86 protein-coding genes, 1 rRNA gene, 1 other RNA gene and 1 riboswitch are annotated in these 95,153 nt (G+C 35.2%); of the genes, 38 read left to right on the top strand and 50 right to left on the bottom strand.

From position 1 onward, the window contains the following. Positions 1 to 190 (bottom strand): 16S ribosomal RNA (locus CRO45_RS12875); the annotation flags it as partial. Between the two features lie 261 nt (positions 191 to 451). Continuing rightward, positions 452 to 1,351 carry a DMT family transporter gene (locus CRO45_RS12870; protein WP_097150054.1) on the bottom strand — a complete coding sequence of 300 codons (900 nt, stop codon included), beginning with the start codon at positions 1,349 to 1,351 and terminating at the stop codon, positions 452 to 454. Positions 1,352 to 1,464: 113 nt separating this feature from the next. On the opposite strand from CRO45_RS12870, the gene CRO45_RS12865 reads away from it, so the two are divergent. Both CRO45_RS12865 and CRO45_RS12860 read left to right on the top strand, forming a co-directional pair. After that, positions 1,465 to 2,187 carry an MgtC/SapB family protein gene (locus tag CRO45_RS12865; protein WP_097150053.1) on the top strand — a complete coding sequence of 241 codons (723 nt, stop codon included), beginning with the start codon at positions 1,465 to 1,467 and terminating at the stop codon, positions 2,185 to 2,187. Between the two features lie 14 nt (positions 2,188 to 2,201). Continuing rightward, entirely contained in the window at positions 2,202 to 3,203 is a 1,002-nt protein-coding gene (locus CRO45_RS12860) for a cation diffusion facilitator family transporter (RefSeq protein WP_097150052.1), read from the top strand. 71 nt (positions 3,204 to 3,274) lie between these two features. On the opposite strand, the gene CRO45_RS12855 is transcribed toward CRO45_RS12860, so the two are convergent. From CRO45_RS12855 to CRO45_RS12840, 4 genes are all read right to left on the bottom strand, one after another. Next, positions 3,275 to 4,435 (bottom strand): iron-containing alcohol dehydrogenase, encoded by a 1,161-nt coding sequence (locus CRO45_RS12855; RefSeq protein WP_097150051.1) that lies wholly within the window; start codon positions 4,433 to 4,435, stop codon positions 3,275 to 3,277. 118 nt (positions 4,436 to 4,553) lie between these two features. Then, complete coding sequence (locus tag CRO45_RS12850) at positions 4,554 to 5,798, bottom strand: Glu/Leu/Phe/Val family dehydrogenase (protein WP_097150050.1); 1,245 nt, start codon at positions 5,796 to 5,798, stop codon at positions 4,554 to 4,556. Positions 5,799 to 6,134: 336 nt separating this feature from the next. Further along, positions 6,135 to 6,509: a S1 domain-containing post-transcriptional regulator GSP13 gene (yugI, locus tag CRO45_RS12845; protein ID WP_097150049.1), complete on the bottom strand. Its 375-nt coding sequence runs from the start codon at positions 6,507 to 6,509 to the stop codon at positions 6,135 to 6,137. Between the two features lie 261 nt (positions 6,510 to 6,770). Next, positions 6,771 to 7,031, bottom strand: a complete 261-nt coding sequence (locus CRO45_RS12840) for a DUF1871 family protein (RefSeq protein ID WP_097150048.1) — start codon at positions 7,029 to 7,031, stop codon at positions 6,771 to 6,773. Between the two features lie 71 nt (positions 7,032 to 7,102). Here CRO45_RS12840 and CRO45_RS12835 point away from each other — a divergent pair, with 71 nt between their 5' ends. From CRO45_RS12835 to CRO45_RS12800, 8 genes are all read left to right on the top strand, one after another. Further along, the gene (locus tag CRO45_RS12835; RefSeq protein WP_328588630.1) at positions 7,103 to 8,290 is read left to right on the top strand and encodes a MalY/PatB family protein; all 1,188 of its coding nucleotides are present in this window, start codon (positions 7,103 to 7,105) and stop codon (positions 8,288 to 8,290) included. 288 nt (positions 8,291 to 8,578) lie between these two features. Continuing rightward, the gene (locus CRO45_RS12830) at positions 8,579 to 10,060 is read left to right on the top strand and encodes an ATP-binding protein (protein WP_097150062.1); all 1,482 of its coding nucleotides are present in this window, start codon (positions 8,579 to 8,581) and stop codon (positions 10,058 to 10,060) included. Continuing rightward, the gene (locus CRO45_RS12825) at positions 10,057 to 10,725 is read left to right on the top strand and encodes a response regulator (RefSeq protein ID WP_097150047.1); all 669 of its coding nucleotides are present in this window, start codon (positions 10,057 to 10,059) and stop codon (positions 10,723 to 10,725) included. Before CRO45_RS12830 ends, CRO45_RS12825 begins: the two co-directional genes overlap by 4 nt. A 179-nt stretch (positions 10,726 to 10,904) precedes the next feature. Further along, positions 10,905 to 11,948, top strand: a complete 1,044-nt coding sequence (locus CRO45_RS12820; protein ID WP_097150046.1) for a DctP family TRAP transporter solute-binding subunit — start codon at positions 10,905 to 10,907, stop codon at positions 11,946 to 11,948. A gap of 70 nt (positions 11,949 to 12,018) precedes the next feature. Next, positions 12,019 to 13,050, top strand: a complete 1,032-nt coding sequence (locus CRO45_RS12815; RefSeq protein ID WP_097150045.1) for a DctP family TRAP transporter solute-binding subunit — start codon at positions 12,019 to 12,021, stop codon at positions 13,048 to 13,050. A 74-nt stretch (positions 13,051 to 13,124) separates the two neighbouring features. Beyond that, on the top strand, positions 13,125 to 13,622 hold the full coding sequence (locus tag CRO45_RS12810) for a TRAP transporter small permease (protein WP_097150044.1): 498 nt from the start codon (positions 13,125 to 13,127) through the stop codon (positions 13,620 to 13,622). Next, positions 13,603 to 14,889: a TRAP transporter large permease gene (locus CRO45_RS12805; protein ID WP_097150043.1), complete on the top strand. Its 1,287-nt coding sequence runs from the start codon at positions 13,603 to 13,605 to the stop codon at positions 14,887 to 14,889. Before CRO45_RS12810 ends, CRO45_RS12805 begins: the two co-directional genes overlap by 20 nt. Positions 14,890 to 14,909: 20 nt before the next feature. Continuing rightward, positions 14,910 to 16,100, top strand: coding sequence for an MFS transporter (locus CRO45_RS12800; RefSeq protein WP_141400332.1), 1,191 nt, complete (start codon positions 14,910 to 14,912; stop codon positions 16,098 to 16,100). A gap of 44 nt (positions 16,101 to 16,144) precedes the next feature. Here the strand turns inward: CRO45_RS12800 and CRO45_RS12795 are convergent, their stop codons facing one another. Further along, a complete protein-coding gene (locus tag CRO45_RS12795) occupies positions 16,145 to 16,366 on the bottom strand; it encodes a hypothetical protein (protein ID WP_097150042.1) in 222 nt (73 codons plus the stop codon). 20 nt (positions 16,367 to 16,386) lie between these two features. Beyond that, entirely contained in the window at positions 16,387 to 16,974 is a 588-nt protein-coding gene (locus CRO45_RS12790) for a peptidylprolyl isomerase (protein WP_097150041.1), read from the bottom strand. Positions 16,975 to 17,142: 168 nt separating this feature from the next. On the opposite strand from CRO45_RS12790, the gene CRO45_RS12785 reads away from it, so the two are divergent. Further along, complete coding sequence (locus tag CRO45_RS12785) at positions 17,143 to 18,381, top strand: MFS transporter (protein WP_097150040.1); 1,239 nt, start codon at positions 17,143 to 17,145, stop codon at positions 18,379 to 18,381. Between the two features lie 126 nt (positions 18,382 to 18,507). Continuing rightward, a complete protein-coding gene (locus tag CRO45_RS12780; RefSeq protein ID WP_097150039.1) occupies positions 18,508 to 20,358 on the top strand; it encodes a transglycosylase domain-containing protein in 1,851 nt (616 codons plus the stop codon). Between the two features lie 272 nt (positions 20,359 to 20,630). Here CRO45_RS12780 and CRO45_RS12775 read toward each other — a convergent pair whose 3' ends face one another. Beyond that, positions 20,631 to 21,194 (bottom strand): DUF5366 family protein, encoded by a 564-nt coding sequence (locus CRO45_RS12775; protein ID WP_097150038.1) that lies wholly within the window; start codon positions 21,192 to 21,194, stop codon positions 20,631 to 20,633. Positions 21,195 to 21,364: 170 nt separating this feature from the next. On the opposite strand from CRO45_RS12775, the gene CRO45_RS12770 reads away from it, so the two are divergent. The 7 genes from CRO45_RS12770 to mnhG are packed head-to-tail and all read left to right on the top strand — an operon-like array spanning position 21,365 to position 27,123. After that, on the top strand, positions 21,365 to 23,782 hold the full coding sequence (locus CRO45_RS12770) for a Na+/H+ antiporter subunit A (RefSeq protein ID WP_097150037.1): 2,418 nt from the start codon (positions 21,365 to 21,367) through the stop codon (positions 23,780 to 23,782). Next, a complete protein-coding gene (locus CRO45_RS12765) occupies positions 23,769 to 24,191 on the top strand; it encodes a Na(+)/H(+) antiporter subunit B (RefSeq protein WP_097150036.1) in 423 nt (140 codons plus the stop codon). The genes CRO45_RS12770 and CRO45_RS12765 overlap by 14 nt, the downstream gene beginning before the upstream one ends. Then, a complete protein-coding gene (locus tag CRO45_RS12760; RefSeq protein ID WP_097150035.1) occupies positions 24,191 to 24,532 on the top strand; it encodes a Na(+)/H(+) antiporter subunit C in 342 nt (113 codons plus the stop codon). Before CRO45_RS12765 ends, CRO45_RS12760 begins: the two co-directional genes overlap by 1 nt. After that, on the top strand, positions 24,525 to 26,015 hold the full coding sequence (locus CRO45_RS12755) for a Na+/H+ antiporter subunit D (protein ID WP_097150034.1): 1,491 nt from the start codon (positions 24,525 to 24,527) through the stop codon (positions 26,013 to 26,015). The genes CRO45_RS12760 and CRO45_RS12755 overlap by 8 nt, the downstream gene beginning before the upstream one ends. A gap of 1 nt (position 26,016) precedes the next feature. Then, positions 26,017 to 26,496 (top strand): Na+/H+ antiporter subunit E, encoded by a 480-nt coding sequence (locus CRO45_RS12750; protein ID WP_097150033.1) that lies wholly within the window; start codon positions 26,017 to 26,019, stop codon positions 26,494 to 26,496. Beyond that, entirely contained in the window at positions 26,493 to 26,774 is a 282-nt protein-coding gene (locus CRO45_RS12745) for a Na(+)/H(+) antiporter subunit F1 (protein WP_097150032.1), read from the top strand. The genes CRO45_RS12750 and CRO45_RS12745 overlap by 4 nt, the downstream gene beginning before the upstream one ends. Next, entirely contained in the window at positions 26,758 to 27,123 is a 366-nt protein-coding gene (gene mnhG / locus CRO45_RS12740; RefSeq protein WP_097150031.1) for a monovalent cation/H(+) antiporter subunit G, read from the top strand. The genes CRO45_RS12745 and mnhG overlap by 17 nt, the downstream gene beginning before the upstream one ends. Positions 27,124 to 27,396: 273 nt before the next feature. Here mnhG and CRO45_RS12735 read toward each other — a convergent pair whose 3' ends face one another. Together CRO45_RS12735 and CRO45_RS12730 are read right to left on the bottom strand one after the other, a co-directional pair. Beyond that, positions 27,397 to 27,606 (bottom strand): hypothetical protein, encoded by a 210-nt coding sequence (locus CRO45_RS12735; RefSeq protein WP_097150030.1) that lies wholly within the window; start codon positions 27,604 to 27,606, stop codon positions 27,397 to 27,399. 82 nt (positions 27,607 to 27,688) lie between these two features. Next, complete coding sequence (locus tag CRO45_RS12730; RefSeq protein ID WP_097150029.1) at positions 27,689 to 29,212, bottom strand: leucyl aminopeptidase; 1,524 nt, start codon at positions 29,210 to 29,212, stop codon at positions 27,689 to 27,691. A 148-nt stretch (positions 29,213 to 29,360) separates the two neighbouring features. Between CRO45_RS12730 and CRO45_RS12725 the strand changes: the two genes are divergently transcribed. Beyond that, positions 29,361 to 29,837, top strand: coding sequence for a divergent PAP2 family protein (locus CRO45_RS12725; RefSeq protein ID WP_097150028.1), 477 nt, complete (start codon positions 29,361 to 29,363; stop codon positions 29,835 to 29,837). Positions 29,838 to 29,895: 58 nt separating this feature from the next. On the opposite strand, the gene CRO45_RS12720 is transcribed toward CRO45_RS12725, so the two are convergent. The 4 genes from CRO45_RS12720 to CRO45_RS12705 all read right to left on the bottom strand — a co-directional run bounded on the left by CRO45_RS12720 (position 29,896) and on the right by CRO45_RS12705 (position 33,531). Further along, on the bottom strand, positions 29,896 to 30,225 hold the full coding sequence (locus tag CRO45_RS12720; RefSeq protein WP_097150027.1) for a YuiB family protein: 330 nt from the start codon (positions 30,223 to 30,225) through the stop codon (positions 29,896 to 29,898). Between the two features lie 333 nt (positions 30,226 to 30,558). Next, positions 30,559 to 32,358: a carbon starvation CstA family protein gene (locus CRO45_RS12715; RefSeq protein WP_097150026.1), complete on the bottom strand. Its 1,800-nt coding sequence runs from the start codon at positions 32,356 to 32,358 to the stop codon at positions 30,559 to 30,561. 170 nt (positions 32,359 to 32,528) lie between these two features. Next, on the bottom strand, positions 32,529 to 33,032 hold the full coding sequence (locus CRO45_RS12710) for an NUDIX domain-containing protein (RefSeq protein WP_097150025.1): 504 nt from the start codon (positions 33,030 to 33,032) through the stop codon (positions 32,529 to 32,531). A gap of 121 nt (positions 33,033 to 33,153) precedes the next feature. Then, entirely contained in the window at positions 33,154 to 33,531 is a 378-nt protein-coding gene (locus CRO45_RS12705) for a HesB/IscA family protein (RefSeq protein WP_097150024.1), read from the bottom strand. A 158-nt stretch (positions 33,532 to 33,689) separates the two neighbouring features. Between CRO45_RS12705 and CRO45_RS12700 the strand changes: the two genes are divergently transcribed. Then, positions 33,690 to 34,385: a DUF2225 domain-containing protein gene (locus CRO45_RS12700; RefSeq protein ID WP_097150023.1), complete on the top strand. Its 696-nt coding sequence runs from the start codon at positions 33,690 to 33,692 to the stop codon at positions 34,383 to 34,385. A gap of 66 nt (positions 34,386 to 34,451) precedes the next feature. Here the strand turns inward: CRO45_RS12700 and CRO45_RS12695 are convergent, their stop codons facing one another. Further along, a complete protein-coding gene (locus tag CRO45_RS12695; protein ID WP_097150022.1) occupies positions 34,452 to 34,688 on the bottom strand; it encodes a NifU family protein in 237 nt (78 codons plus the stop codon). An 87-nt stretch (positions 34,689 to 34,775) separates the two neighbouring features. Between CRO45_RS12695 and CRO45_RS12690 the strand changes: the two genes are divergently transcribed. Continuing rightward, a complete protein-coding gene (locus CRO45_RS12690; protein ID WP_408057145.1) occupies positions 34,776 to 35,102 on the top strand; it encodes a YuzD family protein in 327 nt (108 codons plus the stop codon). 58 nt (positions 35,103 to 35,160) lie between these two features. Here CRO45_RS12690 and CRO45_RS12685 read toward each other — a convergent pair whose 3' ends face one another. Further along, positions 35,161 to 36,234, bottom strand: coding sequence for an NAD(P)/FAD-dependent oxidoreductase (locus CRO45_RS12685; protein ID WP_097150020.1), 1,074 nt, complete (start codon positions 36,232 to 36,234; stop codon positions 35,161 to 35,163). Positions 36,235 to 36,479: 245 nt separating this feature from the next. Here CRO45_RS12685 and CRO45_RS12680 point away from each other — a divergent pair, with 245 nt between their 5' ends. Further along, positions 36,480 to 36,716, top strand: a complete 237-nt coding sequence (locus tag CRO45_RS12680) for a YuzB family protein (RefSeq protein ID WP_097150019.1) — start codon at positions 36,480 to 36,482, stop codon at positions 36,714 to 36,716. Between the two features lie 964 nt (positions 36,717 to 37,680). On the opposite strand, the gene CRO45_RS12675 is transcribed toward CRO45_RS12680, so the two are convergent. Both CRO45_RS12675 and CRO45_RS12670 read right to left on the bottom strand, forming a co-directional pair. Beyond that, positions 37,681 to 38,448 (bottom strand): TIGR01457 family HAD-type hydrolase, encoded by a 768-nt coding sequence (locus tag CRO45_RS12675; RefSeq protein ID WP_097150018.1) that lies wholly within the window; start codon positions 38,446 to 38,448, stop codon positions 37,681 to 37,683. Beyond that, a complete protein-coding gene (locus CRO45_RS12670) occupies positions 38,445 to 38,897 on the bottom strand; it encodes a DUF86 domain-containing protein (protein WP_097150017.1) in 453 nt (150 codons plus the stop codon). The genes CRO45_RS12675 and CRO45_RS12670 overlap by 4 nt, the downstream gene beginning before the upstream one ends. 89 nt (positions 38,898 to 38,986) lie before the next feature. Here CRO45_RS12670 and CRO45_RS12665 point away from each other — a divergent pair, with 89 nt between their 5' ends. Beyond that, entirely contained in the window at positions 38,987 to 39,253 is a 267-nt protein-coding gene (locus CRO45_RS12665) for a DUF3055 domain-containing protein (protein WP_097150016.1), read from the top strand. 44 nt (positions 39,254 to 39,297) lie between these two features. Here CRO45_RS12665 and CRO45_RS12660 read toward each other — a convergent pair whose 3' ends face one another. The 14 genes from CRO45_RS12660 to gltB form a co-directional block, all read right to left on the bottom strand. Next, entirely contained in the window at positions 39,298 to 39,651 is a 354-nt protein-coding gene (locus CRO45_RS12660; RefSeq protein WP_097150015.1) for a YutD family protein, read from the bottom strand. A gap of 33 nt (positions 39,652 to 39,684) precedes the next feature. After that, entirely contained in the window at positions 39,685 to 40,590 is a 906-nt protein-coding gene (gene lipA, locus CRO45_RS12655) for a lipoyl synthase (protein ID WP_097150014.1), read from the bottom strand. 380 nt (positions 40,591 to 40,970) lie between these two features. Then, positions 40,971 to 41,723 carry a sporulation protein YunB gene (gene yunB, locus CRO45_RS12650; RefSeq protein WP_097150060.1) on the bottom strand — a complete coding sequence of 251 codons (753 nt, stop codon included), beginning with the start codon at positions 41,721 to 41,723 and terminating at the stop codon, positions 40,971 to 40,973. 68 nt (positions 41,724 to 41,791) lie between these two features. Next, on the bottom strand, positions 41,792 to 42,895 hold the full coding sequence (locus CRO45_RS12645; protein WP_097150013.1) for an HD-GYP domain-containing protein: 1,104 nt from the start codon (positions 42,893 to 42,895) through the stop codon (positions 41,792 to 41,794). 58 nt (positions 42,896 to 42,953) lie between these two features. After that, positions 42,954 to 44,315 (bottom strand): bifunctional metallophosphatase/5'-nucleotidase, encoded by a 1,362-nt coding sequence (locus tag CRO45_RS12640; protein ID WP_097150012.1) that lies wholly within the window; start codon positions 44,313 to 44,315, stop codon positions 42,954 to 42,956. A gap of 37 nt (positions 44,316 to 44,352) precedes the next feature. Beyond that, complete coding sequence (locus CRO45_RS12635; protein ID WP_097150011.1) at positions 44,353 to 45,174, bottom strand: sulfite exporter TauE/SafE family protein; 822 nt, start codon at positions 45,172 to 45,174, stop codon at positions 44,353 to 44,355. Next, on the bottom strand, positions 45,174 to 46,034 hold the full coding sequence (locus tag CRO45_RS12630) for a DUF72 domain-containing protein (protein WP_097150010.1): 861 nt from the start codon (positions 46,032 to 46,034) through the stop codon (positions 45,174 to 45,176). Before CRO45_RS12630 ends, CRO45_RS12635 begins: the two co-directional genes overlap by 1 nt. 228 nt (positions 46,035 to 46,262) lie before the next feature. Next, on the bottom strand, positions 46,263 to 47,660 hold the full coding sequence (gene sufB / locus CRO45_RS12625) for a Fe-S cluster assembly protein SufB (protein WP_097150009.1): 1,398 nt from the start codon (positions 47,658 to 47,660) through the stop codon (positions 46,263 to 46,265). A 21-nt stretch (positions 47,661 to 47,681) separates the two neighbouring features. Then, positions 47,682 to 48,125 (bottom strand): Fe-S cluster assembly sulfur transfer protein SufU, encoded by a 444-nt coding sequence (sufU, locus tag CRO45_RS12620; RefSeq protein ID WP_097150008.1) that lies wholly within the window; start codon positions 48,123 to 48,125, stop codon positions 47,682 to 47,684. Beyond that, positions 48,115 to 49,338: a cysteine desulfurase gene (locus CRO45_RS12615; protein ID WP_097150007.1), complete on the bottom strand. Its 1,224-nt coding sequence runs from the start codon at positions 49,336 to 49,338 to the stop codon at positions 48,115 to 48,117. Before CRO45_RS12615 ends, sufU begins: the two co-directional genes overlap by 11 nt. After that, positions 49,338 to 50,645, bottom strand: coding sequence for a Fe-S cluster assembly protein SufD (sufD, locus tag CRO45_RS12610; RefSeq protein ID WP_097150006.1), 1,308 nt, complete (start codon positions 50,643 to 50,645; stop codon positions 49,338 to 49,340). Before sufD ends, CRO45_RS12615 begins: the two co-directional genes overlap by 1 nt. 20 nt (positions 50,646 to 50,665) lie before the next feature. Next, positions 50,666 to 51,445, bottom strand: coding sequence for a Fe-S cluster assembly ATPase SufC (gene sufC / locus CRO45_RS12605; protein WP_097150005.1), 780 nt, complete (start codon positions 51,443 to 51,445; stop codon positions 50,666 to 50,668). Positions 51,446 to 53,135: 1,690 nt separating this feature from the next. Next, positions 53,136 to 54,614: a glutamate synthase subunit beta gene (locus tag CRO45_RS12595; protein WP_097150003.1), complete on the bottom strand. Its 1,479-nt coding sequence runs from the start codon at positions 54,612 to 54,614 to the stop codon at positions 53,136 to 53,138. Between the two features lie 16 nt (positions 54,615 to 54,630). After that, positions 54,631 to 59,151 carry a glutamate synthase large subunit gene (gltB, locus tag CRO45_RS12590; RefSeq protein ID WP_097150002.1) on the bottom strand — a complete coding sequence of 1,507 codons (4,521 nt, stop codon included), beginning with the start codon at positions 59,149 to 59,151 and terminating at the stop codon, positions 54,631 to 54,633. A gap of 120 nt (positions 59,152 to 59,271) precedes the next feature. Between gltB and CRO45_RS12585 the strand changes: the two genes are divergently transcribed. Continuing rightward, positions 59,272 to 60,174, top strand: coding sequence for a LysR family transcriptional regulator (locus CRO45_RS12585; RefSeq protein ID WP_097150001.1), 903 nt, complete (start codon positions 59,272 to 59,274; stop codon positions 60,172 to 60,174). A gap of 49 nt (positions 60,175 to 60,223) precedes the next feature. Here the strand turns inward: CRO45_RS12585 and CRO45_RS12580 are convergent, their stop codons facing one another. The 10 genes from CRO45_RS12580 to CRO45_RS12535 form a co-directional block, all read right to left on the bottom strand. Next, positions 60,224 to 61,105 carry a MetQ/NlpA family ABC transporter substrate-binding protein gene (locus CRO45_RS12580; protein WP_097150000.1) on the bottom strand — a complete coding sequence of 294 codons (882 nt, stop codon included), beginning with the start codon at positions 61,103 to 61,105 and terminating at the stop codon, positions 60,224 to 60,226. A gap of 66 nt (positions 61,106 to 61,171) precedes the next feature. Beyond that, positions 61,172 to 61,840: a methionine ABC transporter permease gene (locus CRO45_RS12575; protein WP_097149999.1), complete on the bottom strand. Its 669-nt coding sequence runs from the start codon at positions 61,838 to 61,840 to the stop codon at positions 61,172 to 61,174. Beyond that, complete coding sequence (locus CRO45_RS12570; RefSeq protein ID WP_097149998.1) at positions 61,833 to 62,858, bottom strand: methionine ABC transporter ATP-binding protein; 1,026 nt, start codon at positions 62,856 to 62,858, stop codon at positions 61,833 to 61,835. The genes CRO45_RS12575 and CRO45_RS12570 overlap by 8 nt, the downstream gene beginning before the upstream one ends. 231 nt (positions 62,859 to 63,089) lie before the next feature. After that, positions 63,090 to 63,194, bottom strand: a riboswitch (SAM riboswitch). A gap of 63 nt (positions 63,195 to 63,257) precedes the next feature. After that, entirely contained in the window at positions 63,258 to 63,560 is a 303-nt protein-coding gene (locus CRO45_RS12565; protein WP_097149997.1) for a thioredoxin family protein, read from the bottom strand. A gap of 128 nt (positions 63,561 to 63,688) precedes the next feature. Then, positions 63,689 to 64,030 (bottom strand): toprim domain-containing protein, encoded by a 342-nt coding sequence (locus CRO45_RS12560; protein ID WP_097149996.1) that lies wholly within the window; start codon positions 64,028 to 64,030, stop codon positions 63,689 to 63,691. Positions 64,031 to 64,352: 322 nt separating this feature from the next. Then, positions 64,353 to 64,733, bottom strand: a complete 381-nt coding sequence (gcvH, locus tag CRO45_RS12555) for a glycine cleavage system protein GcvH (RefSeq protein ID WP_097149995.1) — start codon at positions 64,731 to 64,733, stop codon at positions 64,353 to 64,355. A gap of 318 nt (positions 64,734 to 65,051) precedes the next feature. Beyond that, a complete protein-coding gene (locus tag CRO45_RS12550; RefSeq protein WP_097149994.1) occupies positions 65,052 to 65,408 on the bottom strand; it encodes an arsenate reductase family protein in 357 nt (118 codons plus the stop codon). 96 nt (positions 65,409 to 65,504) lie between these two features. Beyond that, positions 65,505 to 67,286: an acyl-CoA dehydrogenase family protein gene (locus CRO45_RS12545; protein ID WP_097149993.1), complete on the bottom strand. Its 1,782-nt coding sequence runs from the start codon at positions 67,284 to 67,286 to the stop codon at positions 65,505 to 65,507. A gap of 213 nt (positions 67,287 to 67,499) precedes the next feature. Then, positions 67,500 to 68,672 carry an acetyl-CoA C-acetyltransferase gene (locus CRO45_RS12540; protein ID WP_097149992.1) on the bottom strand — a complete coding sequence of 391 codons (1,173 nt, stop codon included), beginning with the start codon at positions 68,670 to 68,672 and terminating at the stop codon, positions 67,500 to 67,502. Positions 68,673 to 68,740: 68 nt separating this feature from the next. Further along, entirely contained in the window at positions 68,741 to 71,125 is a 2,385-nt protein-coding gene (locus CRO45_RS12535; RefSeq protein WP_097149991.1) for a 3-hydroxyacyl-CoA dehydrogenase/enoyl-CoA hydratase family protein, read from the bottom strand. 336 nt (positions 71,126 to 71,461) lie between these two features. Between CRO45_RS12535 and CRO45_RS12530 the strand changes: the two genes are divergently transcribed. Both CRO45_RS12530 and CRO45_RS12525 read left to right on the top strand, forming a co-directional pair. Continuing rightward, complete coding sequence (locus tag CRO45_RS12530) at positions 71,462 to 71,776, top strand: thioredoxin family protein (RefSeq protein ID WP_097149990.1); 315 nt, start codon at positions 71,462 to 71,464, stop codon at positions 71,774 to 71,776. Between the two features lie 137 nt (positions 71,777 to 71,913). Then, positions 71,914 to 72,117 carry a 2-hydroxymuconate tautomerase family protein gene (locus CRO45_RS12525; protein WP_097149989.1) on the top strand — a complete coding sequence of 68 codons (204 nt, stop codon included), beginning with the start codon at positions 71,914 to 71,916 and terminating at the stop codon, positions 72,115 to 72,117. 428 nt (positions 72,118 to 72,545) lie between these two features. Here the strand turns inward: CRO45_RS12525 and CRO45_RS12520 are convergent, their stop codons facing one another. Then, positions 72,546 to 73,241 (bottom strand): YjjG family noncanonical pyrimidine nucleotidase, encoded by a 696-nt coding sequence (locus CRO45_RS12520; protein ID WP_097149988.1) that lies wholly within the window; start codon positions 73,239 to 73,241, stop codon positions 72,546 to 72,548. Positions 73,242 to 73,311: 70 nt separating this feature from the next. Between CRO45_RS12520 and CRO45_RS12515 the strand changes: the two genes are divergently transcribed. Then, positions 73,312 to 73,824, top strand: coding sequence for a C39 family peptidase (locus tag CRO45_RS12515; RefSeq protein ID WP_097149987.1), 513 nt, complete (start codon positions 73,312 to 73,314; stop codon positions 73,822 to 73,824). A 734-nt stretch (positions 73,825 to 74,558) separates the two neighbouring features. Here the strand turns inward: CRO45_RS12515 and CRO45_RS12510 are convergent. Then, positions 74,559 to 75,446, bottom strand: a complete 888-nt coding sequence (locus CRO45_RS12510) for a 5'-3' exonuclease (RefSeq protein ID WP_097149986.1) — start codon at positions 75,444 to 75,446, stop codon at positions 74,559 to 74,561. A gap of 109 nt (positions 75,447 to 75,555) precedes the next feature. After that, positions 75,556 to 76,269, bottom strand: coding sequence for a hypothetical protein (locus CRO45_RS12505; RefSeq protein WP_097149985.1), 714 nt, complete (start codon positions 76,267 to 76,269; stop codon positions 75,556 to 75,558). 511 nt (positions 76,270 to 76,780) lie between these two features. Between CRO45_RS12505 and CRO45_RS12500 the strand changes: the two genes are divergently transcribed. After that, on the top strand, positions 76,781 to 78,106 hold the full coding sequence (locus CRO45_RS12500; protein ID WP_097149984.1) for an SPFH domain-containing protein: 1,326 nt from the start codon (positions 76,781 to 76,783) through the stop codon (positions 78,104 to 78,106). 14 nt (positions 78,107 to 78,120) lie between these two features. Next, complete coding sequence (locus CRO45_RS12495) at positions 78,121 to 79,230, top strand: hypothetical protein (protein WP_097149983.1); 1,110 nt, start codon at positions 78,121 to 78,123, stop codon at positions 79,228 to 79,230. A gap of 45 nt (positions 79,231 to 79,275) precedes the next feature. Here CRO45_RS12495 and CRO45_RS12490 read toward each other — a convergent pair whose 3' ends face one another. Beyond that, positions 79,276 to 80,040: a metallophosphoesterase gene (locus CRO45_RS12490; RefSeq protein ID WP_097149982.1), complete on the bottom strand. Its 765-nt coding sequence runs from the start codon at positions 80,038 to 80,040 to the stop codon at positions 79,276 to 79,278. 379 nt (positions 80,041 to 80,419) lie between these two features. Here CRO45_RS12490 and CRO45_RS12485 point away from each other — a divergent pair, with 379 nt between their 5' ends. Then, a complete protein-coding gene (locus tag CRO45_RS12485) occupies positions 80,420 to 80,995 on the top strand; it encodes a GNAT family N-acetyltransferase (RefSeq protein ID WP_097149981.1) in 576 nt (191 codons plus the stop codon). 70 nt (positions 80,996 to 81,065) lie between these two features. Here CRO45_RS12485 and CRO45_RS12480 read toward each other — a convergent pair whose 3' ends face one another. The 3 genes from CRO45_RS12480 to ssrS form a co-directional block, all read right to left on the bottom strand. Next, positions 81,066 to 83,621 carry a cation-translocating P-type ATPase gene (locus CRO45_RS12480; RefSeq protein WP_235864592.1) on the bottom strand — a complete coding sequence of 852 codons (2,556 nt, stop codon included), beginning with the start codon at positions 83,619 to 83,621 and terminating at the stop codon, positions 81,066 to 81,068. 346 nt (positions 83,622 to 83,967) lie between these two features. Then, the gene (gene ytaF, locus CRO45_RS12475) at positions 83,968 to 84,609 is read right to left on the bottom strand and encodes a sporulation membrane protein YtaF (RefSeq protein WP_097149979.1); all 642 of its coding nucleotides are present in this window, start codon (positions 84,607 to 84,609) and stop codon (positions 83,968 to 83,970) included. Positions 84,610 to 84,739: 130 nt separating this feature from the next. Next, positions 84,740 to 84,930, bottom strand: a non-coding RNA gene (gene ssrS / locus CRO45_RS12470) — 6S RNA. A gap of 403 nt (positions 84,931 to 85,333) precedes the next feature. Here ssrS and CRO45_RS12465 point away from each other — a divergent pair. From CRO45_RS12465 to CRO45_RS12435, 7 genes are all read left to right on the top strand, one after another. Further along, positions 85,334 to 86,731 (top strand): peptide MFS transporter, encoded by a 1,398-nt coding sequence (locus tag CRO45_RS12465; RefSeq protein ID WP_097149978.1) that lies wholly within the window; start codon positions 85,334 to 85,336, stop codon positions 86,729 to 86,731. 365 nt (positions 86,732 to 87,096) lie between these two features. After that, entirely contained in the window at positions 87,097 to 88,413 is a 1,317-nt protein-coding gene (brnQ, locus tag CRO45_RS12460) for a branched-chain amino acid transport system II carrier protein (protein WP_097149977.1), read from the top strand. A gap of 435 nt (positions 88,414 to 88,848) precedes the next feature. Continuing rightward, positions 88,849 to 89,832, top strand: a complete 984-nt coding sequence (locus CRO45_RS12455) for an endospore germination permease (protein WP_235864590.1) — start codon at positions 88,849 to 88,851, stop codon at positions 89,830 to 89,832. A gap of 157 nt (positions 89,833 to 89,989) precedes the next feature. After that, entirely contained in the window at positions 89,990 to 91,447 is a 1,458-nt protein-coding gene (locus tag CRO45_RS12450; protein WP_097149976.1) for a spore germination protein, read from the top strand. Beyond that, positions 91,444 to 92,601: a Ger(x)C family spore germination protein gene (locus CRO45_RS12445; RefSeq protein ID WP_097149975.1), complete on the top strand. Its 1,158-nt coding sequence runs from the start codon at positions 91,444 to 91,446 to the stop codon at positions 92,599 to 92,601. Before CRO45_RS12450 ends, CRO45_RS12445 begins: the two co-directional genes overlap by 4 nt. 628 nt (positions 92,602 to 93,229) lie before the next feature. Continuing rightward, entirely contained in the window at positions 93,230 to 93,559 is a 330-nt protein-coding gene (locus tag CRO45_RS12440; protein ID WP_097149974.1) for a BRCT domain-containing protein, read from the top strand. Between the two features lie 132 nt (positions 93,560 to 93,691). Next, a complete protein-coding gene (locus CRO45_RS12435) occupies positions 93,692 to 94,885 on the top strand; it encodes an MFS transporter (protein WP_097149973.1) in 1,194 nt (397 codons plus the stop codon). Positions 94,886 to 95,153: the final 268 nt, after the last annotated feature.

Below are 95,153 nucleotides of genomic sequence, written 5' to 3'. Positions count from 1 at the left end.
TAAATTGTATTATCCGGTATTAGCCCCGGTTTCCCGGAGTTATCCCAAACTATAGGGCAGGTTGCCCACGTGTTACTCACCCGTCCGCCGCTAACCTTTCAAAAGCAAGCTTTTAAAAGATTCGCTCGACTTGCATGTATTAGGCACGCCGCCAGCGTTCGTCCTGAGCCAGGATCAAACTCTCCATAAAATGGTGAATTTGAGTTAAGCTCAAAATTCAAACTGGCATCATAATGATGTCCAAAATTTTGTTTCCATAATAGAAACTTTAATTCATTAACGTTTTGTTGTTCAGTTTTCAAGGTTCATATTTTTTACCATTTCTCAACAGCAACTTTTATATAATAACACAATCAACTTTCGATGTCAAGTGTTATTTTTTATTTTCTTTTTCAACAGTTTTATCTGTTTCAAAGGACAAGTAATAATATACTATATTAAAAAATAGATATCAAGCTTTTTTTATAAAAAACTTTTTAATTACTTTTAAATCCACAATAAACATAGTTATTCCAAGTAATACAATAATTCCACCAACGATTTGGGACGGCATAAGTTTTTCAGAAAAAATATAATACGCTAGAATTGCAGCCCCGATTGGTTCGAATAATACTGCGATTGAAATAACATTTGTACTAACCCATTTAATAGCCCAATTAAATAACGTATGTCCTAATAAGTTTGGAACAATTGCAAGCAATAAGAACAATACCCAGTTCATCGTTGAATATGGACCAAATGATTCTCCTTTTAATAGTACATAAAAAAATAACACAACTGTACTAATTGTATAGACAACCATCGTATATGTAATTAATGATATTCTTTTTCTTACCTCTTGTCCAAATAATAAATATGCAGTAATTAAGGCACAAGCAATGAGCGCAAGCATATCTCCATATAAAGCTACACCACTCACTTGAAAATCTCCCCAACTTATTAGAAAACTTCCTATAATTGCAATTAAACCAGAAATGATTGTTTTTGCTGAAAGCGGTTCTTTAAAGAAAAAATATGTTCCTACAATTGCAAATAAAGGTTGTAGAGTGACTAATACCGTTGAACTAGCAACAGAAGTATAATTCAATGATTCAAACCAAAGGATAAAATGGAACGCTAAAAATATCCCTGCTATAGAAGAAAATAACCAATCTTTTTTTGTTATTAAGCTTAACTCATTTACATATTTCATAAAAAAGATAGGGCTCATTATTAAAACTGAGAACAACATTCGATAAAAAGCAATTACTCCTGCATCTGCTTCTGCTAACTTAACTAATATTGCAGATAAAGAAATAGAAATAACCCCTATTATTATCGGAATATATGGATGAATCGATGGTTTATTCATTTATTGTCGTCCCCAATCATAAAATAATTCCTTAACTTAAAAGAAAGAAAGCTTATCCATCTATTTTGTCAAATTTCATGAAAGTTGGCAATATTTAATAGGGGGAATTTAACATGCATTTAATTACTATTGATACTTTTTCCCTTGAAGTGCTAATTAAACTACTAATTGCTGCCTTTTTAAGTTTAATCATTGGGATTGAGCGCGAATTAAAAAAGAAGCCTGTTGGATTAAAAACCAGTCTTGTTATTTCTACTTTTAGTTGTCTATTAACAATTATTTCGACCGATACTGCGTATAATGTACCTTCTCGGGAGGATATTAATATTACACTCGATCCACTTCGTTTAGCTGCGCAAATTGTAAGTGGTATTGGATTTTTAGGAGCGGGGGTAATTTTAAGAAAAGGTAATGACAGTATAACTGGTTTAACTACCGCAGCAATGATTTGGGGTGCAGCTGGAATCGGAATTGCAGTCGGTGCTGGTTTTTATATCCAAGCATTCCTCACAGTAGTTATCGTCGTTATCGGTATAGAGGTTATTGCACCACTGTTATGGAAAGTTGGCCCCAAACGTTTACGTATGAGAGAAATCTCCATTAAAGTTCAATTAATCGACCAAGAAAATATTAAAAGCTTACTAAATTTTATGAAAGAAAATGACATGTATATAGACAATATACGAATTAGAGATGTTCAATCAGCAACAGAACAGTTAGTTTATGAAGTGGATATTAAATTTTCCATTTTATTGAAAGTTGATACATTTTCATTATATAGTTTACTTCATTCATTACCTTATATAAAAAACATTGAAATAGAAATCTTAGCTTAATTGGAGGATATTTTATGGGTGAGATCTTTAAATTACTTAAAGGTGGTAACAAACCATCTTTAATGGCAGCATTAGTTAATTTACTTTTAGGTACCCTTAAGGGTGCAGCATATTTCTTCACAGGTAACGTTGCTATGTTTGCAGAAATGATGCACTCCCTCGGTGACTCAGCCAACCAGTTTTTTGTTTTTATTGGGTCTGCGCTTTCTAAGAAGGCTCCGACTAAAAGGTATCCGAATGGCTTTGGTCGTGTAGTCAATTTAGTTTGTTTAGGAGCTGTCTTAATTGTTGCTATCCTTTCATATGAAACTGTAAAAGAAGGTTGGCATCATTTTTTACATCCTGCTGAAAGCTCAGAAGGTATGTTTATTGCTTTAGGTGTTTTAGCGATTGGTTTTATATTAGAAGCATTTGTACTTCATAAAGCTGCTAAAGAAGTTCTTCATGAAGTAGGTAAAGAGCATGCAGGTTTAATGGCTATACCTAAATCGGTTGCCTACTTGAACCGCGCAAAACCCGCAACGAAGCTTGTTTGGATGGAAGACTTAGTTGCAACAAGTGGTAATATCCTAGCATTTTTAGCGATTATTATCGCATACTTTACTGGGTTTTATGCACTTGAAGGATTAATCTCTATAGTTATTGGTATTATGATGTTTTATGTCGTAGGCCGAGTATTCCTAGATAATGCTCGTGGTGCGATTGGGGAAACAGACGAAGAAATGTTAGTTCATATCGGCAATTTAGTAATGGAAGATCCACATGTTACAGATATTCAACGTTTAGAAGTAGTAAAAGAAGGAGAATTTTTACACGTTGAGTTAATCGCTGAAACTGATCCAAATCAATCTTTAGCATATTTAGATGATGTGAGGGATCATTTAAAAGACTTAATTCTAAGTCAAAAGGGTGTAAATAAAGTTACTATTGCATTTGATGAAGAAGATGGTATTACAGAATGGAAACATTATAAGACAAAAGATAATTTAGATAGCGATCGAAAAGAAAGTTTCTAATCTTCCCTCAAAATGAACACCTAAAGAAAAAGGAGTAGCTTGAAAGATTTGTTTTCAAGCTACTCTCTTTTTTATAAAGACATCTCTAAAATTTTTCTTACATCTTCAGCTTGAAGTACTTTAAATACTCCAAGAGGTCTAGCCATCGCTTTTTCAACAAGTAAATCTAATTTTGAATCATCAATTTTATAATCCGCTAATCGACTTGGTGCACCAATAGAGATCCAAAACTCACTTAGACGATTGATACCTTCGTGTGCAATTTCCTCAGCAGTCTTCCCTTCCGGATTAACTCCGAATACTCTAGTTGCTAATTGTGCGAAACGTTCTGGATTTACATGAACATTATGTCTCATCCAATTAGGGAATAAAATTGCCAAACCTCCACCATGAGGAATATCATAAACAGCAGAAACTGCATGCTCAATATCATGTGTCGCCCAATCTCCAGTTGACCCCATCGATAAGAATGTATTTAATGCAATTGTTCCTGAAAGTAAAATTGTTTCTCGCAGTTCATAGTTTTCTAAATCATTTACTAATTTAGGTGCAGTTGCAATAACTGTTCTAAGTACTCCTTCGCACATTTCATCAGTTACCGGTGTATTTGTTGCATTGTGGAAATATTGTTCAAACACATGAGACATCATATCAACTATGCCATATACCGTTTGGTTTAGAGGTAAAGTAAATGTATATGTTGGATCTAGAATTGAAAATTTAGGAAATACATACGGACTTCCCCAACCATACTTCTCCATCGTTTCTTCATTTGTAATTACAGAACCAGCGTTCATCTCTGAACCGGTAGCAGCAATTGTTAAAATCGTTCCAAGTGGAAGTGCGTCTTTTACTTCTATTTTATGAATAACGATGTTCCATGGATCTTCATCAATTTTCGCTCCGGCAACTATTAGCTTAGAACAATCAATTACCGAACCTCCACCTACAGCTAGTACAAAATCAATACCTTCTTTTTTACAGATTTCAATTCCTTTACGCGCTGTAGCTACACGTGGATTTGGTTCTACACCACTTAGTTCAAACACTTTCATATTTAACTTTTCTAAAATGGTCATTACTTCATTATATAAACCATTTCTTTTAATACTTCCCCCACCATAAACAACTAGTATTTTATCGCCATATTTCGGGAGTTCTTTTTCCAATGCAGAAATTTGACCTTTCCCAAAGTGTAGTCGAACTGGATTATAAAATGTAAATTCATTCATTTTGTATTACATCCTCTCTCTAAATTAAAACACAACATACATAGCATTCCCCAATAATAAAAAAGGCTATGTAAAAGAGCTTGATTTTTCTCTTTTACATAACCTTTATATTATAGTATTATACCCAACCACGGAAACGAGAAGCTTCTGCTGTACGACGAACTCCTACCATGTATGCTGCTAAACGCATATTAATATTGCGTGTTGTTGCAGTTGTATATACATTTTCAAAAGCTTCAACCATTTTTTGATATAACTTTTCTGCTACTTCTTCTTCCGACCAGTAGTATCCCATGTTATTTTGAACCCACTCAAAATAAGATACTGTTACGCCACCAGCAGATGCTAATACGTCTGGCACTAAAAGAATTCCGCGCTCAGTTAAAATCTTAGTAGCTTCTGCAGTTGTAGGTCCATTAGCTGCTTCTACCAGTATTTTCGCTTTAATATCATGGGCATTTTCAGCAGTAATTTGGTTTTCAATAGCTGCTGGAACTAAAATGTCACATTCAAGTTCTAATAACTCTTTATTTGTAATTGTATTTTCAAATAGTGTTGTAACTGTCCCAAAGCTATCACGGCGATCTAGTAAATAGTCAATATCTAATCCTTCTGGATCATGAAGGGCACCATAAGCATCAGAAATTCCAATTACTTTCGCACCTAAGTCACTCATAAATTTCGCTAAGAAGCTCCCTGCATTCCCAAAACCTTGAATAACGACACGAGCTCCTTTTATGTCAATGCCACGTTTTTTCGCAGCTTCTTGAATAACAATTGTTACACCTTGAGCTGTTGCACGATCTCGACCTTGTGAACCACCTAATACGATAGGTTTTCCTGTAATGAAACCTGGTGAGTTGAATTCGTCCATTCGGCTATACTCGTCCATCATCCATGCCATAATTTGCGCATTCGTAAATACGTCTGGAGCAGGAATATCTTTTGTCGGTCCAACAATTTGACTAATTGCTCGAACATAACCACGACTTAATCTTTCTAGCTCTCCCATAGACATTGTACGCGGATCACAGATGATACCACCTTTACCTCCACCATAAGGAAGGTCAACAATACCACATTTTAGAGTCATCCACATTGAAAGGGCTTTCACTTCGTCCTCATTTACACCTGGATGGAAACGAACTCCACCTTTAGTAGGTCCAACCGCATCGCTATGCTGTGCACGATATGCTGTAAATACTTTAGTAGTACCATCATCCATTTTCACTGGGATACGTACATGTAACATACGAAGTGGTTCCTTAAGTAAATCATACATCGCTTCATCATAACCAAGCTTATTTAGTGCTTCTTTAATAACATCTTGTGTAGATGTAAGAAGGTTTAGATTCTCAGACATTTAAATTCGCCTCATCATTCATATAATATTTAATGTCGCAAATATTGTAACATATATTGCCACATTTTTGGATTTTAATATACAACAATGTACTATCATTTCTTTAGATATATTATTAAGTAAATACTATTAAATATTTTCGTTATAAAAATCTTTCAATATGATTTATTCTTTGGCAAATTGCACTTGGAATTTCTGTATTTGTTCATATTTATATAATTTAAAAATGGGTTGAACCGTTACTATTTTCCGCTGAAAATTTCAATTCTATACGTTAAAAGAAAGAACGAAAAAAAAGGATATCTCAAACAAGATACCCTCTTTTTATATGCTTTCTTAATGGCCCGATTGTTCAATCCAATCTTGTAATTTGTCTCTTAAAGACTTAAAACCATTTGCATCGTTTTCATTCACACGATCTTGCAATGATTTCCTTGGTTGAACATCCTTCTTTTTTTGAACAGGTGCTTCTTGTAGTGCACGGGTGGATAAACTAATCTTTTCTGATGTTTCATCAATTTCTAAAATTTTCACTTGAATTACATCACCGATTTTTAAATAATCTTCAATATCCTTTACAAAACCGTATGTGATTTCTGATATATGGACTAGTCCTTGTGTTTCGTCATCCAACGCAATGAATGCTCCATATGGTTGAATTCCAGTTACCTTTCCCGCTACTACTTCACCTACTTCGTATTTTTTTGTCATAAAGAATTTCCTACTTTCTACTTCTTACGTAAATGTCATGTTAAATTATAACATACAGTAGTGTTTATGAACAAAAATTCATTTCCATTTGAAGAAATATTCCAAAATCTTTTGCAATAATAAAAGGAAATACGAATAGGGTGTCTCAAAGCAAATTACACTTTAATGACACCCTATGATCTGTCCCTATAGACATTCACTTTGAAATAATTAGCGTCTGTCTAACACAAGTTTTTAATACAAATCAATTCTATATTGAAGCTAAACAATACATTTCGCTTCAAATTTAATGGCTATTAATTTATAAGAAATGTCAACGCACTCTTCAAATGGAATCCATTGTTCAAATGAATGCTCGTAAACGACTCGGATTACATTTGCTAGCTTTGTAGGGTCATCAATACCTTGAAGAGCAGCAACTACATCTGCTGATTCAGTATCATAATTTTCTTCACCTATATTAAAAGGATCCCATTGTTGTAAAGTTTTTAGAGCTTTTTGATTCATCAAAATATTGTCCATTTTTTCACCCGATTACACTATTATACTTATTTAATATGGTATCATAGTTAATAGAAATAACAAGGAAATGAGTGATAGATTTGAATTTTGATGTACTTCATGATAGAAGAAATACGCATTCATTAAAATGGGATCAGTTTAAAGACCGCATAAAAGCAAAGTATAATGTCCATGATGCAGATGACATATTACCAATGTGGGTTGCAGATATGGATTTTGCAATACCTCAAGTTATTACAGATGCAATTAAAGAAAGATTGGATCACCCAATTTTTGGTTACTCTTATGTGAGCGACGCATGTAAACAGGCTATTAATGATTGGCATGAAAAACGATACAATTGGTCTATAGATCCAAAATCTATACTGTTTCACCAAGGTGTTGTTCCTGCTATCGCTACAATTATTGAAACGTTCACAGAACCAGGAGATAAGATTGGTATTTCAACACCTGTTTACCCAGCTTTCTTTAACATTCCGAAAGCACAAAAAAGAGAAGTAATTACTTGTGATTTGGTAGATAGTGAAAATGGTTATGAATATGATTTTGTTGCCTTAGAGGAAACATTTAAATCCGGTATAAAAGTGTACATTCTATGTAGCCCACATAACCCAGGTGGAGTAGTTTGGTCTCAAAATGACTTAGAAAAACTAGTACAATTATGTATTAAATACGATGTTCTTCTTATATCAGATGAAATTCACGCAGACATCGTCTTTGATGGTTATAAACATATTCCTACATTAACTATTAAAGATGCTGACAAAGCAAAAATAGTTACTTGTATTGCTCCAACAAAAACATTTAACATTGCAGGTATTCACGCAGCAATGATGGTAGTTCCGAACGATTCTTTACGAATTAAACTAACTCAAAACTTACAAGCTCATGGACTTGGTGAAATAAACCTATTAGCTTCTGCAGGTGTTCAAGCTGCATACGAAAAAGGTGAAGATTGGTTAGAAGCAATGACCCAATATATTTCGAAAAATATGGACTACGTGGTTGAAGAGTTAAATAAGCTAGATGGTATTTCTGTAACAAAACCAAACGCTACCTACCTCGTATGGATTGATTATCGAAAAACTGGTATTTCTGAAGATGAAATGATGCAACGTTTACTTGTAAAAGGAAGACTTGCTATCGAACCAGGTACAAAATATGAAGAAGCTGGTAGAGGTTACTTACGTATGAATGTAGCTTGCCCGTTTGAAACTGTTAAAGACGGAGTAGAAAGATTCAAAAAAGCATTATCTTAATATAACAAAAAGAGCAAGGAGATTTAATTCTCTTTGCTCTTTTTGTTATATTTTTGAAAATACTTTTATTATTTCCCCTTTCAATAACAATTCTTATTATTTATAATTATGATAACTATTATCTATTTTTTTAATAGTAGAAATATTAAAGATACTTAAATGGGGTGTGCTCTTGTTGTAAAGAATTCGATACAACAACACATTATGGCAAAAAAATCATTAAAATTTAAAATGTTTTTATTTTCATTCATCATTGTTTTTTTCTCAATCCTTACGAGTGGTGCAATGATGATTCACAATATATCTGGCGCATTTGAAAAGGAGTTCGGGTCACGTGCAATTGCCATAGCAAGAACAGTATCCCAAATGACTGACATTCAAGATTCCGTTGGAACGGAAGAAGGCTTTGAAGTAATCCAACCGATTGCAGAACGGATTCGACTTGCTACTGATGTTGACTATATCGTTGTATTTGATATGGAAGGCGTACGATATTCTCATCCTTCAGAAAGTAAAATAGGTACTGTCTTTGAGGAAGCAGAAAATAATGCAGCTATGTCTCAACATGAATACATTTCAAAAGCCATCGGTGTTCAAGGTCATTCCATACGTGCGTTTGTCCCTATTATGAATAGTGCAGCAACAGAACAAGTAGGTGTAATTAATGTTGGAATTCTCTCCCCTACTTGGTTTCATTTGTTGTCATATTATCATACAGATTTAATCATTTCTTTGTTTTGGGGATTATTAGTAGGGATCATTGGAGCAATCATCTTAGCAAACCATATTAAAAAACAAACTTTGAATTTAGAACCTTATCAAATTGCACGGATTGTTCAAGAACGTTCAGCTATTATGCAAGCAATGGATGTAGGTATTCTAGCAACAGATGCTAAAGGGAAGATTACATTTATAAACAGAATTGCTAGGCAGTATACACATTTCTTTGAAAAAAATGGTACCCTGCAAGAAATATTTCATAATACATGGCTCGCTGAAAAAAAGATTGAGAAACACGAAAATTACAGACCATTATTACTTTTTGATCAAATGTACTTAGTGCGTACATTTCCAATTTTAATTCAAGACAAAAATGCTGGTTATTTAATAATGATTACGAATCGACAGGAAGCACACACATTAGCAGAAGAGCTAACAGGTATTAAAACACTAGTAGATACATTAAGAGCTCAACATCACGAATTTTTAAATCGTTTGCATAGTATTGCAGGTCTCATTCAACTCGAACGAAATGAAGATGCTCTTAGCCTAATTATAGACGAAATCACCGATGAAGAGGATGTAATTCAAAGATTACGTGACAAAATCCTTATCTACTCGATCCAAGGATTGCTTTTAGGTAAACATTCTCGCGCTAAGGAACTTGGTGTTCATTTAACGCTAGATGAAGATTCTTATTTCCTTGATTTTATGACGGGATTTTCAAGCGGCGATATAGTTACGATTATCGGTAATTTAATAGATAATGCGATGGAAGCTTGTTTAACGAAAGAAACACGTGATGTAAATATATTAATCCAAGGCGATCAACACTTCCTATATATAGAAGTTCAAGACAGTGGTAAGGGAATCGAAGGTGAACCAGAGAAAATTTTTGAATACGGATTTACTACAAAAAAACAAAATGGACATGGGATCGGTTTAGCATTGGTAAAACAAATCGTTGAATCAAACAAAGGTTCCATTCAAATTGTTTCAGAAGTAAATGTAGGTACGACGATAACTGTTACAGCTGGGGTGATGAAATGACAAACATATCAATTTTTATAGTTGAAGACGATCCAATGGTATTAGAAGTAAATAAAAGTTTTTTAAATCGATTGACAGGCTTTTCACTAATTGGTGAAGCACAGACTTATGAAGATGCATATAAACAAATTGCGAAGTCTAAGCCAAATTTAGTTCTCTTAGATATGTATTTACCCGATCGACCAGGTATAGATTTGTTACAAAAAATTAGGCATGAACAATTACCATGTGATGTCATTATGATAACAGCGGCAAGAGATGCAAAAACAATTCAAGACGTTATTCGTATGGGGGCATTTGACTATCTTATTAAACCTTTTCGATATGAACGTTTTCAAACAGCATTACAAAACTACGCTAATACACAAAAAAAATTAAGAAGTACATCAACTATTAAACAAGAAGATGTAGATGAATGGTTCGGTCATATACTTGAAGATGCTTCCCTTCCAAAAGGATTAAATGATCTTACTATGAAGCAAATACAAGATGGGCTAATCGATAATAATGGACCAATCACCTCTGAACAATTAGCTCAAAATGTTGGAATGGCCCGTGTAACAGTTCGAAAATATTTAGACTTTCTCGCTGGAAAAGGAAAAGTCCATATTGATTTAAAATATGGTACAGTGGGCAGACCAACAAAATATTATTCAATTAAATAATGATCAAAAGCTTATAAACTTCTAGTTTATAAGCTTTTTCTTTTGTTTTATAACAGGTTTATTAACCCTTCTTTGTTATATACCACAAAGACCAAAATGTTCATTAAGTTCATAATATTGTTCATTTTGTTTTTTTTATTACTATTAACTTATTCGTAAGTTTTGTAAGGAGGATTTGAATGAAACGAGTAGTTGGATTAATCATTCTATTTTTCCTTTTTACAATTCCATTTGTTTTACTCGTTTCGTTCCAATCTCATGATTATCCATATGATTATGAGCAGTTAAGTGAAGATGAACGGCTCGTCATACGATTTTCTCACGTTGTTGGTGAAGATACACCAAAAGGAATGGCTGCAAGGAAATTCGCTGAACTTGTGAAAGAACGTAGTAATGGATATATCGAAGTTCAAGTGTTCTCTAACGGAACTTTATATAAAGACGGCGAAGAAATGAATGCGCTTTCCCGTGGAGATATTCAGATGATTGCACCAGCGATTTCGAAACTCACAAATTATGTTCCCGAAATTTCAGTTTATGACTTACCGTTTGCTTTCCATTCTTTAGACGAAGTTCATGAATTCACAGATAGTGAAGCCGGTGAAATATTAACCGATCAACTAAAAGAACATAATCTATATGCCATCGGGCTTTGGGATAGCGGTTTTAAACAACTGAGCAACCGAATTCGACCGATCCAGCATTATGATGATTTAAAAAATTTAACGATGCGAATTATGCCTAGTGATATTTTAGCAAAACAGTTTACTGTTTTAGGTGCCTTTCCTAAGGAATATGATTTTAATGCGGTTTACTATGAACTTCAAAAAAAATCGGTAGACGGGCAAGAAAACACATTAACAAATATTACGAGCAAAAACTTTTATTCGCTACAAGATTATTTAACCATTAGTAATCATGGTTACCTTGGCTACTTCGTTCTATTTAACTTAGATTTTTGGAATAGTTTAGACAATGATGTGAAGCAACTATTAACTGATACATTTTTAGAAGTACAGCAGTGGGAATGGGAAATCACAAAGAAGTTAAACGATGAAACTCTACAAAAAATAGAGAATTGTCAATGCATAGAACTTCACTATTTAAGTGATGAAGATATAAATAGTTGGGAAGAAAAATTCAATCCTGTTTACGACTTTTATATTCGAAAATATGGAGACCAATTTATTAAAGAGCTTCCTAAGTTTCGGTCGGATACATAAACCTTGGTTATAAAGAGATTCAATCTCTTTTAACAATATATCTATCTATTTCTTTAAGGGGGACAAAAAAATGAAAAAGTGGTTATTGCTAACAATCATTAGTGCAATTGCACTTGTATTGGCAGCATGTGGTGGCGGTGGCGGCGCTAAATCTAGCGACGATTACACAAAAGAGAATCCATTAGTAATTAAATTCTCTCACGTTACAGCTATCGATAGTGTAAAAGGTAAATCTGCAGATTATTTTGCTAAATTAGTTGATGAAAAAACAGAAGGACGTGTAAAGGTTGAAGTTTACCCTTCTTCTCAATTGTACGGAGACGCTGATGAACTAGATGCTTTAATGTCAGGGAACGTACATATGATCGCTCCATCTGTAACAAAAATGGTTAAACTTGACCCACGTTGGCAATATGTTGACATGCCTTTCTTATTCCAAGACGCTGAGCATGTTCAAGCATTCTTTGATTCAGAAGTAGCACAAAGCTTATTTAACGCTGATGCTTTAGCTTCAAACGATATTATGGGTAAAGCTTTCTGGCCAAATGGATTTAAAAACTTCTCTTCTAACAAAAATCCATTAGTAAAACCTGAAGACTTCGCTGGTCAAAAATTCCGTGCTCAAGCAGGGAAAGTATTAGAAGCACAATTTAAAGCATTAAATGCTGGTTCAGCAACAATTTCTTTCGGTGAAACTTATGCAGCATTACAACAAGGTACAGTAGATGGTACTGAAAATCCACATAACAACTTCGACACAATGAAATTCTATGAAGTTCAAAAATACTATTCTACTTCTGCACATGGTCGTTTAGACTATGCAATCTTTGTTAACAAATCTTTCTGGGAATCTATGCCTGAAGATTTAGGAAAATTAGTTGATGAAGCACTTGCTGAAGCAACTACTTATGCACAAGGCTTAGCTGCAGATGAAAACGCTAAATCATTAGAGAAAATTAAATCAGTAGGTTCTGTTGAAGTTTACGAAATGTCACAAGAAGAACGTGACGTATTAAAAGAAGCAATGCAACCTGTTTACGACGAGTTCGCTGATGTAATTACTAAAGAATTACTTGATGGTATTGAAGCATTGAAAAAATAAAGAATGATTGTATGAGTGCCACTTGATGTGGCACTCCCTTCTTATATTTAATAACCCAAAAGGAAGTGAAATCTATGAAACTTTTAACCAAAGCTTGGACATTTCTTGAGGAAGTTTTAGCTGGAGTGTTCTTTTCCGTTGGTATTCTATTAATTTTTTATGGTGTAGTTATGCGTTATGTAATGAATGACCCTCAAGCTTGGGTTGAAGAAGTTGCACGGTATACGATTATATGGGGTGTATTTTTAGGTTTCGGTCTTGCACTAAAACACAATCAACATATTCAAGTAGATATTTTATACGATAAATTAAATAATACTGGTAAATTTATTATGAATTTAATAGCTACTGGATTAAGTATCGTTTTCTGTCTCATTTATACATATTACGGGTACGTTCTAGTAGAAAATCGCTTTGCTTCAGGAATGGTATCACTAGATGTAGGGATTCCTATGTGGATTGTTTACTTAATCTTACCGATCTCAGGTGTGCTATTCTTACTTCGCTTTATCGAAAGATTAGTGAACATTCTGCGTAGAAAGGGTGAAGAATATGCTAATCCTCTTAATTAGTTTCTTTGTACTATTATTTTTACGAGTACCTGTAGCAATTGGATTAGGACTTTCTACGATTTTTGTATTGTTTATGTCTGATTTCAATATGAACATGATGCCACAAAGAATATTCACTGCACTCGATTCGTTTCCAATGATGGCAATTCCAGGATTCGTTTTAGCTGGTATTATTATGGCTCGTGGTGGTATTTCTAAATATTTAATTGAAGCATTACGTTCTTGGGTTGGTCACCTTCCCGGTGGACTAGCGGTTGTTACGATTTTAGCCTGTGCTATTTTTGCAGCCATTTCAGGATCGTCTCCTGCAACTGCAGCTGCTATCGGTTCAATAATGATTCCTGCACTAATTGCAGGTGGGTATAGTAAACGTTATGCCCTTGGTCTTGTTGCAGCCGGTGGTACATTAGGGATATTAATTCCGCCAAGTGTACCGTTAATTATTTATGGTATTACATCTGAAGAGTCAATTGGTTCACTATTTATGGCAGGAGTTATTCCTGGCTTAGGTTTAACTGCGGTATTAGTTATTTCTGCAGTAGTTTATGCGAAGAGAAATGGATTTAAAGGTGATCAAAAAGCTAGCTGGGGTGAGCGTGGCCGTAAATCACTTAAAGCGATATGGGGAGCATTTTTACCAATCCTTATATTAGGTTCAATCTATTCTGGTGCAGTAACCCCAACAGAATCTGCAGTTATTGCTGTTGTGTATGGTATACTTGTATCAGCATTTATTTACCGTGAACTGAAACTAAAAGATCTACGTCATATTATCGTAGAGTCTGTTAACGTTACAGCAATGATTTTCCTTATTATCGGTGCAGCTTCATTATTCGGTTTATATTTGACAAACGCACAAGTTCCACAAGCGGTGGGTGCTTGGATTGCTGCAAGTGATTTGAACGTATGGATTTTCATGTTGATTGTTAACTTACTATTCTTTGTGTTAGGTATGTTCTTAGAAGCAGTTTCGATTATACTAATTACATTACCAATTCTATTACCTATCTTAGACCACTTTGGAATTAACTTATATCATTTTGCTATCATTATGGTAATCAACATGGAACTTGGTATGATTACTCCACCAGTTGGTCTTAACTTATTCGTGGTAAGTGGTATCGCAAAAGAAAAACTAGGGGTTGCTGTACGAGGGGTAATTCCGTTTATCATTTTAATGATCTTATGGTTAGTTGTTGTTATTCTATTCCCTCAATTATCTCTATGGCTACCTTCGCTTACAAATTCAAGCATTGTTAGTCCATAAAAAGTTGGTGAAAATTCACATTGAACACAAAGGGGTATTCAATAAAAGATACACAATTTTGGATCATTGTGCTGAGCTTGTCACTTGCTTCCATGTTCATCTTTGCAGCATTTTACTCGTTTCAGCCTTTGCTTCCCGTACTAACGGATGAGTTCGGCATTTCCGTTTCATCCGCTAGTATGACAATGTCGTTAGCAACAATTTCTTTAATTATAGGATTAATTGTTTTAGGATTTTTAGCAGATCGCAATGGACGTGTTTTATTTATAAAACTGTCCATTTTATTTTCTATCATCCCTATGATTTTCATTCCTATGACAGATTCATATATTGTTATTTTAATATTACGATTTATTCAAGGATTTACACTTGCTGGCGTTCCGGCTGCTGCACTAGCCTATATATCTGAAGAAATCGATCCTAAATTCAGCAGTATGGCTACTGCACTATATATATCTAGTAATCCACTTGGTGGAATGATAGGAAGAATCGTAACAGGATATTTTTCAGAAATACAATGGCAATTCGCACTTTACATATTTACTATTTTTGGACTTATCGTATTTCTTTTTGTACTATTTGCATTACCTAGATCTAAAAACTTTAAGCCAAGTGAAAGAACATTTAAGGAAGATATTAAAGGTTTTAGTTATCACATGACGAATCCAACGCTACTTTTAATGTTTGGACTTGGTATCGTATTACAAATTACATTTACTGGGGTTTGGACGTACCTCCCCTTTCATTTATCATCAGAACAATTCGGATTATCACTGGATACAATTTCACTAACCTATTTTGCATATGGATTTGGGGTAATTGGTGCACCAATTGCTGGTTGGCTTTCAAGTCGATTTACTTTAGATCGAGTACGTTTAGTTGCCATATTAGTTCTTATTTTTGGAGTTGCATTAACTATTACATCATCATTGATAATTGTACTAATAGGAATGTGCATACTTTGTTTCGGCTTCTTTACAGCTCATGCCTTAACTGCTTCGTCAGTAGGTAAAACTGCGCAACACTTAAAAGGTAGTGCTTCAAGCTTATATTTAGTTTCCTATTATATTGGGGTAGCATCTGGAAGTACACTTATTGGACCAATATATGAATCATGGAATTGGAATGGAATTATTTTAACTGCAACAATTCTCCCACTCATCTATTTAGTTTTCTTCCTTTATATGATGAGAAATATTACACTGAAATGATAAAAGGTGTTTATTGTTATAATCTAACAATAAACACCTCTTTTTTATTCCTGCATTCTATTTTCCAAGTTTTGTTGTTTTTCACGCATAATACGATCTTCTAATTCTTTCGCTTTTATGGCTTGTTTTTTTGAAATACGTTTGATTAACCTAAAAACAAAGACACATAAAATAATCATTATTAGAAATTCTATTATCGCTGGAATATAAGCTGATTTATCTTCTGGGAAATATAGGAAACCTGAATACATGGCGATAAAATTCATTAAAATCTCATCCTTTAAAATTATTCACTAACAGTGATTGATTCTATTTTAACATCTTCTAGTGGTTTATCACTCATGTTTTTCTCGACGTTCGCAATTTTGTCAACAACATCCATACCTTCAACTACATGGCCGAATACTGTATGTTTAAAGTCTAACCATGGTGTTCCACCAACACGTGCGTATTCTTCAATTACTTCTTTTGGGTATCCTGCTTGTTCCATTTGAGCAATCATATTACTTGGTACATTTTGCATTTGAACGATAAAGAATTGAGATCCATTTGTGTTCGGCCCCGCATTTGCCATAGATAATGCACCGCGAAGATTAAACAGTTCTTGGCTGAATTCGTCTTCGAAAGATCCACCCCAAATCGATTCTCCACCCATACCTGTTCCAGTTGGGTCTCCACCTTGTATCATAAAATCAGAAATAACACGGTGGAAAATAATTCCGTTATAATAACCAGATTTTGCATGGCCTAGGAAGTTTTCAACTGTTTTTGGTGCATGCTCTGGGAAAAGTTTAATTTTAATAGAACCTAAAGTTGTGTTCATTTCAACTAGTACTTCACCCGAATTTAATTCTTTCGATAATTGTGGAAACATAATGTTCTCTCCTTATTTGTAAAAGTCTACTGTTTCTTTACTACGCTTAAGTTTATCATAGAAGGTTTATTTTTTCGCTAATAATGCTTTCTAACGTTTTTAACATGCAATTAATGTATAATATATGAATACTAATTTTTAACAGTAGTCGAAAGAAGTGAAAAGTTGATGAAAAATCAGAAACATAACTTTGTCATTATACTAATAGCAAACTTCATTGTTGCTGGCTCGACGACAATGATTATGCCCTTTTTATCGTTATATATAGAGACTTTTGGTAACTTCTCTGATAATTATGTACAAACATGGGCTGGTTTAATATTTGGTGCAACATTCGTAACAGCGTTTATAATGTCACCTATTTGGGGTCGGGTTGCCGATAAGTATGGATATAAACCTATAATGATTATTAACTGTTTTGGTATCGCTACGAGTATTTTCTTAATGGGCTATGTAAATAATGTAGAACAATTTTTCATCTTAAGATTGTTTATGGGAATAACGACTGGATTTATACCAACATCTATGGCTTTTATCAGTAAACACACACCAAAAAATATAGCTGGTAAAACTCTTGGTACACTTCAAATGGGGAGTGTTGGTGGAACATTATTTGGGCCAGTCATTGGTGGAGCTTTAGCAGACCAAGTTGGATTTAACTATACATTTATATTTACGGCTATTGCAATTTCTATTGCAGCTTTATTAATTATCTTTTCAGTACATGAACCTGAAATTATTAAAAAATCTAGAAATTCTATTTATTCGCGTAAAAATGTATTATGGACAATATTTCATCACCGCTTAACCTTCAATGTCATGTTAGTTACTACACTAATTCAAGTAGGGAATTTCAGTATTCAACCGCTACTTTCTTTATATGTTTCAAATTTAACTACTTCCGAGCAGGTTGCCCTATTATCTGGAGTTGCATTTAGTGCTGCAGGAGTTGGAAATCTGTTATTTTCTCGATATTTTGGACGTTTAGCAGATCAAATTGGATATGAAAAAGTGCTAGTGGTGTTACTATTTGTTTGCTTTATCGTCATCATTCCACAAGCTTTTGTAACCTCTTTATGGCAATTGATTATTTTAAGATTATTTTATGGGATTTTTGCTGGAGGTTTAATACCAATAACAACTGCACTTTTACGACGGGAAGCACCTATTGAAATTCAAGGCGAAATTATGGGTTATAGCCAAAGTTTTCGATTTTTAGGTAATATAATCGGTCCTGTTTTAGGTGGTATTATCAGTGGTATTGCAGCCATTTCTACAGTCTTTTACCTAACGGGATTATTATTCTTTATTGCATCAGCTATCATTTATTACATTCGTAAATTACCAAAGCAATATATGGAAGATATCCTTAAAAACCATAGTAAGACTTTAAATGATTCAAATTAATAATTAATAATTAATAATTAATAATGTTCCTTTGAAATCTAGTTTTTCTTTAGTGAGGCTGTCCAAAAGCCACCATGAATATGGTATTCTTTCGAATAGAGGAAAATTTCTTGGGGGCTCAAGGTCATGAAACAGTTAGTAGGCGTAATTATTATCGTTATTACTATTCCTATCCTTTTACTTTTAGGAAATGGTTTAGTAAATGAGTTTGCCACTTTTTCGGTATACGAAAACCAATTGAATGAAGACATCCAACTTCCTGAAATTAAAAGTACATTGCCTGCTAAGATGTTTGATCGTAATGGAAATGTTTTTAACGAAGAATATGTGGAGTGGCGAGAGCCTATACAACTAGAGGACGTTCCTGAAATTATTAAACAAATCTACATTTTAAGTGAAGATACAGAATTTTATCGCCATATTGGTTTTGACTTAAGTGCCATTGCAAGGGCTTTTGTTGTAAATACTTCAAGCGAATCCATTGAACAAGGTGGTAGTACAATTACACAACAGCTTGTTCGTTTACGTTACTTAACGACAGAAAAAACCTATGAAAGAAAGTTAATGGAACTCTATTATGCTTATAAATTAGAGCAACTATATAACAAAGAGTCTATTCTAGAAATGTACTTAAATGAAATGTATTTCGGAAATCAAGTTTACGGAATTGGATCAGCTGCCACCTACTATTTTCAAAAACCATTGGAACAATTATCAATTGCACAAATGGCGTTTATCGCTGCAATTCCAAACAACCCGTCCCTATACGACCCGTTGACTAACTTTGAAAATACAAAAGCTAGACAAGAAAGATTAATTGATATACTAGCAGAAAATAATATCATTCCAAAAGAGGAAGCTACTACTTATAAACAAGAAAAAATAACTTTAACTTTAAAATCGAAAATAGCACAACATCCTGCTTATAGTACATACGTGTTAGAAGAATTAAAATGGTTAATTGCTTACAAAGAAGGGCTTGATATGAAGTTAGAACAAGCTCAAAGCGATGATGAGCGTAAAGCTTTCTTACAGGAAATTGAAACACGTTATAAAGAGGTATTAGATTCGGGTATTGAAATTCATACAGCGCTAGATGCGGTGAAGCAAGAAGAAGACCAACAAAAAATTGATTCACTTCTTTGGCCAAATAATCTTCAAGCTAGTGCGGTCGTTATTGATAATCAAACCCGGGAAATCGTTAGTTTATATGCAGGTAAACATTATAAAAAGTTTGAATTCAATCGAGCATTTCAAGCAACAAGACAACCGGGCTCTTCTTTTAAGCCTTTAATTGTCTATGCGCCACTTTTTGAAACAACAAATTACAAACCTAGCTCTATTGTGAGTGGTGGTTCAATATGTATTGGTAATTTTTGTCCTCAAAATTATGGCGGTGCAATCTATGGCAATGTCAGTATTACCACAGCCTTTAAACATAGTTACAACACATCTGCCGTTCGTTTATTAAATTCAGTTGGTATTGAAACGAGTTTTCAATATTTAGATCGTTTTCAATTCAGTTCTTTAGTAGATCAAGATCACTCCTATGCAGCTGCATTAGGTGGGTTAACATACGGAGTTTCTACTTTAGAAATGGCAGACGCTTTTAGTAGTTTTATAGATGGAAGTTACAAAAGAGCTCATAGTATACGGAAAGTGACAGATTTAGAAGGTAATATTCTATACAGCTGGCCACAGGAAAAAGAAACGATTTGGTCCCCTCACACAGTTCAATATATGCGTTCATTACTAAGTGAAGTAGTCCGTAGTGGGACAGGTGTTGGTTTGTATTCCAATACATCCTATATTGGCGCAAAAACAGGTACGACCAACGATTACAGAGATTATTGGCTAGCCGGTTTAACCGATGAATATACTTCAGCTGTATGGATTGGCTTTGATCAACCTAAGAATATGTACTATCTTGAAGACGATCAAATCCATTACAAAATATTTAATGCGATTATGCATTGAATACAAAAGTAAATTTAGATTAACCAACGACCAAAATGGAAACATTTCAATTTGGTCTTTTTTTATGTAATCAAGCAGAACTCTTTATGGAATTGTATCTACCTTTCAAATAGCATTTTGCTTTTTTTCTTCGATTGTTATGTCATATACCGTTAAAAATATTTCTATAAACAACCTAAATATCATTACATATTTAAAACATATTTAAATTTATTCATTCATAAACAATGTAAAAAGGGCACCTTACCTAAGTAAAGATAAGGCGCCTTTTATTAATTTGCAAATGGTAAACTTGCTAAAATCCCATTATAAAGTCTGAGTAATATATACAGTATTAATGTAATAAAAAGTGACCAAAAAAGTATTTCAAAGATTATAAGTCCTATCATGCCAGCCATACTCATAAATCGACTCATTTTGTAGATTGTATAGATAAAATATACAAATACAGTTAGTGCAAATACTGCCATTAAAATATTAACAGATGCTATGCCTAATACTGAAAGTAAAGAGCCGAAAAAGAAAATTACATATCCTCCTCGCGCAGCACTCATCGTTTCACCAATTTTATCTTTAGAAAAAAATAACATCCCCACTTCATGTATTGTTTGTCCGATTAGTTTTAAAGCTGAAAACAGCATAAAAAAACATAATGAAAGGACGATTAATAAAAATACACGAAGTTCTAAATCAGATAAAAATTCTCTCATTCCAGCGTAAACACCTATAGAAGATAAAACAGGTAAAATTCGATTAACCGTAAAAATTCCAAAAGATAAACTAAATAAAATAATAGTGAATAATGGTAAATAACCATACAAATATGGATTTTTCATTTAAAGCGTCCTTATCATTCTTTCAATTCTATACAATTATCATATCATATCAATTATTAATTCTATCAAGTTAGTTTGGAACATATAAGTGCATATTTAAACTATTTACAGTATAATTTAAACTATTCGGAAATTTTTTTCTTTAAATTGAGAAAGGAGGATTATTTATTTTGTTACAAATATTATGTCTTTTCATTCCCATAATAGCTGCCTTTTTTATGCCTTTTTTCTTTAAGAAGATTCGAAATGTACATACTGGCTGGTTTGTTTTGTTAGTTCCACTATTTTTAGTTATATACTACACAACTTTTATACCAGTTATTTCAAAAGGCGAAACTATTATTGAGCAGTTAAATTGGATTCCATCACTTGGTATATCTTTTGTATCCTATATTGATGGGTTAAGTTTATTATTTTCATTATTAATATCTGGAATTGGAGCATTAGTTGTTCTTTACTCAATCTTCTATTTAAATCGTAAAAAAGAGCAACTTCATAATTTCTATATTTACTTATTAATCTTTATGTCTGCGATGTTAGGCGTAGTGCAATCTGATAATATGATTACACTTTACTTATTCTGGGAACTTACGTCTATTTCATCCTTCTTATTAATCGGGTATTGGTTTAATCGTGATAAATCACGTTTTGGAGCCCTTAAGTCAATGATGATTACAGTGGCTGGTGGAATGCTTATGCTTGGAGGATTTGTTCTACTCTCTTTAATGGGCGGAACATTTTCTATACGTGCATTAATCGAACAAGCTCCTCAACTAGCAACTAATGATCTATTCATTATTGCACTCATCTTAATTTTACTTGGCGCATTTACGAAATCTGCCCAATTCCCATTCTATATTTGGTTACCTGACGCTATGGAAGCGCCAACACCTGTCAGTGCATACTTGCATTCTGCAACAATGGTTAAAGCAGGTATTTATTTAGTTGCTAGGTTTACTCCAGTATTCGCATTATCTGAAGCTTGGATATGGTTAGTTGCTGGAATTGGATTGTTAACATTATTCTGGGGTTCATTTTTTGCTTTAAAACAAACAGATTTAAAAGGAATTCTTGCTTTTTCAACGGTTAGTCAATTAGGTTTAATAATGTCATTACTAGGTGTTAGTGCAATCGCTTATCATGTTGACGGTGCAGAAGATACTGTGTTTAAATATGCAGCATTTGCAGCAATTTTCCATCTTATTAACCATGCTACATTTAAGGGAAGTTTGTTCATGATTGCAGGTATTGTCGATCATGAAACAGGTACTCGCGATATTCGTAAATTAGGTGGATTGATGAGCCTGATGCCAGTAAGTTTTACTGTTGCATTAATAGGAAGTTTCTCTATGGCTGGATTACCTCCGTTTAATGGTTTCTTAAGTAAAGAGATGTTCTTAACGGCTATGCTTTCCGTTACAGAATTTGATTTATTTAATTTCTCGACATGGGCACCACTATTTCCAATTGTTGCTTGGATTGCAAGTGTGTTCACATTTATTTATAGCTTTTACTTTGTCTTTAAGACATTTACAGGAAAGCTTAATGTCGATCAATTGCCTACTAAGCCACATGAAGCACCAATTGGTATGTTAATCTCACCTGTCATATTAGCTGGCCTTGTTGTAACAATATTCTTTATTCCAAATATTGTTACGGATACGTTTGTTAAACCAGCTGTAGTTGCTATTCAACCATTTTTATATACTAGTCCTAATGATGTCAATATTCATGTATCGGCTTGGCATGGCCCTACACCTGAATTATTTATGACTATTGGAATTGTTATCGTTGGTTTACTACTATTCCTTACATTATCAAAGTGGCAAAAGTTATATAGTATTCTACCTGAACGTTTTACTTTAAATCGTTTATATGACATCACGATTAATGAATTATTAGGTTCTTGGATGACACGTTTTTCAAAATTATATATGACGGGTTCTATCCGTAAGTACTTAGGTTATATGTTTACAGCGATTCCATTGATCGTCATTGGAACACTTATTGTAAAAAATGCATTTTCAGTTACATTTGAAGGTTCTTCACCAATTCATTTATATGCAGTAATCCTTATTGTTGTCTTAGTTATCGGAACACTTACTACTGTATTCGCTAGATCAAGGATAACTTCAATTATTGCATTAGGTTCAGTTGGATATACTGTCTCTCTATTCTTTGTCATATTTAACGCACCTGATTTGGCACTAACACAACTTGTAATTGAAACGATATCAGTAGCACTATTCTTGATGGCTTTTTACCACTTACCAAAATTCTCAAAAGTAGAGGAACGTACACGTTTTAAGTTTGGTAGAGCCTTTATATCAATTGCTGTTGGGGTAATGGTGACACTTGTTGCCTTATCAAGTCACTCACAGAAGTTTATAGAATCTATTTCTAACTACTACAAAGAAACTGTTTACACTGAAGCTGGTGGAGGAAATATAGTAAACGTTATTTTAGTTGATTACCGAGGTTTCGATACTTTGTTTGAAATAGCTGTATTAGCAATTGCAGGCATTTCCATTTTCGCAATGATTAAATTACGTTTAAGCAGAAAGGAGAAAAATTATGAAAGTAAATAACGTCATATTGCAATTCACTGCAAAGATCGTATTTTTCATTATTTTCTTCTTTGCTGTTCATATTTTCTTTGCAGGACATTATACACCTGGTGGCGGATTTGTTGGGGGACTTGTAACAGCAAGTGCAATTGTATTATTAGTTATTGCATTTGATTTAAATACGGTTCATAAACTTCTTCCAATTAACTATATTTATGTAGTTGCAATTGGTTTGATTTTAGCTTTAGGAACAGCTGCAATTTCAATGTTTGTTGAACAGCCGTTTTTCACACACTTTTTTGATTATTTCTATTTGCCTTTGTTCGGAAAAACATCGCTACATACTGCAGCTTTGTTCGATTTAGGTGTTTATCTGGTTGTTGTTGGTGTTACGATGACCATTATTCAAACGATAGGGGATGATGAATAATGGAAATTATTATGGCATTCGTTTGTGGATTTTTATTTATGGCAGCCATTTACTTAATTCTTTCAAGAAGTTTACTTAGAATTATTATTGGAACTGGACTATTAAGTCATGGGGCTCACTTACTCATTATAACTATGGGTGGTTTTGGAGGAAATAACCCCCCTGTGTTAGCAGATGGAGTAACAGAATATGTTGACCCACTCCCACAAGCGTTAATATTAACAGCTATTGTTATTAGTTTTGGTGTAACTGCATTCTTTCTAGTATTGGCATATCGCTCGTACCAAGAGTTGAAGACGGATGATATGACTCAAATGAAAGGAAGTGAAGATCATGAATAACTTTCTTTTGTTACCTATCATCATTCCATTTTTCTTTGCAATGATTTTAATGTTTGGTCAAAAGAATTTGAAATATCAACGAATAACAACAATATTAGGGTTAATCATTTCGATCATTTGTGCATTTGCTCTACTGTTTAATGTAAAAGAAAATGGTCCTCAAACATTGACACTTGGTAGTTGGCCTGCACCGTTTGGTATAACTATGGTTTCAGATATGTTATCCGCGTTGCTAGTCTTAACAACTCTTGTAATCGCATTTTTTATCGTTTGGTATGGCTTTGGTTCCATTGGTAAGGAACGTGAACGTTTCTTCTATTATCCTGGTGTAATGTTTATTCTTACTGGGGTAAATGGAGCATTTACTACAGGTGATATTTTTAACATGTTTGTATTTTTTGAGGTCCTCTTAATGGCTTCTTACTTACTCATCGTACTTGGTGGTGAAAAATCTCAACTAAGAGAATCCATTAAATATATATTAGTAAATGTAATTTCTTCTGCGTTATTCGTTATTACAGTCGCTTATCTATATTCAGTAGTTGGGACATTAAATATGGCCGATATATCAGTGAAAATTGCTGAAATTAACCAACCTGGAATTGTTACAGTTATTGCTGTCCTATTCTTATTGGTATTTGGTATGAAAGCAGCAATATTCCCACTCTATTTTTGGCTACCAAACGCTTATGCAGCACCCCCAATACCAGTACTTGCTTTGTTCGGTGCTTTATTAACAAAAGTTGGGGTTTATGCGATTATGCGTACATATACACTATTCTTTACCCATGATTTAGCCTTTACTCATGAGTTACTACTTGTACTTGCGATTCTAACAATTATCGCTGGAAGTATAGGCGCATTAGCTCATTTTGATGTAAAACAGATTATTATTTATAATATTGTGATTGCAGTAGGAGTTATTTTATTTGGTGTTGCACAAATGAATGAAGCGGCTCTTGAAGGGGCGGTTTTCTATTTAGTCCATGATATGATTATTAAAGCTGCATTGTTTATGTTAATAGGCATTGTAATATATATAACTGGAACGACAAACCTAAGGCAAATGGGTGGATTAATGAAAAACTATCCAGCATTAGGTTGGTTCTATTTAATCGCCGCCCTAGGCTTAGCAGGAGTCCCTCCTTTGAGTGGTTTTATCGGTAAGCTTTTAATTATACAAGGTGGTTTCGAGGCAGGAAATACTTGGTCAAGTATTTTCATATTGGCCTCTAGTCTTGTCGTTTTACTATCAGTAATTCGAATCTTTATCTATGCATTTTGGGGTGAACAGGGACAGGTTTCAAACAATATCAATAAAACAACATACAACATTATGTTCTACCCTACAGTACTATTAGTATTTATTTCAATTCTGTATGGAGTTGGTACTGAATTCGTTGTTCCGTTTATAGATGATGCAGCAAAATTATTATCCGATCCGTCCATTTATACTGATGCAGTGTTGAAAGGAGGAAACTAATATGTCCTTTCAAATATTATTGAATATATTTTTAGCTTTCCTTTTAATGTTTTTAACATCTAACTATTCACCATCAGGTTTCGTTATAGGTTACTTATTGGGATTACTTTCAATAGTAGCGCTTAGAAGGTTTTTTAAAACTCGATTATATATCGGACGAGTTTGGTCAGTTATATTATTAATCTTTCTTTTTATAAAAGAATTGATATTAGCCAATATTTCTGTACTGATACTTGTTTTAAGACCAAAATTACAAATGCAACCTGCCTTTTTTAAGTACGATACTGAGTTAAAAGAAGATTGGGAAATAACACTGTTATCAAGTTTAATTACCTTAACACCAGGTACTGTCGTTGTGCATGTATCAGATGATAACAAATCGTTATTTATCCATGTAATTGATAGTAACGATATTAATGAAACAATTGATTCGATTAAAAACTCCTTTGAAAAGGCAATCTTGGAGGTGTCCCGCTCATGACATATTTTATTTGGACTGCTATTGTAATTATTGCAATTTCAATGGTTGCTCTTACCTATCGTGTAGTAAAAGGCCCAACACCTTCTGATCGAGTTATCGCTCTAGATGCACTAGGTATAACATTAATTTGTATTGTAGGATTATTTTCAATTTTAGTAGGTACTAATTTCTTCCTAGAAATTATTTTACTGCTTGCAATTTTATCTTTTATTGGGACAGTAGCCTTCTCTAAATTTATAGAGAAAGGGGATATTATTACTCGTGACGATTCTCGCTAATACTCTAGTTATATTTTTTATATCTGTTGGTCTATTGTTTATCGTTGTAACAGTAATTGGTCTTGTTCGTTTACCTGATTTGTACTCAAGATCACATGCAGCATCCAAAAGTTCAACTTTAGGCGTTATGTGTATTCTATTAGGTGTATTTTTTCACTTTTGGTTAAATGAAAATCATTTTAACCCTGGAATTCTCTTAGGTGTCGTATTCTTATTCATTACTGGTCCGGTTGGTGCTCATATAATGAGCCGGTCTTCGTATATTGCAGGAGTTAAACCTTGGTCAGGAACAGTTCGCGACGATTTAAAAGAGGAATTTAAGGGAAAATTGAAAAATAAAAAAATATAAACAAAGAAGCGTTTTTTCTGCGCTTGTCATTTCTAGGGAGCATCAAATAGATGCTCCTTTTTAATTACATTTAGCTATTTAACGAAGATACGAATCCTAACTTTCATTTCAATAGTATCTTTCAAATTAGTTAAAGATTTACTCTATATCAATACTTTAAAGATGAGCTTGTATAATAGTTTTTAATAATTCTTTCTTATCACTATTCCCTGTTTTCCTTTTCAATACAATTCGTATTGAAAAGAAAAAAGCGCGAACATGTCGCGCTTCATTTTAATAGTATCTTCTATGATGTCTTCTAGGATAGTGATAATATGGTTGGTACGGATAAGGTCTATAATACGGTGGTCTGTAGTAATGTGGATAACGATAATTATCTGGGTAAAGAACATTACCTAGAAATCCGCCTAGTAATCCACCTAAAAATGGATAACCAAAACCATAGCCGCCGCCTCCATAGCCGCCTCTATAATAATTTGTCATACTATTCCTCCTTTTCTTTTGTAACATATGTTAGAAAAGGAAGAGTAGTTATGCAGTTGCCTATTAAGATTTTAGTGACTAGTTAAAAACTATTTCGTTCTTGTTGTAATTCTTGGAATCGTTCTATAAATGTTGCCATTGTACGAACCATCACACCTGTTCCACCTTTTGGACCTATATCATTTCCTGATTTTGAATCAGAAGTTCCAGCAATGTCTAGATGGATCCATGGAGTGTTTTCTACAAACTCCCCTACAAATCCGCCACCAAAAATCATATGACCATCGCTACCTGGTGAATTGTTTAAATCAGCAACATCAGATTTACGAATTCGTTTTTTATCGTTTTCTGTTAACGGCATACCCCAAACAAATTCGCCTGTTTCGATACTTGCTTCGATAAATGCATCGAAAAATGCTTCGTTATTTGAAAGAGCTCCTGTTTTATCGAAACCTAATGCAGTGATTACTCCTCCAGTAAGAGTTGCTACGTCAATTAAGTAATTAGCTCCTTGTTGTTTTGCGTAAGTAACTGCATCAGCTAATACAAGACGTCCTTCCGCATCCGAATTTAAATTCTCTACTGTTTTCCCACTATAGGTAGTAATAATATCATCTGGTTTCATCGCATCACTTGAAATCATATTATCTGTTGCACCGATTACAGCAACAACATTTTGGTCAGGTCTTGTTTCACCAACAATTCTCATTGCTCCTAGAACTGCAGCAGCTCCACCCATATCACCTTTCATGCCGACCATACTTGCTTTCGGTTTAATAGAGTAACCACCTGTATCATAAGTGACACCTTTTCCTACTAAACCAACAACTTGATCCCACTCTTCTGTTGCTTTATATTTTAATGTAATTAATCGTGGTTCAATAGAAGATCCACGGTTAACCGCTAAAATTCCACCCATTCCAAGCTCTTCAAGTTCAGCTTTGTTTAAAATTTCAACTTCGAAATCATATTGTTTAGCCAGTTCAACAGCATAATCTGCAAGGTCAGGTGCTGTTAGAAGATTTGGTGGTTTATTTACTAAACTTCTTGCTTCATTTACTGAGTCAGCATATACTTTCCCAACCTTGAAACTTGCAACAAGTTCATCAATATCCGCTTCTGTTACAAATTCAACTGACTCAATGTAAGTGTTAGGTTCATTTGATGTTGTTTTATAGTGAGGGATTGTATAATATCCCATTCCAATTCCTTCAGCAGATAAAAAGGCAATGTCGTTTTCATCAATTGGTGCAGCTGTAAATGATTCCAGCCAAATTGAGATGTTTGTTGCTTTTAATTTCTTTAATTCTTTCCCAACTAAACCAAATGTTTCTCTTAGAATTTGGTCAGTTAATGTTTTTTGGTCACCTAATCCAACAAATAAAATTCTTTTTAGATTTTGATTCGACGTAATAACAGGAATTTTCGTTAATTTTTTTGAGCCAGTATCAATATCTCCTGATTTGATAAATTCTTCAAATGAATCTCCAAAAAAGGAAATAAACTGTTCCCATCCTTTTACTTGATTCGAATTTTTTCTTACGCCAATAATAAGTAATTCAGATGTTACAGTTTCAAACGCTTTTGTTTCTTTTAATATTTTCATTTTTGAACTCCTCCCATAATTCCTATTTTATAACATAAATGAAATTTACAATAATATAAAGTGAATTTAATGAAGAATCTGTTATTTCTTAAAAGATAATTATGCTATACTTTATTTTATAAAATAAGAAAGGTAGGGATTTTTCGTTTTGGCATTATTACAGAATACACCTTTATTATTAGCATTATTTTCTATTCTGTTCGCACAATTCATCAAAGTTCCTATTCATTTCGTTCTTACGAAAAAGGTGAATTGGTCGCTATTAACATCAACAGGCGGTATGCCAAGTTCTCATTCAGCTGCTGTAACAAGTTTAGCAACTGCAGTTGGGTTTGAAACCGGCTTAAGCTCCCCTACCTTCGCAGTAGCCGCAATGTTTGCTGGGATTGTCATGTATGATGCAAGTGGTGTTCGTTACCAAGCTGGACAACATGCTGCAGCGCTGAACCAAATACGAGATGATTTACATGTATTTTTTAAAGAAATCTCTAGATGGCCAGACAAATCTCAAGAAGAGAAACACGAAGAACTAAAAACATTATTAGGTCATAAGCCTAGTGAAGTATTATCAGGTGCCGTTACAGGGATACTGATCGCTATCATTTATTACAATTTTATTGGTTAAAAAAAGTGCCATCGAAAAACGATAGCACTTTTTTTCTTCATTAAAGTTGTGGAAATCGTTAAAACATCCGGTAACCGCTTTTTCGTAAAAACAAGATTACAATTCCAGCAACGATTGCCCCTGCAAATCCCCCAACTAAAATTGCAATATCAACAACTTGTAATGAGAGAATTTTATCCCATAACGCAGGGAAAGCTGTACCTGCTTTAAATATGTAATCTAAGAAACTAACTTCATCAATGATAAATATGACAACGATTGGGTAAACAATTACCATTAACCATGTCATACGTAGAAGCATGTTTAATAAAAATCCAATACCAAAGAACATAACAAAGAATAGTACGATTGATATTATTAATTGAACTATGGAAACTGAACCACTCATCTATGTATACCTCCGATTTTCTCTTAACTAGTGTAACCTATATATGAAACGCTTTCAAATAGAAAAGTAGAGAGTGAGTCGGCTTTGTGATGACCAGAGTATGAATAAAATATCTAAAGTTAATGTTTATTTAAGGTAACCGAATGGCCAGTCGAATTTCAAAATTTAAAATTGATCCTCTGGCGAAATCTGGATACGACTTATTTAAAATTAAGTGCAAATTGCACATAATTTTGGATAAGTCGTATGGCAATTTCGGTAATAGACAAAATTGAAATTTTCATTCCCAATAAAAAACAAGCGTACTCAAAGTAGAGTACGCCAGTTTATTAATTATACCGCTCTGATAGCCCTGCCATTAACAAACCTTGGGCTATTCCAAAGCTTCTTCCACTTTCTCACTGCAGTTACAACAATAATTAGACCTAGAATTAGCATGATGATTGATAATATACCGTTTAAAGTAGAATAACCGCCTGCATCACTATTCCAATATACATTCACTATCATCCACACACCCGCTACGTTGACGGTAATATATAGATACATTAACGGTATGATACAAGTTAACACATAGATTCGTTTCGTTGCCATTTTAAGGATGACTGTAGCCCCTAACACTAAACCAATCGAAGCCATTAATTGGTTAGATACACCGAATAATGCCCATATTGTTCCAATTTCACCTGAGTACAATAAATACCCCCACATAACACAGGCTAGAGCACTTGCAAAAAGGTTCCCGGGTAACCAATCCGTCCGTTTCAACGGCTTAAACGCATCTCCCAAGAAGTCTTGAATGAGGTAACGTGCTACACGAGTACCTGCATCAATCGCAGTTAAAATAAATACAGCCTCGAACATGATGACAAACTGATAGAAGAACGATGCCATTTCTGCAAACCAAGGAATTCCTATAAAGATCTGTGTCATCCCGACTGCTAACGAAACAGCTCCACCTGTTCGTCCTTCTAAGTCCATACCTATAGTTTGTGATAATGATGCTAGGTTCGTAGTTTCCATTCCTAGCGTTGCAAATACTGCAGGTGATGCATTAATTGCAAAGTAATCTCCTGGTAGTAGTGATGTCGCTGCTACTAATGCCATGACCCCTACTAAACTTTCAACTAACATTGCACCAAAGCCAACGACACGAATATCTTCCCAACGATTTAACATTTTTGGTGTTGTACCAGATCCGATAAATGCATGGAACCCTGAAATCGCACCACAGGCAATTGTAATAGATACAAACGGCCAGACCGGACCTGCAATAATCGGTCCTCCACCGTACACGAATTCCGTTACTGCTGGGAAGTGAATAACAGGGTTTACAATAAACACCCCGATAATTAGCGCTATAAACACACCAATTTTCATAAAGCTACTTAAATAATCCCTTGGTGCTAATAAGAACCAAACAGGAAGTGCAGCTGCAAAGAACGCATAAACAGGTAGAATAATTGCTAATGTATCACGGTCAAACGTTAAAAAATCACCTAAAGCCGTACCCTGAATCATCGGCCCAATAAAGACACCAATCATTAATAAAATAAAACCAACTGCCGATGTTCTTACTAAATTACCTGTTTTCTTATATGCAATCCCAACAAGCATCGCGATTGGAATTGTAATCGCAACAGCAAACGTTCCCCAAGGGTTACGTTCTAATGCGCCCAGAACTACCATTGACAGTCCAGCCATTGTTATTGTAATGATGAACAACATCGCTAGACCTGTACAAAATCCAGCTACTGGTCCGAGTTCTTCTTTCATTACTTCTGATAGCGATTTCCCTTTACGTCGCATGGAAGCAAATAACACAACTGCATCATGTACAGCCCCACCAATTACAGCTCCTATTAGTAACCATAGAAGTCCAGGTAAATAACCAAATTGTGCAGCAAGCACTGGACCTACTAAAGGACCGGCAGCAGCAATCGCCGCGAAATGGTGACCAAAAGCAACCCACTTATTAGTAGGAACGTAGTCTTTACCATCCTTGAACTCATGTGCAGGTGTATATTCTTTTTCATTTAAGCGTAATACTTTCTTAGTGAAGAAATATCCATATAAACGATATCCTATAACAAGTACGCAAATCGCACCTATTACAATAGATAATGCGTTCACAGCAACCTCCGATCTTACCTTAATAATTAGACACTGACTATACATCTACACTAAATTTTGATAAGTAAAAGTTTGCTCGAGCACTTTTTCATAAGATATGAGTCTATGAAAGTTTCTATGCAATAAGTAAAATTTAATAAAAATTAATAAATAGTAATGAATTCAATATGTTATATTCCTTTATTGAAAAATAGTTTATAGGAAGAATATTCAAATACATCCCCAGGGTTTATTCCTTCATTTTTCATTAACTGATGATTTTTCAGTTCATGGCTAGCCATTTCTCTTAACATTACAGAAGCTTCTCCGCCGTGTACAAGTTCTTCTACAGTTAACCATTTCACTTCGGAAATCTCTTTTTCTTGAATAGTGAAGGATTGGTGTTCATCCATTGGCTGGCAGTAGAAAATCGCCATATTATCACTAATTTCATGTCTAATAACACCTGTCCGTAATCCGATTAACCCTGTCACTTCGCAATCTAGTCCCGTCTCTTCTTTTACTTCACGCACAACAGCTTCATCTGCAGTTTCACCAAATTTCACAAATCCAGCTGGTAATGACCATACTCCTTTTAAGCCACTATATGTTTTTTTCACCACAAGCCATTTTCCTTCAGAATTAATGACTACCCCTGCAACCCCTAACCAAACTTTCCCTCGATCCTTTTTCATTCTAACAACTCACCCTTTGCAATATTTCCTTATCTCTATTATACATTTTATGAATTTATACAATAGAAAAACTCATCCATTAAATTAAAAGGATGAGTTCTATTTGTCTTGTTATTATTAATTATTCACAAACTTCAGGCGTACCTGTTACTTTTGCTGTTCTAAATGAAGTTCCACAACCGCAAGATGCGATAGCGTTCGGATTGTCGATTGTAAAGCCGCCACCCATAAGTGATTGCTTATAGTCAATTTTTGTTCCCGTTATGATTGGTGCATCTTCACGGGAAACAAGAATTTTGATGCCGTGTTGTTCATCTGTATAATCTTTTTCTTCATCTAAATTTTGGTCAAAATTCATGCCATATGACAATCCACTACATCCACCGCCGTGTACAAGAACACGTAAATATGAACCTTGTTCTTCGTTATGCTCTTGCATCTCTTTAATACGAAAAGCTGCTGCTTCTGTTAAATTAACTACTTTCTTTTCACTTGTCATCCCTGTCACCTTCCTTCTTCTGCTACATATATGATAACAATTTTTTGCTTATTAATACAACCATACTGCTTATTCAAAAATAGGTACTTTGCTTCACATATAAAATAAAATTGCTGTTATAATAGTCATATAGATTGGTATATGAAGGAGTGTAAATTATGGAAATTACACCGTTCTATGAAAAACAGATTGAATGCATTTATTGTAGTAAGAAATTCCCGTCTTATAAAGTACGTTCGAAATTTATAAAAATTGATAAAACGGATACAGATTTTCGCCCTATATACAGTGATCCTAACGTAATTGGCCTTTATTATAACGTGTTCGTTTGTGAGCATTGTGGGTTTTCTTTCACAGAAGATTTCTCAAAGTATTTTGCACCAGGTGTACGTCAGGTAATTGAAGAGCAAATTACAAAAAAATGGGTTAAACACGATTTTAATGGTGAAAGAACCATTTCTAAAGCTATTGAAGCATATAAGCTAGCGTTAGTATGTGGAACAATTAAAAAGGAAAAATTCGTTTCTCTCGCTGGCTTATCCCTTCGACTTGCTTGGATGTATCGTTCTTTAGAAAATGAAGACCAAGAAAACCGTTTTATGAAAATGGCCCGTGATTATTACATTGAATCCTTCTCTGTGGAAGATTATGCGGGTACACAGATGTCTAGTGTACGAATTATGTATTTGATAGCGGAACTTTCCCGTAGAATAAATGACTTAGAAAATGCAACTCGATTCTTCTCCAAAGTAATTGAAAAACAAAGCATTGGTGGAGAAGCGAAATTAATTGAAATGGCAAAAGAACAATGGCAACTCGTTCGCGAAGAACGTGAAAAAGTAAGGACAAATTAAGTAAAGCGTTTAATGAGAAAAAGGCTGCCTAATTGATTACAAATTAGACAGCCAAACTGTTGGTAATTAGAATACTTGCTCTACTTCAATAATTCCAGGTACTTCTTCTAAAAGTGCACGTTCAATACCTGCTTTTAATGTAATTGTAGAACTTGGGCAACTACCGCAAGCTCCTAAAAGACGTAAACGAACGATACCATCTTCTATATCTACTAATTCACAGTCTCCACCATCGCGTAATAAGAATGGACGTAATTTATCTAAAACTTCTTGTACTTGTTGTTTTTGTTCTAATTCTGTCATTTCCCTCGACTCCTTTCATTAAAATCATTATAATGTGAACAAGTGAAAAAATCCAATATATAAGTTAGAAAGGTTGTTAGATTTATCATGGAAAATAAACCAATAATAGAAGTGTTTGGAGCAGATGTCATTTGTGCAAGTTGTGTAAATGCACCATCGTCTAAAGATACATATGAATGGCTACAGGCAGCTATTAGTCGTAAATATCCAAATCAACCGTTTACGATTCGATATATCGACTTTGAACAACCACTAACTGATGAGCGTGATAAAGAATGGGCTGAACGCCTTCAAAATGATGAATACTTCTATCCTTTAGTACTTATTAATGATGAAGTAATCGGTGAAGGATACATTCAAATTAAGCCTGTATTTAATGCTTTAGAAAAATTAGGGTTTGTTTCTGAAGAGTAAAGCAAATTTACATAAAAGGGGTTTTCTAGATAGTTCTAGAAAACCCCTTATTTCATTATTATAGATCAACTTGACGTTTATAAAACCAAAGGTAACCAGATTTCATTAAACGCGCAATACGTCCTGTTACTGCCATATCCATAACAAGGGCAAATCCTTGTTTTTTACCTAGAGAACCTAAAGATCCCTTCATTTTGATTTCAGGCATTGTTTCTGGAAGTGGTTCGTTTTTAAAACGTGCTTTTAACGCTCTTACAGCTCGTTCTGCTTGTTCTTCTGCAAGTTGTGCACTTGGTGGTAGATCAGATGAAGCGCAGTCTCCAATGACATATACATGCTCATCATTAACTAATTGGAAATATTGATTCGTAATAGGTCGGCCTTTTGAATCTTTTTCAATATCTTCAATTTCTCTTACCACTTTTACCGGTTGAACGCCAGCTGTCCAAACGGCAGCATCAACATGAATGATTTGATCGTGATTGTATAATGCATTTTCCTCAACTTTTGTAATATTGGATTCAGCAATTACTTCCACATTATTTTTTTCAAACCATTCTTTAATATACTTACTTAACTTTTCAGGGAAATCGCGTAATATACGATGTGAACGGTCAAATAATTTAATTTTTAAATCTGCTCTACTTTCACGTAATTCACTCGCCAATTCAATCCCACTTAAACCTGCACCAACAATTCCTACTGTTGAACCCGCAGGAAGACCGCAAAGTTTTTCAAACGTATTACGTGATTTTGCAATCGTTTGAATGCTATATGTATGTTCCATCGCTCCTGGAACACCATGATAATTATCTTCGCAACCTAACCCAATTACTAAATCATCATATAGAATTTCACGATCTTCATCTAAATAAACTAGTTTTTCTTTCGTATCAATTTTAGTAATTTCACCATAGATTCGCTCTAATCTTGGGTGTTCCGGAAAATCTACACGAACCTCTCTGTCTGTAGATGTTCCTGCTGCTAACGCATAAAATTCCGTTTTCAAACTGTGAAATGGTGTTCGATCGATTAATGTAATCATCGTGTCTTCCGGGAAGTTATTTGGTAGCAAACGTAGTAACATTCGCATGTTCCCATAACCTCCACCTAATAAAACTAAGTTCTTCATATAACTCTCCCTCTATTTTTGTGCTGTTCACAAATAATACACATCTGAGTATAGCCCATTGTGAAGATTTTCACAATATCTTTTGTGAAAATCTTCACAAAAATGTTTATACAATATCTTATTCTAGAAGCACTAGTTGTGACTTTACTTTTAGCAGGTATGGGAAAAACTTCTGAGTTGTGTTCGAAACTGATAGATTGACGAAACTAGAAAAACAGAGTAGCATTTTGATGAGGTGAACTCCATTGAATCCACTAGTAGAATTTTGTATTAGTAATCTAGCAAAAGGTGCACAAGAAACCTATGAAATATTAGAAAACGATCCAAATATAGATGTTCTTGAATACGGCTGCTTAAGCTACTGTACTGTTTGTGACAACGGTTTATATGCCCTCGTAAATGGGGACATTGTAGAAGCAGACACACCTGAAGAGTTAACAAAAAAGATTTATCAGTATATAGAGGAAAACCCTCTGTTTTAACATATTGGGGCTTTTTATTGGCTCTAAAAAGGAAGGCGATTCGAAACCAGTTGTTGGTTTTGGATCGTCTTTTGTTTTTTTGCGGATAGGCGGCCTCGATAATGTCAATCAGGACCAGTTTGTGATGAGATTCTGATGAAATTGGTTTTGATAAGGTCGATCAGAACCAGTTTGTGATGAGATTCCGATGAAATTGGTTCTGATAAGGTCGATCAGGACCAGTTTGTGCAGGGATTCCGATAAATTGGTTTTGATAAGGATAATCAGGACCAGTTTGTGATGAGATTCTGATGAAATTGGTCTTGATAAGGTCGATCAGGACCAGTTTGTGATGAGATTCTGATGAAATTGGTCTTGATAAGGTCGATAATGGACATTTGAAAGTGAAAATCCCATCGGAGTGTCTTTTATCAGCCCTATAATGGACATAACAAATAATAAATCGGGTTCAAATGTCTTTTATACCCCTTATAAAAGACAACACTAATAATAATTCACATCCTAATGTCTTTTATATCCCCTATAAAAGACAACACTAATAATAATTCGCATCCAAATGTCCTTTATATCCCCTATAATGGACATAACAAATTAGATATCGCATCCAAATGTCCTTTATACCCTCTATAATGGACATAACAAATGAGATATCGCATCCAAATGTCCTTTATATCCCCTATAATGGACATAACAAATGAGATATCGCATCCTAGTGTCTTTTATCTCCTCTATAATGGACATAACAAATGAGATATCGCATCCAAATGTCCTTTATACCCCCTATAATGGACATAACAAATTAGATATCGCATCCAAATGTCCTTTATACCCCTATAATGGACATAACAAAGCATAAATTATACCCAAACGTCTATTTATCCCCCGACTATTGGACAAGCGCGCTAGCCCCCTTTAAATCCATAATAAAAAAACGCACAACCGAAGTTGTACGCGCGCGCATTCCCTATAGTTCTACCTGATCTAAATTCTCATAACAATACGTCGGCTGTGCTTCTTTTTCCATAACTACTTCTGTACTTGTCACACCCGTATTGACATGAATTGTATCACACCCAAAATGAATACCACACAGAATATCCGTATCATAATTGTCACCAATCATAACCATGTCTTCTTTTCCGTATCCGTATTCTTCTTGGATGACTTCTAACATGACAGGTGAAGGCTTGCCTACATAAAGGGGCTCAACACCCGCTACATTCGCAACTAAACTAACAAAGGAACCGTTTCCCGGTAAGAAACCGTACTCAGTTGGGAATTTGATGTCTTTATTAGTACCAATGAGTTTTGCTCCATTTTGTATCGCCGCGCTTGCTCGGGCAAGTTTCATATAATCTACCGTTCGATCAATTCCCATGACTACAACATCTGGGTGTAAATCATCGGTAACTGATATTCCCTCTTCTTTTAAAGCTGTTTCTAACCCTTCAGAACCGATCATATTTACTTTCGCATCTTTATAGTTTTGTGAGATGAACTTTGCTGTCGTAATGGCACTGGAATAGATTCTAAACTCCTCAGTCTCTATACCAACATCTCTTAAAGCGTGTTGCAATTGAGTTGTCGTCTTCGAAGAATTGTTTGTTATAAAATAGTATTCTAATCCTTTTTCCTGTAATCGATGAACAAATCGAACAGCAGATTCTATACCTTCTTTTCCTCTATAAACCGTACCATCTAAATCAAAACAATATGCATTATACGTTTTCATTCATGATTCTCCGGTAAAAAAGCTGAAACTGGTCCTAACTCATTTTCTAAATAGTTTCTTACATGGCCAGGGAACTTTTTAAGTGTTTCAACATTATCATTTAATACTTTTAATAGCAATTCATTATCTACTGAAATAAATTCCCTTACTAGCATTTTACGAAGCCCAACTACTTCTTTAAGAGGTTGGTCCATATCAGGTGTAATTACTTTTTCATCCACTAATATATCAATAATATCCTCATAACTTCCTGGGTCTCTCATAATGAATCCATCAATAATTAAATTACCAACATCCATTAAGGACTCAATCGTATTGTGTCCGATTCTGTGTAGTGCAAGTTTTGATACATCATTATTTAACCAGTCATTAGACTCTTTAAATAGATTTAAGATTTCTTCTAAGTGATTTAATGTAAGTGTAATTTTATTTCGATCGACAAAATACATGTCATGTTGCCCCCATTCAATCAATTAAGTTGATAGTCGTTTCTTTTTTATAGTACCATATCTTTAGGAATTGGGAGGAATAAAACAATATGGAACGCTTTTTCTTATATGATGACACAGAAGATACAAAAACTAGATTTGTAAGTTTTACAGGTAAATTAATACGATATGATTTGGCAATTGTACAATCGAAACGATTCTTTGGGAAAGTACTTGTGCTAGATATGCAATCTAGTCGATTTGCTATTATTGGTGCTGATGACTTAGATGAACCAGGCTATTTAGAATATGTTTACAATAAAACCGAAGAAGAAGCAGAAGATTTACGCGAGTATTTAACAGAATTATTATCGTAATATAAAAGGACCAATCTCAAAACTATGAGATGGTCCTTTTCACGTTATATTTGTTCTTGTTGTTCTATCTCTTCTGCACCGTCATTATTTTCCTCTTTCAAAGGTACTTCTACTTGACGGGGTGCTTTTCCAATTTTTTTAAGAATGAAATAAGCACAGCCAAAATTACAGTATTCATACAAATAATCTTCAAATGAACTAATTTTTGTTTCAAATGTTGATTTTTGGTTACGGTCATCGAAAAAGCCTTTCATTCGTAACTGACCATATCCCCAATCGCCGACAATGTAATCATATTTAGCTAAAACATCAGAGTAGCGTGCTAAGAATACGTCTTCTTGAAAACCATCACGTACATCTTCGATTATTTCATACGCATAGCCATCTGCGATAATCACTTGGTAATCCCCCTTCTTCAGCCGCACTACTTATTAACGTTCAAATTGAAGTTGTCTATTTTTCGTTGCTTCATTTACTTGTTCGTCCGCATGATAACTACTACGTACTAAAGGACCTGCTTGACAATGTTTAAATCCTTTATCCATAGCAATTTTGCGTAACTTACCAAATTCAATTGGTGTGTAATATTTTTTAACAGGAAGGTGTTTTTTTGTTGGTTGTAAATATTGACCAATTGTCATAATATCCACATCGTTTGCACGTAAATCATCCATAACTTCTAAAATTTCGTCCCAAGTTTCACCTAGACCAATCATTAATGAAGATTTCGTTGGAATCTCTGGTTGCATTTCTTTTGCACGTCTTAAAAATTCCAATGAACGATCGTATTTTGCACGAGCACGAACTCTTGGAGTTAATCGACGAACAGTTTCGATATTATGATTTAAAATGTCTGGTTTTGCATCCATAACCATTTGTAAATTTTCCTCAACACCGCCTAAATCAGAAGGTAAAACTTCTACAGATGTTTGAGGAGATTTACGACGAATAGCACGGATTGTTTCTGCTAAAATGCCAGCTCCACCATCTTTTAAATCGTCACGTGCTACCATTGTAATAACAACGTGTTTTAAATTCATAATTTCCACTGAATCTGCTACTCGTTCTGGCTCAGCAGTGTCTAACTCATTTGGTAAACCTGTTTTAACCGCGCAGAAACGACAAGCTCGAGTACATACAGCACCAAGAATCATCATTGTCGCAGTTCTACGCTCACCCCAACATTCGTGAATATTTGGGCAACGAGCTTCCTCACAAACGGTATGCAGATTTTTTTCACGCATTAATCTCTTTAAGCCTTTATATTCATCATTTGTGTTTAATTTTATTTTCAACCATTCTGGTTTACGAAGAATTTCATCTTTTTTAACAGTCATCGTTTTTCTCCCCTATTCTACATCTAATGCCACAAGTTTAGTTGCGACAGTCGTCAGATTTCTTAGCTGTTAAACAGAGTGCTAGAGTAATTTGGCAACGCGAATAGTAATTTCGTATTCTGCCAGTTTACCTAACTTCATTTAGTAGGGGTTACGCCACTACTTTACAGATGAGTTTGCATACTACCAATTATTTGAAGTATGAGTCTTAGAATGAAGTTCAAGCATCTGTAGTCAATTTATCATATAAATACTATTGTAACAATAAACTTACATTCATTGTACTATAAATGTCTTAATATTTAGGGAATTATTTTTAACGTACCTTATCGGGCATTAGGGGATGAACATCCCCTAATACCCGATAAATATTCTTTACCTTATTGAGGTAGCTCCACTGGTACTTCTATGGATGGTTGGTTATCTCCTCCAGACCAAATATGCGGTACTGGACTTTGCACAATTCCTATTGCAACAGGAATATATTGCTCCACAGTCGCTGTTTTACTAGCAAAAGGTACGATAATTTGAACATTTACTTTTATTTGAATACCTACTTCCACTTTCGCATTGTTAATCCCAAATTCTGTAATATCAGAAACGATGCTACTACTTACATTACCGATAATATGGAATCGGATCGGTATTTTTGGTCCTAAATTTCCGAGAATCGGTAAATTTAGCGCTTGGCCTAATGGAACAAAAAATACAATCCCATCCCCAGCTTCCATACTCCCAACATCATATTGTACATTATCTAATTCCGGGAGATGGTTTAAGTCTCCTTTTTCAGCTTCTTCTAGTTGTAGTTTGACTAAAGCAACAATTTCAGCTCTTTCCTTGTTAATAATTTCTGTGTTAAACTTCGTGATATTCGAATTTGTTGGCTCTGATTCAATAATTTCATGTACATTCATAATCTGTTTAGCACTGATTGCTCGCGTTACTACATGTGATGCAATTTTATAAGTTTGGACTTCTGCATAGTCTAAGTAAGTAGGTAATAATCGATCATTTATATAAAATAAAAATAATATAATACATGCAATGAAGCTTAAAAGGAATAGGGCTAATTTGTTAGACTTTCCGGATTTCTTCGCATGAAAGTTTCTTTTTCTTCCACGGGAAAACATAACGTTCGGTTTACGAGAAAACAAAAAATCTCCTCCTATTCTTGTAATTTATGAATAGGAGAAGATTGTTATTCGGCATGCGCCAAGTAATCTGTTTCAATCTTTTCAATAGCAATATGTAGGTGTTCTTCTAAGTTCAAAATATAAGTAGACCTAAGTATTTCATTGTTTTCTTCAAAAATACGAATGACTGGGTGCGCTGCGTCTTGTAGGTTTTGCTTTGCGACCACACCTCTTCTACCATCCGATAACAACACAATTGTTCCATTTGGATAGTGTACGACACTTCGCTTAAAGGCTTCGACTACTTTTGAATCGAATATCTTTCCACTACCAGATTCGATTATTTCTATTCCTTGTGCGGGTAGCATTCGGTCTCTGTATACTCGATCAGAAGTAATAGCGTCGAAAACGTCTGCAACAGCAATAATTTTAGCATATGGATGGATGTCTTTTTCCGTTAGACCTCTTGGGTAACCACTTCCATCAAGTCTTTCGTGATGCTGAAAAGCACAATGTGCTACTAATAAAGAAATGGAATGTAAGTTTCTTAAAATATCAAATCCAAATGTTGTATGTTGTTTTATCAATTCAAACTCTTCATCTGTTAAACGTCCTGGTTTAAATAAAACAGTACTAGGTATTTGTATTTTTCCAACGTCGTGTAAAATGGCTCCTGTTCCAATGAGTTTCATTTCGTCATAAGTTAAACCTAACTCTTTTGCAATGGCAAGGGAATATAAAGTAACTTGAAATGAATGCTGATATAAGTACTCATCATAAATGTATGAATCAGTTAGTATCGTTAACATTTCTGTACTTTTTAAAATAGATTCTAACAAGCCATCAATAAGTTTCCCTATTTCACCTGACTGTTGGTCTAGAACATAAGAGGCTTTCTTTCCTTCAACTCCTTTTAACTTGTGGAAGGACTCTGTTATTTTCTTTATAGCAGCCATTCTAACTTCAATTGGAATTGACTCATGTACTTCAATCCCATTTGAGATTTTGTCGTCAATGTACACATACTTTATATTCAATTGTTTTAATCGCTCAATAATACCCTGTGATACGACAACATCTTTTTGAAGTAATGGTCGATATGCTTCATTCCATATTGTTTTTGCTATGACCATCCCAGGTTGAAGTACCTCGAGTGATATAAGTCTCATGTAGTAAAGCTCCAATCAATTTTTGCGTGAAATTTGTTCAAAGTTTTAGGTTGATTACTTAAAGATTTTTTTCACCATAGTTTGATAAAATGTCTCTTAAAAATAAAGGTAGATAATATTTCTTTTTCGCTTCTTTAAAACTAGGGAAAAAATAGCCGAATGTAAACATGTCCAATGTAACAAGTCGATATGTTCGATTCATATCTGCAATTTGGCCACCAATTAGTAATTCGTTATGGTCATTCAATGAGAACTGATAAGTAAGTAGCTTACCAAAAATTGTTCCTCTAAAACCTAACCCTTTTAACTCTAAAAGCGGCCAATCTTCATTTTCAGAAAGCATTAGCACTTCTTTTAGTTCACTTCCACTTAATTCGATAACTACTGCATTAATAGGGTGAGGTAATATTTTATGAATGTCATATTTCGTTATAATTCCTTTACTCAAGCCACCTAAAAAGATCCCTGCATTAAACATTGCACAATCTGCCCAGGTAAATTCTAGTAAGCATTTTGCAAACAATCTTGATAGGTTTGAATGATGAAACCATTCCTTATTGTAAATTTTTGAAGTTCGAAAGACAGGTTCATTTAATAATTCTTTCCCCTTTGTTGCGAGGGATTGTAGAAATTCACCTTCTTTTTCAACTTCAGGTAATAAAGCATTTTCGATTGTCGTTTCTTCTTTTTTAATTAGTAATCGTTTTTGATGATCATATTGAATTGTTAAATGGCCTGTATATGCACCAAATTTCCCACATCCAGTTAATAATACATTGTCTATCATTTTTCCTTCTAAAAATAGATGGTGTGTGTGTGAACCTAATATTACGTCAATATCAGGACATTCTTTAGCTAATAATTCATCATCTGTAATACCTAAATGGGACAAACAAAGGATAATATCAACTTGATCTTTTATCTCATTTACAACCAATTTAATGGCCTCTTTTGGATCTGTTATTGTCCAATTAAGTTCATCATAAAAAACTGGGAACATTGCTGTTGCACCGACAACGCCAATTTTTGTTCCATATTTTGTCATTAGAATTGTATAGGGTTTAATCCACTTTGGATTTCCCTCACTTTTTGAGTGTAAATTAGCAACGACTACCTCAAATGTTGCCCCCTCATATAAATGATATAGATCCTCATAGTCTAGTGTGATTCCTTCGTTATTGCCAATTGTTACAACATCATATTGTGCTTCATTTAACATAAGCACATTTCCTTTACCTAACGTTGCTTCTGTATATATATTTGAGCGATCTAAATGGTCGCCAATGTCTAATAGAAAACTCGGCTCTCCCTGTTTCGAAAAAGCAAGTCTTTGTTCTTTAATGTAATATTGCATTCGTGGCCAATATTCGAAGTGGCTATGTAAATCATTCGTATGAAAAAAATGTATCGTTTCGATCAAGCACGCCACCTTCTTTCAAAAAAATCAAAACATGAATTTAGAATAACCCATCAATAATAGATCGGATACCAAGTAATAATAAAATGATTCGTAAAGCAAAAATAAGCGTTTCTGATTTCATCTTTTTATTTAAGGAAGCACCAATTTTTGCACCAACATATGCCCCAATAATGATTGGTATTGTATAGATCCACGGAACATTTCCTAATGCGATGTGACTTGCAGAGTTAACTAATGAAGATAGGAAGACTAAAAACATTGACGTTGCCACCGCTACGTGAGGTGGGAAACGGAATAGTAACAGCATTGCTGGAACAATCATTGATCCCCCGCCAATTCCAAATAAACCTGAAGCAAAGCCTACAACAAATGTTAGTAAAATCGCAAACCAAATTGGATAACCATAAATATATTCTTTCCCAGAACTATCGATATATTGCTTTTTCGTTCCATTTTCTACGAACCAATTGACTGGTTTAAGTTTATCTCTAACCAATAACAATGTTGATAAAACTATTAACAAAATACCAAAGTATAGATTAAAAGATGGTAAATCTAAAAATTGATTGACCCAAGCGCCAAACATCGTACCTGGTATACTACCAATGAAAAAAATAAGCCCACTTTTATAATCTACCGTTTTTGATTTCATATAAGATAATGTGGAAGACAAACCTGTGAAAATCATCATGATAACTGAAAGTCCTACGACAGATTGTGGTGTTAAATCTGGAATAAATCCGAGTGATAGTCCTATAAAGAGCGTAGCAGGAACTAAAATGACTCCCCCGCCTAAGCCTACTAGGGCACCTATAATCCCTGAACAGAGTGCAATAATTGCTAATAAAAAGAATTCCATTATATTTCCCCTTCAAATAGATCTAATTGTTTTGGTGATAAGCCGCTATATTCTATATCTAACATGCTCATTAATTGCTTTGCATTGTTTGCAGCATGATGACCAGAATTGTTATTAAATAAAACATAAACATCTTTAGACTGTTGTTTTAAATCTGAAACGACATTTGCTATTTGCTTTAGTTCTTCTTCATTGTAATCGTATAGGAACCTAACTTCACGCCAATTTTGACTGTTTCCGGCGTTTCTCCATCCATGAATGTTTCGACCGTGAATTCTAAATAACACTTTTTCATTAGATGTAGCTACACTTACAAGTGGGACTGAACCGCTACCTGCCTGTGGTTCATCACATACTGAATGAATGAGATTATTTTCTCTTAGAAATTGTAGCATTTCTTCCCTATTTTTTTCTGCATACCATGTTTGATTTCGAAATTCAATTGCAATTGGAAAACCTGTTAGTCGTTCTTTGACATACCGAATGTATGTAACATTTTTTCCTTGGCAATCAAACCAAGGGGGAAACTGGACTAAAACCATCGCTAGTTTTCCTTCTTCCTGGAAAGCAGTTGCACATGCTCGAAATGCCTCAAACATGTCATTTCGTGTTTCAAAAGGTAGATCTTCTCGTAGATGTCCTGTCATTCCTTGATAGGCTTTGACAACAAACTGAAAATTCGCTGGTGTTTCAGCACACCACTTCTTCACATTTTTTTCGGAAGGAATCGCATAAAAAGATGTATCTACCTCTACAATTGGAAAGTGTGCACTATAATTAAATAACTTATCTTTCGCAGTCGATTGCTCATTATATAAAGAAGGGTGATCTCCCCAACCTGTTAATCCAACGTATATCAAGAAAAACCCTCCTTTCCTTAACCTATTCCGAGTAAGATTTGTGCACATTTCTAAATTAGTGGAAAGATAGACCACTGATGGAAGTTTTACCTTATAATATCACAGATAATTGATAGTTTTTCACCTTTTGTATGTGAATATGTATAAAAATATTTTAGTTATTATCCAAACCATAACCAGCTGAAAAAATAAAAAGAGACGAACTAAGCGTTCGTCTCCAAATTTTAATTAACCGATAGAACCTTCCATTTCGAACTTGATTAAACGGTTCATTTCAACCGCATATTCCATTGGAAGTTCTTTTGTGAATGGTTCGATGAAGCCCATTACGATCATTTCTGTTGCTTCTTGCTCAGAAATACCACGGCTCATTAAATAGAATAATTGTTCTTCAGATACTTTTGAAACTTTTGCTTCGTGCTCTAAAGATACATTATCATTTAATACTTCGTTGTAAGGAATCGTATCAGATGTAGATTGGTTATCCATAATTAACGTATCACATTCGATGTTTGAACGTGCGCCAGTTGCTTTTTTACCAAATCTAACGATACCACGGTAAGAAACTTTACCACCGTGTTTTGCAATCGATTTAGAAACGATTGATGAAGATGTATTTGGTGCTAAGTGAATCATTTTTGCACCAGCATCTTGGTGTTGACCTTTACCTGCAATCGCAATTGAAAGTGTCATACCTCGTGCACCTTCACCTTTAAGGATACATGCTGGGTATTTCATTGTTAATTTAGAACCGATATTACCATCAATCCATTCCATCGTACCGTTTTCTTCAACAACCGTACGTTTTGTAACTAGGTTATAAACGTTGTTTGCCCAGTTTTGGATCGTTGTATAACGGCAATAAGCGTCTTTTTTAACAATGATTTCAACAACTGCTGAGTGAAGTGAGTTTGTTGTGTAAACAGGAGCTGTACATCCTTCTACATAGTGAACACTTGCGCCTTCATCAACAATAATTAATGTACGTTCGAATTGACCCATGTTTTCAGAGTTAATACGGAAGTATGCTTGTAATGGAGTATCTAACTTCACACCAGGTGGAACGTAAATGAATGATCCCCCTGACCAAACTGCTGAGTTTAATGCAGCAAATTTGTTGTCTGAAGATGGTATAACAGTACCCCAGTATTTTTTAAAGATATCTTCATTTTCTTTTAATGCTGAATCAGTATCTTTGAAAACAATCCCTAAATCTTCAAGGTCTTTTTTCATGTTGTGGTAAACAACTTCTGATTCGTATTGAGCTGATACACCAGCTAAATATTTTTGTTCTGCTTCAGGAATACCTAATTTGTCAAATGTTGCCTTGATTTCTTCAGGTACTTCATCCCAAGATCTTTGAGTTGCTTCAGATGGTTTTACATAATACGTAATTTCATCGAAGTCTAAACCAGAAAGATCTCCACCCCATTGTGGCATTGGTTTTGAGTAGAAGATTTCTAGCGCTTTAAGACGGTAGTTTAACATCCACTCAGGTTCATTTTTCATTGTTGATATTTCACGAACGATATCTTCGGTTAATCCACGTTTTGAACGGAAAACTGATACGTCCTTATCATGGAAACCGTATTTGTAATCGCCGATTTCAGGCATTTGTTTAGCCATTTTCTTTCCTCCGTTCAATCCTTATTTTGCTTCGTTCTTTACGCCCTTTTCCATTGCTTTCCAAGCAAGAGTAGCGCATTTGATTCGAGCTGGGAATTTGGCAACACCTTGTAGTGCAGCAACATCCCCTAATTCATCCATAATATCTTCATCAATTTCTTCACCAAGCATCAATTTTGAAAATACATCAGCATATTTAAGAGCCTCATTAATAGGTTTCCCTTTAATAGCTTCTGTCATCATTGATGCAGAGGACATTGAAATTGAACAACCTTCTCCATCAAATCTAGCATCTTCAACAATCTCGCCATTTAGTTTTAATGTTAAATGGATTCTGTCACCACATGTTGGATTATTCATATCAATGGTAACACTATTATCATCTAATGAACCTTTGTTACGAGGTTTTTTGTAATGGTCCATGATAACGGAACGATATAGTTGATCTAAATTATTAAAAGACATCGTTAAAATACTCCTTCGCGCCTCGCAGACCTTCAACAAGACGATCAATATCTTCTTTCGTATTATAAATGTAGAAGCTAGCGCGTGCTGTTGCTGAACATGATAGCCATTTCATCAGTGGTTGAGCACAATGATGACCTGCACGGATTGCAATACCATTCATATCGAGTACTGTAGCTAAATCATGTGGATGTACATCATCAATATTAAACGTAATTAATCCACAACGTTTTTCTGGATCACGTGGGCCATAAATTGAAAGGCCATCAATTTTATCCATCTCTTGTAGTGCATAAGCTACTAGTTCATGTTCATGTTTTGCAATATTTTCAAGTCCAATTTCCGTTAAATAATCAATAGCAGCGCCTAAACCGATTGCTCCAGCGATATTTGGTGTACCACCTTCAAACTTCCAAGGTAGCTCCTTCCAAGTTGAATCATATAAATCAACAAAGTCGATCATTTCCCCACCAAATTCAATTGGTTCCATTTCTTCTAGTAGCGCCTCTTTACCATAAAGTGCCCCAATACCAGTAGGACCACACATTTTATGACCAGAGATTCCTAAGAAATCAACATCTAAATCTTGTACATCAATTGGCATATGAGGTGCAGCTTGAGCCGCATCTACAACAATAATTGCACCATGCTCGTGAGCAATTTCAGCGATTTCTTTGATTGGGTTTATTGTTCCTAAAACATTAGAAGCCATTGTAATTGCAACGATTTTAGTTTTATCAGTAATCGTATTACGAACTGTTTCTAACGTAATTGTTCCATCTTCCTCAAGATCAAAATACTTAAGTACCGCTTTTTTCTCTTTAGCAAGTTGCTGCCATGGAATTAGATTAGAATGGTGCTCCATGTATGAAATAATAATTTCATCGCCCTCTTCTATTTTCTGTCTTCCATAACCAGAAGCTACAGTATTTAATGATGTAGTTGTACCTCTAGTATAGATAATCTCTTTTGTAGACTTGGCATTAATAAATTTACGAACTTTTTCACGTGCACCTTCATAAGAATCAGTTGCACGGTTACCAAGTGTATGTACACCACGATGTACGTTAGAGTTATCTAAATCGTAATACTTTCTAATCACATCAAGTACTTGTTTTGGTTTTTGAGATGTTGCAGCACTATCAAGGTAAACGAGCGGATGCCCGTTTACTTCTTGATTTAAAATTGGAAAATCTTTTCTGAATTCATTCATTAACGAACTTTCCCTTCGATTACCTTCGTCAATTGTTCTTGTACGCTCTTAATCGGAATGCTTTGAACAACAGGCGCTAGGAAACCATGTATAATTAAACGTTCAGCATCGGCTTTCGAAATACCTCTACTCATTAGATAGAATAGTTGGATAGGGTCAACACGACCTGCAGAAGCAGCGTGTCCAGCCATAACATCGTCTTCATCGATTAAAAGAATTGGGTTCGCATCTCCACGAGCGTTTTCAGATAACATTAATACACGTGATTCTTGAACCGCATTAGATCTTGAAGCACCATGCTCAATTTTTCCGATACCGTTGAAAATTGATTGAGCAGATTCTCTCATTACACCATGTTTTAAGATAAACCCTTCAGAGTTTTTACCCCAGTGACGAATTTCAGTAGTGAAGTTTTGTTTTTGTTCACCACGGCCTACTACTACAGTTTTCGTATTAGCATTAGAATTATCACCAACTAAATGAGTAATACTTTCTGAAACTGTATCTGAATCATTCATTAAACCTAAAGCCCAGTCAATTCTAGCATCACGTAAAAGATGTCCACGACGGTTTACGTAAGTTGTAAATCCTTTTGCTAAAACATCAACAGCACCGAAGTTTACTTGTGCATTATCTAATGCAATTACTTCTTCGATAATATTCGCTTGCCCTTTAGATTCTGAAACTGTAGAAACGTAAGTCTCAACATACGTAACACTTGAGTTTTTATCTGCAACTAATAGTACGTGGTTGAATAAAGACGCTTCTTCGTTGTCATTAATAAATACAACTTGTAGTGGCTTTTCTAACACAACGTTTTTCGGTACGTAAATAAATACGCCACCGTTTACTAATGCTGCATGGTAAGCAGCTAATTTATGCTCATCCACTTTTACAGCGGTTGTCATGAAATATTGTTTTACTAAATCGCTATGTTCACGAATTGCTGTTTGAATATCAGTGAAAATTACACCTTGTGTTTTTAACTCTTCTGATACTTTAAGGAAAGCAGGTGTGTTATTTCGTTGGATATAAAGGTTTTCTTGACCTTCAATATCAATAACTTCTTTTACTTCGGCAGAAAGTTCATCTAAAGAATTAAATGTAGCACTTTCAACTGTATGTTTTGGAAACTCTAAAAAGTTCCAGTTTGTAATGTTTGTTTTGTCTGGTGTTGGCATTGGAAGTTCTGTAGCTTTTTCAATTGCACTCACACGAAAATCAGTAAACCATGTTGGTTCATTGTTTAATTGTGAGAATGAACGTACTTCGTCAACTGACAATGCCAATTTTGTTTCAACTGTCATTTTAGTTCCGTCCTTTCTCCTTATGCTTCTTGTTCTACTGTTTCATCTTCGATACCTAATTCTTTTTTAATCCAGTCGTAACCTTCAGCTTCTAAACGTTGTGCTAATTCTGGACCACCAGATTTAACAACGCGACCTTGCATCATTACGTGTACGTGATCTGGAGTAATGTAGTTTAATAAACGTTGGTAGTGAGTGATTGCTAAGCAACCGAACCCTTCTCCGCGCATTTGGTTGATTCCTTTTGCAACAACTTTTAAAGCATCGATATCAAGACCTGAGTCGATTTCGTCAAGGATTGCAAATTTAGGTTGGATCATCATTAATTGAAGGATTTCGTTACGTTTCTTTTCCCCACCAGAGAACCCTTCGTTTAAGTAACGTTGAGCCATGTCTTGGTCCATTTCTAAGAAGTCCATAGTTTTATCTAATTCGCGGATAAATTTCATTAGAGAAATTTCATTTCCTTCGCCACGACGTGCATTAATTGCAGAACGGATGAAGTCCGCATTTGTAACACCAGAAATTTCTGATGGATATTGCATCGCTAAAAACAAACCAGCTTGTGCTCTTTCGTCAACTTCCATTTCTAGTACGTTTTCGCCATCTAACTCAATTGTACCTTGAGTAACTTCATATTTTGGATGTCCCATAATCGCAGAAGCTAACGTAGACTTACCAGTACCGTTAGGACCCATGATTGCGTGAACTTCGTTTGTATTAATTGTAAGGTTTACACCTTTTAAGATTTCTTTGTCTTCTATAGATACGTGAAGATCTTTTATAACTAGTGTAGACATTATTTTCCCTCCGATTGTACGTTGAATGGTAAAACCATTACTTATTTATTATCATTCTAATCTTAACCGAAAACAAGTTAGCTTGCAAAACATTTATTCCGCAATGAATTCCATCTAGTAAAAACCAAATAAATAAAGACAATTATTAAGCATTTTTTTATTTTACAAAATTTTTGAAGTTAAAAAGTGGAAACTTCTATTTTCAATAAACTTATTTTAATTGAGAATGGAATTCAATAAAAACATGCGGATAACTTATCGATCAATGGCAATATGTATATAATACCCGAAAATGATGAAAACTTATCATGTGTGATGAATACATTTGATACATAATCTGGGTGTGTTGTGTTTGTGTTGTAAAGTTTCGTGAGGTTCGGGGCGTGGGATTTTATTATAGGGATATAGTCATGGGCTTTGTTAATTATTATGATGATGGCAAGTTCTTAATGGCAGGTATCGCAAAAGTGGGCTTCATAGTACTTAGGAATGAGATTTTTGGATGAAGTTCTTAATGACAACGGCTTTAACTTCCTCTTGAATGACTATTCTGTCGAATTTCATTTCAACATGGGCTTCATCTACCTTATGAAAGACATTTCTGATCGAATTTCGTCTCCAAATGTCCTTCATCGGCCTCATGAAAGACATTTCTAATTGAATTCCTTTCCAATATGTCATTCATTGACATTATCAGGACCATTCCTCTACGAATTTCATCTCAAAATGTTCTTCATTTACCTTATAAAGACCATTCTCAAAGAATTTCATGCCAAACTGGTTCTCATCAAACTAATCAAGACCATTTATATTCGAATTTCATATCAAAGTGGGCTTCATCTACCTTATCAAGACCATTTCTTACAGAAATTGATGCCAAAATGGTTCTTATCACCTCTAATGAAGACCAACTCCTATTGAATTTCTTCCTATATTCGCCTTCATCCACTTATTAAAGACATTTCCATTTGACTTCTCTTTCGTCCTTTACAAGCCCTATAAAAGACACTCCCAACTAAATTGCCACCATTTTTGTCCTTTAGGGGCCCTATAAAATACACTTCCACCTAAATTACCATCCCTTTCGTCCTTTATCAACCTCATAAAAGACACTTCCATCTAAATTACTATCCCTTTCTTCCTTTATCAACCTTATAAAAGACACTAGCACCTAAATTACAATCTCTTTTGTCCTTTAGAAGCCCTATAAAAGACACTTCCACCTAAATTACCATCCCTTTCGTCCTTTATCAACCTTATAAAAGACACTTCCATCTAAATTACTACCCCTTTTGTCCTTTATCAACTTTATAAAAGACACTTCCACCTAAATTACAATCCCTTTTGTCCTTTACAAGCCCTATAAAAGACACTTCCACCTAAATTACCGTCCCTTTTGTCCTTTATCAACCCTATAAAAGACATTCCCACCTAAATTACAATCCCTTTTGTCCTTTATCAACCTTATAAAAGACACTTCCACCTAAATTCCCTTCCCTTTTGTCCTTTATCAACCTTATAAAAGACACTTCCACCTAAATTACCATCCCTTTCGTCCTTTATCAACCTTATAAAAGACCCTTCCACCTAAATGCCCTTCCCTTTTGTCCTTTATCAACCACAATTTCCCCTCCTAATATATAACCTCATAAAAAAATGCGTTTTCCGGGAATCCGAAAAACGCATATTCTTACTTGCACACTTCAGCTGCTAAATACGCATCAACGTTTGCAGCAACTGCTCGGCCTTCTTTAATGGCCCAAACGACAAGACTTTGGCCTCGTCTTGCATCACCTGCGGCAAATACGCCTTCTATATTTGTTTTGAAATCTTTTAACGATGCTTTTACTCTATTATTTGAAACCTTGACACCAAATTGGAGAGGCAACTCCTTTTCTACTCCTTCAAATCCAATTGCAACAAAGATTGCCTGAGCTGGCCAGACTTTTTCCGTTCCTGGAATCTCTTTAAAATAATGAAACCCGTCCTCACCTAAGAGTTTCTCCATTTGAATCGTATGCAGTTCTTTGACACGACCTTTGCTATCTTTAACGATTTTTTGTGTTTGGATACAGTATTCCCGCGGATCTGCGCCATGAATTGCATCAGCTTCCTCATAAGCATAATCCAATTTATATACATTTGGATCCTGTGGCCACGGTGTGTCCTCTGTTCGTTTCAAAGGTAATTGCGGATGCTTCCCAAATTGGTAGACAGACCGTGCTTTTTGGCGAATTGATGTCGCAACGCAGTCTGCACCCGTATCACCACCACCAATGACAATGACATCTTTACCATTCACATCGATTGCTTGATCGTCCTCCAAATTCGAATCTAGTAAACTCTTCGTTACACCAGTTAAATAATCCATCGCTAAATGAACACCAATTGCGTCACTACCTTCAATCCGCAAGCTTCGCTGTTGCTGTGCGCCTGTACATAAAATGACCGCATCATAGCGTAACTTTAAAACTTCAGGTGATACATCCTTTCCAATCTCCGTATTTAATACAAAGTCAATCCCCTCTTGACAAAGTAAATTTATTCGCCGTTCAACAACATCTTTTTCTAATTTCATGTTCGGAATTCCATACATTAGTAACCCACCAGGTCGATCCGCGCGCTCATAGACTGTTACTTTATGACCAAGTTGATTTAACTCGTCAGCGCAAGCTAACCCTGCAGGACCTGAACCAATAACGGCTACTTTTTTACCTGAGCGACTTGATGGAATTCGTGGTGTGATCCAATTATTTTCAAAGCCTTTATCTATAATAGAACGTTCTATAGATTTAATTGCTACTGCTGGGTCACTGATAGCAAGTGTGCATGCCCCTTCACAAGGCGCTGGACATACACGCCCTGTAAATTCCGGAAAGTTATTAGTCATTTGAAGGCGTTGTAACGCTTCTTTCCAGTGCCCTTTATATACTAAATCATTCCATTCAGGTATAACATTTTGAATTGGACAACCCGCTGCTGTTCCTCGGATTTCAATCCCCATGAGGCAAAATGGAGTTCCGCAATCCATGCATCGTGCACCTTGAGTTTGTAATGCTTCATCTGACATTCGCTTCGTATATTCATTCCAATTTTCCACTCGGTCTATTGGTGGCTGTTCCTCCGCTGTTTCCCTTTCATATTCCATAAATCCAGTCGGTTTTCCCACGATTCAAGTCCCCCCTTCATTTTAAAACAAATTCTTTAGTACCAGTTGTTTCCATGAAAGCCTGTATTGCAGCATCGTCCTCAGTTAGTCCAACTAATTTAAGTCTATTAATCTTTTCAATCATCTTTTGATAATCTGTTGGAACAACTTTCATAAATTTAGGTACAAAGTGCTCCCACTTAGCTAAAATATCCAGCGCGATTGTACTATCTGTATGCTCTAAATGTTGGATAATCATAGAACGCACTAAACTAATTTCATCTTTGTCCTTAAGTCTTTCAAGTTGAATCATTTCCATATTACAATTTGATGTAAATTCATCTTTGTCCGTTGGTAAGACATAAGCTATACCTCCACTCATTCCTGCAGCAAAGTTTTTACCTACGTCCCCTAAAACTACTACGCGACCACCTGTCATATATTCACAGCCATGATCTCCGATACCTTCTACGACCACATTTGCTCCACTATTTCGAACTGCAAAACGTTCTCCAGCACGTCCATTAATAAACGCTGTACCACCTGAAGCACCGTATAAGCATACATTGCCTGCAATAACGTTTTTCTCTTGCTCTCCCTTAATTGGAGCGATAGATACTAACTTACCACCAGATAAACCTTTACCAAAGTAATCGTTCACATCACCAGTTACCGAAAGCGTCAGACCACTTGGTGCAAATGCACCGAAACTTTGTCCTGCATGACCATTGAATTTTAATGTGATTGTATCTTCTTTTAACCCTTTTTCACCGTATTTTCTTGTTATTTCACTTCCAATAATTGTTCCTACTACTCGGTCAGTATTTTTAATCTCGTATTCTAGCGCAACTTTCTCTTTTTCCCTAATGCACTTTTCTACTTTCCCTAATAGAACTCGCATATCTAACGTTTCATCAATTTGAAGGTCTTGTTCTTGCTGTTTTGTTTTAGCACTTGTTCCTTGCACTTGATAAAGTAATGAAGTCAAATCAAGTTGGCCTGCTTTCCAATGCTCATCGGCACGCTTACTCACTTGTAATACATCTGTTCGTCCAACCATTTCTTCTACAGTGCGGAAACCAAGTTTAGCCATTAATTCGCGCATTTCCTCTGCAACAAATCGCATATAATTCACTACATGTTCCGGTTTTCCCATAAATTTCTCACGTAGTTCTGGGTTTTGAGTCGCAACCCCCACTGGACAAGTATCTAAATGACAAGCTCGCATCATGACACACCCTAATACGATTAACTGCGCAGTTGCAAAACCGTATTCTTCTGCACCAAGCAGTGCTGCCATGACAACATCTTTCCCTGTCATTAATTTGCCGTCGGTTTCTAACGTTACTCGATCACGTAGTCCGTTTAACATCAACGTCTGATGTGCTTCTGCTAAACCTAGTTCCCAAGGTAATCCCGTATGTTTTATAGAAGTCTTAGGTGATGCACCAGTTCCACCGTCATATCCAGAAATGACAATTACATCTGCCCCTCCCTTTGCAACACCAGCAGCAATCGTTCCTACCCCAGACTTTGCTACTAATTTCACAGAGATTCTCGCATGATGATTGGCATTTTTCAAATCGTAAATAAGCTCCGCCAAATCTTCAATCGAGTAAATATCATGATGTGGTGGTGGTGATATTAACCCAACACCTGGTGTAGATCCGCGCACTTCTGCCACCCAAGGATATACTTTATTCCCCGGGAGTTGACCACCTTCACCTGGTTTTGCACCTTGGGCTACTTTAATTTGAAGCTCATTTGCATTTACTAAATAATGAGACTTCACACCGAAACGGCCAGAAGCAATTTGTTTAATTGCACTGTTCCTGTTATCTCCATTTTTATCAATCTCATAACGAGCTGGATGCTCTCCACCTTCCCCAGAATTGGAACGTCCCCCTAGACGATTCATAGCAATTGCTAATGTTTCATGAGCTTCTTGCGAAATAGAACCAAAGGACATCGCACCGGTTTTGAATCGTTTTACAATGGAATCAACGGATTCAACTTCGTTCAATGGAATTGGTTTAATATCATTTCTAAACTCAAATAGATTTCTTAAAAATCCTATTTGCTCTTCATTAGCCATTTCGGCATACATACGGTATAGCCCAATATCATTTTTGCGAGTCGCCCATTGTAATGTGTGGATTGTTTTCGGATTAAAAGCATGATGTTCTCCGTTTGCTCGCCATTGAAAATCACTACCGGATTCCAATTCTTCGCTAGAATTAATAGCTTGTGCATGGCGTTTAAGTGCTTCTTCCCCAATCGTCACAAGATCTATACCATCAATTTGTGAGGCAGTACCTGTGAAGTAGTGATCAATTACCTTTTTACTAATACCTACCGCTTCGAAAATTTGAGCACCACGATAAGATTGAACAGTTGAAATCCCCATTTTTGACATTACTTTTACAACACCATCTGTTATACCTTTACGATAATTTTTCACAGCTTCTTTGTAACTTAAGTTCAGATGGTCCTTATTAACTATGTCAGCAATTGTCGCATAGGTTAAGTAAGGATGTACCGCATCTACCCCAAAACCAATTAGTGCAGCAAAGTGATGTACTTCACGAACCTCACCACAATTTGCGATAATACTTACTTTTGTGCGATTACCTGTACGAATTAAATGTTGGTGCAACCCACTTACCGCAAGCAAAATTGGAATCGTCGGTACATTTGTATCCCCTAATTCGTCGGATAAAACTATTAAACTATTCCCTTCGTTTATTGCACTTACTGCTTCAGAAAAAATTCTATCCAATTCCTTTTCTAAAGATTCCGTAAATTCCAATGAGATTGCCTTACTTTTAAACTGATGATCATCTAATAGGAGGATTTGATTATATTCACTAGTTGTTAAAATTGGAGTTTCCAAATAGATCCGTCTAGCATTCTCACCATTTGGATGAAGTAAATTACCCTCTGCACCCAAGTGGGTCATTGTTGAAGTAACAATATGTTCACGTATTGAATCAATTGGAGGATTTGTTACTTGAGCAAATAACTGTTTAAAATAATTAAATAAAGATTGTGGCCGTTCTGATAATACAGCTAATGGTGAATCGTTCCCCATCGAACCTAGAGGGTCTTTCCCACTTGAAGCGATAGGATGAATGTACTTATGAATATCCTCATACGTGTATCCAAACACTTTTTGTCTTTTAAGAAGTTGACTAATATCCGGAAGTTCTTCACTATCTGCATGAATTAAAAACTTGTTTTCATCTAGCCATTTAGCATAAGGTTCTGCATTGGCCATTTGGCTTTTCAGTTCATCATCTGAGATGATTTTCCCCTTCTCTAAATCTATTAAAAGCATCCGACCCGGACTTAAACGTTCTTTGTACAATACGTTTTCTTCGTCAATATCTACAACACCAACCTCAGAAGAAAAAACAATCATATCATCCTTCGTAACATAGTACCGGGCAGGCCTTAATCCGTTACGGTCAAGTATAGAACCTATCTGCTTTCCATCTGTAAAACAGATAGCAGTAGGACCATCCCAAGGCTCCATTAAATTCGCATGATATTCATAGAAAGCTTTCTTTTCTTTTGTCATATGAGGGTTTTCTGTCCACGGCTCTGGAATGAGCATCATTGCTGTATGAGCAGGAGTACGGCCAGCTAAAACAAAAAACTCAAAAGCATTATCTAACATCGATGAATCCGAACCTGATTGATCGATAATTGGTAATACTTTTTGTAAATCATCTCCAAAGGCATCAGATATAAACTGCTTTTCACGAGCTGTCATCCAGTTGACGTTTCCACGCAATGTGTTAATTTCTCCATTATGAACAATGTAACGATTCGGATGTGCTCGTTCCCAACTTGGAAATGTATTCGTCGAGTAACGTGAATGTACAATTGCAAATGCGGAAGTAAAACCCTTATCTTGCAGATCAATGTAAAATTCACTAACTTCTAGTGGTGTTAACAATCCTTTAAACACTATCGTTTGACTTGACATGCTTGGGCAATAAAATTTGAATTTATTGTTCTTTGCCCAACTTTCCGCTTGTTTACGGATTAAATATAGCTTTCTTTCAAAGGCTAATGTATCTTTAACACCTTTTGATTGTATAAAAACTTGTCTTACTGCGGGTGCAGTTCTCTTTGCATTTTCACTTAACTGTCCATTATTCGTTGGAACAGTTCTCCAACCTATTAAAGTTTGACCTTCTTGTTCTATTAATTCATTAATTTTATGTTCAATTGTTTGTCTTTCCACATCGTTATCGGTGAAAAATAGTTGGCCAACACCGTACTCTCCTTTTTTAGGTAATGGTAATTCTGAACAATTCTTCTTATAAAAAGTATCTGGAATTTGAACCATAAGCCCAGCGCCGTCACCTGTTTTTCCGTCGCCACCACGACCTGCACGGTGGTCCAATCGACTTAACATTTCTAAACCGTTTCTTACAATTTCATGTGAAGCAATTCCTTTTATATTTGCATAAAATCCAATACCACAAGCATCGTGTTCGAATGTCGGAGAATAGAGTCCTTGTGCATCCGGAAGTTGATGATATGTCATAGTATTTCCCCCCTAATCAAGTAAAATAGCGTATTTACATTTTATTGCATTTGAATTAATATTAATAATATATAATTTAAATGGAATTAATCTACATATTAGATAAAAGGGGTGGAAATGTTGGAATTACGGCAATTACGATACTTTGTTGAAGTGGCAGAAAGGGAACATATTTCTGAAGCAGCTGAACATCTCCATGTAGCCCAGTCAGCAGTCTCTAGACAAATTGCAAACCTAGAAGACGAGCTAGGTACACCACTTTTTGAACGGATTGGTCGAAATGTAAAGTTGACACCAATTGGCAAAATTTTTTTGGAACATGCTATTACTGCATTGAAGGCAATTGATTTTGCAGCCAAACAGGTAGAAGAATATTTAGATCCTGCAAAAGGAACGATTAAAATCGGTTTCCCAACAAGCTTAGCAAGTTATGTATTACCGACCGTTATTTCTGCTTTCAAAAAAGAATATCCTGATGTTTCATTTATGTTAAGACAAGGATCTTATCGATACTTAATCGATGCAGTTAAAAATAGAGAATTAAATCTTGCATTTTTAGGTCCTGTCCCTCCAAAAGATGAAGTAACTGACACGATGATATTATTTAGCGAAAGCATTCACGCTCTATTACCCGCCAATCATCCATTCGCTAAAAGAGAACGTTTAAATCTATCAGACTTACGAAACGAGAAATTTGTATTGTTCCCAGAAGGTTATATTTTACATAAAGTAGCAATCGATGCGTGTAAATCAGTCGGATTTGTACCAAACGTCAAATCTGAAGGAGAAGATATGGACGCACTAAAGGGGTTAGTGGCTGCGGGAATTGGTGTAACATTACTTCCTGATAGTTCCATAAACGATAACATTCCTCGTTTTACAGTAAAAGTACCCATTGATAATCCTCAAATTACTCGTACTGTAGGGGTTATTTATCCGATTAATCGTGATATGGCTCCTTCCGAACAAGTATTTTTAGATTTTGTTGCTAACTTCTTCTCTCGTTTAACCCAATTTAGATAAAAAAAGAGAAACTCTTGGTAAAATTACCAAGAGTTTCTTCTATTATATATTATTCAGATACAGGAACTACTGCACCTTTCCACTCGTTAACGATGAAATCTTGAATTTCTTTTGTACGTAGCACTTCAACTAATTTTTTAATTGCAGCGTTATCTTTGTCTTCAGCGCGTACAGCAATTACGTTAACGTATTTAGATTCAGAACCTTCAATTGCGATTGAATCTTCAAGTGGGTTAATACCAGCATCGATTGCGAAGTTAGAGTTGATAACAACTGCATCTCCTTCGCCTTCTTCATAATAAGTAACTAACATTTCAGGAGCTGAACTGTTATCAATTACTAAATTTTTTGGATTTTCTACGATATCATCGATTGTTGCAATAGTTTTTTCAACATCTGGATCTAGTTTAATTAATCCTTCAACTTCTAGTAAAGATAAAATACGACCTTGGTCAGTTACAGAGTTTGAAATAATAATTGTTGCACCATCTGGTAATTCATCTAAAGAAGCATATTCTTGAGAATAAATACCGATTGGCTCAACGTGAATTCCACCAGCATTTACAAAGTCATAACCTTTTTGTGCAATTTCATCTTCTAAGTAAGGAATGTGTTGGAAATAGTTAGCATCTAAGTCACCAGACTCTAAATGTTCGTTTGGTAACACATAATCTTGGTAAGGTACGATTTCTAACTCAATACCTTCTTCAGCTAAAAGTGGTTGAGCTTGTTCTAAAATTAAATCGTGTAAACCGTTTGAAGCACCTACAACTAATTTCGTTGGCTCAGTAGTTTCTGTGTTTTCCGTTTCAGTGTTTTCTGTTCCTTCATTAGCATTTGTATCTTCTGTTTTTGATTCTTCAGAAGCACCACAAGCTGCTAAAATAATAACCATTAAAGATAAAACTAAAAATGATAATAGTTTTTTCATTTTATTTATTCTCCTTCATACTTGTTGTTTTTTATGTGAATGGCTCATGCCATGGACACCAGTTTCTTATCTCTTGTCAATCTTAGATGTGATGAAATCTCCAATAAATTGAATGATAAATACGATGACTAATATTATAATCGTCGCCATTAACGTTACGTCATCACGACTACGTTGGAACCCGTCAATAAATGCTAAGTTACCTAAACCACCTGCACCAATCGTACCTGCCATTGCTGTATAACCAACAAGGGCAACAGCTGTAACAGTGATCCCTGAAAGTAATGCTGGCATAGATTCTGGAATTAAAACCTTCCAAATAATTGTCGATGTTTTAGCACCCATTGATTTAGCAGCTTCGATTACACCTTTATCGATTTCTCGAAGTGCAATCAGTACCATTCGTGCATAGAATGGCGCTGCTCCAATAATTAAAGCTGGTAATGCCGCGTTCGTTCCACGAATTGTTCCAAGTAAAAACTTCGTAAATGGAATAAGCAAAATAATTAGGATTATAAATGGGATTGAACGGAATACATTGACAAATGCTCCAATGATGAAGTTCGATAATTTGTTAGCCCAAAGTTGATGTGGACTTGTTAAAAACAACAAAATCCCAATGGCCAAACCTAAAACAAACGTCGCAATTGTTGATATTCCTGTCATATAGATTGTTTCGTATGTAGCATCCCACATTTTGTCCCATTTTACATTCGGAAATAATTGATTAATCAAGTTCAATCACCTCCGCTTGTATTTCAAGTGAATCTAGATGTCTCAATGCATTCTCAATATTTTGCTTGTCACCATCAATTTGAACGATAAGTGTTCCATATGGTCCATTAGCTGTTTGAGATATATTTCCGTGAACGATATTTACATCCACATTAAACTCTTTAATAAGCTGAGCGATAATTGGTTGCTCTGATTTATTACCAACAAAAGAAAGTTTGACGATTGTTCCAGTCGGATATGCTTTTAATATTTGCTCGATGGAATCTTTTGATTCTTTAGATCCTGATACTTGCATCACAAATTTCTTTGTAATAGGTGCTTGTGGATTTTGGAACACTCGAAGTACTTCACCTTGTTCCACAACACTTCCTGCTTCCATTACTGCAACACGATGACAAATCTTTCTAATCACGTGCATTTCATGAGTAATAAGAACAATCGTTAAGCCAAGTCGCTTATTAATATCAAGTAATAAATCTAAAATTTGATCTGTAGTTTCTGGATCAAGGGCACTTGTTGCTTCATCGCAAAGTAATACTTCTGGATTGTTTGCGAGTGCTCGTGCAATACCTACACGTTGTTTTTGTCCCCCAGATAGTTGGGAAGGATAAGATTTTTCTCTACCAGTTAAACCAACAAGGTCGATTAATTCTTTAACCTTTTTTGCGCGTTCTTCCTTCTTCACACCTGCAATTTCTAGTGGAAACGCAATGTTTTCTTCTACGGTTCTTGACCATAAAAGATTAAAATGTTGGAAGATCATGCTGATTTTTCGGCGTGCAGCTCTAAGTTTTCCACCCGAGATTGATGAAATCTCTTGTCCATTGACAAGCACTTTACCGCTAGATGGCTTTTCCAAACCATTTAACAGTCGAATCATCGTACTTTTACCTGCGCCACTGTATCCAATAATCCCAAAGATTTCACCTTGGTGAATGGTAAGACTTACGTCATTAACAGCAGTAATTTCACCATTTTTCGTGTTATATAGTTTTGAAATATTTTGTAACTCAATCATGAGATAAACTCCTTTAATTAGATAGGCTACCTATAAGGTTACCTTTGTTAATTAATTGTAATCATTCTCTTAATCTTCCATAATTCTTATTGGCTTACTAATAATTAACAATATCGACTTCCTCATGATGTTCACTTTTTGAACATCATTTAATACTTTCTATAAAATATAAAAACCCTTCCACTTTGATAAGTAGAAGGGATAATTTACACAGTAAAATCTATTTGCCTTCTCTTATCTTTCAAAGTAAGTACTTTGAGTGATTTGGCACCTTTTCACATTTATGATGGTTGCCGGGCTTCATAGGGCACTTCCCTCCGCCTCTCTCTATAAGAGCTAGTTATTATATTTTGTTTTATTATGAATGTTACTTTATCATGGATACATTTATCCGTCAATCTATTTTTTCAACTTTTCATAGATATTTTGCACAGATTCAAAGGCATAAATTTTCTCTTCAATTTTTCCATGACGGCTAATCAGAAGACAAGGGACACTTTCGATTTTCAGGTCCATTGCTAAGTCTTCTAAAAAGTTTAAGTTTGCTTGTCCAATTGGCACATCAGATATCACTTGTTCAACGACTCCCATCATTTTAGAGGCCACTGCACAAGTACCACACATAGGTGTATATAAGTAAAACGCTGTTACTTCATTTTCTTCACATTTCTTTTCCCATAGTTGTCGATTCCATTCTTCCATCGCACTCATCCTAAACTAAATCTTTTTATATATCATAACAAAATTACGAAAGGGTGACCAAAACTCGCTATAAAGGAATTTTGAGTCACCCACACTTATTTATACTTATACCTAGAGGATTTTTTATTTTATATTAAATATCGTTTATGCACTGAGAATCTTGCTTCTCGTAACCTTTGAGCTAATACTTTGCTCGGTGCGTTAGCTACCTCCAAATACGTTTTTGGAATTAATAAATGAACCGCCTCTGAGTAAATTCTTTTTGTAAGATTTCTTAGTTTTTCGCCAGATTTATCTGCATCAAAGAATGTATATAATTTACATTCCTCATAAGGTTCTATTAATTCGAGTAACGCATCCTCGCTAATTGTCCCATTTGTGCAAACGATTTGTACATCTTCTGAAATAATAGGGGCTAATTTTAACATATCCGATCGACCTTCAACGATAATACACTTTTCAACTGTCATATTGCTCACCTCACGAATTGTAAGTACCTATGCAATGCTAGGAAATAGAGTGAAACTTCCATCTGTAGGGATCACTTTTCCTTCTGATGGTTAGTTGAGGCCCACAGGACATGGGTCATGCAGGCGTTGAGGCAAAACGTGGTGTTTTAACTTGCAACTAAATCGTCGTGTTTGCGTTCGTTAACTCCAGCTATTGAATCTTGAGGTGGGGTTATACGAACGGGTACACCAGGATAAAATAGATGATCAGATTTAGAAACGGTAATATATTATATTAGTATTTTAAAAAAACGCCAGTTCATTAACCCTGGCGTTTTACTTATTATTCTTCGATTAGTTCTTCGTATTGTTCTGGAGTTAGTAATTCGTCCACTTCAGAAGCATTGTTTAATTCTACAACAACCATCCATGCTTGATCGTATGAAGATTCATTTACTAATTCAGGGCTATCTTCAAGTTCTGAGTTTACTTCCACAACTTTACCTGAAACCGGCGCATAAAGTTCTGATACAGTTTTAACAGATTCTACACTACCAAAAGGTTCGTTTAATTGAATTTCATCGCCAACTTGTGGTAATTCAACGAATACGATGTCGCCTAATTCTGATTGTGCAAAATGTGTAATTCCGATACGTGCTTTTCCATCTTCTACTTTAACCCATTCATGTTCTTTTGAGTAACGTAAGTCTTTTGGTGTGCTCATAATACCCCTCCAACGATATGTAGTATTTTCAACTTAAGTGTGCCATATTTCCAACATAAAAACAAGGTACAGAAACTAATTTCATCAATAGATTATTCGAGAAAGGCGAACATTATTTCAGATTGTAATGAAGACAGTCAACCATCAGGAATAGCGCAAGACTTGTGAATACGCAGAAATTATAGAAGAAGAGTTTAAAGTCGCCCCTACGAAAAAACATCCCCCTTATAATAACACGAATGATACCACAACATTTTTCCCTAATGTTCGTGTTTCTGTTTAAAAACACTGAATTGTGAAACTAATTTATTTAATCAGTTAATTCCATACATCTTCAAATTCTGTTTCTTTAAAGCCAAGTGTCACTTTATTACCATCTGTTACAATAGGTCGCTTAATTAACATACCGTCAGAAGCTAAAAGTTCTAATTGTTCAGATTCCGACATCGCACTTAATTTGTCCTTTAACCCTAAACTTTTATACTTTTGACCTGACGTGTTAAAGAATTTTTTTAAAGGCAATCCACTATTTTTCCACAACGTCTCCAGCTTTTCTTTTGAAGGTGTTTGTTCCACAATATGAATTGCTTCGTAATTTATTCCATTTTCTTCTAGCCATTTTTGTGCTTTTTTACATGTTGTACATCTTGGATAGTGTATAAATTGAACTATCATATGTATTACCTCCTAATTTTGAAAAATAATATCTTTAGTATAACAAATGAAAAGGCACCCTTTAAAGTAATAAAAGGGTACCTTCATTTTAATTAATTATACAACATATTTTTCAGCTTCGATTAACTTTTCAGAAGCTTCACGTTTTTTAGGAATAATATTGTATGGATTAAATCTTCCTAATTTACGTAATGCGGATAACATGATTCGAGCGTTATCTCCATCAGCTGATGCTAAAATTGTTTCTTTCGCTTCTTTTTCAATTTCAGCAAAGGCTTCTTGACAGAAGATTTCTGTATAAAGGATTTTTTGTTTCGATTTTTCTAAACCATCACGTTCGATTGCTTTTGCAGTTCGAAGTACAACAGATTCCATTGCAAAGATTTGGTTTGCAATATTTGCAATATTTACAAGAATTTCTTGTTCTTGCTCTAATTTTGCACCAAATCTTTGTGCTGCAATACCTGCTGCTAAAATACCGATTTTCTTCGCATTTTTTACAAGGTATTTTTCTTGAGCTAAAGCTTCCTCTCCAATCTCTTCAGGCATCATCATTAACAATTCTTCTTGAAGATCTTGAGCTACTTTCAGAAGTGGTAATTCACCTTTTAATGCTTTCTTCATGAATGTTCCAGGAACGATTAAACGGTTAATTTCGTTTGTACCTTCGAAAATACGGTTAATACGAGAATCGCGATAGATGCGCTCTACTTCGTATTCTGACATGAAGCCATAACCACCGTGTAATTGAACCGCTTCATCAGCAATATAATCTAATGTTTCTGAACCAAATACTTTAGCAATAGAACATTCAATCGCATATTCTGCCACTGCTTTTGCAATTGCTTTTGGATCTTTTTGTCCTTCTGTGCCAAGATTATTCATTACTTCATCGTAATAACCTACTGTACGATAATTTAATGATTCAGAAGCATATAAAGTAGCTGCCATAGTAGCTAGCTTTTCTTTTGTTAAGTTAAAACTTGATAGTTTAGTTTTGAACTGTTGACGTTGGTTCGTATATTGGATTGCTAGTTCTAAAGCTCGTTTTGAACCTCCAACTGTACCAACACCAAGTTTATAACGGCCAATATTTAAAATATTGAACGCGATAACATGCCCTCTTCCAACTTCACCTAGTAGATTTTCTACTGGAACTTGAACATCTTCTAAAATTAATGTACGTGTTGATGAAGATTTGATCCCCATTTTCTTTTCTTCTGGACCTACAGAAACACCCGGATAGTCACGCTCTACGATGAACGCAGTGAAATGTTCACCATCAATTTTTGCATAGACAACAAATACATTGGCAAAACCAGCATTTGTAATCCATTGCTTTTCACCATTTAGTACATAGTGAGTTCCAGCTTCATTTAATTTTGCAACCGTTTTAGCACCTAATGCATCAGATCCTGAACCTGGTTCTGTTAATGCATAAGCAGCAATCATTTCACCACTTGCTAATTTCGGTAAATATTTATTCTTTTGGTCTTCATTACCGAATAATACAATAGGAAGAGAACCGATTCCTACGTGAGCTCCGTGTGTTAAAGAGAATCCACCTGCAAGGGACATTTTTTCACCAATTAATGCAGATGATATTTTATCTAAACCTAAACCTTCATATTCTTCTGGTACGTCTGCAGCAAGTAAACCAAGTTCCGCAGCTTTAGCCATTAATTCTAATGAATGTTCAAATTCATGATTTTCTAGTTTTTCCACTAAAGGAAATACTTCGTTTGCAACAAAATCTTCCGTAGTTTTTGCAATCATTTTATGTTCATCAGTAAAATCTTCTGGAGTAAATACGCGATTTACGTCAACATCTTCAATTAAGAAACTTCCGCCTTTAATAATGTTTGTTGTTTGTACCATAACAAATTTCCTCCCCTTAGTTTGTGTGCCAGGATGAACCTGGCACATTAGCGATTTACTTGGCTTTCACAGAACCTATATATAGAAAAGCTAGGTGGACTGCTCGGAGGCAACGGTAGTAGTGAGCAGTTCACCAGTAGCTGATCTAACTCTTTTCATCAAATTCGCCTTGGCAAATTTGTCCGCCCAGCTTTTACTGTGAGCTTAGGCAAGTTAAAGTACTTCAAATACACCAGCAGCACCCATCCCGCCGCCGATACACATTGTCACGACACCGTATTTCTTACCTTGTCGTTTTAACTCATGAATTAGTTTTAATGTAAGGACGGCTCCTGTTGCTCCAAGTGGATGCCCTAACGCAATAGCTCCACCATTCACATTTACCTTTTCCATATCGATTTCAAGAGATTTCACTACTTGAACTGATTGTGAGGCGAAGGCTTCGTTTAGCTCCCATAAATCGATATCGTCTTTTGATAGTCCAGCAATTTTCAAAGCTTTTGGTACAGCTTCAATTGGACCAATTCCCATCACTTCTGGTGGAACTCCACCTACAGCAAATCCTAAAAACTTTGCCATTGGTGTTAACCCTTGTGCTTCCGCTTCTTCACGATCCATTACTAATACCGCTGCAGCACCATCTGATGTTTGAGAAGAGTTCCCTGCAGTTACTGACCCTTTTACATGGAATGCAGGTCTTAATTTCGCTAAACCTTCCATTGAAGTTTCTGGACGAACACCCTCATCAGTGTCAAAAATAAAGGTTTTCTTTTGTAGTTTGTTGTTCGCATCTACATAATGTTGAACAACTTCAACTGGAACGATCTCGTCCTTGAATTTCCCTTCTTGGATAGCTTTTAGTGCAAGTTCGTGTGAACGTACAGCAAACGCATCTTGATCTTCTCGACTTACACCGTAACGGTTTGCAACTTCCTCAGCTGTATGCCCCATACTCATATAGTATTGTGGTGCTTCTTCGGCTAATTTAGGATTTAAACGAATTGTATTTCCTGTCATCGGAATCATACTCATCGACTCAACCCCGCCAGCAATAATTGCTGTTGAGTGGCCTAACATAATACGTTCTGCAGCATATGCAATCGATTGCAATCCAGATGAACAGAAACGATTAATTGTAATCGCTGGTGTTGTATCTGGTAATCCAGCAAGAGCTCCAATATTTCGAGCAACGTTCATTCCTTGCTCAGCTTCTGGCATTGCACAACCCATAATTAGGTCATCAATTGGACCTTCATATCCTGCTCTATTCAACGTTTCCTTAACGACAAGTGCACCAAAATCATCCGGACGCATATTTGCAAGTGAGCCTTTTTTTGCTTTACCGATTGGCGTTCGTGCACCGGCTACGATAACGGCTTCGCGCATAAGTTTGTATCCCCCTTCACCATTTCCTTGTACTGAATATATGATTCTTTATTTCGAGTTTCGTAGATTTAGTTGCGAAGTGGCTTACCCTTCACAAGCATATGTTGCATTCTCGCTTGTGACTTTGGATCTGCAACAAGCTGTAAAAATGCTTCTCTTTCAAGATTTAAAAGGTAATCTTCGGTTACTTCTGTTCCATATGGTACTAACCCACCAGCAATAACGTATGCTAGTTTTTTCGCAATTTTTAAGTCGTGGTCACTGATGTATCCAGATTGGTACATACCTTGCGCTCCAAGTAATAAAGTTGCATAACCAGGCGCACCTACCACTTTCACCTTTTTAGGAACCGAAGGAACATAACCAGCTTCATAAATAGCTAATGCTGCTTGTTTAGCATCATAAAGTAAATGATCTGGATTCACAGAAATTCCATCTGCAAAGCTTAAGAAATTATTATCTCTCGCTTCTTCACCGGAAGTAGACACTTTAGCCATAGCAATTGTTTCAAATACTTTTGTCGCGATTGCTTGGTAGTCAATTTCTACACCATTTGGTAATCCTTTAAGGAATTTCTCATACAGTGCAATGTTACCGCCTCCACCAGGGATTAGGCCAACACCAACTTCTACTAGACCCATGTACGTTTCAGCTGATGCTTGAATGTGAGTAGCTGGTAAACAAACCTCTGCACCACCACCAAGTGTCATGCCAAATGGAGCAGCAACTACTGGCTTTTTACTGTATTTAATTTTACGCATTGCTTTTTGGAATGAACGAATGACAAAGTCTAATTCGAAAATGTTATCATCTTGTGCTTCCATTAGGATCATTCCAAGGTTTGCACCTACACAGAAGTTTTTACCTTGGTTTCCGATGACGAGACCTTTGTAATTCGCTTCAACTTCATCAATTGCGTAGTTAATCATTTGAACGATATCAAGACCGATAGCATTTGATTTTGAATGGAATTCAAGTAATGCAATTCCATCACCTAAATCTATTAAACTAGCACCAGAATTTGATTTAATAACCCCGTGCTTTTTCTTATAGCGTTTAAGGTCTATAACTTTTTCATTCACAGGTACTTTTTCATACTCAGAACCGTTGTAGAATGCTACATCGCCATCGATTTCTGTATAGAATGATTCAATGCCTTTTGAAAGCATCTCTTTTACAAATGAAGGTACTTCACGGCCTTCTTGTTCCATACGCTCAACTGATTGTTTCACGCCAATTGCATCCCACATTTCAAATGGTCCTTGTGACCAGCCAAAGCCCCATTTTAGTGCGTTATCGATTTCTACGATATTATCAGCAATGACTCCATTTAGTTCTGCTGAGTAAATTAAAGTTGGCGCAAAGATATTCCACAATAATTCACCTGTACGGTCCTTTGCATAGACAAGTGTTTTCACTTTATTTGATAAGCCTTTAGTTTGCTTTGCCATTTCAATCGATGGTGTTTTCAATTTTTTTACTGGAACATACTCTAGAGTATCAATATCAATTTCATAGATTTCTTTATCACGTTTAACAAAGAATCCTTGCCCTGACTTTGCACCAAGCCAGCCGTTTTCAACCATCTTCTTCATTACTTCAGGGACATCAAATACTTTTTGTTCTTCTCCTGTCGTTTGATCATAAACAGTTTTTGCAACGTGTAAAAATGTATCTAAACCAACAACATCTAGCGTTCTGAATGTCGCAGATTTCGGACGGCCAATTAAAGGACCAGTAACTGAATCTACTTCCCCAACTGTAAACCCTCGTTCAATCATTTCACGTAAAGTTACTAATAAACCATACGTCCCAATTCGGTTTGCAACAAAGTTCGGTGTGTCTTTCCCGATAACCACACCTTTTCCAAGCGTATCTTCCGCAAATATTTTTACAAATTGAACAACTGCTGGATCTGTATGTTCTGTCGGGATAATTTCTAATAGTTTTAAATATCTTGGTGGATTAAAGAAATGTGTACCTAAAAAATGTTTTTTGAAATCTTCGGAACGTCCTTCTGCCATCGCATTGACACTAATACCTGATGTGTTGGAACTGATGATTGTTCCCTCTTTACGAACTGCATCAACACGTTCAAATAAGCTCTTTTTCACTTCAAGGTTTTCCACGACAACTTCAATGATCCAATCAACATCTTTTAACTTATCTAGGTCATCTTCTAAGTTCCCGATTGTTAATAAGTCGAGACTTTTCTTTGATGTTAAAGGAGCTGGTTTTTGTTTTTGTAATTTTTGAAGCGCAGATAGCGTAAAGCGATTTCGGAATGCAGGGCTATCTGTTGTTAATTCTTTTGCTTCCTCTTCTTTCGATAATTCTTTTGGAACAATGTCTAATAATAATGTAGGAATTCCAATATTCGCTAAATGAGCTGCAATACCAGAACCCATTACCCCTGAGCCAAGTACGGCCGCTTTTTGAATTTTGTAAGTCACGAGTACATCCCCTTTCGTCACCCTTTGAATGAATACTCATTCATTTTTTGTGTAAAAAATAAAAGCTGTTGTTTAGAAAGAGATTGCTCTGGCCTCTTTCTTCAGCGGATTTATTGATTACTTTATGTACGTCCGCTTAAAAACACATCTTTTCTCTTCTTAGTGTAGAATATTTTGTCAGTTTTATCAATCATTTTCTTGCAATTTTCTAAAAATTTAAAAGAATAATAGAAATTAGTTTATTTCATAGCTCTACTAAGTCTGGTTTAGGTCTAGGCAAATTTCTTTTCGGAATTACCGAATCCATGTACACTACAAATAAGGAGCGTGAAGAAAATGAAAGAAATTACTTCTGTTGAACAATTTAATGAACTTATTAATTCAGATCAACCAGTAATCGTTAAATTTTATGCTGGTTGGTGCCCAGATTGCACACGTATGAACATGTTTATTGACCCAATTATTGAGGAATACAGTCAATATAACTGGCACGAAATCAATCGCGATGAATTCCCAGAACTAGCTGAAAAATATCAAGTTATGGGGATCCCAAGTTTATTAATCTACAAAAATGGAGAAAAATTAGCTCACTTACACAGTGCTAACGCAAAATCTCCAGAAGATGTTATTGGATTTTTACAAGCACAATAATTGGATTTTGGAGCTACCTTCCTGTTTCCCTCGTGGAATTGGGAAGGTAGCTTTTTTCTATTGTTAAATTAGAGGATGCAAGTAGTTATGTTGATAGTTTACAATTATACTAATTATAGGAAAGGGGTTAATTACAAATGCCATACGTAAACATTAAAATTACCAATGAAAATGTCACACCTGAAAAGAAAGCTCAGCTTATTGCAGGAGCTACTCAATTGTTAGTAGATGTTTTAGGAAAGAATCCCGCTACAACTGTTGTCGTAATCGATGAAGTAGAAACGGATAACTGGGGAATTGCTGGTGAAACAGTAACTGAGAGAAGAAAAGCTGGGAAATAGGCTTGAAAAAAAAATAAAAATAGTCGGTTGGAGAACTTTTAGTTATCCAAACCGACTTTTTAACTTAAATTTACTTAAGTAGCTTCGGATTTTGGTGATAATGGACAGTTTGGCCAAATTTTTAGGTCGTATTGTCCATTATTATCCTTATAATGGACATTTCGCCTGCTTCTCCCTTCCCTTTTGTCCATTAAACCCTCTATAATGAACAATTTGAATATAATTTCCACTCGTTTTGTCTATTAAAGCCCTCATAATGGACATTTCACGTGCCTTTTCCATCCGTTTTGTCCATTAAACCCTTTATAATGAACAATTTGAACATAATTTCCACTCGTTTTGTCTATTAAAGCCCTCATAATGGACATTTCACGTGCCTTTTCCATCCGTTTTGTCCATTAAAGAGACCCTTGTAATTGGTATTATCATCATTTTTTATTATTTAGCATTAACTGCAATTCTTCCAACATTTTAATTTCATAAGTCGGCTGAACACCAGTGTTGTTAATTTTTCTATGCGGATTGAACCAACAACTATCAATTCCCGCATTTGCTCCACCTTGAATATCAGAGGTTAATGAGTCCCCTATGATCAAAGTTTTGTCCAAATCAACATTGCCCAGATGATTGAAAACATACTCAAAAAACTCAATCCTCGGTTTTTGATAACCTACTTCTTCCGAAACAAAGACGTGACGAAAATATTGTGCGAGTCCTGAATCTTTTAGTCGCTTCTCCTGAGTTGTAATGACTCCATTTGTTACGATGTATAAGTCATATTTTTGATGAAGTGCTTGAATTAATTCCATCGCTCCATCAATTAATTGATGTCCTTCATCTAAATAGCTGCGATACTTTGTTTCATATTCGACTCCGTCTACTTTTTTACCGTAGTGATCAAAAAAGATGGCAAACCTAGTATTAACTAGTTCATCGCGTCCAATTTTCCCTTCTTCATGCGCTATCCATAGTCCAGTGTTGAACATTTTATAAGTTTCTTTCATGTTCTCATCTAATGGAATGTTTAACTCCATAAATAATTTTTCTAGAGCTTGATTTTCCGCCTTACCAAAATCAAGCAATGTATCATCAAGATCGAATAGTAGTGTTTGATAATGTTTCAATGTGGTTCCTCCGAACTTGCTATTTGTATGTTATAATCGTGGTCTAAATCATATTGATTAGGTGATGTTAATGAGCGTACAGCTTAATGTAACGGGTTGTTCCCAATATGACAAATCGATACACCCAAATTATCAAAATTCAGCATGTGGTCCAACGACGATATATGTTATTTTAAACTATCTTAATGGCAATTTAAATTTTTCTATTAACGAATTATATAAAAAACTCGGTGGTACAAAGATCGGATTATTTCGATGGAGACTGATTAAAAACTTGCGTAAACTATTAGGTTCCAATTGGAAAGTATCACGCTGTTCATTAAATGAAGCATTGGAACAGCTAGATCAAGGAAGACCTGTAGCGATGAAGTTTGACCGATATTTTACTTTTCAATGGAAATACAAGTCCAATTTTAAATATCATTGGGTTCCCTTAATAGGCTATGAAATAAAAAATAATGAGTTGTATTTAATATTACATGATAATGGCTGGAAAAATCGAGACAGTCAAATCCGTAAAGTGCGCTATGCGGATAATTACAAGGTGTTATCGTATGTGAAAATTGAGGAAGTTGATGCTTGAGTCTATGAGACAATTTCAATATAAACTGTTGGAGGAAGTCTCATAGAAGCGGCATCTGGGACAGTTTGTTCCTTTTTGTGGTTGAGATGTCCCGTAGAAGCCCGCTACGGGACAGTTTACTCTATTTCTGTGGTTGAAGTGTCTCATAAAAGCCCTCTACGGGACAGTTTACTCCATTTCTGTGGTTGAAGTGTCTCATAAAAGCCCTCTACGGGACAGTTTAATCTATTTCTGTGGTTGAAGTGTCTCATAAAAGCCCTCTACGGGACAGTTTACTCCATTTCTGTGGTTGAAGTGTCTCATAAAAGCCCTCTACGGGACAGTTTACTCCATTTCTGTGGTTGAAGTGTCTCATAAAAACCCTTTTCGGGACAGTTTATTCCATTCTGTAGTTGAATGTCTCATAAAAGCGGTCTATGTTCCCTTTTCTGCTTCTTTTTCAAATCAACAGTTATATTGAAGCCACCTTTGTTACCTTTACTACTTCATTTTCGAGTGATTGGTCATATAGAAGTCGCCTATGTTACCTTTTTTTACTTTATTTCCAGATAAACAGTCACATAGAAGCCTCATACGTTACCTTTCCCACTTCATTTTCAAATAAATGGTAACATAGAGACGATCTATGTTACCTTCGCTACTTCACCAATAAGTAATTGGACACATAGAACGGCATACCTAAATAACAAAAAGGGTGTTTTGATAGCCCAAATCTATCAAAACACCCTATATTTTTATGCAAACGAATATAATGATTTTGCGTGTTTTACGATTAATCTAAAGCCTCTTTGTTCCAGTTCTTCAAAACGCTCTGTTGAATAATCTTCTAACTCCAAATCTTCTAAACTAGCGTCAATTTGCATGCCTGTTTCAATTGTTGCTAATTGATAAGAAAGTTTTAACATGTCAACATTATCGGCAATCTTTGTTCTTTGAGCTGGTTTTAATTGGTCTAAATTATTTAATACCTCGTCTATTGAACCGAAGTTTTGGATTAGTTGTAATGCCGTTTTAGGTCCAATCCCTTTAACGCCAGGATAGCCGTCACTAGAATCGCCCATGAAAGCTTTCACAAACGCAAATTGCTGCGGTTCGATTTGGTATTCCTCTTTAAAGCGCTCTTCCGTGTATACATCGTATTCTGTATATCCTTTTTTTGTAAACGCGATCGTTGTCGCTGGATTTAACAGTTGCAGTAAATCCTTATCTCCACTAATAATTGTTATATCTGCGTCATCTTTCCACTTTTCTACCATGGAACCGATTGTATCATCTGCTTCCATACCCTCTACACCGAAGTTTTTCCAACCAATTAGTTCAGAAACTTCTTTCGCCATATCAAATTGAGGAAGCATTTCTTCTGGTGGTGCTGGACGATTTGCTTTATATCCATCGAACAATTCATTACGGAATGTTTGTGCACCCATATCCCAACAAACGGCAAGATGTGTTGGCTTCATAAGACTTTGAGCAGTTAAGACATGTCTTGCAAATCCTTGTACTCCATTCGTTGGTGTTCCATCTTCTAAACGTATATAATGCCCCATTGCACTTGAAGCAAAAAATGATCGGAATAATAATGCCATACCATCTACAACTAACAAATGTGGTTTCTTTGTCATAATAAAACCCTTTCTAACATGTAGTCCTATTATTATAACAAATTATGAAACTTAAAGTTAGGTGTGTACTTTTGGAAATAGATTTGTCCAAGGGCAAAAGCAAATCCATCTATATTTTCTCTTCTCTCCATTGACTTATTTTGGCAATCATTTTCAAAATAGGTGACTTCGCAATATATCCAGAAAATACCGTTACTTCACTGCCGCCAAAATAATCGGTCAATCGTTTTGGTTGTTCGTAATCTATTCCACCGAAGTCATAGATTAAGTACCCTAACTTCCTGAACATATTTATATTTTCCCAACATAGGATTAGGTTTGATTGGGTTGATTCCTCCATATTCGTATTAGAGGCGTATAAAAGTAGAGCATTTTGTCCATCTACTACATAGATTCGATAGCATAGAGTTTCATTATCTTCATTTTCAATTTTAGTTAAACATAGTGCTTTTTGATCGCGGAGAGATAATAACGATTGAAATTTTGAGCGGTTCAACTTCTCTTCATTTGTATGTTCATTAAAAAATCGTTGAAAATCTCTTAATTGCTCATTGGAGGGACTTGGTAATGAAACGATTTTAAACTTTTCTTTACTATATTCAAATAGAATATCATTCGTTTGGTTAGGGAGATTATTAATGAGAGTTAATTCTTCTTGCTGCAAGTTAACATGAATGGTCTGTTTACTCTTTAATCGACGACTAGGTTTTAATCGATGAGTATACCAAGATAGTTTTGCTTTATATCTACTTTTACCTTTCTTATTTTCAAAATAAATATCATTCGTTGGTATTGTTAGAAAGTTTCTATGAATTTGCAACATATAATCTCCTCCTTATAATGTCGATACTTGTTCTTATTTCCCTGGAAATAATAGTATTATTACAATGAAAACAATTGTATTATCTTTCCACATCAATAAATCTAATTAATAAACATAAAATCTTCTATAAAAATATATTCTTAAAAATTATTTTTAGAACTTAGCTGATAGATTTTCTTCTTCTTCATATTTAAAAACCATAGTTTTTGGAAAAACTTGAGAGGTTTAATCATTCTTTAGAAAATTTCAATAAAAACAATAGTATAATGGTTTCATAAAGCGAAACTTCCATCAGGTGGGCATCCCTGTATTCATCTGATGGCTAGTTGGGGCCCACAGGATGTGGGTCATGCAGACGTTGCCACAGGACGTGGCGTTTTTAGTCTGCAACCAATCGGATTGTTAGTGTCCGTTTTCTACCACCTATCTTTATGATCTATTGAATCTTAAGGGGGGAGTTTTACGTACATTAACTGAATAGATAAAAATAATTATTTGGAGGGATTCTGGGATGGGATTATTAAAAGCTGGGGTTGGTGCACTATCTGGTGTACTGGCAGACCAATGGAGAGATTATTTCTATTGCGAAGCTATACCTGCTGACATTTTAATCACAAAAGGGAAAAAACGTACTGGTAAACGAAGTTCCAATCGAAAAGGAAGTACTAACATAATCTCAGACGGATCAATCATTGCTGTGAACGAAGGCCAATGTATGATTATCGTTGAGCAAGGGAAAATTGTTGAGTTTTGTTCAGAACCTGGTGAGTTCGTTTACGATACTTCAACAGAGCCAAGTATTTTCTATGGCGATTTAAGTGAATCCATTAAAAGAAGCTTTGAGGAATTTGGAAAACGATTTGCATTCGGTGGCGAGCCAGGAAAAGATCAACGTGTGTATTTCTTTAATAAGAAAGAAATCCCTGGAAACAAATATGGCACACCTACACCGATTCCTTTTAGAGTAATCGATCGTAACATCGGACTAGACATTGATATTTCCATTCGTTGTCATGGTGAGTATTCATATAAAATTATCGATCCAATTCTTTTCTATACAAATGTTTCTGGAAATGTGGAGGATGAATTCAAACGATCTTCAATTGAAGGACAGCTTCGTTCCGAACTATTAACTGCTCTTCAACCAGCTTTTGCTAAAATTTCTGCAAGTGGTATTCGTTATAGTGAATTACCAGGACATACATTAGAACTGGCAAAACTGTTAAATGAAGTTCTTTCAGATAAATGGGGACAAATTCGAGGAATTGAAATTGTATCCTTTGGTATTAACTCTGTCAAAGCATCAGAAGAAGATGAAAACATGATTAAACAGCTACAAAGAAGTGCTGTTTTCCGTAATCCGACAATGGCTGGAGCAACATTAGTTGATGCTCAAAGTGATGCAATGCGTAAAGCAGCGGAAAATAAAGGCGGCGCATTTGTTGGCTTCGCTGGTATGAACATGGCCCAGCAAGCAGGTGGCTTAAATGCGGGTAATCTTTTCGCAATGGGGCAAGAACAACAAACTCAGCAGCAAGCTTCACAACAACCAACTTCAACTCCCCCTTCAGCAAACACATGGAAATGTTCATGCGGACAGGAAAACATAGGAAATTTCTGTTCTGAATGTGGGTCAAAAAAGCCAGTTGATGATTCATGGACTTGTCAATGTGGAACGGTCAACAAAGGTAAGTTTTGTATGGAATGTGGTACACCTAAACCATCGAATAAAAAAATCGTATGTGATAAATGCGGCTGGGAGCCACAAGATTCTTCACTATCACCTAAATTCTGTCCTGAATGTGGCGATGTCATAAATGAAAATGATCATAAGTAAGGAGGCACGCACTCATGTCCAATGAACGGCAAGAAGAGTATTTAAAAGAAGTTGATGAACATGATGCAAAATGCCCTACCTGTGGTGCCTCCATTCAGTTCAATCCCGAATCAGGAAAACTACACTGTTCCTTTTGTGGATACGAAGAAGAAATTGATCAGCCTGATTCAATAGAAGATCAATTTGCACAAGAGTTAGATTTTCACCAAGCTGAAGCACAAAAAAGTTTTGAATGGGGAAAAGAAAAGAAGGTCGTCATATGTGATGCCTGTGCGGCTGAAATGATATATGATGCCCTTGAAGTTGCCAATGTTTGTCCCTATTGTGGCTCCAACCATGTAATGGAAGCTGCTGCTGAAAACTCATTGGAACCTAATGGCATCATTCCATTTGCCGTTACAAAAGAACAGGCAAATAGTAACTTCCGAAAATGGATTAAAAGAAAATGGTTCGCTCCTAACGAAGCAAAACGATCGGCAAAAGCGGATGCTTTTTCTGGTGTTTATTTACCTTATTGGACATTCGATTCAAAAACACGAACAAAGTACTCAGCTCGATACGGGAAAAATCGAACAGTTTCTGATAAAGATGGAAAAACTCGGACAGTAACAGATTGGTACCATACGAGCGGAACCTATGAAAGATTTATAGACGACCATCTTGTTCGTGCTTCCAAACGTTACAATGATCGTATTCTTAAACAAGTAGAGCCTTTTGGGACTCATCAATCCCTTACCTTTAACAAAGACTTCCTACATGGATATATTGCAGAGCGGTATAGTGTTGGATTAGAAGAAGGATGGGAACAGGCAAAACAAGAAATCCATTCACGACTAAGAAGTGAAATTGATAGCCATATTAGACAACGGCATTTTGCAGATAAAGTCGCTAATCTTCAAATTTCAACGGTCCATTCAAAGGTAAAATATAAATATTTAATGCTTCCGTTATGGTTGTCTTCATTTAAATATAAAGAAAAAATATATCAGTTTATGGTCAATGGACAAACTGGAAAAGTTGGTGGGCAATCACCGATTTCACCTATTAAAGTCGCATTTGCTGTCTTACTTGGGTTAATTGCAGTTGGAATCTTCTTATATCTTAATAATGAAGGTTATATTTAATCAAATCCATAAGAAAAGGCACTTCTACAAAAAATTAGAAGTGCCTTATATTTTAATCGTATATGAAAATACATCTTCATCTCTTTTTGTAGCATAGACAGTATGCTCATTTGAATCTCTCGTTAAGACAATTCCATGTAGTTGGCCACTTTCGTATATGACTCCGCCATCAATCCCAATTTTCTTACGACAAGGAGAAATCCAAACGTTATTGTTTTTGTCTTCATTTAAATTTACTGTGGGCGTGTGTCCAAAAACAACAATTTCCTTCGCCAAATGAGGAGTTTTATGAAACTCTTCGCGAATCCAATAAAAATTTTCTACTTTTGTCTGCTTGAAATCTTTTACATGAACATCAATGCCCGCATGGACAAATAAAAATTCGTTCCAAGGGTGATATATTTTTAGATTTTTAATAAAATCAATTTCCGCTGAAAACTCACCTTTAACCTTCGATGCCAGCTCTACAACATTCACATTACTAAGTATTATATTTTCCTTCAAATCTGGGTACAAACTATGTATCATTTCAATACCACCGACTTTTTCGTGGAAGTAAAATTCGGAAGTTTTTTCAGGACTGTTAAGCCAATACAGAAAGATTTGTTCGTGATTACCACTAAGAGCGATAGCTCCATGATTTTTAGTTAAATCCATCACTTTTCTTAACACTTTCAAACTATCTGGCCCACGATCGATATAATCACCAAGGAACACAAGCTGTTCATCTTCAGAATTCCATTTGGTTAAAATGTTTTCTAGTAATTCATAGTTCCCATGAATATCTCCTATGACAAAAACTTTCTCCATGTAACACACATCCCAAAATAGTTAATAGATTAAACTGAACATATATAAATTTAATACCCTCTTCTAATATATTCTGTATTAACTATTATAATACAAATAATATGTTAAATGCGGGCAAATTCAGAAAAAAGAAAGACACCAATCTTCCTCATTTATAATAATCCAAATGCATTTGATGTACTAATAAATTCTCTCATCCCTTAAGAAATAATTCTTTTCGAAATCTTCAAAGTGGGTTTACATTGAAATAGTATTTTTCTCTATTCCTAACTAATATATTATTTCAATCTGATAATTTTGAATTTACTATTTATTATTTCTATTATATTTGTCATTATTAAAACATGAAATGCAAATCTTATTAAAAGGTGGACTATTTATGGAAGTTTTGCAAAACGAAATCGTAAGACTGGAACCGATTAACCACTCACACATAGAGGGAATTTTTAAAGCAGCTGCTGATTCAATGATTTGGGAGCATATGTCTGTTGAACTGTTAACTAAGGAAAGTGTCATACAATACGTGCAAGATGGAATTAAAAAACGTGAAGCCAAAACCGATTATGTATTTGTCATTATTGAACAGAGCACGGGGCAAGTAGTCGGTGCAACAACTTATATGGATATTTCTTTACAACATAAACGATTAGAAATTGGCTCAACATGGTTAACTCCTAGCGTTTGGCGTACAAATATAAATACAAATTGTAAGTATCTACTATTGAAATATGGATTCGAACATTTTGGGATGCAACGAATTCAAATTAAAACTGGACATGAAAATATTCGTTCACAAAAAGCCATTGAGCGAATTGGTGCAGTAAAAGAAGGTATTTTACGTAATCATATGGTCCGTAAAGAAGGCATCATTCGCCATACGGTTATGTACAGTATCATTGTCGAAGAGTGGAATGAAGTGAAGGAAAGATTTGAAAAAGTTTTATTAAAGTTATAAATTCTATCAAACACTTGCTTAAAGGTAAAAGGTCAGCCTGATGAAAAACCAGGTTGACCTTTTACTGCGTCTATTCACTTCTTCTAAAGAATAGTTTATCAAGTTGAATGACAATTAATGGTATGATCGCTAACCCATAAACCGTTAATAATTGTAAATGGTTTAACACTGCTGATTCAAACAATCCTGTAATGAGTACTAAGTTTAACAGTGTAAAACCGATTAAGAAGGCGATCCAAACAGTTAAGTTTGAGAAAATACCAATTTTAAAAATAGATTGTTCTGAACGACAGTTAAATCCATGGAATAATCTCGATAAACATAGCGTTGCAAAAGCCATTGTAGTACCTACAACTGGATCACCGGTCGATAATCCGATTTGGAATGCAATAACGGTAACTACCCCAATCACGGTCCCCTCGAATGCTACTTGGGAAACAAATTTTTTATTTAACAACGGTTCATGAATATTCCGCGGTTTTTCTTTCATGATTTTTCTATTGTGTCGCTCTAAACCAATTGCAATCGCTGGTAAACTATCTGTCAATAAATTTATAAACAATAAATGCTCAGGTGCGAATGGGACAGGCAGTGCAAATATTGTTGCAAAAAGAACTACAAAAATTGCTCCTGCATTTCCGGATAATAAGAACATAATTGAATTTTTAATATTCGCGTAAATGCTTCGACCGTTGGAGATTGCTCTTACAATCGTTAAGAAATTATCATCGGTTAAGATCATTGAGGAAGCATCTTTTGCTACTTCTGTTCCTGTTTTCCCCATTGCTACACCAATATCTGATTGTTTTAAAGCTGGTGCATCATTTACCCCGTCACCCGTCATTGCAACAACATGACCTTTTTCCTGCCAAGCCTTAACAATCCGAATTTTATGTTCTGGCGATACACGAGCATACACAGAAATGTTTTCAACTTTATCTCGTAATTCTTTATCTGATAATTTTTCTATTTCTTTACCTTCTATTGCTTCAGATGGATCTTTTAAAATACCAATTTGTTTTGCGATCGCTGTGGCAGTAATTTTATGATCACCTGTAATCATGACAGGTTTAATGCCCGCATCTATACAATCCGCCACTGCTTGAGCAGATTCCTCGCGAGGTGGGTCCATCATTGCAACCAACCCAACAAAGGTAAAATTATTTTCGTCATGTACACTTATTTTTGATGAAGATACTTCTTTATAAGCAATGGCTAAAACTCGGAGTCCTTCATTTGAAAAACTATAAGTTGCTTCTTGGATCTTATCAATATGTTGTTTTCTAATTGCTTGGCTACCATTAGGTGTTTCAATTTTGCTAATGTGAGGTAAAAGTACATCTATCGCACCTTTTGTAATCATGACGTAGTGATTGCCCATTTTATTAACAGTACTCATTAATTTTCGTGTTGAATCAAATGGTATTTCACCTACTCGACTATGAAGTCCGCGCACAATTTGCTCATTCAATTGATATTCATGCCCTAAATTTACAAGGGCTAATTCGGTCGGGTCTCCTATTTGTTTACCATCTGCAATGATTGCATCATTACATAATAAAGCCATATCCACAAATTTTCGATGAAGCCCCTTGTTTAGTTTTAACTGATCATATGACAGAATTTCTTCACCTAAAAGTACTTTCTGAACCGTCATTTTATTTTGAGTGAGCGTTCCTGTTTTATCTGAACAGATAATTGAAACACTACCTAAACTTTCAACTGCATGTAATTTACGCATAATGGCATTTTCTTTCGCCATATTTTGTGTTCCAAAGGCTAGAACAATCGTTACAATGGAACTTAATGCTTCTGGAATCGCTGCTACAGCTAAAGACACCGCAAACATAAACGAATCAATTAGCTCACGACCGCGAATTATGTCCAGTGCAAATATGATAATACAAAGGATAATAATCCCAATTGCAAGTCGTTTTCCAAACTGTTCAAGACTCACTTGAAGAGGTGTTTTTTTCTCTTTCGCACTATCTAGTAAACTAGCAATTTTACCAATTTCAGTATTCATACCAATAGATGTAACGATAGCTTGTCCACGACCATTTGTAACAAAACTACCTGAAAACACCATATTTTTTCGGTCACCAAGTGCTAATTCTTCTTCCTGAATGGAACTTACCATTTTATGAATCGCCAGTGATTCGCCCGTAAGTGAACTTTCGTTAATTTGTAGATTGTAGCTTTCAGTCACTCGACCATCCGCACTAATAAAATCCCCGGCCTCTAATATAAGAATATCTCCAACAACAACCTCTTTTGACGGAATTTCAACGACTCGTCCTTCTCTTAATACTTTTGAGATTGGTGCTGCTAATTCTTTTAAACTATTTAAAGATTTTTCCGCTTTAATATGTTGAACTGTACCTAGAACAGCATTTAAGGTAATGACGACTAAAATAACGATCGAGCTATCTATATCTCCAAGAAACATTGATATAATAGCCGCTACAATCAATATGATGACTAAAAAGTCATTGAACTGCTCTAAAAATATTTGGACTGCATTTTTCTGTTTTCCTTCTTTTAATTCGTTATATCCGTACTTTTTATGCCTCATTCGAACCTCATAATCTGTTAATCCATGGTCAGTTACATCCAATTCTTTCATAACCTCTTGTACAGATTCTCGGTAATATTCTGTTGCATTCAATTACTACCCCTCCTGTTCTATTGAAAGATATTTACTTTAAGCGATGAAGCTATATCACAAGATGATCATTCAATATAATGAAATTTATGGTTGAAATCTGAGAAATATACTAATTAAATGATGATAATTTTTAAAAACTAGATTTAATTTAATATTAAATTCACATTTAAAATATATAAATTCTATTTCATATCGTAGAGGGAATAGTAGATATGAAGTTGGGAGGGATTACTGGTATAGAACTCTCATTTTCCCATCAAAAAACGTTAATCCTATAAGTTGATTAACGTCCTTGATTTGTATGTTAAATCTTAATTAAACCGATTAATATTAAAACGATCCCCGGTAAAAATGTTAGACTTTTCATCCAGTGAACATTTCTAAATATTCTCCCAATATTAATGCCAGCTATTACAAATAAAGTACTAGAAACAGTTATAACAATTGAAAATAAGATGGGTGGCAAGTCAATTAATGCGGCACCAATTCCTGCACCGAAAGAATCTAATGATAAAGCAAGCCCTAAAAAAAGCGCTTCTTTCCCACTAATAACCCCAGATTGATCAAAATCAGCTTCCATCGGCCGTTTTAATATTTTTATTACAACAGATATTGATCTAAATTCAATTTCAATGATTTTGACATCTTTTTTATTTTCATTAGTAGGTTTTTCAATTTGTGATGTGAAAAATTGATAAAGAACCCATATCCCAATTCCTATAAGGATGATCCCACCAATAGTTTCCCCAGCTTCGTAGGAAATAAATAATTCAATAAACGAACCGAATCCCATTGCTAATAACAATAAGATAAAGGTACATGATGAAATAATAATTAATGATTTCATTGGAATTCTAATTTTACGCATTCCATAAGTTAAACCTACAGTAAAACTATCGAGACTTACTGCAAATCCTAAAAGAAACATCGCAATTAAATCACTCATTATTTACTCCTTTCAAACGAGTTCCCTCCATATGTTATGAACGAGGGTTACATAATGACATTTAATTTAAACTGCAAAATACAAAAAAAAGCACCCTGAATGATTTCAGAGTGCTTTGTATCTACTATGTAGGAAAGCCGCTTTGCCGTAATTATTATAGAAAGTTTTAAACCACCACTCCTCCAAGTGGGTGTTCGCAAAAGATTTCCTGTATATCATCACGCGTATTGGGTGATGCCCGCCAATCCATCTTCGATCTAAAACTCCCTTTTACAGCTTAAAGGTTAAAACTTAATATTCGTACGTACAACGCAGCTTTAATGTTATATTACGAGATTCTATTTCTATGTGCAAGTAAGTATTTTTTAAAAAAATTGTCAACAAACTATTGATGGAAATGTTGGATTCAACGTCCAAATTTATCGCGCAAATAAATATATTAATATAATATCGAACAATAAAATTTGATGGTGATTTAATAAAAACATAACTAACTAAGAGTTCCATAATATTGATATAGAAATATCTGGTCATGTTGGTTATCTTCCTTAATTATTGAGAAAATAAAACCCTTTCAATCAATAATGAAGCGAGAATTCATAGAAAATAACAAAGATTAATAGTTTTCATAAGAATGATTCTTTTATATATTCATTGACTATTTATTTTAAATTCCATTACTATTGTTATGCTAATATAACTTAAAATAGTTAGAGGGATTTCAATGAATAGTACAACTTTAGATCAACAAACGAAGAAACACCCTCCTGGATTATATCTGTTATTCATGACGGAAATGTGGGAGCGCTTTAGTTATTATGGAATGAGAGCAATTTTAATCCTTTACTTAACTAAATCATTAATAAGTGGTGGTTTAGGAATGGACGAAGGAACGGCTCTTATGTTATACGGATTCTTTACCGGAGCAGTTTATTTTACCCCGTTAATAGGTGGTTATCTTTCTGATAGATTCTTAGGACAACGATTGGCGATCACTATCGGTGGTATTACGATGGCATTAGGGAATATTGTACTATTTAGTCATCAAAGTTTTACCGCTGTTTACATTGGTTTAGGATTACTTATTATTGGTAATGGATTCTTCAAACCAAATATCTCTACAATCGTCGGTGAATTATACGGACCAAATGATAAACGCCGCGATGCTGCGTTTACGATTTTCTATATGGGTATCAATACTGGTGCATTCTTCGCTCCGTTACTAATTGGTGCCATTACAGATAAATGGTTTGCAGTAGATGTTAACGGCGTTATTGAATATGGTTATAAATATGGTTTCCTTGCCTCTGCAATCGGTATGATCATAGGACAAATCTTGTTTAATGCTCTAGGTAACCGTTTCTTAGGTGATATTGGTAAAAAAACAGTAGGTAAACCTAAAGTTTCAACTACAGGTGTTCAAGAAAAACAAAAGTTAACGAAGAAAGAGAAAAACCGAACAAAAGTTATTTTCATTTTAGCTGCATTTGTTGTGTTCTTCTGGGCAGGGTTTGAACAAGCTGGTGGTGCCCTAAGTATTTATACGGACAAATTTATTGACCGTACAATTTTTGGTTGGGAAATTCCAACATCTTGGTTCCAGTCTGTTAACCCATTATTTATCATCCTTTTAGCTCCACTCGTTTCTATGCTTTGGGTTAAATTATCAAATTCAAAACGTGGGGATCTTCCAGTTCCAGTGAAAATGGGGATCGGGATGATTCTGTTAGGTGTTGGATTTATCGTATTACTATTTGCTATTATGCAAACAGGTAGTGATGAAAATAACATTGCAATGAAAGCAAATATTATGTTTATTGTGTTTACTTATTTCTTCCATACAGTCGGTGAGTTATTCTTATCACCTGTTGGTTTATCATTTGTAAGTAAGTATGCGCCTGTTAAATTCGCTTCTTTACTAATGGCCGTTTGGATGGCAAGCTCGTTCGTAGCTAACATCGTTGCTGGTCAGTTAGGTGCATTCACTTCAAGTTTAGGATACTTTGAAGTATTTGCAGTCATTGGTGCTGCTGTAATCGTACTTGGCTTCATCCTTATTGCACTTTCTAAAAAGCTTATGAAAATGCTTGGGGACGATGAAAAGACAATGGAAAAGAGTTAGTTAATAATTCATAGTTACCAATTAAGGTCAACCAGATTAAACTGGTCGGCCTTATTTATTTTGAGATGGCAGATGGTTCTTTCACATAAAAGAATTATTGGGGGACAGAAATAGAATTTGAAGAATTAAGCAAACTATAAGGGGATTAAAATTTTTAGGAATATGATTTAAGCGAGTTTTGGTTTAGTACGCGGAATATATGAGCAACTTTTATGCCTTATTGAGCATCTTTTGGGTGGGATTGAGCAACTTCAACCTCAAAATGAGCAACTATTTTTAATATTACTTCTTTTTCACATTATATAGGCACCATCCATCGAAATTGTTATACTACAAAGATATTTTTATTTATTAAGGAGAATGTAATGCCTAAACTTAAAAATCAAGAATTATTATTTATTATCTTTATGTTATTTTCCATGTTCTTTGGCGCTGGAAACTTGATCTTCCCTGCATTTTTAGGGAACTCAGCTGGTGAAGAAATGTGGATTTCCCTAATTGGTTTTGTTATCACTGCCGTAGGATTACCAATTTTAGGGGTCATTGCAATTGGGAAAGCCGGAAGTTTTAATACATTGGCTACTCGAGTTCACCCACTGTTTGCAATCATTTTCCCAGTGCTAATCTATCTGTCAATCGGGCCTGGCTTAGCAATTCCAAGAGCAGGAACAGTTGCTTATGAAATGAGTATCAACCCTTTTTTACCTGAACATTTAAAAGGCGGATCAATGATGCTATTCATTTATACTGTCATCTTCTTTTTAATTGTTTTAGCTTTAAGTTTATCGCCATCAAAGCTCGTTGACCGTTTTGGCAAACTGCTAACACCGATTTTATTAATTTTAATCGCTATTATTTTTGTAAAAGCCATTTTCACACCAGTTTCTCCATACGCTCAAGCTACTGAGCTATATACATCAAACGGCTTTTTCCAAGGATTTTTAGATGGATATTTAACAATGGATGCTTTAGCCGCGCTTGTTTATGGAATCGTCGTTGTGAATACCATTCGCGCAAAAGGAATTAAAGATAATGCAGCACTTTCAAAGTACATGTTGCTTGCAGGGCTCGGTGCAGGGGTTTTATTAGCTGTCATTTATAGTATACTCACGTATTTAGGTGCATCGGTATCTTCTATTGAACAACTAGACAACGGTGCTGAAGTACTGACACTTGTAATGAATGAATTATTTGGACCCGCAGGTATTGTAATTCTAGGATTATTGTTTACTGTTGCTTGCTTATGTGTGTCCATTAGTTTAGTTATTTCATGTGGTGAGTATTTCTCAAAACTTATCCCTGTCTTTTCTTATAAAGTGTGGGCTACAATTACGGCAATTGTTAGTTTTGCAGTAGCGAACTTAGGTTTAAATCAAATTTTGGCGATTTCCGTCCCTATATTAGGAATGATTTATCCACTGGCAATTGTTTTGATTTTATTAGGGATATTTAATCGATATGTGAATCTTTCTGTTTATCGAGTTTCGATTATTTTAACAGCGATTTTTAGTATTATTGAAACAATTAATGTCACTTTCCTAGGAAAATCATTATCCGATGCACTGAGTTTTATCCCACTTTACGATCAAGGAGTCGGATGGATATTGCCTGCATTAGCTGGTGTTATAATTGGGGCAGTTATTGGAAGAGGTAAATCTTCGGTAGATGAAGTAATGAAATAAATTAGAAAAGTACCACAGTCAATTTCGTGTTTTGGCCGTGGTATTTTTTTGATACCATCATTTAGATTAACTTTGCGCTAGATTTCTTACTAGGCATTTTCCAATAATTCTTCATTTTTTGATATGTAAGTCGTTTCAACGAGACACTTTCTCAGAGATTCTGCTTTTTATGTCCCGTAAATCGCTTCTACGAGACACTTTCCTCTAGGATTCTTCTTTTTTGTCCCTTAAATCCATTCTACGAGACACTTTCTTCGGGATTCTTCTTTTTTTGTCCCGTGAATCACTTTTACGAGACACTTTATTCAGGACTCTTCTTATTTTGTCCCGAAGTCACTTTCTCATTGTAAACTTACTTCCCCAATCCCTCACCCCGTTTATTTATCCCCATAAATGGAAAAACTGAACAAAACAAATTTTGATTGAGGTTCTTGAATGAATAAAATCGGAAAGTTTAGTATAATTCATGCTATTTTACTCGTCATGACCTTTATAGGGTTGAAAAATCATGTGACGATTCTTCCGCCTATACTGGAGCAAGCGAAAAGAGACGGATGGGCTTCCGTCATTATTGCGGCGGTTTTTATATTTCCTCTGTTATTATTAATGATCTATATTCAAAAAGGCACAAACCAAATGCCACTGAAAGATTGGTTAAGGGAGAAATTAGGGAGAGTAGGGTCTTCCATCATTTTATATACTGTTGTAGTTTATCTTTTTTTATTAGCCGCTTTCACCATGCACGAAACAATACTTTGGATATCCGATACATTTCTAGATGCCACACCGCAACTTATATTACTCACGATATATATAATTGTTTGTTTTTTACTTGTTTCAACAAACATTCAAACAATTGTAATGGTCAATGTACTAGTCTTATTTGTTGTTGTCATTTTAGGTTTTTATGTTGCTTTTGTTAATTTACAAGTGAAAGATTTTAGCTTATTAAGGCCTTTTTTCGAACATGGTTATTCACCAATTTTCAAAGCAGCCGTCTATCCAGCTTCTGGGCTTATTGAAATCACATTGCTTTTATTTATACAGCAACATTTAAAAAAATCATTTAAATGGTTCCATATCGTTATTATGATTGTAATTTTATCATGGTTAACGATGGGTCCGCTTATTGGTGCAATAACAGAATTTGGCCCGGAAGAAGCAGCCAAGCATAGATATCCTGCCTATGAAGAGTGGGGCTTAGTTTCTATAGGTCGCTTTATTGAACATATGGATTTCCTATCAATTTATCAATGGTTAACAGGGACATTTATCCGCGTGGGGTTATTATTATTCATCGCTGCGGACATATTAAATATAGCTGGTAAACGAAAACGTATTTGGACTTATATGGTTCCACCGTTTTTCATTATTAATTTAATACTATTCCTTTTAGATGATACGTTTTTTTTACATTAAACAATTTTGAATTTTTGATATCTACTTTTATTTTCTTTTTCATTCTACTAATTGTATTGTGGATTATTGTACTTATCTCCGGGAAAAAGTCGAATAAAACCGTCCAACGTACACGCTCGGAAAATAAAAACACAGCACGAGAAAGTAGTGATACTGAATGGACAGAGCCGGACAAGCAGTAACCTTAGCTACTATTAAACAACTGTTTGAAAAATCAGAGGATGTATTAATCAGTACATTCATCTTTAATGGATCTGAAGTTCACTTTGTGAAATGTGATGCCATGGTCGACCAACAAATGTTATATTCAGTCGTTCTACCAAAAATTGAGAATCTTTTTAACGGATCAACGAATCAATCAATAGATAAAACCATGATTGAACAACTACCAATCCCTGAATTTAATCCCATTACAAACAAAGATGACGTAATAACATCAGTTTACAGTGGAAAGGTACTCATATGTTTTGATGAACTACAACTTCTTTACGCTAGTAATATTGCACGAAAACCGAATCGAAACCCAGAAGATACAAACCTAGAAGCCCTTGTAAAAGGGCCAAGGGATAATTTTATAGAAGATCTATCCATTAATATCGCCCTTATTCGAAAACGATTCCCCTCTAACTCTTTATGCGTAGAAAAGTTGGAAATCGGTAAACGTACAAAAACCGCTGTCGCCATTCTCTATATCGATGACATTGCTAACAAAGGGATTTTAGAGGAACTGAAAAGAGAGTTAAACAATATCGACACTGACATTGTTATTAGTGCGGATTCATTAATGGAATTTATCAATAAAAAAAATTGGATTCTACCTGCAACCCATTATACGGGACGACCTGATTTTGCCATTCAATCATTAATTAGAGGTCGTTTTTTAATAATGGTGGATGGAACTTCCTATGCAGTGATGACACCTGTCAATGTAACTTATTTATTGAAATCAGCTGAGGACTTTGAAACCCCAGTAGTCTTTGGTGCTTTTGAACGTATTTTACGATTAATAGGTATATTAATCGGGACCACTTTACCAGCATTTTGGTTAGCTTTAACACTATTTCACCAAAATCAATTGCCACTCCAACTACTTGCGACAGTAGTTATCGCTAATCGCGGTTTACCATTTCCTGCAGTTTTAGAAATGCTTTTCTTAGTGATTATGTTCGAGATGTTTAGAGAAGCGAGTCTACGTCTACCTAGCGTTTTAGGTGGCACATTTAGTGTTGTTGGTGGATTAATCATTGGAGATGCAGCTATTCGTTCAGGTATCACTAGTCCCGCGATGATTGTTGTTATCGCCATTTCTGTCGTAGCATCTTATACCATTGTGAATCAATCGCTTGTTACAATGGTTAGTATTTTACGAATCGTTTTTATTCTAATTACAGCGGTTTTCGGGTTATTTGGATTTTTCATGTGTATTTACTTAACGGTTTTATATATAGCGAACATGCGTATTTTTGGTGTTCCATATTTGAACATATCCGTCGATTTAAGTTGGGATAATTTTAAAAAGACATTTTTTAGAGCTTCAAGGGATAAGTATACAAAAAGACCCGGCACGTTAAATCCGCAGGACAAATCACGAAGCAATAATGGGGAATCAAAATGAACCATTGGAAACAGATTATTCCACTTCTTTTATTATCAATATTACTTTCTGGTTGTTGGGACTCAAGAGAAAATGAGCGAATGTTCTATGTACATGGAGTTGGAATTGATTATAAAGATGAGCAGTACGAAGTATTTATGCAAATCATCAGTTTTTCAAACGTGGCAAAGTCCGAACAGGTAAATCAAGATGTAATCCAATCTGAAGTGAATTCAGCAAAGGGTAATACATTTACCGAAGCACTTTTTCAACTTTACCATGCTATTGATGAAGAGGTATATTGGGGGCATTTATCGTTCTTTATTGTGACAGAGGATTTAATGAAAAAAGATCATATTAACTCTATTATCAATACTTTTACACAACATACAGACACGAGATATCAAACTTTGGTCTATTGTACAGATGAACCTTTAGAAGAATTTTTACTTGCCCTCCCCCTTCTCAAACGTTCAATTACTTTAACAAAATTAGCGGATCCTTATAATAGCTTTGAACAAGCATCCTATATAGAGCCGTTAAGCATGCGTCAACTAATTATTCAGCTTAACGAACCAAGTTATGATGTGAAAATTCCATATGTGACAATGAACAAAGATTGGAAAACACAAAAGGGACCAGATGAATCCGTGGAAATTTCTGGCGTAGGGGTTATTGCACCAAATCAATTTAAAGGGTTTATCAAGGAAGAAAAAGCGAAAGGGCTCCAATGGTTATCTCATAAAACAACAAGAGCGCAAATTACTTCCAAAGTAGATTCTTCCAAAGAAGACGATTTTATTACGGTTGTTTTGCAAGGTTTAAAAGTTCAAATTGAACCAGTTATTGAAGGAAAAGAAGTAAAATTTGATATCACTCTAAATACAACCGTATCCTTAAACAGCTATTCAGAATCGATAACGACCGCTGACATACGCGAGACTGTTGAAAAGGCTGTAAAAAAAGAAATTGAAACAACTTTTAAAGAAGGACTCAAAAGAGATGCGGATATATATCGACTTTCTGAAATTTTGTATCGAAGTAACAATAAAGCTTGGAGCGAACTGCATACGGATGGTAAAATTCCACTTACTGAGAAATCCATTCACAACATTAACATTATTATAGATAATTACGATTCTGGAAGAAAATCGTTTAAAACGACGATTGATTAAAATGAAAACCTCCTTATTAGGTAGTGTCATGCTACATTAAGGAGGTTTCTCTATTCAAATAGGGACATCTTTCAAATATAAAAAAGAATCGTCACATAAAATCAAACACCCCAATATTGCCACAGCCCCACTCACAATAAATAGAGTCGCAACAAGTTTTGACAATAAAATCTTTCAGCGTGCTGCTGGTCGAGTTAATAACATTTTAATAGTTCCTGTTCAAACTCATAGGAAACAACAATGTCTGCCGCAATAACCATTGTAAATACACCGACTGTTCACTTCATGGAACATAAAGTGTTATGGTAGGGAACATGGGGGAGGCCAGTGACTATAGATGTTTTCTTTTCTAGTTGCATATAATTTTTGTATAATAGTTTCTTATTGGAGTTGCTCGTAACTCTGGAAAGTTGATCATAATGCGCGACTAATGATGGTGATGATCGTAAGTAGACAAAACTTGCTCGTAATTCGAGAATAGTCGCTCGTAAGGGAGTAAAACTTGCTCATAACAGAAGAAAAGTTGCTCGTATAACTCTCGAAAAGCTACTAATAAAGGGAAAGCATTCCCTCATAAGGAGTAAAAATCGCCCAATATAAACTCTTTACTCAATCTAGGAGAAATAAAATGAACCAAAATAAAGACAACCCAGAAGTGATCCTTCTTTCTGATTCATCACAACAATTTACACACCCCTTTTATGATAAAAGAATCGTCTTTACAGGGGCCTTGTCCACAATGACTCGTTCAGAAGCTGCGAAGAAAGTGCGGGCACTTGGAGGAGTTTTGCAAGGCGCTGTTACAAAGGAGACGGATTTTGTTATTCTTGGTAATAAACGTCGTGGTGTCAGTACGAAACACCTAATGGCGAAGCAATTAATAAGTCTTGGCTTTGACATACAAATACTACCTGAAGATGATTTTATTTGGGTTTTATCTATGCCAAAAGGTTATTAAATTTATAGATTAAAGACCCAGATTCTTAGAGTACATTCATCCTTGGAATTATAAAAAACTTGATAATGAAATGTCTTTTTATAACATTCAATTGGTATAATATACTAATTCAGACTATGAGGCGGGGATTGGATGATTCAAGGATCATGGAGGGCGTTAGGTTGGATTGGTTTAGCAGAATTATTTGCATTAAGCTTGTGGTTTAGTGCATCTGTGATTGCACCCGAACTAATGGAAATTTGGAATATAAACGCCCAATTAGAAGCATGGTTTTCAGCTTCTGTCCCTCTTGGATTTGTCATTGGAGCATTAGTAAGTTCTTATTTCGGACTTGCTGACCGTTTTAATCCACGAAAAGTTTTGGCAGTTTCTGCATTTCTTAGTGCAGTATTTAATGCCTTAATAGTTTTAGTCGATCACGCTTTCATCGGCATACTTCTTAGAACTCTTACCGGCATGACCCTTGCAGGTGTATACCCAATTGGTGTGAAGATTTTATCCCAATGGTTTCCCAAAAAGCGTGGACTGGCGCTTGGAATCTTAATAGGAGCAATAACATTAGGTTCATCATTACCACATTTTGTTGTTCTGTTTTTCTCTTCTTTAAATTGGAAGTTAGTCATCATTTGTAGTTCCTTGTTAGCTTTCTTATCAGCTATTATTGTTACCTTTATTTTAGAAGATGCTCCTGTTCAATTGAAAAAATTACCTTTCTCGTTCAAATTAATAAAAAAGGTAGTGTTGAATAAACCAATCATGCTTGCCAATTTCGGCTACTTTGGTCATATGTGGGAATTATATGCAATGTGGACATGGCTTTCCGCCTTTTTAGCAGCTAGTTTCTTAAGCAATTCGCCAGAAACTCCTCATTGGTTTGTGGCCTTATCTGCATTTGCCTCCATTGGTCTTGCAGGGGGAATTGGTTGTGTGATTGGTGGATTCCTTTCAGATAAAATGGGAAGAGCCAATTCAACAATTCTGTCTATGTTCATTAGTGCAATCTGTTCCATTGGTATTGGTTTTACATTTGGTCATTCGATTTGGCTAACACTGACGATTTCATTGATTTGGGGAATGTCGATCATTTCTGACTCGGCTCAATTTTCTGCAGCCGTATCTGAAATAGCTGAAGAAGAATATGTTGGCACAGCGTTGACCTTCCAAATGTGCGTTGGCTTTCTACTCACTATAATTTCTATCAATCTAGTCCCTATCCTACAGAGATTGGTTGGTTGGGAGTGGGTATTTTCTTTTTTAGCCGTTGGACCGATACTTGGTATTGTATTTATGGTGAAATATAAGGGTTATGAAATGAATAGAGGGTAATTCAGAATATAGAAATCGATTAGAAATAGACGATATATTTTTATTAATGGAGCGTGTTGGAAATGTCATTATTCACAATGCTTGTTGCCGATCAACCATTAAAAATTAGTGGATCATGAGCGACTACGAGACACTTTATTTGGATTTTTAGATATCTTGTCTCGTAAACTCCTTTTACATGACACTTTTTTAGGATTTCCAAAAATTTTGTCATGTAAATTCCTTTTGCGTGACACTTTCTCGGAATTCCCCTAAACCTTGTCTCGCA

The organism is Ureibacillus acetophenoni (assembly GCF_900220965.1).
Lineage (GTDB): Bacteria > Bacillota > Bacilli > Bacillales_A > Planococcaceae > Ureibacillus > Ureibacillus acetophenoni.
This window is presented reverse-complemented; position numbering and strand designations above follow the sequence as displayed.

Excerpts from the sequence above, each read along its gene's own strand:
- CRO45_RS12450 (WP_097149976.1), top strand. The coding sequence starts at position 89,990 with ATGGACAGAGCCGGACAAGCAGTAACCTTAGCTACTATTAAACAACTG.
- yugI (WP_097150049.1), bottom strand. The coding sequence starts at position 6,509 with ATGACAAAAAAATACGAAGTAGGTGAAGTAGTAGCGGGAAAGGTAACT.
- CRO45_RS12550 (WP_097149994.1), bottom strand. The coding sequence starts at position 65,408 with ATGATAGTTCAATTTATACACTATCCAAGATGTACAACATGTAAAAAA.
- CRO45_RS12745 (WP_097150032.1), top strand. The coding sequence starts at position 26,493 with ATGACATATTTTATTTGGACTGCTATTGTAATTATTGCAATTTCAATG.
- CRO45_RS12870 (WP_097150054.1), bottom strand. The coding sequence starts at position 1,351 with ATGAATAAACCATCGATTCATCCATATATTCCGATAATAATAGGGGTT.
- CRO45_RS12525 (WP_097149989.1), top strand. The coding sequence starts at position 71,914 with ATGCCATACGTAAACATTAAAATTACCAATGAAAATGTCACACCTGAA.
- CRO45_RS12530 (WP_097149990.1), top strand. The coding sequence starts at position 71,462 with ATGAAAGAAATTACTTCTGTTGAACAATTTAATGAACTTATTAATTCA.
- CRO45_RS12755 (WP_097150034.1), top strand. The coding sequence starts at position 24,525 with ATGAATAACTTTCTTTTGTTACCTATCATCATTCCATTTTTCTTTGCA.
- CRO45_RS12515 (WP_097149987.1), top strand. The coding sequence starts at position 73,312 with ATGAGCGTACAGCTTAATGTAACGGGTTGTTCCCAATATGACAAATCG.
- CRO45_RS12855 (WP_097150051.1), bottom strand. The coding sequence starts at position 4,435 with ATGAATGAATTTACATTTTATAATCCAGTTCGACTACACTTTGGGAAA.
- CRO45_RS12695 (WP_097150022.1), bottom strand. The coding sequence starts at position 34,688 with ATGACAGAATTAGAACAAAAACAACAAGTACAAGAAGTTTTAGATAAA.
- CRO45_RS12445 (WP_097149975.1), top strand. The coding sequence starts at position 91,444 with ATGAACCATTGGAAACAGATTATTCCACTTCTTTTATTATCAATATTA.
- CRO45_RS12795 (WP_097150042.1), bottom strand. The coding sequence starts at position 16,366 with ATGAATTTTATCGCCATGTATTCAGGTTTCCTATATTTCCCAGAAGAT.
- brnQ (WP_097149977.1), top strand. The coding sequence starts at position 87,097 with ATGCCTAAACTTAAAAATCAAGAATTATTATTTATTATCTTTATGTTA.
- yunB (WP_097150060.1), bottom strand. The coding sequence starts at position 41,723 with ATGTTTTCCCGTGGAAGAAAAAGAAACTTTCATGCGAAGAAATCCGGA.
- CRO45_RS12710 (WP_097150025.1), bottom strand. The coding sequence starts at position 33,032 with ATGAAAAAGGATCGAGGGAAAGTTTGGTTAGGGGTTGCAGGGGTAGTC.
- ytaF (WP_097149979.1), bottom strand. The coding sequence starts at position 84,609 with ATGAGTGATTTAATTGCGATGTTTCTTTTAGGATTTGCAGTAAGTCTC.
- CRO45_RS12730 (WP_097150029.1), bottom strand. The coding sequence starts at position 29,212 with ATGAAAATATTAAAAGAAACAAAAGCGTTTGAAACTGTAACATCTGAA.
- CRO45_RS12705 (WP_097150024.1), bottom strand. The coding sequence starts at position 33,531 with ATGACAAGTGAAAAGAAAGTAGTTAATTTAACAGAAGCAGCAGCTTTT.
- CRO45_RS12480 (WP_235864592.1), bottom strand. The coding sequence starts at position 83,621 with ATGAAAGAATTGGATGTAACTGACCATGGATTAACAGATTATGAGGTT.
- gltB (WP_097150002.1), bottom strand. The coding sequence starts at position 59,151 with ATGACATATCATCAACTTCCGGATGCACAAGGACTCTATTCTCCGACA.
- CRO45_RS12635 (WP_097150011.1), bottom strand. The coding sequence starts at position 45,174 with ATGGAATTCTTTTTATTAGCAATTATTGCACTCTGTTCAGGGATTATA.
- CRO45_RS12865 (WP_097150053.1), top strand. The coding sequence starts at position 1,465 with ATGCATTTAATTACTATTGATACTTTTTCCCTTGAAGTGCTAATTAAA.
- CRO45_RS12690 (WP_408057145.1), top strand. The coding sequence starts at position 34,776 with ATGGAAAATAAACCAATAATAGAAGTGTTTGGAGCAGATGTCATTTGT.
- CRO45_RS12775 (WP_097150038.1), bottom strand. The coding sequence starts at position 21,194 with ATGAAAAATCCATATTTGTATGGTTATTTACCATTATTCACTATTATT.
- sufB (WP_097150009.1), bottom strand. The coding sequence starts at position 47,660 with ATGGCTAAACAAATGCCTGAAATCGGCGATTACAAATACGGTTTCCAT.
- CRO45_RS12675 (WP_097150018.1), bottom strand. The coding sequence starts at position 38,448 with ATGAAAACGTATAATGCATATTGTTTTGATTTAGATGGTACGGTTTAT.
- CRO45_RS12580 (WP_097150000.1), bottom strand. The coding sequence starts at position 61,105 with ATGAAAAAACTATTATCATTTTTAGTTTTATCTTTAATGGTTATTATT.
- CRO45_RS12735 (WP_097150030.1), bottom strand. The coding sequence starts at position 27,606 with ATGACAAATTATTATAGAGGCGGCTATGGAGGCGGCGGCTATGGTTTT.
- CRO45_RS12815 (WP_097150045.1), top strand. The coding sequence starts at position 12,019 with ATGAAAAAGTGGTTATTGCTAACAATCATTAGTGCAATTGCACTTGTA.
- CRO45_RS12565 (WP_097149997.1), bottom strand. The coding sequence starts at position 63,560 with ATGGAAGAATGGAATCGACAACTATGGGAAAAGAAATGTGAAGAAAAT.
- CRO45_RS12750 (WP_097150033.1), top strand. The coding sequence starts at position 26,017 with ATGTCCTTTCAAATATTATTGAATATATTTTTAGCTTTCCTTTTAATG.
- CRO45_RS12495 (WP_097149983.1), top strand. The coding sequence starts at position 78,121 with ATGTCCAATGAACGGCAAGAAGAGTATTTAAAAGAAGTTGATGAACAT.
- sufC (WP_097150005.1), bottom strand. The coding sequence starts at position 51,445 with ATGTCTACACTAGTTATAAAAGATCTTCACGTATCTATAGAAGACAAA.
- CRO45_RS12685 (WP_097150020.1), bottom strand. The coding sequence starts at position 36,234 with ATGAAGAACTTAGTTTTATTAGGTGGAGGTTATGGGAACATGCGAATG.
- CRO45_RS12860 (WP_097150052.1), top strand. The coding sequence starts at position 2,202 with ATGGGTGAGATCTTTAAATTACTTAAAGGTGGTAACAAACCATCTTTA.
- CRO45_RS12545 (WP_097149993.1), bottom strand. The coding sequence starts at position 67,286 with ATGGTACAAACAACAAACATTATTAAAGGCGGAAGTTTCTTAATTGAA.
- CRO45_RS12850 (WP_097150050.1), bottom strand. The coding sequence starts at position 5,798 with ATGTCTGAGAATCTAAACCTTCTTACATCTACACAAGATGTTATTAAA.
- sufU (WP_097150008.1), bottom strand. The coding sequence starts at position 48,125 with ATGTCTTTTAATAATTTAGATCAACTATATCGTTCCGTTATCATGGAC.
- CRO45_RS12825 (WP_097150047.1), top strand. The coding sequence starts at position 10,057 with ATGACAAACATATCAATTTTTATAGTTGAAGACGATCCAATGGTATTA.
- CRO45_RS12540 (WP_097149992.1), bottom strand. The coding sequence starts at position 68,672 with ATGCGCGAAGCCGTTATCGTAGCCGGTGCACGAACGCCAATCGGTAAA.
- CRO45_RS12830 (WP_097150062.1), top strand. The coding sequence starts at position 8,579 with ATGATTCACAATATATCTGGCGCATTTGAAAAGGAGTTCGGGTCACGT.
- CRO45_RS12465 (WP_097149978.1), top strand. The coding sequence starts at position 85,334 with ATGAATAGTACAACTTTAGATCAACAAACGAAGAAACACCCTCCTGGA.
- CRO45_RS12700 (WP_097150023.1), top strand. The coding sequence starts at position 33,690 with ATGGAAATTACACCGTTCTATGAAAAACAGATTGAATGCATTTATTGT.
- CRO45_RS12645 (WP_097150013.1), bottom strand. The coding sequence starts at position 42,895 with ATGAGACTTATATCACTCGAGGTACTTCAACCTGGGATGGTCATAGCA.
- CRO45_RS12570 (WP_097149998.1), bottom strand. The coding sequence starts at position 62,858 with ATGATTGAGTTACAAAATATTTCAAAACTATATAACACGAAAAATGGT.
- CRO45_RS12615 (WP_097150007.1), bottom strand. The coding sequence starts at position 49,338 with ATGAATGAATTCAGAAAAGATTTTCCAATTTTAAATCAAGAAGTAAAC.
- CRO45_RS12670 (WP_097150017.1), bottom strand. The coding sequence starts at position 38,897 with ATGTATTTTGTCGATCGAAATAAAATTACACTTACATTAAATCACTTA.
- CRO45_RS12510 (WP_097149986.1), bottom strand. The coding sequence starts at position 75,446 with ATGACAAAGAAACCACATTTGTTAGTTGTAGATGGTATGGCATTATTA.
- CRO45_RS12760 (WP_097150035.1), top strand. The coding sequence starts at position 24,191 with ATGGAAATTATTATGGCATTCGTTTGTGGATTTTTATTTATGGCAGCC.
- CRO45_RS12785 (WP_097150040.1), top strand. The coding sequence starts at position 17,143 with ATGAAAAATCAGAAACATAACTTTGTCATTATACTAATAGCAAACTTC.
- CRO45_RS12490 (WP_097149982.1), bottom strand. The coding sequence starts at position 80,040 with ATGGAGAAAGTTTTTGTCATAGGAGATATTCATGGGAACTATGAATTA.
- CRO45_RS12780 (WP_097150039.1), top strand. The coding sequence starts at position 18,508 with ATGAAACAGTTAGTAGGCGTAATTATTATCGTTATTACTATTCCTATC.
- gcvH (WP_097149995.1), bottom strand. The coding sequence starts at position 64,733 with ATGAGCACACCAAAAGACTTACGTTACTCAAAAGAACATGAATGGGTT.
- lipA (WP_097150014.1), bottom strand. The coding sequence starts at position 40,590 with ATGACTGTTAAAAAAGATGAAATTCTTCGTAAACCAGAATGGTTGAAA.
- sufD (WP_097150006.1), bottom strand. The coding sequence starts at position 50,645 with ATGACAGTTGAAACAAAATTGGCATTGTCAGTTGACGAAGTACGTTCA.
- CRO45_RS12485 (WP_097149981.1), top strand. The coding sequence starts at position 80,420 with ATGGAAGTTTTGCAAAACGAAATCGTAAGACTGGAACCGATTAACCAC.
- CRO45_RS12500 (WP_097149984.1), top strand. The coding sequence starts at position 76,781 with ATGGGATTATTAAAAGCTGGGGTTGGTGCACTATCTGGTGTACTGGCA.
- CRO45_RS12665 (WP_097150016.1), top strand. The coding sequence starts at position 38,987 with ATGGAACGCTTTTTCTTATATGATGACACAGAAGATACAAAAACTAGA.
- CRO45_RS12560 (WP_097149996.1), bottom strand. The coding sequence starts at position 64,030 with ATGACAGTTGAAAAGTGTATTATCGTTGAAGGTCGATCGGATATGTTA.
- CRO45_RS12840 (WP_097150048.1), bottom strand. The coding sequence starts at position 7,031 with ATGGACAATATTTTGATGAATCAAAAAGCTCTAAAAACTTTACAACAA.
- CRO45_RS12805 (WP_097150043.1), top strand. The coding sequence starts at position 13,603 with ATGCTAATCCTCTTAATTAGTTTCTTTGTACTATTATTTTTACGAGTA.
- CRO45_RS12455 (WP_235864590.1), top strand. The coding sequence starts at position 88,849 with ATGAATAAAATCGGAAAGTTTAGTATAATTCATGCTATTTTACTCGTC.
- CRO45_RS12820 (WP_097150046.1), top strand. The coding sequence starts at position 10,905 with ATGAAACGAGTAGTTGGATTAATCATTCTATTTTTCCTTTTTACAATT.
- CRO45_RS12810 (WP_097150044.1), top strand. The coding sequence starts at position 13,125 with ATGAAACTTTTAACCAAAGCTTGGACATTTCTTGAGGAAGTTTTAGCT.
- CRO45_RS12435 (WP_097149973.1), top strand. The coding sequence starts at position 93,692 with ATGATTCAAGGATCATGGAGGGCGTTAGGTTGGATTGGTTTAGCAGAA.
- CRO45_RS12440 (WP_097149974.1), top strand. The coding sequence starts at position 93,230 with ATGAACCAAAATAAAGACAACCCAGAAGTGATCCTTCTTTCTGATTCA.
- CRO45_RS12720 (WP_097150027.1), bottom strand. The coding sequence starts at position 30,225 with ATGAGTGGTTCAGTTTCCATAGTTCAATTAATAATATCAATCGTACTA.
- CRO45_RS12790 (WP_097150041.1), bottom strand. The coding sequence starts at position 16,974 with ATGTTTCCACAATTATCGAAAGAATTAAATTCGGGTGAAGTACTAGTT.
- CRO45_RS12505 (WP_097149985.1), bottom strand. The coding sequence starts at position 76,269 with ATGTTGCAAATTCATAGAAACTTTCTAACAATACCAACGAATGATATT.
- CRO45_RS12765 (WP_097150036.1), top strand. The coding sequence starts at position 23,769 with ATGAAAGTAAATAACGTCATATTGCAATTCACTGCAAAGATCGTATTT.